This is a genomic window from Desulfoprunum benzoelyticum, from assembly GCF_014201505.1.
GTDB classification, from domain to species: Bacteria; Desulfobacterota; Desulfobulbia; order Desulfobulbales; family Desulfocapsaceae; genus Desulfoprunum; species Desulfoprunum benzoelyticum.
In genome coordinates this window covers 1-107,949 of sequence record NZ_JACHEO010000013.1, presented here as the reverse complement: position 1 = coordinate 107,949, position 107,949 = coordinate 1, and the positions used below count along the sequence as shown (strand labels likewise).

Here is a 107,949-nt window from a genome sequence, read left to right as displayed (position 1 = left end):
TTGTTCTGAGAGAGTACCTTACCATGGTTGGTAGGACAGATAGTGTCCCATCACGGATAAATCTGTCGAGGCTGAGTTTCAGTGGTAATCAGATTGAAGTTTGGTTCGAGCTTTGCCGTCGCCAGCCGGCTCGAAGATCTGTGCAGCTATTTCGGTACTTCTTACCTGATGGATCGAGAGGTCGCCCTCTGTCAGGGAGTAGAAACCAGGTTTCTGGTCAGTGTCGGGAGGTTGACGCTGCAGGGGTTGCCCAGCCCATTGCATGTCTACACCGTCTATAAGCCGGGAATCAACGGTTGTCCGGGCGATGTCGATGAGAGTCAACTGCGGGAGTTCATCCGCGTCAAGAACGGGGCGATGGAGCTTTTTTGCGGCGATGGTTCCGGAGGGATTCTGTCGGATTTTCCTGCCGTGAGGGAAAAATTGCTTCAGGCCCAGAAACTCTTCATCGAGATGACCGGCAGGAAGGACCTCGCAACGGAGCGTATTCTTGAATATATCAGAGAGAACCCGAAACCGGCGGGCGATTTCAGCAATCTGGGCATGAAACTGGCCAGTCGCAGAAGGGATTCTCTCGGTGTCCGTATTTCCCGCCTTTCCCAGCAGCTGCTCAGGGCCATGGATAGTGAGTCCTATCATGCCCTGGTCGTCGATACCGAGTGGGAACGATATTTCGTACTGGAGTGGAAAAAAAAAGGCGAAATTATCGTCAAAGTCAACGAGAAACCGGACGGGATATACTATATCGACAGCGGCGAGGCCGAGACATTCGATGAACGGGGATGTCGAATTGCAACCCTTGCGGATGGCGATATATTCGGAGAAATGGCCTATTTTTCAAAAACGGGAAAACGCAACGCCACGGTCGTTGCCAAGACGGACCTTGTGGTTCGAAAAATATCGACCGCCGATTTCCGCAAGTTGCCCGTCATCGACGAGATCTTCAAAAGAATCGCCCAGGGACGACGGACACCGACAGCCGTCCCCGGGCGTTGAAGACAACATCCTGCCCTGATTTATTGAGCTACAAGGACCACATACTGGCTGAGGTTGCCGGAATGTACCCGCAGCAGTATCCTTTTCGGTTGGGTCGATTTTTTCAGAACAAGTTGTAATTCCTTGAGGTTGGAAACTCCCACCTTGTTGACTTCCTCGATCAGATAGCCGGCCTGCAATCCCGCCTTTTCCGCCGGACTGCCGGGGGCGACGGCGCTGATCACCACGCCTTTCTGCTCCGCTGTATATCCAAGCTGCTGGGCCAGTTCCGGCGTCAGGTCCTGCAGGTTGAGACCGAATTGCTCGAGGTTGCCCTGAGACGGCAGTCCGCTACCCGTCTTGCCGAAGCCGGACGGCTGTTCGCCGATGACGACGTCGATCATCTTTTCGCTGCCGGACCGGATGATGGTCAGGGTCGCCTTGGTCCCCGGGGTGATGAGGGCCACCTTGTTGCGCAGGTCGGAAACATCCTTGAGTTCAGCGCCATTGAGGCGGAGGATGACGTCTCCCTGCTTCATCTCGGCCTTGGATGCCGGTGAATCCGGTTGCACCTCGCTGATCAGGATCCCCTTGGCCTGCTTCAGATCGAAGGATTTGGCCAGATCTTCATTGACATCCTGAATGGCGACGCCCAACCAGCCACGGGTGACCTTGCCGTGTTTCTGCAACTGATCCTCGATGGCCTTGACCATGTTGATCGGGATGGCGAAACCGATACCCATGTACCCGCCGGTACGGGAAAAGAGGGCCGAGTTGATGCCGATCACCTCGCCATGGGTGTTCAGCAGGGGGCCGCCTGAATTGCCGGGATTTATCGCCGCGTCCGTCTGGATAAAGCTTTCATACTCGTTGATGCCCACCCGATTCCGTCCCTTGGCGCTGACTACACCGACTGTCACCGTCTGGTTGAGGCCGAAGGGATTGCCGATGGCGATCACCCACTCCCCGACCTCAAGGGCGTCGGAATTTCCGAGGGTCAGAGTCGGCAGATTGCCGCTGTCCTGGATCTTGATCATGGCAACATCGGTCTGAGGATCGCTCCCCACCAGCTTGGCCTTGAATTCACGTTCATCGGAGAGACGGACGGTGATGGTATCGGCGCCCTCGACGACATGGTTGTTTGTCAGGATATAGCCATCCCGGTTGATGATGAACCCCGAACCCTGACCTTGTTGCTGGAAGCGGTGCGGTCCGCGGAACTGGGGACCAAAAAAGTGCTCAAAGAACGGATTGTTGAACATCTCATCGCCGTCCCCGGGAAAGCCGCCTTTTCTCTCGACCGATTTTTCAACCCGGATGTTGACGACAGCCGGCTGGGCGGCCTTGACGACATTGACAAAGGCCCGGGAGGATCTGTCGAGCAGGGCGATGTCATCGGCGGCTTCGGCCCGGGCGGGGCTGGGAGAGGCCGCGATGATGAACGAAAAGAGGAAGAGCAAGGCGAGCAACCCCGAGCGGGAAGGTAGGTAGGTCTGTGATTTCATGGTATTCTCCTTGTGCATGAAATAACCGGTACGTGCCGGCTGACACTTCCCGGACTCCTGAAATTTCAACAGATGAAAAGATAAAACGGAAAAAAGAGCTGTCAAGAACGGTTACAGGATTGTAATCCAGGTGCGGATGGGATGGATACTGTGGATGAGGGGAGGAAATCGATTCTTTCCTCCCCGTCAAGCTGGTTCAGCTCCTGATCATATCGGCGATCTGGAAGGCGACTTCCAGGCTCTGCTCGGCGTTGAGGCGCGGGTCGCAGGTCGTCTGATAATTCTCGAACAGCTGGTCGTCGACGATGTTTCTGGCGCCGCCGGTGCATTCGGTGACATTGTCGCCGGTCAGCTCGAAATGCACCCCGCCGGGGATCGTGCCTTCCGACCAGTGGGTCTCGAAGAAACAGGTGATCTCGGAGAGAATGTCGTTGAAGTTTCTGGTCTTATGCCCGTCCTCGGTGGTGTAGGTATTGGCGTGCATCGGGTCGCAGCTCCAGACGATGTGGAAGCCTTCCTGTTTCATGCCCCGGAGCAGGGGAGGCAGCGCCTTCTCGACATTTTTCACCCCCAGCCGGGTGATGAGGGTGATCCGACCCGGTTCGTTGGCTGGGTTGAGGATCTCAACCAGGCGTTTGATATCGTCGAGGTTATAGGTCGGGCCGATCTTGATCCCGAGCGGGTTGAGGACGCCGCGCAGGAATTCGACATGGGCGCCGTCGACCTGTCTGGTCCGCTCGCCGATCCACAGCATATGACCGGAACAGTCATACCAGCCGTTGGAGGTGGAATCGACACGGGTCATCGCCTCCTCGTATTCCAGCAGCAGGGCCTCGTGCGAGGTGTAGAGCTCGGTCTGGTTGATTTGCGGATTATCGGTAGAAATTCCAATTGTTTCCATGAACTTGATGGCCTGCTCGATCTGTTTGGCCATCCGTTCATAGGACCGTCCCATCGGCGACTGGACGACGAATTCCTGGTTCCAGGAATGCACCCGCTGCAGGGTCGCGAATCCTCCCCGGGTGAAGGCCCTCAGCAGATTGAGGGTCGAGGCCGCCATATTGTAGCCCTTCAGCATATATTTGGGGTTGGGAATCCGTGCCTCCTCGCTCGGTTCCGGACGATTGACCATGTCGCCGCGGTAGGAGGGGATCTCGACGCCATCGACGATCTCGGTGTCGGAAGAGCGGGGCTTGGCGAACTGGCCGGCGATCCGTCCGACCTTGATGACCGGCTTGCCGCCGGCATAGGTCAGGACAACCGCCATCTGCAGCAGCACCTTCAGTGTCTCCCTGATTTTCGGGGCCGTCACCTTGGAGAAGTCCTCGGAACAGTCGCCTCCCTGCAGCAGGAAGGCCTCACCCTTGACGGCTTTTGCCAGCAGGCTCTTGAGGGCCCTGATTTCCCCGGCAAAGACGAGCGGCGGCAGTTGGGAAAGATTGGTGAGAACCCGGTCGACTTCTTTCTGGTCAGGCCATTTCGGCTGTTGCAGGGCGGTGAAGTTTTTCCAGCTTGATTTTGTCCATTCTTTTTCTGTGGGTGTCATGCCGCTTCTCTTTGTGGTTGTCATTGCTCGAGAGGGAACACATTTCTATCGAATGATCGGTTCAATCTCTGGTCGAGGTTTTCACCTCGGTGGCTGAGCGCTCCGCAACCCGTTTGCCGTCATGTTTCCGGGTTGGTCGGCAAAGGATTCAGATGCAGCATCGCTCGAGATCGAAGGCGTTGAGAATCCGCATTTCCTGCTCCCGTTTTTTCCCTTCCGGCGGGGGGAGAATGGGCATTGTCGCCGTCATCGCCAAGGCTGTGCTTCGATCAGGTATTGAGTGTAACCCATATTCAAGAATCTTACCAGTTGAAGTCTCCAGCAGCTCAGCCTCCCTGCCGTTCGTCACAACCGCCAGGGGGATGACAGAGGCGGGATTGAGCACCCGGGCGGCGGCGATCGCCGCCCGTTCACGGCTGACGAGCGAACCCGGGCCATAGCGAATGATCATGATCTGCCGGTTTTCGAGGCAGACCGTCAAGTCGATCACCGATCGGACATAGCAGCGGGCGAAAAAGGTGTCGATACTGAGCCGGGGCAGCAGTTCGTCCCGATGATACTGTTTTTCTTCCACCATCATTCGGCTCAATTCCTGGCGGATCCGCTCGTCATCGGTGTCGGTCAGTTCTTCGCCGGTGAGATAGTCGTTGAGGGTGCCGTAAACCAGGTGGTGCGATCCGTGGGTGATCATCGAACGGTCCCGGTGGTTTGTTGTCCGGCCGTTGTTCGGCCGGAGAGATCGGGGGTCCAGGTGAGCCATGCCGGTTCGGCCTTATCATGGAGAAGGAAATGGTGGCCGGTGGTGACCGCCCCGCCTCCCTCATCCGGGGTGGCCAGAGCAATGCCTCCCCGGACAATTGTCTCCAGCGACTCCGTCTCCAGGTGGATGCCGGAAAACAGGCCGGCTGAAAAACTGGCGCCGCTGCTATTCCAGAACTTTGTGTTTTCTTTGATTATATGCCGGAATTGTGGCTCGATCGCGACGGCCACGTAGACCTTCTGGAAGGTCGGTGAGAGGGTAAAGCCGGTGACTTTTCCGATCCGGACCTGCCGGTAGGCAACCGGAGAACCAGGGGTGAGCGAACCGAGGTTGCGGGTTTCGAGAACGATGTTCAGACCTTTGCCTGAGATTGAATACGGAGGGGGCGGAGCCGCCAGGGCGACGAAGGTCCGTGCGAGGTCTCCCCGGCCCGGCTTGAAGGTGATGTAGGGGCCGAAGACGATGGCGCCGGGATTGTTGATGCCGGATATCGACACCTCCGGCTCCTCCACCCAGATCTGGGTTGCCGTCCGGAACAACGGCATGAACTTCGGGTCCATCCGGATATCGGCCACCACCGCCTGCAGATTGGGCGTGAAGGCCAGTTTGATGACAGCACCGATATCGATGCCCTTGTACCTCAGCGGTGAGCCGACCTTCAGCCGGTCGACCGGTTCGTCGAACGTTACCTGTATGACGACATCACCGGCGTGGAGGGCGTTCTGTACGTTGCTGTAGAGAGGAAAGATCGTGGCCTTCCGGGCCGGGCCCGAGCCGGGCATGGAGAGCAGGCCGATGCCGCCATAGACGATCGACTGCAGGGACCCGGTCCGCATTGTCAGCCCGTCGAGACTGCCCGAGATTTCGATCCCGCTGAGGTTGTAGAATCTGGTGTTGCCTTTGACGATATCGGCATGCTCGATGTCGATCAGGCAGTCGATCATGACGTCTTCTCGCTTGCCGTCGACTTCGAAACCGATGACCTTGCCGATCGCTATCCCCTTGAAAAGGAGGGGAGACCCGACCCTGAGCGATCCCGGGTCAGGGGTGCTGAGCCGGACCGAAAGGCCGGGCTGCTGCAGGGCGGGAATTGTCTGGATCGCCTCGGCATAGCTGGCGAAAAGGCGGAAGACATGGTCCTTCTCCACCGCTTTGGCCCCGGCCGCAGTGCTCTTTGGAGTGGTGAAGTTGATGCTGCCGGTGAATATCTCGGCCAAGGGTCCGGTCCTGATCCTGACCCCGGACAGGTTGGCGTCGGCCTCGACCCCGCTCTGCTGCCAGAAGATGCTGTTCCGGTTGATCAGTCGGAGGTAGGGTTCGTAGACGAAGACCGTCGTCCTGATACCGTTGCCCCTGGGGTCGAGATCGATCGCGACAACCTCGCCGACCTGGATTTTCTTGTACAGGACCGGCGACTGTGGCGAAAAGGAAACGGCCTCGTTCGTGGTGAGAACCAGGGTCATTCCGGGGCGCAGCGGTTCATCGGCGGGCGGTTCGGGCAGGATTTCGAAATGGTCGCGGTATTTCCCGCCTCCCGGTTTGAAGGTGATGTGTGGACCGGTAACCAGGGTGCGGAGGTTGTTGACTCCGGCGGGAGTGATCTCCGGTTTGACCAGCCAGAAGATCGTGTCCTCGCGGAGGATCAGTTCGGTCCGGGGGTCGAGCAGGATGTGGGCGGTGACGGTTTTCCGCTCGTCGTCGTTGATCCGGATCTCCTTGACGAAACCGGCCTCGATACCGCGGTACATGACCTTGGTGTCGCCCTCGACAATATCGATGGCGGAGGACAGTGTCAGGGTCATCGGGATGCCGTAATTGGCCTCCTCCAGGTCCTTGTACAGCCTGAACACCTGGCCGTTGCCAGCCGGCGGGCTGTTTTTCAGCTGTTCGGGGGTCTGGAGCAGGATACCGCCCTTCAGCAGCGATGCCAGGGATTCCACCTGCACCTTGAGGTTGGGCAGCTTGCCGGCGACCGAGACCCCGGAGGCGTTGCAGAACCGGCTCTGTTCCCTGACGATGTCGGCGTAATCCGGCTCGATGAAGAGATTGATCAGGACGCTGTCGTCTTCCTGGAGACGATAGCCCTGGACGCTGCCGATCTCGATGTTGCGGTAATAGACACCGGTGCCGATCTGGATCGACCCGAGGGTGGCGGCGTGGAGCGAGATGTGGAGACCGGGGGCCGAGCCGGGGACCGGCGGGGCGGTATTCAGTCCGGTGAAGGTCCGGCCCTGTTTCTTATCCACACCGACCTGGATGCCGATATAGCTGCCGGAGAAGATGGTATCCAGCCCCTGGATCCTGGCGGCGGACAACTCCGGCCGGACGATCCAGAACAGGGTATCCTTGACGAGATAGGACTCGCTCTCCTTGTCCATCTTGACGATCGTCCGGACCCGCTGCCGATCGATATCGGGATGGACCTCCTGAACCAGTCCGATCGGAATGCCCTTCGACATGACCTGGGTCTTGCCGGGGGTGATGCCGTTGGCCTCGTCAAAATAAATGGTGATGAGGATGCCGGCATCGCGATAGCTGGAGTACAGCAGCCAGCCGCAGATGGCGAGGGCGACCAGGGGAATGATCCATATCGATGGGATTCCTCTCCGCCTGCGAATGACGGGTGTCTCGGGGGTCATGATGCCTCCTTGGCAACAGGGAGCGGCGGAATCGCCTCGCAGGCCGCCTGCCGATGGTTGTCCCATATCAACCGGGCATCGAAGGTCTTTGCGGCCAGCATCGTCGAGGTGACGACGATGCAGAAATAGGTGGCGGCCGGAGCGGCGTGGATCGAGGTGAGGAAGCCGAAGTCGACCAGTACCACGAGCAGGGCGATGACGAAGATGTCGAGCATCGACCAGCGGCCGATGAAGGTGATGAAACGATAGAGCACCGTCTTGCTCCGCAGGTAGCCGGTATTGTTGGTCTGGGCGGTCAACAGCAGGATGATCAGACCGATGATCTTGAATACCGGAACGAAGACCGAGGCGGTGAGGATGATCAGGCCGATGAGGTACGACCCATCCTTGAAGAAGTACATGATCCCGTCGAGGATCGTAGAGTTCTCGGGGACGCCGAGAAACTCGACCTCCATGATCGGCAGGATGTTGGCGGGGATGAGAAGAAGGGCCGAGGTCAGCACCAGGGCCCAGGTGTAGGCGATACTGTCGGGCTTGCGGTCGTGGATCGTCGCGCCGCAGCGGCGGCAGCGGCCCGGTTCGGCGGCCGGCGGCCGGCGCCTCTCGAGCTGGCGGCAGACGTGGCAGAGGACCAGTCCGGAGGCGAGGGCGGTGCGGCCCGAGCTCCCGGCGTTGGCGGGCGGAGATGGGACCGACACCGCGGCGCCGGGGGGGGACAGCAGGGCCCAGAGCCGCTCCCGGTCGAGGACGGTGGCGATGGCCATGGTGGTCAGGACCAGGGCGAGAAAACAGTAAAAACCGGGATCGAAATGGATTTCGGCACTATGGCGCATTTTCATGATCGTGATCATGATGCCGAGCAGGAATATCTCGATCATCGCCCATTCCTCCAGGAAGACGTACAACCGCAGGAGCCGGGTGAGAAAGGATGGGTATCGACCCATCCTGGCAAACATGGTCACGGTGAAGATCAGGGAGAGGAGGAGCAGGGGAAAAACAACCGCGGAGATCAGGACGATGAAGGCGACGAAATAGTAGCGGTTGTCGTAGAAGCAGATCAGCGTGTCGATGACGCTGCCGCTCTCGCTCATGCCGAGGGTTTCGAGGGTCATGAGAGGAAACACCATCGCCGGGATGTACAGCAAGAGGCCGGTGATGCTGAAGGCCAGCGCCGTGTCGACCGAGGTGTCCGCTCTTCTGTGCACCATGCAGCCGCAACGGGGGCAGCGGAGTGTGTGGCGGGCCAGCGAGGCGGAATAGGCAAGCAGCAGGTCGCAGTCAGGACAGGCAACGGTGTGGGTAGGCATCGATATTCGGGTCGGGATCAGAGAAGCAGGATCGGTGGTTCGTTGGAATCAATAGTAATTGTCCGGCAGTCATTTGTCATACGAAAACCGCAGTAGCGCTTGAAGAACGGGAAAAGAGAGTGTAGTCTCTGCAAAAATCGCGTGTCAATGACCAAAATGGAGTGAATGAGGGCAGATAGGACGGGATGATGGACCAAAACCTGCGGCTCAAACTGTCGATCTGCACCGACCCGGTGCTGGTTGAACCGATCAGTGATTTCCTGCTGGGGGTGACCGAATCGGCGGTCGAGATCGATGTCGCCGACCAGGACGGACGGCAGTATCTCAATGCCTACCTGGCCGAGGCTGACATGGAGGAGGGGCGGCGACGCCAGATCATCCTCCAGATCGGTGCGTATCTCTCCGAATTGGCGAAGATTTTCAAGGTTTCTGAGCCATCTCTGGCTGTTTCTGAATATGCCGAGGAAGATTGGGGCAGTAACTGGAAAAAGCATTTCATCCCCTTTGCCATCGTGCCCGGCCTGGTCATCGCCCCGACATGGGAGCGGTACCAGGCGGCACCGGGGGAGCAGGTCATCGTGATGGACCCCGGTATGGCCTTCGGCACCGGCCATCATGCGACGACGAGCCTCTGCCTCGCCCTGGTCCGGGAGGTCGTGGAGAGGGGCGGCGGCAGCCGGGTGCTCGACGTCGGCACCGGCACCGGTATCCTCGGCATGGCGGCGGCGCTGTATGGTGCGACCCGGGTGCTGGCCATCGACAACGACCCGCTGGCGGTGGCGGCCGCCAGTGAAAATGTTGCCCGCAATGATCTCGCCACGGTCATGGAGGTCTCGGCGGCGGCGCTGGAGAAGGTGGCCGGTGGCTACACGCTGGTCGTCGCCAATATTATCCACGATACCCTCCTCGAAATGGCCGGGGCGCTGGCCCGCCTGGTCGAGGAGGGGGGCGCCCTGGTGCTGTCGGGAATCCTCCAGGGGGAACAGACGGAGAATATTGTCCATTGTTTTTCCGGCCTGGGCTTTGAGCCTGTCCGGATCGATCGGCTGGCGGAATGGTCGGCGCTGCTGTTGCGGAAGGGTAAGGGGTAGATTTCGGGCCTGCGGGGATGGATGGGGTGGGAGATGCGTCGTTTTGTATTCGATCCCGAGCGGCGGGATGGTGAGAAGGTCATCCTGTCGGCGGCAGAATCCTATCATATCACCAAGGTGCTGCGTTTGCATCCGGGGACCGGCGTCGAGGTCCTGGACGGGCGGGGCGGGGTGTACACGGCCGAGATCGTCGAGGTGGGGCCCAGCGTCGTCGTCAGATTGCTGGAGTTCCGGGAAGAGGGAGATGATGCCGGCCGGGTGCGGCTGTGGCTCGGTCAGGGCCTGCTCAAGGGCGGGAAGATGGACGGGACGGTGCAGCAGTGCACCGAGCTCGGCGTCTCCAGGCTGACCCCCTTCGTCAGCAACCGCTGCCAGGGGAGCATCAATGATCTGCGCGGCCGCCACAAGGCGGAGCGCTGGGAACGAATCGTCGTCGCCGCCTGCAAGCAATGTCGGCGCACCACCCTGATGCGGGTCGATGCACCGGTCGATTTCACGACCATGATCTCTCAGGTCGACCATGACTCCGGCACCCTGCGACTGATCTTCTGGGAGGAAGAACAGGAGTTTCGTCTCCACCAGGACCTGCTGCGGCCGGGGACGATCGACACGGTCTGTATCCTCCTCGGCCCGGAAGGCGGCCTGGCGCCGGCCGAGATCGCCGCCGCCCGGGAATCGGGGTGGCAGACGGTCAGTCTCGGCCGTCGCATCCTGCGGGCCGAGACCGCGACGCTCACCGCCGTTTCCCTGGTCCAGTATCTGGCCGGAAATCTCTGAGGGCGATCGCGTCGGGGCGAGAGGTGACAAGGGAATGGCGCGTTGCCGCCGGGGCCGATGCCCGGCCGGCGGCAGGAAGATGGATGGGAATCAGCTGGTGACGGAGGGCGTATGCCGGATGCGGGAATTGACAGAGTCCTCATTGCCGAGGACGAAATAGCACGAACGGTACGGCGGCTGGGGCGGGAAATCACGACCTGCTATTCCGGGATCGACCGGGAACTGGTGGTCGTCGGCCTGTTGCGGGGCTCCTTTGTCTTCCTGGCCGATCTGATCCGAGCCATCCGACTGCCTCTGGTCGTCGATTTCATCTCGGTTTCGACCTATGGCGACGGCATCGTCAGCAGCGGCGAATTGAAGGTGACGCTGGACCTGGAGCAGTCGGTCGAGGATCGTGACGTCCTGCTGGTCGAGGATATCGTCGACACCGGTCATACCTTCAGCCATGTGATCCGGATGATGCGTTCCCGCCGGCCCCGGTCGCTGAAGGTCTGCACTTTCCTCGACAAACCGTCGCGGCGCACCTGTGAAGTGGATATCGACTTCTGCGGCATCACCATCCCCGATGCCTTCGTCTGCGGCTACGGCCTCGATTTTGCCCAGCGCTACCGCAATCTGCCCTACGTCGGGGTGCTGAAGACCGACTGACGACCAATCGCCTCAACCGAGGACATGAACGAGGGCGAGGCTCAGCCAGGGCAGGTAGGTGATGACCACCAGGGTGAGAAGGAGGAGGGCGATGAACGGCAAAGTCGCCCGATACAGCTCGATCACCGGCCGCTCGAAGCGGTAGGAGGCCATGAACAGGTTGAGCCCTATCGGCGGGGTGCAGTAGCCGATCTGCAGGTTGGTGAGGAAGATGATGCCGAGGTGGACTGGGTCGACGCCGTAACCGGTGGCGATCGGCAGGATCAGAGGAACCACGAGGACCAGCGCCGAAAAGATATCGAGCAGAGTGCCGACGATCAGCAGAAAGAGGTTGAGCAGCAGCAGGAAGGTGTACTTGCTGCTGATGTAATCACGGATCAGGGCGAACAGCCGCATCGGCACTTCCTGGTCTATCAGGTAGTTGGTCGAGGCCATCGAGGCGGCGAGGATGATCAGGATGCCGCCGAACAGGACCATCGACTTGTTCATGATCGCCACTAGTTGTGCCGGCGATATCTCGCGACGGATGACGACCTCGACGATCAGGACATAGAGGGCCGTCACCGCCGCCGCCTCGCCGGCGACGAAGAACCCACCGTAAATTCCCCCCAGCAGAATGACCGGCAGCGGCAGTTCCCAGGCCGCCTGGCGCAGGACCAGGGCCATTTCCCGAACCGTGCGGCGCTTCTTGGCCCGGGTGGCGACGCCGGGACTTTTGGTGATGGCATAGGCCGTCAGCAGGGCCAGCATCAATAGACCGGGCAGGATGCCGGCGATGAACAGATGATCGATCCGCGATTCCGAGATGACACCGTAGAGGATCAGGGGCAGGCTGGGCGGGAAGAGCAGGCCGAGGCTGCCGGACGAGGTGATCAGTCCCATCGAGAACCGTTCCTGGTACCCGTCCCGCAGCAGCGCCGGCAGGAGCAGGCCGCCGAGGGCGAAGATTGTGACCCCCGAGGCCCCGGTAAAGGCGGTGAACAGGGCGCAGACAGCGAGCGACACCACCGCCAGACCGCCGGGCAGCCAACCGAGAAAGGTCTGTGAGAGCTGGAGGATCCGCTCCGGCGCCCGGCTCTCCGCGAGCAGGGTGCCGGCGAAGATGAAGAGGGGGAGGGAGACGAGCATCGGAGTCTCGGCCAGGCGGGACATCTCAATGATCACCGCCGACAGGTTTATGCCGGCGGTGTGGAAGGACAACAGGGCCAGGGCCGAAATGACAACGAAGAGCGGCGTTCCCAGCAGGGCGAACAGGAGGGTCAGCAGCTTGAGAGCGGTCATTGCCTGTCCTTTCGATGGCGTTTGATGCCTGCGCCGATGTCCTGATACAGGGCGATGGCGTAGCGGAGCGCGATCATGGCAAAGGCCAGGGGAAAGACCAGATTCCAGACCCAGGACGGCAGGGAAAACAGGCCGGGGCTGCCGTAGGTGATCTCGTTGTTGAGAAACACACAGGCGGCGTAGACCAGGGCAGCCGCGGTCAGGGCTGAAAGCAGGTGGCTGAACATGAAAATCCAGGGTTGGATTCTTTTTGGCACCAGGTAGGTGACGAGGTCGAGAGCGATATGTTTGCCGCGGGCGGTGGCCATTGCCGCCCCGAGCAGGCCGCTCCACAGCACCAGCTGCTGGATGAGGGGATCGGCCCACAGCAGTCCGCTCGAAAAGAGGCTGCGGAGGGCGATCTGCAGACAGGACAGAGACATCATCGCGATCAGGAGGAGACACAGGATCGTCTCCTCGATGCCGTTGAGCAGGCGGAGGATTTTCCCGGCTTCGGCGGTGGTCTCGCTGTTCATTGCGGCAGGCCTTTAGCGCCCGGACCGGAATTTCTGCAGCAGCCGGGTCGTCTCGTCATGGATTTCCCGGGAGAACGAGGAACCGATCACCGCCCTGGCGGTCTGGTCGCGAAACCCCTGCAGCTGTTCGGCGGCCTCGGCGGGAAAGGTCGTGAACTGCACGCCGTTTTTGGCGAGGATCTCCTTGGATTCCTCATTGCTCTGCCGGGTCTTGGCGATCAACGGCGGAAAGTACTTGTCGGCGGTGGCCTGGATGATGGCGACCTGATCCGGCGACAGTTTCGCCAGGGCCTTTTGGTCCAGCAGCAGGGCGCCGTAGGCGTAGCCGAAGGGGAGGTCATTGATATATCTGGCTTTGGTGAACCATTGGAGGACGATCGAGCCGTAGAGGGAGTTGAAGACGGTATTGACCATCCCGGTCTGGAGTGAAGACAGGACATCGGGGATCGACAGCTGGATCGGGGTGATGCCGAGCTGGGCGAGATAGGTGGAAGAGACCGGATCGCCGGCCGGGGTCCAGCAGGTGGCCCGCCGCAGCTCCTCGATGGTGGCGATCGGCCTGGTCGACATGGTGTAGATGAAGCCGACTTCGGTCATCGCGATCAGTTCCATCCCCTGCTCGGCAAACCGCTGTCTGAACTTCGGCAGGAGACCGCTGGTCACGGCATCGACCTCCTGGTATGTGGTGAAGAGAAAGGGCAGAGACATGATCCGGAAATCCGGGACGATCTGGGAGATGCCGGTCATCGTGAATCCGCCGCCCTGCAACTGCCCGATCCGCATCTTGCGATACATGGTCTGGTCATCACCCATGATGCCGCCGGCGTAGACCCGGAAACCGACTTCTCCCCCTGTTTTTTCCTCGACTTCCCTGGCGAATTCCTGGAACTGAAGGATCCAGACCGATCCTTCCGGGGCGAGGCTGCCGATTTTGAACAGATGCCTGGGCCGGGCGTCGGCCGGCTGGACGGCTGAAACCAGGATCAACAGGCCAACGACAAAGAGGGAAAGAAGAGGACGCATGGGGTCTCCTATCGGGTGGCGGTTCGATACACCATCATTCGGCGAAATACTCTTCGGCAAGCAGACGCACCGCCTTGCGCTTGGCGATCTGGTTGGCGAGGGCGGAATCCGGGGCCGCGGCGATGTCGAAGTCGATGACTTCGCCCAGCAGGCGGTCGTGCAGGTCTTTGTCCAGGGTCATCCGGGCCAGGGTTTCGGCATAGGTGGTGTGGACCAGCAGGAAGCGGTGCCGCGACAGTTCCAACGCCCTTTCGAAGTGGTGCCGGCTGGTCTCGGGATCGCCGCCCAGCATCGCCGGTCTGGTGGCCTGGAGGGCGGCGAAGAACAGATGGATCGAGCCGGCCTGAAAGGATTCGTCGAGGGCCAGCAAACGGGTCATGATTTTTTCAACGAGTACCAGATCCGCCATCGCCTCCGGCGAACCTTGCTGCTGCTGGATCCAGGAAAGCCACGCCATCGCCCCCCAGAACAGCGGGGGAACGTCGGCCCGGCTCAGAGCGGCGAGTTCGAGGTCGAGATCCTCTCTGCGGTCAGGGGCGATACCGGGCAGAATCATGGTGGTCAGGGTGGTTCCGTACATCCGGGCCTTGTCGGCGATGGCGCGGATCCTGTCCGTCTCGGCGCCGCACTCGCTCAGGGCGGTGATATATGAACCATAGGACTGGGCGCCGATCCGCAGCAGGGCGCGGTCCCGGGGCGAGGAGGCGATCATGCTGTCGATCGTCAGGAGGTAGGCCGGGGCCCCCTCGCAGACCAGATACAGGTCGGTCTGTTTCTGCAGATTATCGACTGTCGGCTGGACGATGGTGCCGGTGATGACCCGGGTGCAGGAGGTCAGACCAAGGGTCAGGAGGATCAGAACGATCGCCGGGATACAACAGCTCTTCGGTGTGCGTGCCATGACAGGTTCAGTCTGAGGGTTGGTCTGGGGCAAAAAGCACCCGGTTGCCTGAATATAGCTGGCAAACGGCAAGAGAGAAAGGGGAATTCGCAGGGAGGACGACAGGGGAAACGGGGGCGGCGGCGTTGGGGATAAGATCCGGACCGGTCCCGCTACCTCGCGTGGCGGCGATGTTTTACTGGAAGTATTTTTAGCTGTTCCCTGTACTTAGCCACAGTACGGCGGGCGATCTGGATGTTCTCTCTGGCCAGTATTTCAGCAATGTCGTTGTCGCTCAGGGGTTTCGACCTGTCCTCTTCCTGAATCATCTTGAGGATGGTGTTCCTGATTGATTCCGAGGCCAGGGCCTCACCGCCGTTACGCGGGATCGCGGTCGAAAAGAAATACTTCAGTTCATAGATCCCCTGCGGGGTATGGACGTACTTGTTGGAGGTGACCCGGCTGATCGTCGATTCGTGCATGTCGATGTCCTCGGCGACATCGCGGAGGATCAGCGGCTTGAGATGACCCGGCCCGTGCTCGAAGAATTCATACTGGAATTTGAGCAGACTCTCCATGACCTTGTAGATTGTCCGTTGCCGCTGATGGATGGATTTGATGAACCATTCGGCATTCTTCAGCTTGTCGTGGATGTAGTGGCGGGATTCCTTCTGCAGCTCCTTGTCGTTGAGCAGTTCCTGGTAATGGGAGGACAGCTTGAGATGCGGCAGATCGTCTTCGTTGAGGTGGATCACATACTCGCCGTCGATCTTGCGGACGTAGACATCGGGGACGATGTAGTTGGTGCTTTCCACGGCGTAGGGCAGCCCCGGATAGGGGGTGAGATGCTTGACGATGTATTCGATCGCCTTGGTAATTTCGGACTTCTTGTGGCCGGTGGCCCGCATCAGCGCCTTGTAGTTGCGGGTTTCGAGCAGGGGGAGATGGTCCCGGACGATTTTGGCGGCGAGGGAATCGGCCATTCCGAGCCGCTCCAGCTGCAGCAGCAGTGATTCGGTGACATTCCGGGCTGCGATCCCCGGTGGGTCGAGATCCTGGATGACTTCGAGGATATATTCGGCCTCATCGCGGCTGCATTCAGCCTGGGTCATGATCTCGTCGAGATCGACCTCGAGAAAGCCATAGCGGTTGAGGTTGCCGATGATGTAAAAGGCGATGTCCCACTCGTGGTCATCGAGTTCGGCATGGGCCAATTGCCACTGGAGATAGGCGGAAAGGCCCGGCTTTGCGGAGATGAAATCGAACTGCGACGGGGCGTCGGCGGCGGGGACTTCATGGGCGAAGGAAAAATTGCTGTCGAAGTTGTTGGCGTAATCCTCCCAGTTGATTTCGGAAAGATTGTCCGAGACGGCCACTCGTTCGGTATAGTCCTCCTCTCTCCCCGGTTCCAGGTTTTCGAGCGTTGAAGAGAGACTGTGGGATAGCTCGGTGGTCTCGTTTTGTGAGAGCTCCTCCTCCAGGGCGGGATTCTGCTCCAGTTCGGCCTGCAGGGCATTGGAGAGCTCGAGCCTGTTCAACTGCAGCAGCCGGATGGCCTGACGCAGCTGCGGCGTCATCACCAGTCTCTGGGCAAGTTTGAGCTGTTGTCGCAGTTCCAGTGCCATATATCTCTTTACATGCTGAAATTTTCGCCGAGGTACATCTTGCGGGCCACCTCACTTTCGATGATGTCTTCCGCCACGCCGCTGGTCAGGATCTGCCCGGCGTTCATGATGTAGGCGAAATCACAGACCTGAAGCGTCTCCCGGACGTTGTGATCGGAGATCAGAATGCCGAGGCCCTTGCTCTTCAGGCTGTGGATGATTTTCTGCAACTCGATGACGGCCAGAGGGTCGATACCGGCGAAGGGCTCATCGAGGAGGATGAAGCGTGGCCGGGTCGACAGCGACCGCATGATTTCGACCCGCCGCCGCTCGCCGCCGGAGAGGGCGTAGCCCTTGTTGTGGCGCAGGTATTCGATGCCGAGATCGGCCATCAACTCGTTGATCCGGTTGTTGATCTCGTTTTTGCTCAGCCCCAGCGGTTCGAGGATGATGCGGACATTTTCCTCGACGGTCAGCTTCTTGAACACCGACGGTTCCTGGGCCAGGTAGGAAATGCCCTTCAACGCCCGTTTGTGGATCGGCAGGTTGGTGATCGTCTCGCCGTCGAGCAGGACATGACCACTGGTCGGACGGATAAATCCGGCGATCGAGTAGAAGGATGTCGTCTTGCCGGCCCCGTTTGGTCCCAGCAGCCCGACGACGACCCCGGTGTTGACCTGCAGGCTGACGCCGTCGACAACCGTGCGGTTGCCGTACTGCTTGACGATATTCTTGGTTTCCAGCAGGGACATGGCGATAATGGTGCCGTTCTATTTCTGAATGATGGTCATATTGACCCGGCCCGGTTTCTTGGTATCCTTGCCGGAATCGCCGACCGTCGTTTTCGTGCCCTTTGACCCGCCGACGACCTCCGACCGTCCCTCGTCCATATAGTAGACAATCTTCTCGCCGCTGACCATATTCTGCCCCTGGTAGGCCTTGGCGTTGTCCATGAGGATGACCTGCCGCTCCTTGGCCAGGTAGATCATTTTTTTCGCGGTTCCGAGCCATTCCTTCTTCGAGACCTCGACATTGCCGTTGCAGATGATCTTCTCCACCTGCTGGCTGGCGGTCTTCTGCCCTTTCGTGTTCGTTTTGGCCTGTGAATAGTGAACGGTCATCTCGTTGGCGCGGATGCGCACATCCGCCTGCCGCGCATCGACATTGCCTGAAAACAGCACGGTGTTGGTCTTTTCGGTCGACGACATCCTGTCGGCCTCGATCTGGATCGGGGCATCCGCCGCAACCGCGGGCATGACGACGAGCCAGCAGAGGATGGCGGCAAGACAGGAGGATCTGAAACAGGTCGTGAATAATGGCATCATCGTCAATCTCCAGTGAACAGGGGAAAATCTCCTTTGCAATTACCGAGCCCATCGTAGCTTAATCCCTTCGAAATGTAAAGAAGGCTGTTCCCGTCGCACCGAAACAGTCCTTTACTAAACAGCGGCGACTCAGTACAATGCTTGCAGAATTGGGGCCTTGACCATGTTCATGACATGCTTTCCGGGTTGGAAATTCTATTTCGGCCCCTTAACAGAAAATTTTGCTCCGCTCACGGATAATGCAATGCAAGAAAGTATCGAAAAGGCAAAAATCCTCATTGAATCTCTGCCCTACATGCAGAAATTCAGGAACAAGGTGGTGGTCATCAAGTACGGCGGTCACGCGATGGTCGATGAGCACCTGAAGCGGCAGTTCGCGCTCGACGTCATCCTGCTCAAGCAGATCGGCATCAACCCGGTCATCGTCCACGGCGGCGGGCCGCAGATCAACCGCTTCCTTGACCGCCTCGACATCAAGCCCAGCTATGTCGAGGGGATGCGGGTCACCGACGGCGAGACCATGGATGTGGTCGAGATGGTCCTGGTCGGCAAGGTCAACAAGGAAATCGTCGGCCTGATCAACCACTGCGGCGGCAAGGCGGTCGGCCTGTCCGGGCGCGACGGTGATCTGGTATGTGCCAGGAAACTGCAGATGAGCAGTCGGGCCAAGGGTGACGACATCAAGGACGCTCCGCCCGAACTGATCGACCTCGGGCGGGTGGGCCAGGTGACCAAGATCAATCCGGAGGTCCTGGAAAGCCTGTCCCAGGCCGATTTTATCCCGGTCATCGCCCCGGTCGGAGTCGGTGAGGATGGGCAGGCCTTCAACATCAACGCCGATCTGGTGGCAGGAGCCATTGCCGGTGAACTGGCGGCCGAGAAACTGATGCTGCTGACCGATGTGACCGGGGTCAAGGACAGGCAGGGCGTGCTCATCGCTTCACTGTCCCGCCAGGATATCGAGCCGCTGATTGCCGACGGCACTTTGACCGGAGGCATGATCCCCAAAGTCCGGTGCTGTGAGGCGGCGTTGGCGCGCGGGGTGGCCAAGACATATATAATAGACGGCAGGGTCGAGCATGCGATCCTGCTCGAGATGTTCACCCGGGAAGGGGTGGGAACGGAGATTTGCTGATGACGACGAACGAGCAGTTGAAGGCCCGGGCCGACAAGGTATTTGTAGGAACGTATGCACGATTTCCGGCGGCGATGGTCAAGGGAGAGGGGTGCCGTCTGTGGGATGCCGACGGGCGGGAATACCTCGATTTTCTTTCGGGGATCGCGGTCTGCGCCCTCGGCCACTGTCACCCGGCGGTGACCGCGGCGGTCTGCCGCCAGGCAGCCGAACTGGTCCACGTCTCCAATCTGTACTATACCGAGCCCCAGACCAGGGTGGCCGAACTCCTGGTCGCCAACTCCTTTGCCGACAAGGTCTTCCTCGCCAACAGCGGCGCCGAGGCCAACGAGGCGGCGATCAAGCTGGCCCGCATTCAGGCGGAGGCGGGACGCTACCAGATCATCTCACTGACCGGCTCCTTTCATGGCCGGACACTGGCCACTGTCGCCGCAACCGGTCAGCCCCGCTTCCACAAGGGGTTCGAGCCGCTGCCGGAAGGTTTTCTCCATGCCCCGTTTGGGGATCTCGCCGCCATCGAAAAACTGATCGGGAGCCAGACCTGCGCCATCCTCTGCGAGCCGCTGCAGGGAGAGGGCGGGGTGCGGCCGCTGGATGCCGCATATCTGCAAGGCATCCGGGATCTCTGCACCAAACATGGTCTTCTGCTGATCTTTGACGAGGTCCAGACCGGTATCGGCCGGACCGGGACCCTGTTCGCCTATCAGCAGCTGGGGATACAGCCCGATATCATGACTGTCGCCAAGGCCCTCGGCAACGGTCTCCCGATCGGGGCGATGCTGACGACCGACGCCATCGCCGCCGCCTTTACCCCCGGAACCCATGCCTCGACCTTCGGCGGCAACCCGGTGGCGGCGGCTGCCGCCGTCGCCAGCCTGGAGATCATTGTGGCAGAGGGCTTTCTCCCGGGAGTACGGCAGCGGGGAGAATATTTTCAAGCGCAGCTGCAGCAGCTGGTCGCACGTTTTCCCGATCTGGTGGAGGGGGTGCGGGGCCTGGGGATGATATTGGGGCTGGTTCTGACGGAGAAAGGGACAGCCCTTGGCAGCGACATCGTCAAAAAGATGTTCGAGCGGGGATTCCTCTGTAATTTCGCCGGCAATATCGCCTTGCGTTTTGTGCCGCCGCTGATCGTCAGTGAAGAGGAGATCGACCGTTTCATTGGCGCTCTGGCCGATCTCCTGGCTGAGTATTGATGATGGAAAACGGAAGGAACCCCGCCGCCTGAGGATTTCCGGGAAAAATCTTTGCAAATGCCCTGCATTTCATGTAAAAATATTTCTTTTCTCCCTTGAAAATCAGTGTGAGACGGTGCAGGGAGATGAATGCCGGAGATCATGGTCGGCCGGCGTCAACCTTGGGTGTGGGCTATGGCAAAGCATTTACTTTCACTGGAAGAATTCTCAAGAGACGAACTGGCATATTTTGTCGAACGGGCGGTTCAGCTCAAGCGCGAACGCAACGAAGGAATGGCTCACCGGCAGCTGTCCGGTCGCACAATCGGCCTGATCTTCGAGAAACCCTCGACCCGGACCCGGGTGTCGTTCGAGGCGGCAATGTACGGGCTCGGAGGGCAGGTCATTTTCCTGTCCGCCCGCGACACCCAACTGGCCCGCTCCGAACCGCTGAAGGATATGGCCCGGGTCATGTCGCGCTATGTCGATGCGATGGTGGTGCGGACCTTCGGCCAGGAAGTGGTGAACGAGCTTGCCGCCTACAGTACCGTCCCGGTCATCAACGCCCTGACGGATCTTCACCATCCTTGCCAGATTCTCAGTGATATCATGACGATCCAGGAGAAGAAAGGTCCTCTTCACGGCCTGAAGATCGCCTGGATCGGTGACGGCAACAATATGGCCAATTCCTGGATCCAGGCTGCCGGCAAATTCGGTTTTGAGCTGGTCCTGGCCTGTCCCGCAGGGTATGAGCCTGATGCCGGGATCCTGGCTCGGAGCCGGGCCGAGGCCGCCGGCCAGATTGCCGTGATCCGTGACCCGGAGCTGGCGGTCATCGGGGCCGATGTCGTCAATGTCGATGTCTGGGCCTCGATGGGCCAGGAGGCCGAGCAGAATGAACGTCTCAAGATCTTCAGCAGCTATCAGGTCAACGCGGCGTTGATGGCCAGGGCCCCGGCGGAGTGTATCGTCCTCCACTGTCTCCCCGCCCACCGCGGCGAAGAGATCACCGACGAGGTCCTCGAGTCGGCGCAGTGCGTGGCCTTTGACCAGGCGGAAAACAAGATGCATATTCACAAGGCGATCCTCGAAAAATTCATCGCCTGAGAAGATTAGTGATACTTTCAGGAAGTGCCCGCATTTCCATTTTCAACTGAGGTAAACAGATATGGATGTACAAAAGATCGTTCTGGCCTACTCCGGCGGGTTGGACACATCGGTCATTCTCAAGTGGCTGGCCGAGGAATACAAATGCTCGGTGATCGCCTATTCGGCCGACATCGGCCAGGAGGAGGACTGGGAGGCGGTGCGGGCCAAGGGCTTGGCCACCGGGGCGGAGAAGGTCATCGTCTCCGACCTCAAGACCGAGTTCGTCGAGAACTATATCTTCCCGGCCTTTCGCTCCAACGCCATCTACGAGGGCTCGTACCTCCTCGGCACCTCGCTGGCGCGGCCGCTGATCGCCAAGGAACAGGTGCGGATCGCCCTTGAAGAAGGGGCTGATGCCGTCAGTCATGGCGCCACCGGCAAGGGCAATGACCAGGTCCGTTTCGAGCTGGCCTATATCGGTCTGGCCCCGAAACTGAAGATCATCGCCCCGTGGCGGCTCTGGGACCTCAATTCCCGGCAGAAGCTGGTCGAATTCGCTCAGCAGCATGCCATCCCGATCCCGGTGACGAAGGAAAAACCGTACAGTTCCGACGAGAACCTGCTGCACATCAGTTTCGAGGGCGGCATCCTCGAGGATCCGTGGAACGAACCGGATCCGGCGATGTTCAAGCTTACCGTCGCCCCCGAGCAGGCTCCCGACCAACCGACCTATCTCGAAGTCGAGTTTTGCCACGGCGACCCGGTGGCCCTCGACGGCCGGAGGCTCGATCCGTTGCCTCTGTTCCAGACCCTGAACAAGCTGGGCGGCGCCAACGGCATCGGTCGCCTTGATCTGGTGGAGAACCGCTTCGTCGGCATGAAATCGCGCGGCGTCTACGAGACCCCGGGCGGGACCATCCTGCGCGAGGCGCACCGGGCGCTGGAGACCATCACCCTCGACCGCGAGGTCATGCGGATCCGCGATTCCCTGGTGCCCCGCTACTCCGAGCTGATCTACAACGGCTTCTGGTTCTCGCCGGAGCGGGAACTGCTGCAGACGACGATGGACGCCTGCCAGCAGAGCGTCAACGGCACCGTCCGCCTCAAACTGTACAAGGGCAACTGCACCGTGGTCGGCCGCAGATCCGATCAATCCCTGTACCAGGAAAGTTTTGCCACCTTCGAGGAGGACACCGTCTACGACCAGGCCGATGCCACCGGCTTCATTCGTCTCAACGGCCTGCGCCTGCGGATCCAGGCCCTCCAGAAGAGATGACGGTATGAGCGAGGACAAGTCGGGTTCGGCAAAACTCTGGGGCGGGCGATTTTCCGCTGCCACCGCCGCCTCGGTCGAGGCCTTCACCGCCTCGATCCACTATGACAGCCGGCTCTACAGGTACGATATCGCCGGCAGCAAGGCCCACGCGACGATGCTGGCCGATCGTGGCATCCTCAGCCGCCAGGAGCTGGCCGACATCATCCGCGGCCTGAGCGAAATCGAGGCCGAGATCGATGCCGGGACCTTCCGGTTTCGACGGGAACTCGAGGATATTCATATGAATATCGAAAAGTCCCTGGTCGAGCGGATCGGTCCGGCGGGGGCGAGGCTGCACAGCGCCCGCAGCCGCAACGATCAGATCGCCCTCGACCTGAAGATGTACCTGCGCGACCAGTGCGACATCATCGGCGACCTGCTGGCCGGGGTGCAGACGGCCTTCGTTGTTCTGGCCCGCCACTATCTCGGCCAGGTGATGCCCGGCTACACCCATATGCAGCGGGCCCAGCCGGTGCTTCTCTCCCACCACCTGCTCGCCTACTATGAGATGTTCGGCCGGGACAGGACGCGGCTGGTCGACTGCCGCCGGCGAATGAACCTTTCCCCCTTAGGAAGCGCGGCGATGGCCGGAAGCGGTCTGCCGATCGATCGTGAACAGGTGGCGGCCGCCCTCGATTTCGACGGGGTCACCGCCAACTCCATGGATACCGTCGGCGACCGTGATTTCGCCATCGAGTTCGTCAGTTGCTGCACCCTGATCCAGCTCCATCTGTCGCGTCTTTCCGAGGAACTGGTGCTGTGGTCGACCGAGGAGTTTTCCTTTGTCGACATCGCCGATGCCTTCTGCACCGGGTCGTCGATCATGCCGCAGAAGAAAAACCCGGATATTCCCGAGCTGATTCGCGGTAAAAGCGGCCGTGTGGTCGGCAGCCTGATATCGCTCATCACCCTGGTCAAAGGCCTGCCGTTGACCTACAACCGTGATCTGCAGGAAGACAAGGAACCGGTCTTCGATGCGGTCGACACGGTCGCCGCCTCGCTGGCAATCATGGCCGAATTGCTGCGCAACCTGCGATTCAAGACGGAGAGGATGGCGGAGGCAACCCGTCATGGCTGCATGACGGCTACCGATCTCGCCGATTATCTCGTGGTAAAAGGTGTTCCTTTTCGAGAGGCCCATGGTATTGTGGGCCGTACGGTGGCGCATTGCATCGAGCAGGGGTGCGAACTGGAGGATCTGACGATCGAACAGCTGCAGCAGCACTCCAGGCTTATTGAAGACGATGTTTTTGAGGTATTGCGCGTCGAAGGTTCAGTCAACAGCCGCATCTCTATCGGAGGGACCGGGCTACGGCGGGTGGAAGAGGCGGTCAGTCTTGCTGAAAAACAAATGGGGATTGCGTGATGAGGATACTACACAGGGCCGTTGTCGCTGGGGCAAGTCTGTTGATGGGGGCATCCCTGCTGGTGGTCGGGGGCTGCGGATACAAAGATCATCCGGTGCCGCCGGCAACGGTTGTACCCGAGGCGATAAAGGATCTGCGCTATGAAACGGACGAGAAGGGGGTGACGCTGGCCTGGACCTATCCCAGGGAGACCATCCGGGGGAAAGACATCGAGGCGATATCCTCCTTCGAACTGTACCGGGCGGAAATCCCCCTCAAGGATTACTGCAGCACCTGCCCGATCCCCTTTGTCGACCCGGTTGAGCAGCCGGCAGGATTGACGACCGAAGACGGCAGGGCGAGAAAAGCCGCGTTCACCATGTCCGATCTCAAGCCGGGATACAAGTATTTCTTCAAGATCCGCTCCCGGACCAGCTGGTTCGCCGAGAGTGCCGATTCCAATATCATCACCTTTATCTGGCAGGTGCCGGCGAGGGCGCCGGAGAATGTCTCCGCCAGAGTCGGCAACAGGGAAATCGTCCTCAAATGGCAGCCGGTAACCGAGCTCCGCGATGGCGGTCCGCTGGGCCATCCTCTGCAGTACCAGGTGCTGCGCAGCACGAGTGGCCGGGATTTCGAAAAGATCGGGGTAGTCAAGGGGACGAGCTTTGTCGATCGCCAGGTGGCGCTTAAGCAGCAGTACACCTATCAGGTTCAGTCGCAGCTGCTGGTCGGCAAGGAAGTCGTGGCTGGCGGGATCAGCAAGCCGGTCTCCACCCTCGCCGCAGATCTGACCCCTCCCGCCGCACCGATCGGCGTATCCGCCATCGAAACGGATATGGGCATCAAGGTGTTGTGGGAAAAATCGGGTGAAGAGGACCTGGGCGGATACCGGGTCTACCGTCGTACCGCCTCGGCGAAGGAAATGATCCTGGTTGGGGAGGTCGAACCGGTCTATACCCTGTTCGTCGATACCAAGGCCGAACCGGGCGTACGCTACTACTATGCGGTGACGGCCATCGACCAGGGCACCCCGGCGAATGAGAGCGCAAAATCGGCCGAGGCGACGACCAGGGATTAATACGGTTATGCAATAGTGCCAGGTGAGGCCGTGCCTGGATGGTGAACCCTCCAAGCCCTCGGATTTTCCCGGCTGGAGGGTTCAGTTGTCTGTATCCAGCGGGAAGCGAATAGCCCCTCAGCCAGTAGACGTCATAATGAGCATGTTTCCGTTGGCCTTTGCCAAAATGAGCGGAGCCGGCAATGATTTCGTCATCATCGACCATCGTCGTCCCTTGCTTGCTCCTGCAGAGCAGCCTGATTTCGCCCGCAGGATCTGCCGGCGAAAATTCTCCGTCGGCGCCGATGGCCTGATCCTGATTGAAGACAGCTATGTCGCCGATTTCAAATGGCGATTCTACAATGCCGACGGTTCTGTTGCCGAGATGTGCGGCAATGGCGCCAGATGTGCCGCGAGATTTGCCTATCGATCCGGAATCGCAGGAAAAACGATGCATTTTGAGACCATCGCCGGGGTGATCGAGGCCGAGGTCCTGGACGAAGACGAAACCGTCAGCGTGCTGATGACCGATCCGGTCGATCATCAGCCGGATCGAACGATCGATGTCGATGGCCGATCTCTGACCGTCGATTCGATCAACACCGGGGTTCCGCATGCAGTTATTTTTATTGACGTGGAGACCATTCCCGTTAAAGAATGGGGAAGGGAGATCCGTTTTCATCGCGTGTTTCAGCCGGCAGGGACGAATGTCAACTTTGTCCGCCTGCTGCCGGACGGCAGACTTCATGTCCGCACCTATGAACGGGGCGTTGAAGACGAAACCATGGCCTGTGGCACCGGAGCGGTCGCCTCGGCGATCATCGCCGGTCTGCGGCGAAAGGTCCAACCGCCCGTACAGGTCGTTACCTCCGGTGGTGAACGACTGACAGTCGCCTTTGACCAGATGGAGGGGCGTGGTATCGGCAACGTTCGTCTGCAGGGCCCGGCGCGGCTCATTTACGAAGGGCTGCTGACCGTCGAATCCCTGCTCTGAGAGCAGCGGGGTTGAGCAAGGAAGACAATTAAGGCAGGATTTTTGGAGGAACGCAACATGAAGAAATTCCATGGCGCATATGTCGCAATAGTCACGCCCTTTATTGATGGTCGTTTGGACGAACAGGGGCTTGTCGATCTGATCGAGTTCCAGATCGCTCAGGGGACCCATGGAATCGTGCCATGTGGAACGACCGGTGAATCGGCGACCCTTGATTTCAACGAGCACAAGCGGGTCATCGAGCTGACCGTGCAGACGGTGGCCGGTCGAGTTCCGGTCGTTGCCGGAACCGGGGCCAACAACACTCTCGAGGCCATCGAACTGACGGAGAGCGCCAGGGAAAGTGGCGCCGATGCCGTGCTGTCGGTGACGCCGTACTACAACAAGCCGAATGCCGAGGGCCTCTACCAGCATTACAAGGCCATAGCCGAGGCCGTCGACATCCCGATGTTGCTGTACAACGTGCCGGGGCGGACGGCGATCAACATGCTGCCCGAGACCGTGGCCCGACTTGCCGAGGTCAAAAATATCATCGGCATCAAGGAGGCCTGCGGCAGCATCGAACAGATCAGCGATCTGATCCGCCTCTGTCCCGACGACTTCATTGTCCTTTCAGGCGATGATTTCACCGCGATGCCGACCGTGCTGCTGGGCGGCAAGGGCGTGATATCGGTCATCTCCAACGTCTATCCCAAAGGGATGGCCGAGCTGATGGAAGCGGCGCTGGCCGGTGATCTGGCCAAGGCGAATGCCCTGCATTACCGGATGTATCCCCTGATGAAGGCACTGTTCTGCGCCCCGAATCCGGTCCCGGCCAAAGCCGGGGCGGAATTGCTGGGCAAGATCCGCAGCGGTCTGCCCAGGCTACCGCTCGCTCCTCTGGATGCAGGCGGTATCGAGAAACTGCGATCGGCAATGGCCGGTCTGGGATTGATCTGAGCTGGGAGCAGTCAGCCGAACAGCAATACAGGAGGAGCGTCACCATGATCAAGGTCATTATCGCCGGAGCGACCGGCAGGATGGGGCGGCGTGTGGCCCATATGGTCGGCGAACATCCCCGGCTGGAGTATGCCGCGGCCTTCGAAGCCACCGGCAATCTCCATATCGGCAGGGATGTCGGCGAATTGCTGACCGGTACCAGGAGCGGCATTGTTATCCGTAAGGGGCTGGAAGCGGTGATCGATCAGGGCGATGTGCTCATTGACTTCACCTTTCACAAGGCAACGATGGAATTCGCCCGCCTTGCCGCCAGACACGGCAAGGCCATGGTGATCGGGACGACCGGTCTGTCGCCGGAGAACCTCGCGGAACTGAAGGAACTCAGCCGCAGTTTCCCCTGTGTTCAATCGCCGAACATGTCAATCTGTGTCAATGTCCTGTTCAAGCTGGCCAAGAAGACGGCGGCAGTTTTGGGCGACGATTACGATATCGAGATCATCGAGGCCCATCACAACCGGAAGAAGGACGCGCCCAGCGGGACCGCGTTGAAACTCGGGGAAATGGCGGCGGCGGGGGTGAACCGGAATTTCAGTGATGTCGCGGTCTTCGAGCGCAACGGCATTGTCGGTGAGCGCAAACCCCACGAAATCGGGATCCAGTCGATCAGGGCGGCGGATATCGTCGGCGAGCATACCATTCTATTTGCCGGACCGGGCGAACGGCTTGAGATCTCGCATCGCGCCCACAGCCGGGACCATTTTGCCAAGGGAGCGGCAACGGCTGCGGCCTGGGTCGTCGAACAGGAATGCGGCCTCTACAGCATGTTTGATGTCCTGGGGCTGCAGGATTTCTGATCCGGTTGAAGAAGGCGAGCGGGGTGGAGAGGGTATTCATCGGTCTGGGATCGAATCTGGGCAACGGCAAGGAAGTGCTGACCGCGGCCTGGCGGGCTATCGGTGAGGTGGACGACATTGCCACCGTTGCCCTCTCGCATCCGTATGTCTCGTCACCGGTGGGAATGACCAGCCCGAACTGGTTTACCAATGCCGTCGGTGAACTGGAGACGAGTCTTTCTCCTCTGCAGGTACTGACAGTTCTGCTGCAGATTGAAGCCGTGTTCGGCAGAGCGAGGAATGAGCGGGCCTTGGGCTACGAGGATCGTACGCTCGATCTGGATATTCTCTATTATAATGATATCACTGTCAATATCCCAGAACTTGTTCTGCCTCATCCTCGATTGCAGGGCAGGTTGTTCGTCCTGCGGCCACTGGCCGAGATCGCTCCCGAGCTGTGGAGCAGGGCCCATGCGAAAACGGTCAGGGAGATGGAAGCGGAACTTGTGGCGCACATGGCCCAGGGGAGTGTCCCATTGCAGGAGATTTTCCGGGAGAACTGGGATTGATTTGTATCTGATGTCATATTCTCCGGGTGATACTTAACCTCGGATACGTTTATTCTCTGCACGCTGGTAACGAGAGGAAATTGTGCTTCGGTTTGTCATCCTTGCCGTATTGGTATTTATCGCCTATCGGTTGCTGGTCGGGAGCCTGAAGGGCAGGCGGGAGGTCGAGAAGAAAGCGGGACCACCGAACAGCGACGCCAAGGTCAGCGATGTTCTCGTCGAAGATCCGGTATGCCATACCCTCGTGCCGCGACAGCAGGCCATCCATCTGCAGCACAAGGGTGAGATCATCTATTTCTGCAGCGAAAAGTGCTGCAATATTTTTATCCAACAGGGAGAAGAGAAATGAAATTCTTTATTGATACCGCTAACATAAATGAAATACAAAAAGGTGTGGAAATGGGGATGGTTGATGGCGTGACCACCAATCCATCTCTCATTGCCAAAGAAAACAAGCCGTTCGAGGAGATCATCAGCGAAATCTGTCAGATTGTCGACGGCCCGATCAGTGCCGAAGTCGTCAGTCTCGATACGGAGGGGATGGTCGGCGAGGCCCGGAAACTGGCGGCGATCAATGACAATATCGTTGTCAAGGTGCCGATGACCACGGAGGGCATCAAGGCGGTCAGGCGGCTTGCCGCCGAAGGAATCAAGACCAATGTGACGCTGGTCTTCTCTGCGGCGCAGGCCCTGCTCGCCGCCAAGGCCGGAGCGACCTTTGTCAGTCCCTTTGTCGGCCGGCTCGATGATATCGGCGTCAGCGGCATGGATCTGATCCAGGATATCATGACCGTATACAGCAATTACGGCTACGAGAGCGAGGTGATTGTGGCCAGCATCCGCAGCCCGCAGCATGTTGTCGATGCGGCTTTGATCGGGGCCGATATCGCCACCATTCCCTTCAAGGTTATCGCCCAGCTGGCCAAACATCCTCTCACCGACATCGGAATCGAGCAGTTCCTGGCCGATTGGGAGAAGAGAAAGAAATAGCGGCACCACATTCAATTTGCTCTCGAGAGGACTCGTGTGAAGAGACGATGTTCCTGGACAACGCTGGTGATGACAGGGGTGCTGGCCTGTTTCTGTGCCGTGGGTGAAGGGTGGGCCGACATGTTTGTCTGTGATGATGGCCGAGGTAGAATGCATTTTACGAATACGCCGACCGGCCAGAACTGCAAGCCCTTCACCCCTCGCCAAAAATACATTGAAAGTCCCCGTAACACTTACAGGGTGTACAAAGGGACATACCGAGGGACCATCTCGCCTTCGACCTACGACCAGTACATCAAGCGGGTCGGGAGCATGTACAATGTCGATCCGTACCTGATCAAGGCCGTGATCCGGACCGAGTCGGATTTCAATCACCGGGCCGTCTCCAGCAAAGGCGCCCAGGGTCTGATGCAGCTGATGCCGGGTACGGCGGCGGACCTCAGGGTCGAAAATCCTTTTAACCCGGGAGAAAATATTGACGGCGGAGTGCGCTACCTGCGCAGTCTTCTCGACACCTTTGACAATAATTTGATCCTGTCACTTGCAGCCTACAACGCCGGTCCAGGGTTGGTGAAGAGGGCCGGCGGGGTTCCCAGGATTCCGGAAACTATTGATTATGTGCGTAAAGTCATGAGCAATTACCGGATGTACAAGGCAAGTGGAGGGTGATGAAGGAGCCGTTGACCTGAACATCTGCGGTTGGTCCGAGGTGGTGCCGACAATGGTTGCCGGCCTTGCCGGGAACGATGCGGAGTCTCCCCCCTTTCTGCTTGACTGCAGGGGAAGTGGTACGGTATAAGTTTTCTCCAACGCCGGAGTGGTGAAACTGGTAGACGCACTGGACTCAAAATCCAGCGGGGGCAACCCCGTGTCGGTTCGACCCCGACCTCCGGCACCAGTAAATTCAAGGGTTTCAGGTTTTCATCCTGAGACCCTTTTTTTATTGTCTGGTTACGGTGGGACAGGCCCTGTCGTCCGAAAGGTCAATCTGTATTCAAAGACATCGATCTTCATTGCTCGGGCCGGCCCCGGAGTGATGCTCAATCTTCAGTGGGGATGTGATTGATTCTGACTGTTGATTTCGGCCGGCTCGACAACCTGGTCGCGGCTGAACTGCAGCACCTCGCCGTCGATAGTCAGTGCGGTCCACCCTCCCTTGGCGTCGCGGCCCTTGACGAGGCAGTCGATGGCCGTGCCATCGGCCAGTCTGAGGCCGCACTCCTGATCGGCCTGTCTGTAAAAAAGGTCGGTGAAGGTATTTTCCGCGCCAATGGCCATAAACCTGGCTGACGCCTGCTCGAAGGCGACTATCCGGGCGAACTCCTTCGGATCGAGATCGTTGATCTGCCGGCGCAGGCCCTCGATGTCGCCTTTGCGCGCGGCGATAACTCGCAGAGTGTTCTCGATCTCTCCCGTGTTGTCCGAGGGAATTGAAAAGAGGATCTGTTTCTGAATTTCAACTTCTGCTTCGAGATAGTTGATCTTTTTCAGGATCTGCTGGATCTTCCGGTCGCTCATCTTGCCATTCCTTTTGAAGATAAAAATTCCTGTAGTCAAACAGTTATACCCAGTGAAAAATTATCTGCAAACAATTAATGAATCATCAATTCCGGGTTGGACAGTCCGACGGCCATGACAGTTACATCCGTTACAGAAAGCCGATGGTCGTCCTGAAGGATCAGCGGCTTAAGAGGTCTGGAAAGGGATTCTTGCCCCCAAAACAAAACAGGACCCGGCGCCTCAGCGGCCCGGGTCCTGTTTTGAATGGGTTTCGATTGACGGCTCAGTCGAAGACGGGACGCGGTAGCACCTTCGCCTGCTCGGCGATCTGGGGCACCATGTGCTCCCATTCGATCGCCATTAAGTGGACGCCGTGGACACCCTTCATCGCCTTGAATTCCTCGATCTGTTCGCAGGCGATGTTGATCCCTTCCTGGGCGACCTTGCTCTTCTCGACCCCCTTGAGGCGGTTGATTATCTCTTCCGGGACGTCCATCCCCGGCACCTTGGTGGCCATGTACCTGGCCATACCGACGCTCTTCATCGGCGTGACCCCGCCCAGGATATAGACTTTTTCGGTGAGGCCCTCTTCATTGGCCAAGCGGATGAACTCACGGAATTTCGGCATGTTGTAGATGCACTGGGTCTGGATGAAGTCGGCCCCTGCCTCGATCTTCTTGGCCAGGCGGTGGACCCGCCACTCAAAGGGGTCGGCGAAGGGATTGCTGGCGGCGCCGATAAACATTTTCGGCGGTTTATGGATCTCGTTGCCACTCAGAAATCGGCCCTCATCCCGCATCTGTTTGACCAGGGCGATGAGCTGGATGGAATCGATATCGAAGACCCCCTTGGCATCGGGATGATCGCCGAACTGCTGGTGATCGCCGGAAAGGCAGAGCATATTGCGGATGCCCAACGCGTAGCCGCCGAGAATATCGGCCTGCATGGCCAGCCGGTTGCGATCCCGGCAGACCATCTGATAATTGGGCTCAAGTCCTTCGTCGATGGCAATCAGCGATGCCGCCCAACTGGACATGCGCACGACCGCCGTCTGGTTGTCGGTGATGTTGACGGAATCGACGTGTCCTTTGAGAAAGCGGGCCTTTTCCCTGACCTCGTCGACATCGGTGCCTCTGGGCGGCCCCAGCTCACCGGTGAAGGCGAACTGGCCGGATTTGAGAACCTTCTCCAAGTTACTGCCGGAACTGTACTTCGTTTCTGTGCTCATATAAAATCCTCTGCTACTTGATAAGGGTAAGAGGAAAAAAGATTTGGCTGTTGTATCCCGTTATTTTGCCATCCTTTCGGGTTTCTTGTACCCGGGTTGAATCAGGTTCCTTGGCGTTTGGTCGTTCCAGCCGCGGGTGGTGTTGATCTTCCTGATGGCATCGAGCCGGCCTTGACCCGAAAGCCGTTCATGGATCCTGAACCAGGCGCAGGGTTGGTCGGCGCTGATTTCACAGCTTCCCTTGTTGGTGCCGCCGCAGGGTCCGTTCAACAGCCCTTTCGCACACATGGTGATCGGGCAGATGCCGCCGGTGGTGCCGAGCACGCACTGGCTGCAGGAACGGCAGCGTTCTTCATACCAGCCCACGGCCTGATTGACGGCGAGCCCGGTCGTGTCGACCGCCGGGAAGGTTGGGATGCGTGGATACCTTTCGGCGAGAAACTGGATGCCGACCCCGCAGGCCATCGACAGCAACGCATCGAATTTTCCATCTGCGATCATGGTGTCGAGTTCGGCCAGGTACTCGCGGTCGCACTGCCGTTCGATGGTGTGCCCCTGAATGTCGAGGGGGGCGTCTTGAAGCCGTCTCGCCATCTCCAACTCGGTATTCAACACGGCGACCTCTTTTTCGCCGCCGGCCAGGCAGACGGAGACGCAGGTGCCGCAGCCGACGTTCAGGACCTTGTCATACCCTTCCAGCATCGCCATGATCTCGGCAAAGGGCTTTCTTTTGGCAACTATCATAATATCCTCCACAATGGACCGGGACTGATGCCGTCCCGGTCCAGGCAAATGCCAGCACCCCGCAGGGGGCACTCTTTTTAGTCCCCCCTCGAGGGGATAGGTACCTTCACGCAATTCATTGTATAAACAAGAAGTGAATTGCCAAGGTTCTAAAGACCGACACTCGCGAGGTCCGGTCCGAGATAGACCCGTTCGTTTTCACCCAGCATCCCCATCGACAGGCAGATGAGGGTCCATAGATGCACAGTATGCCAATGGCCGTTGTAGTGCTCGCACAGGTCATGGATCTGGGCATGGCAGTTATGACACGGGGTGATGGCATAGTGCGCGCCGGTCGCCATGATCTGCTCGGCCTTCACCCGTCCGTATTCACGGCGGGCCTCGGGAAATCCCGACTGCAGGAAGCCGCCGCCGCCGCCGCAGCAGTAGTTGTTGGATTTGTTGGGTGTCATGTCGATGAAGTTTTCCTCGCCGACGACCTTTTTGACGACGTAGCGCAGATCATCGGCCACCGGGTCGCCGAACGACTTCCTGACCAGCTGACAGGGATCCTGAACGGTGAAGGTGACCTTCAGATCCTTGTTCCAGTCGGAGCTGACCGGCAGTCGTCCTTCCCGGATCCACTTGGCGTAATACTGGATGATGCTGGCGATCTCAAACTTGTGCTCGATGTTGAATTTTTTCAGTCCGGCCCGGACTGCAAAGAGTTCGTGGCCTCATTCGGTGTTGAGCCACACCTTGCAGCCAAGGTCGTCGACCGCCTTGGCCTTGACCCGGATGATGTGTTCCCAGCTCTCGTTGTCGGCGAGGAACAGGCAGTAGTTTTCCGCCGCCCAACCCTTCGAGCCATAGGTCCAGTCGGCTTCGACCGTGTTGAGGATCTTCCACAGCGGGATCATTTCGTCCGGCTCGGTCACCGGCTCCCGCGAGTTCTGGTTGAGGTAGAAATAGGCTCCCTCCTTGTCCATCGGGGCCTGCAGATTCTCAAATCCCGCCTGGGTCTGGCGCACCTCCTCGGCGACGTCTTCGACCACGAAGCGCCAGTCCTCCTCGGAAGCCCCCATGGCGCTGCAGGTATCGCTGCGCAGGGCCATGTCGCATGAACCAAGGATGCCTTTGGGGCGCTGATCCCGAGGCCTGCAGCTCCGCAGGTTGAAGACCAGCTGGGGAATATCGATCTTCATCGGGCAGACGTAGATGCAACGCTGGCACATGGTGCACATCCACGGCCAGTTGGAGGCCAGCAGTTCCTCGTCCATCCCCAGGGCTGCCATGCGCAGCACCTTGCGGGGATCCAATCCTTCCAGCCCGGTGGCCGGGCAGCCGGAGGTGCAGGCCCCGCAGGTCAGGCACATGTCAAGGTTGCCGCCTTCGGGCAGCAGCGTCTTGACCGTGTCCATGAACCTGCCTTTCTTTTTCCAGCCTATCTTTATTGCTTCATCGTACATAATTGACTCCTATCATTAGGCTTTTGCCGCCTTCTTCAACGTGTCCTTGAAAGGGATGGGTCCAGGTGGTACGCCGCTTCATGCCGAAGCGGCGGCCTTCCTGGGTTTGGCCTTTAAAGGATTGGGTCCGAGGGACATGATGTGATCGGTCATTTCCTGCGCGTATTTGGCAAAGGTCGGCCCTTCGCCCGACGACAGGTTGTACATCCTGACGCGATCGCCTTCGATGCCGATCTCCTCGAGGAGCTCATGGATATATTCGACACGCTCCCGGCAACGGAGATTTCCCTGGTTGTAATGACAGTTACCCTCCATGCAGCCGACGCAGTACACGCCGTCGGCGCCCTCCTGGAAACATCTGAGCAGGTGCATCACATCGACTTTGCCGGTGCAGGGGACACGGACAATCTTGATGTTGGTGGGGTAGGTCAGCCTCATCGAACCTGCCAGGTCCGCGGCGGAGTACCCTCAGTAGTCGCAACAAAATGCTACAATAGTCGGTTCGAAATCAGCCATTACATTCCTCCCGCCAGCAGTGTTTCAATCTCACAGGTGATCTGGTCGTCTTCATAGTTATTGAGCTTGATGGTCTGTCTCGGACAGACGCAGGCGCATACCCCGCATCCCTGACAGAGGGCCGGATCGATCTGGATCTCCCCTTGCTCCACGTTGAATCTCGGAACCTCGAACGGGCAGGAGCGGACACAGGTCAGACACTTGACGCAGTGATCCGGGTCGACCTCAGCCTTGATGGCCGACAGTTTGATCCGGTCCTTGGAGAGGAAGGTCACCGCTCGCGCCGCCGCGGCATTGGCCTGGACGATGGCTTCGGAGATCAGTTTCGGGCCATGGGCGGTTCCGCACAGGAAGACGCCGTCGCTGCCCATATCCACCGGGCGCAGCTTGACGTGGGCCTCGAGGAAGTATCCCTCGGCGTTGGTGTTGAGCTTCAGTTTCCTGCCCACCTCTTCCGAACCGCTCGGCAACACACCGGCGGAAAGTGCCAGGATGTCGGCACGTATTTCGATATCGCGTTGCAGGACATGGTCTCTGACAGTGACCAGGATGCCGTCGTCCGCCGCCTTGACCGCCGGCGGGTTGTCTTTCTGGTAACGGACGAAGATGACTCCCTGTTTCCTCGCTTCGGTGTAATAGTCCTCCAACAGGCCGTACATGCGCATGTCGCGATAGAGGATAAACACCTGGGTGTCGGGACTGTTTTTCTTGATCGCCAGTGCGTTCTTCACCGCCGACTGGCAGCAGATCCGCGAACAGTTGGGGCGCTCGTCATTGCGGGAGCCGACGCATTGGATCATGACGACCGAATCGAGAGCGGCGGCGCCTTTTTCTCCCAGCCGGTCGCCCAGCTGGATCTGGGTGAGCACCCGGTCGTCTTCACCGTAGAGATATTCCTTCGGGGTGTATTCCCCGGCGCCGGTGGCGACGATGATGACCCCGTGCTGGATCTCCTGCGGCTGTTCCTGCCCGCCCACACGGACCGCGGTCTTGAAGTTGCCCTGGAAACCTTCGAAACCGACGATCTCGGCATCGTTGAGAACGGTGATCTTTTCATCCAGGGTCACTTGTGCCGCAAGCTTATCCACATAGGCTCTGATGTCGGCACCCTCGATGGTATGGTGCAGTTTCCGGCCCATGCCGCCAAGCTGCGCCTGTTTCTCGACCAGGGTGGATTCAAAACCCTGTCGTGCCAGATCGAGGGCGGCGTTCATGCCGGCGACGCCGCCGCCCACCACCAGGGCCCGCTTGTTGACGGGGATGACCTTGCCGTGCAGCGGCTTCAACCGGACGGCACGGGATACGGCCATACGGACCAGATCCCGCGCCTTCTCCGTGGCCAGTTCATGATTATAGGCGTGGACCCAGGAATCCTGGTTTCTGATATTGGCCATCTCGAACAGGTACCGGTTCAACCCACAGGCCTCGAGGGTCTCCATGAACATCGGGGCGTGGGTCTTCGGGCTGCAGGAGGCGACGACCACCCGGTTCAGCCCGTGCTCGATGATCTTGTCCTTGATCTTGGCCTGGGTATCCTGGCTGCAGGTGAACAGGTTGTTGTCGGTAAAGACTACGCCCGGCAGCGTCGCCGCGTACTCCTGCAGGCCGGGGACATCGACGACACCGGCAATATTGGTGCCGCAGTTGCAGACGAAGACCCCGACTCGCGGGTTCTGACCGGAGATGTCGATCTCTTCCGGTATCTCCCGCACCTTGGTGTCGGTGTCCCGGGCCGCGGCAATCTGGCAGCCGGCAAGCCCGGCCGCGGCGCTGGCCTCGGTCACCGAGGAGGGGATATCCTTTGGTCCCTGGAAGGTGCCGCAGGCGAAGATGCCCGGCCGCGTGGTGGTCAGCGGCGAGAAGGGGTGGCTGTCGATGAAATTGTGCTTGTTGAGATGGACGCCCAGCCGGTCCGCCAGTTCCAGGGTGGCCGCGGGAACCTCGAGACCGACGGAGAGCACGAGCATATCGAACTCTTCATCCAGGATCTGCCCGTTTTCATCGGCAAAACGGAGGATGAGGTTGCGGTTCTCCGGGTTCTCGATGACCGAGTGGATCCTCGCCTTGACGAAACGGATCCCTTCCCGGTTCCTGGCCCGGTCGTAATACTCCTCGTAATCCTTGCCGAAGGAGCGGATGTCCATGTAGAAGATGGCCGCATCGAGATCGCCGCCGGCGTGCTCCTTGGCGATCATCGCATCCTTGATCGCGTACATGCAGCAGACGGAGGAGCAATAGGTGTGGCCGCACTTGTTGTTGTCCCGCGAGCCGATGCACTGGAGCCAGGCGACCTTCTTGGGTTCCTGATGATCCGACGGGCGGACCAGATGGCCCATGGTGGGGCCGCCGGAGCTGAGCATCCGCTCGAATTCCAGGCTGGTCAGGACGTTGGGGTTCTTTTTATACAGATAGATCTCCGACAGCGGGGTCGGATCGTAAGGTTTGGCGCCGGTGGCGAGCACGACGGAGCCGACCGAGAGCTCCTTCTCTTCGGCTACCTGGCTGTGATCGATGGCCTTGGCCAGACAGGCCTCGACGCACTGGTAGCATTCCGAACAGACACCGCAGGAAAGACAGCGGATCGCCTCCTGCCGGGCCTGCTCTTCGTCATACCCCTTGGAAACCTCGAGGAAATTGCCGCAACGGACTTGAGGGGCGAGGCATTCGACCATCAACCGCTCCTTGATTGCCTCGCCTTCGATATCGGGGCGGACAAACTCCCAGGTCTTGTCGCGACCCTCCCGCAGATCCATGCCGTTGATATAGCGATGGATGCTGATGGCCGCTTCCTTGCCGCAGGCCACCGCGTCGACGACGGATTTCGGGCCGTAGAAGGCATCGCCGCCGGCGAAGACCCAGTCGATGGGGGTCTGCAGGGTCACCGAATCGGCCTCCAGGCCGCCCGGCCGGGAGATGGCGATGCCCTGTTCCCTGATGCCGTCGAGGTCCGCGCTCTGGCCGATGGCGACGATGACCGTGTCGCAATGAAACGACTCGCAGACGTTGTCGTCGAACTGCGGATTGAAACGGCCGTTTTCATCGAAGACCCGTTTGCAGCTCCTGAACTCGATTCCGGCCACTCGGCCCTGTTCGAGGTGGAAACTCCGGGGTCCGAAGCTGTTGACGATCTTGATCTCGTCTTCGATCGCTTCGACGATCTCATATTCCCAGGCCGGCATCTCTTCGCGGCGCTCGAGGCAGATCAGCGTCACGTTCTCGGCTCCGAGGCGTTTGGCGGTCTGGGCGACGTCGATGGCGACGTTGCCGCCGCCGATGACGACGACCTCGCGTCCAAGCTCGACCTTTTTGCCCATGGCGGCATCGCGCAGGAAGTCGACGCCCTGCACGACGCCCTTGATATCTTCGTTGTCGACGCCGAGTTTGCGGCCGTTATGCAGGCCGATGGCCAGGAACACGGCGGAATAGCCGTCCTGCTTCAGGCTGTCCAGCGTGATGTCGCGGCCAAAGGTGACCCCGCACTTGATATCGGCGCCCATGTCCTGAACGACTTTGATCTCGTCGGCCAGGATGTCCCGCGGCAGGCGATAGGCGGGGATGCCGTAGCGCATCATGCCGCCGGGCTCATCCTGTTTCTCGAAGATGGTAACCTGATATCCTTGCTTGAGCAGCTCATAGGCGGCAGTGACGCCTGCCGGGCCGGAGCCGATGACCGCCACTTTTTCACTGCGCTTTTCGGCCTCGATCTTGGGTATATAATATTGGCCTTTCTCCCGTTCGTAGTCGCCTAAGAAGCGATGCAGCTCCCGAACGGCCAGGGGTTGGTCGACCTGGGCGCGGGTACATTCTCCCTCACAGGGGTGGTGACAGACCCGGCCGCAGATGCCGGGGAACGGGTGGTCCTCCTTGAAGAGCTTCAAGGCCTCGTCGTACCTGCCGTCACCCATCAGGGCGACAAAGCCCTGGATGCTGACATGGGCCGGACAGGTGGCCTTGCAGGGGGCGGTCCCCCGTTTGGTTATGCCGAAGGCCCCGGGGATAGCTTGTGGATATTGCTTGAAAATCGCTTTACGGAAATCAAGCAGTTCGTTGTATTCGTTGGGACGGGAAACAGGACAGACCTTGGCGCACTCGCCGCAGCTCGTGCATTTGGTCATGTCCACATATCGGGGTGCCTGGTGAATTCTGGCGGTAAAATTGCCGGGCTCGCCATCGATGCCCATCAGCTCGGTATTCGTGAGAAGCTCAATATTCAGGTGACGGCCGACCTCGACCAGTTTAGGTGAGATGACTCACATTGCGCAGTCGTTGGTCGGGAAGGTCTTGTCAAGCTGCGACATAACTCCGCCGATGGCGGCGGATTTTTCAACAAGGTAAACGTAATAGCCGGATTCGGCCAGATCAAGCGATGCCTGCATGCCTGCGATACCAGCTCCTACAACCATAACCGATCCACTTTGCTTGTTCGCCTCAAATCCCATGATGACTCCTTAAGTGCTGATGGTTAAGTCTTTTCGTATACCTATTACATGTTTTCAACTGCAGAGACCCCCCACGAAACATCACCGATTTTCGAAGATAGGACTCCTGCCGGGTGCAACCTCCTTTCGAATTACAAATATTCTGCAATTACAATGGGGTGATAATACATTGTTGTTTCGGGCGGCCCTGATCCAGGTCGGCCCGACCATTGCTTTTCGATATCCACAAATGATGCTAGCGGTAATTTGTGTCCATATCAACAATTTTATATCTTCCCCACAATTACCCGACATAGTTTTTTCTTGGTCTGGACTACTGATCAGACCAATTTGCATTGAGATTAATGCGATTTGGCAGGACTTCTGTTCCAGGAAGCGGAAAAATGGGCAGAAAAAAACCGCAGTGAGACTTCGGGCGCGAATGATTCGATCGGTACACGGCAGACAGCCGGGGACTTCTTTGCCTGCAATCCCATCAACCGGCTGTTCGCCCGGATGGCGTGGGGTCTGGTCCGCTAGCGCTGCTGCAGATTGCTGGCCTGGAAGAGACGGCCTGGTTCCGCAGACACCCGCCGAATGTACAATTTTTGCAGAAAACTTCACAATTCCAAAGTCTCAGGAGATGCGTCAACGTGTTTTTGATGTGCTGGGAACTGTTTCTCCCCCGCATTTTGGACCGATTCCCCTGCCGGTGTGGTAGAATGATATTCAATATGCTCAGGTCGTGCTGAGGCCCTTTGGCTTGAAAAAACGATGCAGGAGAACGTTGCGTGGTCGAGATAAAGAATGAAGCAACCGGCGGTTGGGAGGTCTATCCCGACAGGGTGCTGGTCGAGACGCCGATCATGACGGTCAAGGTCGGACCGGTACTGTGCACCAGAAGCGGCAGGCGGAGGGAGTTCTACCGCTTCGATTGTCCGGACTGGGTCAATATCGTGGCGGTGACTCCGGAGCGGGATATTGTGTTGATCCGGCAGTTCCGGTATGGCTCGAACCGGATCGAAATCGAGATCCCGGGCGGCACGATCGAAGCGGCGGAGGATCCGGTCGCCGCCGGTTGCCGGGAACTCCTCGAAGAGACCGGGTATGCCGGTGATCGGGCCAGGATCATTGGCCGGGTCTGTCCCAATCCGGCGATCCAGGGGAACTCCTGTTATACCGTCCTCGTCGAGGACGCCCGGCTGGTGGCGACGCCGGCGATGGATGAGATGGAGGATATCGAGACCGTGCCGATGGCTGAGAACGAGGTCAGGGCCTGTGTGAAAGAGGGAAAAATAGAACATGGGCTGGTACTCAACGCCTTGATGTTCTATTTTTCTATCTGAACCTGTTGGCGGTCGAGACTGCTTTCTGTCTGCAGGCCACCCCGGATACCCCGGATAGTGCGATACAGCCGGGAGAACGCATGAACCATCAACCAGAAAACTATCCTATGGAAGATTTTGAACCCTATCTCGCCGCCACTGCCTTTGTCGATCATGACCATCCCGTCGTCGTCGCATTCGCTGAACGAGTCTGCGCCGGCCACGGCAACGACACCCCGATCGACCGGGCGGTCCGTCTCTACTATGCGGTGCGCGATGAGATCCGTTACGATCCCTACAGCCTGCAGTATTCGATCGACGCCCTGACGGCGAGTGCAGTCATCACCAGGGGGTACGGCTACTGTGTCGCCAAGGCGGTGGTCCTCGCGGCGGTGGCTCGGCAGCAGGGAATCCCGGCCAGGCTCGGTTTCGCCGACGTCCGGAATCATCTGACTACGGCAAGGCTGCGGCAGGTCATGGGCACCGATCTGTTTGTTTATCACGGCTACACCGAACTGTATCTGGAGGGGAAATGGGTCAAGGCGACGCCGGCCTTCAATCTCTCCCTTTGCCAGCGATTCCAGGTCCAGCCGCTCGAATTCGATGGCAGAAATGATTCGATCTTCCATGAGTTCAACACGGTGGGCCAGCGCCACATGGAGTATATCCATGATTATGGCAGCTTTGCCGACCTGCCCTTCGAGGAGATGTTCGTCTCCTACCGCAGCCACTATCCCTTGCTGTTTGCGGGGCGCAGGGAGGGCGATCCTGCCGATTTCCATCGTGAGGCGGAGTTGGAGCGAAAGAAGACATGAATCCGTTGATGTGAAAAAGCGAAGGATGAAAACTATGAACAGACGCCGGTTCATCAAGGATGTTCTCCGGTGGACGGCGGGCGTAAGCCTGGCGATCCCCAGCTTCAGTGTGCTCACCGAGGCCTTGGCTGCCGAAAAACCGCAGGCCATGCTTGCCCTGGCCACAGGTGAGGACTACCATGCCCTGGTCGGCCGGGTCCTGGCGCCGCTTGGCGGCATGGCCACATTCGTCAACCCCGGCGACAGGGTCGTCATCAAGCCCAATATCGGCTGGGACCGGACTCCGGAACAGGGGGCCAACACCCATCCGCTGGTCGTCAGGGCGCTGGTGGAGGCAGCCCTTGCGGCCGGCGCCAAAAAAGTCCTGGTCTTCGACCGGAGCTGCAACGAACAGAGGCGCTGCTATGCCAACAGCGGCATCGAGCAGGCGATCCGTGACCTTGATGATCGACGGGCGGTGATAGAGCAGATCGATTCCCGCAAGTTCGTCCCGGTGAACATCACCAGAGGCAAGGTGCTGACAAAGTGGGAGATCTACCGCGAGGCCCTTGACTGCGACTGCTATATCAACGTCCCGGTCGCCAAGCATCACGGGCTGTCGCGGCTGACTCTGGGTCTGAAGAACAGCATGGGGGTGCTCGGCGGCAACCGGGGCTCGCTGCACCGCAACCTGGGGCAGAGCCTGGCCGATCTGGCGACGGTCGTCAGACCGAAACTGACGGTGATCGACGCCACCCGCATCCTGCTGCACAATGGTCCCCAGGGAGGCAATGTCGATGATGTCCGCCGGATCGACACGTTGATCGCCTCGGCCGATCCGGTGGCCGCCGATGCCTATGCGACGACGTTGTTCGAGCTTGAGCCCGGCGACATCGAGGCCACGGTGGCGGCGTATGAGCTGGGGCTGGGAGAGATGGACCTGGCCCGGATACAGGTGGTCTCCGCCTGATGCGTCGGCATTTTCCGAAACTTCTCCCGTCCCTGTGGCGGAAGGCCAGTCAGCTGGTGTTCCTTGCTTTTTTTCTCTTCCTGTTCGTGAAGACCGATTACAGCGGATCGGACGAATTGACCTGGGCCGTCAATATCCTCTTTCGGATCGATCCGTTGCTCGCCGTCACGGCGATGGCGGCGGGCAGAACGGTCATCGTCCTGATGCTGCCGGCGGCGATCACGCTGGCCCTGACCCTGCTGTTCGGCCGTTTCTTCTGCGGCTGGATCTGTCCTCTGGGCACCCTGATCGACGGCAGCCGGCGTTTGATCGAACGCGGCGGCGCCGGCCGGGAACGGGGCGGCCGCCAGTTCAAATACTACCTGCTCTTCTTTCTGCTGGCCGCCTCCCTGTTCGGCCTGCCGCTGGCCGGTTATCTCGATCCGTTTTCGATCCTGGTGCGAGGCCTGACCTTTGCGGTGCATCCGGCCCTGGATCATGCCGCGACCTCGTTTTTTACCCTGACCTACCAGCATGGACCGATGTGGCTGAACATCGTGACCGAGCCGGTGTATGCCGTGCTGAAGGAATATGTCCTGCCCTTCGCCGCCAAGGTCTATGGGCTGTCGGTCCTGTCGCTGCTGGTGCTGGTCGCGGTCCTCGGGCTTGGACTGTTCGGCCGCCGGTTCTTCTGCCGTTCGCTTTGTCCGTTAGGGGCCATGCTGGCGTTGTTCTCCCGTTATTCCCTTTTTCGGCTTTCCGGCGGCTCGCCGGAGTGCGGCGGTTGCCGGCAGTGTCGCAGCGAATGCCGGATGGCGGCGATAGACGATGAGCGCACCATCGCTGCCGCCGAATGCATCCTCTGTCTCGATTGCCTCCCCTCCTGTCCGAAATCACTCATCCATTACGGTTGGGGCAGAGGCGCCAAACGGGGCCAGGCGGTCGACCTGTCGCGTAGGGCCGCGATCGCCAGCCTGGCGGCCGGAATGCTGAGTCCTCTCGTGCTGCCGTCGCGGCTGCTGGCCCGCCACACCGATCCGCAGCTGATCAGGCCGCCGGGCGCGTGTGCGGAGGAGGAGTTCCTCGGCCGCTGCGTCCGCTGCGGCGAATGCATGAAGGTCTGTATCGGCAATGCCCTCCACTCGACCTGGCTGGAGGCCGGGCTGGAGGGGATATTCAGCCCCCGGTTGATCGGCCGTATCGGCTACTGCGAGTTCAACTGCACCCTCTGCGGCCAGGTCTGCCCGACCGGCGCCATCAGGAGGCTGAGCAGACAGGAGAAGCACGTCACCGTCATCGGCCGGGCCCATATCGACAGGAACCGCTGTCTGCCCTTTGCCGATGGCGTCCCCTGCATCGTCTGCGAAGAGCACTGTCCGACGCCGGACAAGGCGATCAAATTCCGCGAGGCCGAGGTCGTCAACGGCAGGGGCGAGACGGTCACGCTGTTGCAGCCCTATGTCGTCGGCGAGCTCTGCATCGGCTGCGGCATCTGCGAAAACAAGTGTCCCCTCAGCGGCGAGGCGGCAGTCATCGTCACGGCGGCAGGGGAAAGCAGGGAGAGCAGCGGGATGACGATGTACGGTTATTGAGGCAGAGGTTTGTTCGGGAGCACGGCCGCCTGACAGCGTCGGCGATTCCATTATCATCAGCCTGGGGCAAAGGTCTCAGTCCAGGACAGCCGCAATGATAGAAGTAAACGATATGACGGTTTATCCACTTTTTTACCAGTTTGAGGTTCGACCGACGGCCAGAAACAGCCAGGTGGAAGTGCTGGCCGGGGCCATTGCCACCGTCCTTGTTTTTGCCGAAACAGAAGAGGTCGGCAGGGCCCGCGGAACCCGTTTTGTCGCCCGCCAGCATTGGGAGATTATCGCGGTTAAGAGGGTATTGCGGCTGTGTTCGAGGCACGTGGCCGACCTCCAGCCTCATTTTCAGGCGCTGTATCGGCAGGCCGAACAATTCGGCATCGCTGCCCGGTTCGACGGGTGGGCGAGACATGGGTTCCATGGGCGGATGAGGTCATGAACGATGGCTACGACGAATATTGACAGAAAGGGAGAACCATGAAAGACGATATCGGACAGCGATTAGTTGAGGCCCTCAAGGCACCCCAGACCTCCGGCAGCCAGGAGAGTTTCCTGAAGGCGATGGAACTGACGAAGGCCTACGCCGGATCAGGCTCGGTAACCCACTTCAGTGCAGTGGCGAGACTCTTCTATGATCTCTTTGAAATGTTTGAGACCGGCCGTGACCCGAGGCAGAAATGAGAATCGACCGGTGAAGGCAGGGTGTCACTGGTGTGCCGGAGGAACGCGTCGGAGGTACTGTTTGAGGCATTCCTGCTCCGCTTTGCATCTGGCGATGATTGATTGAAGATAGTCGATATTTTTGAGAATAGCCTTGGTGTAGAGATCTTCATCGACCTGCCAGCGTTCACGGAAATGACTTCGCATGGAAGGAAAGACATCGGAGAAAAGCACGTTCAACCGGTGGGCAATGGTTGTGTGATAAAAATCAGCGGTTGATTGCATGAGTTCGATGGGAGTCTGATGGCCGAAGTCGTCGATACCGGCCTTTTGCTCCTGGAACAGGAGGGGAAGTCTTTCGAGGTAGTACCGGTCCGCCATCTGTGCCAGGATGTCGGCGGAACCGACAACACGGCCCGCGAGTCCGATCTCCTCCGGATAGGACCGGAGATGGTCCACTCCTTTGTTCAATTCGGTACAGCGGATGATTGCCGCACAGTTGTCGGCGTAGGATCGGGGCAGTCCGGAGATTTGAATATACCGCCGCACAAAGGTAATCGAACGTTTTTCATGGCCCCTGGTGTATCGGGCTCCGGTTAGGGCGCTGTCCGCCTCGGTCAGCAGCATCCCGGTATCGTGAAAGCAGGAGCTGAGGAAACCCTGTATCAACGTATCTGCGGTGAAAGATCTGCCGTCACACCACAGGCCGTGAAACAGCCGGGCGGCTGCAAGGGCGACCAGACGGGTATGCCTCAGATTGTGATAGGTTGGGTTGCTGGCCCGAAAACCGGAAAATTTCCCTCTGAATATATTGGTCGTGTCATTATTGATGCGTGTGATCAGGGCGACGTCGACCTGGGGATTGATACTACGGGCAAGAGAGACCACCTCCTCCACAAAGTCGTTCCGCCCGTCGCCTTCCAGTATGTCCTTCCTGCCCTGTATGTGATCCATGTGTTTATCCTATCTGTTCAACGGCGTCATCGCAAGTTCGTTGGAAGAAGAGGTGCGGTCGAGAGAACAGAGCCGGTAGTCGAATGAACGATACGCCATTCCGCTGCGGGTCGGCATCAGCCTGAACACCGTCTGAGGCGATCGTCGGCCTGTCGGCTTTGCTTGCAAAATGGAGTACACGGCATACCCTGCAGCAATGGACGGGGAGGCGAAAGGCTGCGGATCCTGGTGAAGGGGTTTTCTGAAGTGAAGTCGCAGCTCGAACAAGCAAAAAACATGGCGGGTTCTGGACTTTAGACAATTTACTCTGTACATAAGTATCTGAGCGCTGCTCAAAGGGCCAAGATCAAACCTCTACACGCCAAGAATCACCAATGAATGGAAACAAAAAGACCGAAGTCATCCTTGTCGTTGATGACGATGACCTGGTGCGGATGACGCTCAGCGTCCTGATTTCCTCGCTGGGGTATCATTGCCTGGGGGCGAGTGACGGCATTGAGGCCATGCAGATACTGAAGGCAACTGATATCGACCTTGTTTTTTCCGATATTGCCATGCCGAATATGGACGGGATGGAATTGTTGAAATATATCGTCGAAAATCATAAGCATACAGATGCCATTATGGCGACTGGCTATTCCGAAAATGCCACGTACGCGGATGTGATCAAGGCCGGTGCCCTGGATTTCATCAAGAAGCCGATAGACCAGGCGGAGCTCGAGGCCAAACTGACACGGGCTTTTCGCGAGCGATCCCTGGTTCGTCGGCTTGAGCAGTTATCGCTCGTTGACAGCCTGACCTCCCTGTGGAACCGCAGGGCCTTCGATGAACGTTTCCCCGAGGAGGTGGAGCGGGCCAGCAGACAGAGGTACCAGGTTTTCCTGGCGGTCGTCGATATCGATAATTTCAAGGAATTCAACGACACCTATGGTCATCAGGAAGGTGATGGCGTTCTGGTGGCGCTTGCCGAAATCTTTGGGGAATGCACCCGCAGCAGTGTCGATATGAGCTTTAGAATAGGGGGCGATGAATTCGCCGTTCTTCTGCCGCAAACGAATGCCGACCAGGCAACGGAAATCACCCAGCGCATCCTGTTGAAATTCATCGAGCGCAACCTGGGGAAGACAACCCTCTCCATCGGGGTGGTTCCCTGTGTCAGGAACAGGGAACTCCCACTTGAAATTGACGAGCGCCAGATGAGGGAGCGAGGCGATCAGGCCATGTATGAGGCGAAGAAAAAAGGCAAGAACTGCGTTGTCTGCAGGTGTGAACCCTCTCTGCAGTGATCAGCAGGTACCCAGTGCATCCTTGAAAAAGGAGCGATCCGGAGGAACCGGGTATTCACCGTTGAAACAGGCCAGACAGAAGTCCTTTCTGCTCAAGCCGGTTGCTTCGACAAGTCCTTCAAGGCTGAGATAATGCAAAGAGTTCAGGCCGATATGGTCAGCGATCTCTTTGATATTCTTGTTGTTTGCGATAAGTTCTGTCGGCGAGGGGAAATCGATGCCATAGTAACAGGCATGGCGGGTGGGGGGGCAGCTGACCACCATGTGCACCTCTTTGACCCCGGCCAGCTTCAAGGCGCGCACCCTGCTCTTGCCCGTCGTCCCCCTGATAATCGAATCTTCGACAATAATGACCCGCTTGCCTTTGAGGAAGGAGCGGACCGGATTGAGCTTGACCCGGACATTGAAATCACGCATCGACTGCGTCGGCTGAATAAAGGTGCGGCCGACATAGTGGTTGCGGATCATCCCCATCTCGAGGGGAATGCCCGAGGCCTGCGAGTACCCGAGGGCGGCGTAGTTGCCGGAATCGGGAAACGGCATGACGATATCGGCATCGATTCTGGCTTCTCCGGCCAGGATCTCCCCCATGCGTTTTCTTGTTTCGTAGACGTTGATGCCGAAGATATCGGAGTCAGGCCGGGCGAAATATACCTGCTCGAAGATGCAGAAATGGCTGTCCTGTCGCGGCCACGGGAAGAGGGAGAGAATCTCCTTGTCGGTGAAGATCAGCACCTCTCCCGGCTTGACATCGCGAACATACTGAGCCTCAACGAGATCCAGAGCACAGGTTTCGGACGCAATGATCCAGCCGCCGTTGTTCAATTTACCGAGACAGAGAGGGCGGAAACCGTCGGGGTCGCGAACGGCGACCATCGTATCCTGGGTCATCAGGAGCAGGGAGTAGGCGCCCTTGAGAGCTGAAAAAGTTTCCCACAGGGCCTTTTCCAAGCCAAGATGGGCGGTTCTGGCCATCAGATGCAGGACCACCTCGCTATCCATGGTCGTCTGGAAAATCGATCCCTGCTCCTCCAGTTTTTTTCTCAGTTCCAGAGAATTGACGAGGTTGCCGTTATGGGCGACGGCCAGAGTCGTGCCCTTATGGGTCACCATCAGGGGTTGGGCATTGGCGAGGTTCGAGGCACCGGTTGTTGAATAGCGGACATGGCCGATCGACATGTGGCCGTTGAGCTGCTGCAGGCTGGTCTCGGTGAACACCTCGGGCACCAGACCCATGTTCTTGTGACACGTGACCCTGGTGCCGTCGGAGGTAACGATTCCCGCACTTTCCTGTCCCCGGTGCTGCAGGGCGTACAGCCCGAAATAGGCGAGTTTGGAGGAATCCTGGTGGCCGAAAATCCCGCAAATGCCGCATTCGTGGGTGGGCCGTCCGGGGACGACGGGATGGACAAGGTGGGGGATATACTGTAGCATGGCGGTACCTTCAATGAGCGTATGGGATGAACAATCGCAGAACGGGCGGTACTGGAACACCGTGTACTCGAGAACGCAGAAACAATAAAGGCACAAAGAGTTTGCAATCTTTGTGCCTTCCTTTCGCGATCCAGAGTAAAATGTTTATAATATGTCGCATTGAAATTCAATAGGAAAATTTTCAGATCGTCATGTGTCGCTTATTGCCCGGAAGATGGGAAACAGACGGCGATACGTTGCGATTCGATAGAAGGTGGATATCGTGGTGCAACTGACAAGAACAGTCAAGGCAGCCGGTTGAGCTGCTAAACTTGGCCCAGGGGACCTGAGCCAGATACTGTGCGGAATTGATCTGCCGCGCGACCCAAACCTGATCGTCGGGGCGGAGACGTCCGATGATGCCGGGGTCTACCGGCTCAATGACGAGATCGCCCTGATCCAGACCGTCGATTTCTTCACTCCGATCGTCGATGACCCCTTTTCCTTCGGGCAGATCACCGCCGCCAATGCCTTGAGCGATGTCTACGCGATGGGCGGCAGACCGTTGCTGGCGATGAACATCCTCGCCTGTCCGGTCAAGACCATGGACCGCGCAGTCTTTCGCGAGGTCATCCAGGGCGGCCTGAGCAAGATCCGGGAAGCGGGGGCGTTGCTGGTGGGCGGCCATTCGATCGAGGACACGGAGCTGAAGTATGGGTTGTCGGTCACCGGTCTGGTCCATCCGAAGAAGGTTCTGCTCAATGCCGGCGCCCGTCCCGGCGATGTCCTGCTCCTGACCAAACCCATCGGGACCGGCATTCTGTCGACCGCCATCAAGGGAGGGCTGGTCGGAAGCGAAACCGAGGTCCGGATCACCGAGGTCATGGCCACCCTCAATAAACTGGCGGCGGAGGTCGTGGAAGATATCCGCTCCCGGAGCGGCATGGAAGATGCCGTGCATGCCTGCACCGACATCACCGGTTTCGGCCTGCTCGGTCACCTCCATGAGATGCTGGAGGCCTCCGACGTATCGGCGCGGCTTTTCGACCGGAAGGTGCCGTTGCTCGATCGGACGGAGGAATTCGCCCGGATGGGGATCGTTCCTGCCGGCGCCCACGCCAACCGTAAGCATTTCGGCCAATGGATTGCCAAGCGGACCGAGGCATCTGCCGATCTGGAGGTGCTCCTCTCCGATCCGCAGACATCCGGCGGCCTGCTTATCGCTGTTACTCCGAGTGCGGCGGAGGCGATTGTCTCCGGGTTGAAAGATCGCGGATATTCTCTTCCCTGCGCCGTCATCGGTGAAATCACGGCGGGGAGAAGGGGAATGATCGAATTGGTCTGAACGGTCTCCGGCGATCACTCTCCGGGATGGGTCGCCAGGGCATGCAGCAGTTCCGTCAGGCTGACCAGATCGTTGAGGTCCAGGCATTCGTCCGTGGTGTGGACCTTATTCATACCGGTCGCCACAATCGCCGTCGGCAGACCGTAGCTGCACAGGATGTTGGCATCGCTGCCGCCACCGGCGACGACGAATTCCAGCTCCTTGCCAAGCCGCCGCCCGGCCTGGCGCACCCGCGCCATAACCGGACTGGCATGTTCGAGGAGCATGGCCGGATACTCCTTTTCGACCTTGATATCGACTGACGGCAGGCCCTGATGCTCGACGCAGGGGCTTTGCCAGTTCCCGACCGTCCTGTGAAACGTTCTTTCGATTTCTTGGGTATATTCCAGGAGTTTTTCCGCCGAATGGCTGCGGACCTCACCCTCGAGGGTGATGAGATCCGGGACGATATTGGTGGCGACACCGCCCCTGATCAAGCCGAAGTTGGAGGTCGACTGCTCATCGAGCCTTCCGAGTCGCAGTGCCGCGATCGCCTTGGCTGCGAGGCAAAAGGCGTTGATACCTTTTTCCGGATTGAGGCCGGCGTGGGCGGCGATGCCGTGCACATCGATCTTGATCTTGTTGGCAGCCGGAGCCCCGATGATGACCTTGTCGATCCCGGTGGAGTCGAGGGCATAGCCGTATTTGCTGCGCAGCCAGGAGTATTCGAGATGTTTGGCGCCAAGCAGGCCGATTTCTTCGCAGGTGGTGAACACCAGCTCGATCATGCCATGCCTGGATCCCGATCGGGTGAGGACCGTCATCAGTTCGATCAGGGCGGCAATGCCTGACTTGTCGTCACCGCCGAGGACGGTGTCGCCGCCGCTGGTGAAGGTATCACCGACTCTTACCACCTCCACGTTCTCGCCCGGTTCAACGGTATCCATATGGCAGGAGAAGAACAGGCCTTCGATTTCCGGGGCGTTGCCGGCAAAACGGATCAACAGATTGCCGGTGTCGGAGCCGGTCTGTCCTCCTGATTGGTCGATATATATCTCGTCGGCCCCCAAGCCGGTGAAACACCGGACAAGGTGGTCGGCCAGCGGCCTTTCCCGGCGGGAAGGAGTGCTGATCTGACAGAGTTCGGTGAATGTTGAGGCCAGACGCTCTCTCTCGATGGCAACGGTCATTTCAATGTCCTGAGGGGTTGGGGTGGTTGTGCAGCAGGACGACGGCATGGCAGGCGATGCCCTCTTCCCGCCCGGTAAAGCCCATTTTTTCGGTCGTGGTCGCCTTGATGTTGACCGCCTCCGCCTCGACGCCACAACTCTGCGCCAGCCTTTCCTGCATGGCGGCGATGTGACCGGCGAGGCGGGGCGCCTGACAGATGATGGTGATATCGGCATTGCCGAGGGCCAGCCCTTTGGAGCGGACAAGGTCGATGACCTCCTCCAGCAGGGTGATCGAGTACATCCCTGAAAACCTGGCATCCGAATCGGGAAAATGGTAGCCGATATCGCGGGCGCCGATGGCGCCGAGCAGGGCGTCGCAGAGGGCATGGGTGACGACATCGGCGTCGGAGTGGCCGGCCAGTCCCAGCGTGTGGGGGATGGTCACCCCGCCGAGCACCAGGGGGCGGTCGGCGATAAAGCGATGGGCGTCGAAGCCATGGCCGATCCTGAGCCGAGGCGGGGTGGTATTCCTGTGCACAATAAGCTCCGCCAGCCGGAGGTCTTCCGGCCGGGTGATTTTCAGGTTCGTTTCCGATCCTTCGACGATGGTGACGGGGATTCCCGCCCGTTCGAGCAGCGAGGCCTCGTCGGTCGCCTCCTCATCCCCTGCCTGGCTGTAGGCGAGCTGCAGCAATGAAAGCCGCATCGCCTGAGGTGTCTGGGCCTGCCACAGACCCTGGCGATCGACGGTCGACTGGACGACCCCGTTCGCATCGGCCTTTTTCAGGGTGTCCTTGACCGGGATGGCGGCGATGGCGACGCCATGTTCCCTTGCCGCTCGGCAACAGCGGGTGATGGTGTCCTGGCTGACCAACGGCCGGGCGCCGTCATGAACGAGGACGATATCGATGGTATCGTCGAGGTGGGCCATCCCGGCCCGAACCGAATCCTGCCGGCGCCGGCCGCCGGCGCAGACGGTGAGGCGCTGCGGATCAAGCCCGTAGTGGTGAAGGAGCGAGCCGGTCCTTTCAACCCACGCTTCAGGAACGACGACGATGCAGCGGCAGATCTCAGGGTTGGCGAGAAAGGCCCTGACCGTGTGGATCAGGACCGGCGATCCGGCCAGCATATGAAACTGCTTGGGATGATGGAGGCCCATCCGGGTGCCGCTGCCTGCGGCGGGAATGATGGCGGCAGCTGTCGCGTGCATGATTGTCCTGTGATGACGAACAGGATGCTGGAAAAGCGGATCAGGTATACACTCTTGATACTGCCGTTGTCAGCCGTTGACGTGCAAAAAAAAGGAGCGGGCTGTAAGCCGAATTCTGTACCCGGTAAAGGGCCATGATCATTTCACTGGGATGCCGATCGCTCGGCATCTCTTGCAACCTACCCGGAGATATCGGACGGGCCGCCCTCAAACATCTCCCTATTCGGTCTTGCTCCGGATGGGGTTTACCCTGCCCTCGGTGTCGCCATCGAGGCGGTGAGCTTTTACCTCGCCATTTCACCCTTACCCGGTCATCCGACCGGGCGGTATGTTTTCTGTGGCACTTTCCCCCGGTCGCCCGGCGTTCGTGTTACGAACCATCCTGCCCTGCGGAGTTCGGACTTTCCTCTCCGGCACGAGGCCGGAGCGATCATGCACCCGCTCCAGCGCCAGTGTAGTGGGAACGACCAAAAGATGAAAGGAAAAAAGCTTCGGGGGCATTGCGCGGTCCCCGCGACTGAAGATCAGTTTTCTTCCGGTCTGTGGTACATGATGCGCTGGCAGGTGGGGCAGTCGAAAATCTGATCGCCCCTGAGCAGCTGGTTGTAGCGCTGCGGCGGAATATTCATGTAACATCCCTGGCAGACACCCTGCAGGACATTGACAACGGCCAGGCCGTTGCGCCGTTCGCGAAGGGTTGTATATTTTTTCAGGATACTGCCGTTGATGCCCTGTGCCTGCTGCTGCCGCAGGGCATCCTTTTCCTTCTTGGTCTTGCTGATGGTCTCGATTGTGGTGCGTACCTTCTCGGTTTCCTCGGTGACGAGTTCCTTTTCACCCTTCAGGAGATTTTTTTCCTCGATAATCCGGGCATCAAGCTTCTCCACCTCTTCCATGATGGCGACGATTTTCTCTTCACTTTCCTTGGCGCTCTTTTTGCCTTCTTCGATTTCCTTCAGCAGGGCCGTCTGTTCACGGCCGGTCTGGACCTGCATCATTTTCGACTGGCGATCCCTGACGAATGCCATCTTGTCGGCAACCTCGGCCTCGAGGGCGCGCCGTTCCTTGTCGCCGTTGCTGATCTGCTCCTGAAGAGCGGCAATGAGAGCTTCCTTGTCGGCAAGGGCGGCGATGCGGGCGTCGAGGGCGCTTTGCTGCGCCTTGATCTCATTTTCGATCTGATCGATTTCCAGATCGATGCTCTGGAGGTTGATGAGCTGCTCTATATGCTCTTTCAAGACTGTTCTCCTGTTGGTGTGGTTTGGCAGTGATATTCAATCTATATGCGTTAAGACGAAGGGGTGGTGCTCCGTCAGTGTCTGTTGAATGACAATGTTCCAGTTTCGGGAGATATTCTCCGCCTGGAGAATACCGGCGAGCAGGGGGACGGCATGGCGCTCGGTGCCGTAATGGGTCCCTTCGATCAGGCAGAATCCGCATTCCTCGGCCCAGCGCGCAACATGGTGTTTGATTTCGGCGGTAATGTAGACCCCGGCGCCACGGGCATGGGCAACGGCAGCAAGATCCGAGCCGCTGCCGCCGCAGAGGGCAACGGTGGAAATTGACTCCGGCAACCGCCCGGCGATGAACAGCGCCGGCAACTGGAGCGCCTTGCCGAGCCGGCGGAGGAAGCCGGCGGAGGGGACGGCCTCAGGGAAACGGCCGATTCTTCCCAACCCCTGATGCTGGTCAGCGGCGGAGGAGCTGGCGACGAGCGGTTGTACTTCATTCAGGCCGATCGCCCTGGCCAACGCGTCGCTGACGCCGTTGGCGGCACTGTCGAGGTTGGTATGGCAGGCGATGACGCTGATGCGGTGGGAAAGGGCCATCTCGACGAATCTGCCTGTCGGTTCGCCGGTGTTGATCGCGGCAAGGGGTTTGAAGATCAGCGGATGGTGGGTGATGATGGTGTCGGCGCCAAGGGCTATCGCCTCTTCGACCAGTGACGTGGACGGGTCGAGGCCGATCAGGATAAAGGTGGTCTCGCGGTCCATGTCGCCGAGCAGCAGGCCTGCATTGTCCCATGGTTCGGCGAGCGTCAATGGGGCATGTTCATGAAGCCGTGAAATAATTTCCCTGATTGGTGTCGGCATAAGACAATAATATCAGTCAGAACAATAAAAAAAGGTACATCCCGGGTGGGTGTACCTTTTTGTCCGTACTGGGCAGCCGGATGTTCCGCTGCCGGATTGTATCGCTGAGAGAGTGCGTTTTCCTCTCTCCGAATTTTCGTGCAAGGAGTGTGTTTCTCAAGGAACCTGTCGTTTCTGTTCAGATTCATCAGTATTGGTGGGCGCAGTAGGATTCGAACCTACGACCGACCGGTTATGAGCCGGTGGCTCTAGCCAGCTGAGCTATGCGCCCCAATGGTAAAGAAACATATTATATAAAAAAAAGGTGTAGTAAAAGTCAACAAAAAAAGGTCAATGGGGAGAGCAAGCTGGAAATTCCCGCCGGATGGTATGCTTTGAAGTCTGTAATTGCTTGAAAGAGATGGTAAGAATGGAAAGTGGTTACTATTGTAACGAAAGCAGGAGCATGACCGGGTTTGCATGTCCATCGCTGCAGCATCGGTGAGGATCAAAAATTCATCCGGGGATACCGTTGATTTATACAAATTTATTGATCTTTCTGGTGGCGATTTTCCTTTTCAGCATGGATACCGCCGCTGAAATTCCATTGCTGCCGGGCTGGCAGGCCTTGATCGTCTTCGTCATGCTGCTTGCAGGGTATGACCGGCTGTGCAGCTATATCTTCGCCAAGAGGGAATCCTTCGTGTCGGCCGGCTATTTCAGGGCCGAAAAAACGCTGATGATCGGGGCGCTGTTTTTCTTTCTTGCCACCCTCTATCTCTGCGATGCCAAATACTATCTGGCGGTATTCTCGTTCGGCAATACATTGCCGGCCCTGGTAAATTTTTTTGGCCTCGCCCTCTTCCTGGCATACTTGTCGCTGATGTGGCGGATCGGCAGGATCAATTACGGCAGGATCTTCGGCCGTCGCTATAAAGCCGCCGTATTCATCGGCTCCAATATCAAGAGCAATTTGCCGATCGTCCTGCCGTGGGTGGTTCTGTCGCTGCTCTATGACCTGACCGCCCTCATTCCCTCGCCGCGCCTCCATGCCGTCCTCGCTTCGGAATGGGGGGATCTCATCTTTTTCACTGTCTTTCTGTTGTTCGTCATGTTCTTCTTTCCGCCGCTGGTCCGGTGGTTGTGGGGGTGCAGAAAACTCCCCGATGGCGCCCTGAAAGAACATCTCACCCGCTTTTGTCGGCGACAGAATTTTTCGGCCGAGTTGTATCTCTGGCCGCTGTTCGAGGGACAGGCACTGACGGCCGGGGTCATGGGCATCGTCCCCGGACTTCGGTACATCCTCCTTACCCCGGCCATCATCGAGACCATGTCCCTGGCGGAACTGGAGGCCGTCATGGCCCACGAGATCGGCCATGTCAAAAAAAACCATCTCCTCCTCTACGTCCTCTTGATCGGCGGCTTCAGCGTCCTGACGGCAGTCATCGCCGAGCCGTTGATCTACCTGCTGTTGTCGCGGGAATTTTTCTATTCCGTCATGGCCAGGGGACACGTGTCGCCCGATACCGTCCTGACCCTGGTTGGGGCGATCCCGCTGCTTATCTCCATGATCCTCTATTTTCGTTATATTTTCGGGTACTTCATCCGCAATTTCGAGCGCCAGGCGGATCTGCACGTGTTCTCCGTGCTCGGGTCGAGTCATACCCTGATCTCGGCCTTCGAGAAAATCGCGACCCTGAGCGGCGATATCCGGGACAAGCCGAGCTGGCACCATTTCGGCCTCGGCGAGCGGATCGCCTATCTGGAACGGAGTGAGAAGGACCCGGAGAATATCGGGAGGCACAACCGTAAGGTCAGGAACAGCCTGGTCGGCTATATGGTTGTTCTGGCGACCCTGATCGGGCTGGTGCAGCTGATTCCCACGGCCCAGCTGGCCCGCCAGTATGAAGAGAGTTTTGCCGAGGTCGTGCTGCTTGAAAAGGCGCGCCAGGAGCCTGAAAAGGCCCTGTGGAAACGGCTGCTCGGCGACCTCATGGTCAGCCGGCAGTTGGAGCGCAAGGCCTTCGAGGCCTACGAACAGGCCCTGGCGCTGGAACCGGCCAACCCTGAGATCATGAACAATCTGGCCTGGCTGCTGCTGACCAGCGGCGATCTGTCGTTACGGGATCCCTCGCGGGCGCTGACCCTGGCCCGCAGTGCCGTGATCGTTCAGCCGCGGGGATATATTCTCGATACCCTGGCCACGGCCTATTGGGCCAATGGTCTCGTCGAGGAGGCGGTCGCCAGCGAGCGTCAGGCGATCGTCGCCGATCCGGCGCAACGCAAGTACTACCAGGCCCAGATCGAGCGGTTTGTCCGTCACCGCTATCAGGAGATCGTCAAGCCGCAGACCGGTGCCGACGACCAGGCCGGCGGGGACCGCAAATCCTGAGTAATGGCTTACGCTCTGCCGGAAGATGGACGTTCCTGCCCATTGTCCCGAACTTCATGATATGATAGATGATGCTGGCGAACCTTCCGACAAGAGTGAATAGCAGGGGGCTCACCCCCTTTCTTTTTTGTTTGCAAAGGCAACTCCATGAATCTTTTGAACAGCGATGATCTCCTCGACATCCTGGAGCGGAGGCGGGTGCTGACATCCGATCAGTGCCAGCTGGTGTCGCTCGGCAAGGGCAAACAGCGCCAGAAGCTGCTGCGGCAGTTTACCAAAGAGGGCGGGGCGGACAGGAATTATCCGGATCTCGTCGACATCATCGTCTCTTTGGGCCTCACGGTGAAAGAGGAGGGCAAGATCCCGATCGACGAGGAACTGATCATGCGGGCGGTGGCTGCCGACCGCCGGCTGCCGTTCAAGAAACTCGACCCCCTCGAACTCGACATCGAGATCGTCACCAAGAAGATTCCCCGCAATTTCGCCATCCGGCAGCTGATCCTGCCGTTCAATGTCGTCGACGGCGTCCTCGAGGTGGCGGTGTATCACCCCGACTGCCAGACTGTCCTCGCCGATATCGAACAGGTCGTGCAGATGCCGGTGCGGCCGTCTGTCGCCACCAAGTCGGATATCAAGCGGATTCTGTCGGAATTTTTCGGATTTCAGCGATCGATCAGCGCCGCCGAAGACCACTTCGGCGTCGTCACCAGCGGGTCGGTCGATATCGGCAATCTCGAACGCTATGTCAAGATCGCCTCGACCAAGGAGATCACCTCTTCCGACCAGCATATCAAGCAGGCCGTCAACCATATCTTTCACTATGCCCTCGAGCAGCGGGCCAGCGACATTCATATCGAGCCCAAGCGCTCGAACTGCATGGTCCGCTTCCGCATCGACGGGGCCCTGCATACCATCTACAAGCTGCCGAAAGTCGTCCATTCGGCGATCACCTCGAGGATCAAGTTTCTTGCCCGTCTCGATATCGCCGAGAAACGGCGGCCCCAGGACGGCCGGATCAAGATCGGCGTCAGGCAGGAGAAGGACGTCGAGATCCGGGTGTCGACGGTGCCGGTGTCCTTCGGCGAAAAGGTGGTCCTGCGTATCCTCGATCCCGATGTGATCTTCCAGGATATCCACCAGATCGGTTTTTCGAAGCGAGACCTGACCGTCTACCGCTCGTTCATGGAGGCGCCGCATGGCATCGTCCTCGTGACCGGACCGACCGGCAGTGGTAAATCGACCACCCTCTATTCGACGCTGAAGGAGGTTTCGACCCCGGAGCTCAACATCATCACCGTCGAGGATCCGGTGGAGATGGTGTGCGAAGAGTTCAATCAGATCGCGGTCCAGCCCCTGATCGATATCACCTTCGCCACCATTCTCCGCAATATCCTGCGCCAGGATCCCGACATCATCATGATCGGTGAAATCCGTGATCTCGATACGGCGGCGCACGCGGTCCAGGCGGCGATGACCGGTCATCTCGTGTTCTCGACCCTCCACACCAACGATGCGGTTTCTTCCATCACCCGTCTGCGCGATCTCGGCCTGCAGCCGTTCATGATCGCCTCGACCCTGCTCGGGTGCATGGCCCAGCGGCTGGTGCGGCGGATCTGCCCGGACTGCAGCGAGAGTTTTGAGATCAAAGGCGAGGCCCTGCTGAAAATGGGCTTTCCGGTAGCGGAGACCGGCGTGGTCGAATTGAAGAGAGGCAAGGGATGCCGGGAATGCCGCGGCACCGGCTACAAGGGGCGGAGCGCGATCTTCGAGATCTTCCCGATGTCGTCGCTGCTGAAGAAGATGACGGTGGATGGCGAGTCGTCATTGGAGATGCGCCGGGTTGCAATCCGCGAAGGAATGACTACCTTACGCGAGGACGCCTGGAGCAAGGTGAGGGCCGGGATCACGACGGTCGAAGAGGCCTTGCGGGTGACGGCGGAGACGTGAGCGATCGGGGATCGCAAGGACAGGGATAGGTAGATGGCTGTGAAGGTAGTCTGTCAGAACAAAAAGGCGTATCACGATTATCACATCGAGGCGACTTACGATGCCGGCATGGTGCTGTCCGGCCCCGAGGTCAAATCGCTGCGGGCCGGCAAGGCGAACATGCGTGACGGCTATGTCCAGATCAACGATCGTGGCGAGGCCATGATGTACAACGTTCACATCTCGTTTTACACCTTCGCCACCCACAACCCCAACGAGCCGCTGCGGGTACGGAAACTGCTGCTCCACAAGCGGGAAATCCGCAGGCTGATCGGAAAATTAAAGGAGAAGGGCCTTGCCTTGATCCCCTTGAAGATATACTTTAATGAGAAGGGCAAGGCCAAGGTCGAGCTCGGTCTTGCCCGCGGCAAGAAGCAATACGACAAACGCGACGCGCTCAAGGAGAAACAGAGCGATCGTGAAGTTCAGCGGGCCATGCGCCATAATCTGAAATAAAATCGGGATTTTTTTTGTTACCAACCTTTACACCCGAAGAAGGGGGCGAAACGGCTTCGACGGGGATGTGTAAGCTCTACGTTGCATGCCGAGCTTCTGTCTGCTCGTAAAACCGACGGAAAAAACTTATAATCGCCGACGATTATAACTACGCAGTAGCAGCTTAATACCCTGCTCTGCCGTTCCCCCGGTCTTCGCCCGTAAGGCCGGTACGGAGCGCCGACTCAACGGGCTGGTCTGGTGACGGTTGCCTGTCTGTCACTCGACGAGATTCACAGGATAGCACCAGGAAATCTATGTTCCGACTGAGTTCCCGGCGCGAAAATTAAAGTACGGAACTAAGCATGTAGATACGGGAGGGGAGCATTTGCGGACGCGGGTTCGACTCCCGCCGCCTCCACCATTTAGAAAAGACAAACCCGTCTCTCTGGGGTCATTCTCCGGGGTGACGGGTTTTCTTTTTACCCTTGTTTCTAAAGGGTTTGCGCCCGTTTCACATCTTTCCAAAGGACCTCTCCGCTCCATCGATTCTCCCCATCTTCCCGCCTTTCTTTCTCTGTTTGGCCCCTGATTCTCTGTTTTCTCCGGACCAAGTCCGAAGCTCGTCCGGAAAGCTACATCCTTGATTGATATGGGTTTGCGGTTGGTTGCCGTTTTGGGCGGTTGTCTTAGGTCATCGCTCGATGCCGCAACCGGACGTTTTTTTCGAAATCGCCCGCCTCGGCCATGAAAAGAAACGCGGTCAACTTCGGTTTCCTTCCCTCTAAAGAAGAAAAGCCGACGCTGATGGTCGGCTCTCTGGGGTGGTCTCCGGTCCGGTCGTCAGTCGATGGCAAAACCGAACTGGCGGCGCTGCTCGGCCCAGTCCTCGGGAAAGGTCTGGGTCAGCTTGGCCAGCGAGAGCCCGTTGGGTTCCTCGCCGTTGATCAGGGCTTCGACGATGTCGGGGGCCAGGGTCGTCAGCTTGAGGATGCGGGCCACATACGAGCCATCGACGTCGAGGGCACGGGCAAGCTCGCTGATGGACTTGATCTGCCCGGATTCGAGGATGTCGGCCCAGGAAAAGGCCCTTGCCAGCGCCTGGAGGACGGCGGACTGCACCGGCTCCTGCGCCCCGGGGATATCCCCATCCAGGGCCTGGGGAGCGATGACCGTCTTGCGGCCGCGCATGCGCCGGATCAGCATCGGGATGTGGATCTGCAGGTTGCCGTTGTCGGCTACGGTAATGGTCGGCTTCATTTTCATCGGCTTGCCCTCCGTTCAGTGACTTCGCATGCCAGACCGGCCAGCTCGGCGATGAGCGTTGTCAGCCCGTTGGTGCGCAGCTCCATGTCGATTCCGGTCTCGCGGATTTCGACCTTATCCACCAGGAGGCGGATGAGCCGGTTTCGCTCCACCGGGAAAAGGTCTTCCCAGAAGCCCTCGACATTCTGGAAGGCCTCCGAAACGTCCTGTTCCGTGATGCTGTTCCCCTGGTAAGCTCTGCAGCGCTCGCTCACATGGGTCAGTTGTTTCGAGAGCTCGACTGCCTGGCGGTTGACCGTCGTCAGCATCTCGGTCTTGCTCGGCTGATCGTTGCCGGGTTTCATAAGTTCGATGGCTTGCTCCCGCGCCTGCGACAGCTCCATTTCGAGTTGGGCTTTCTGCTTGAACAACCGCTCCCGCTCCGCCTGCTCGATGTCCCGGGCCGCGAAGAAGGTTTTGGCCACCAGCGTCGGCGTGCGAAACACCGCGCTCAACTGCTCAATCACGGCCTGCTCGATGTCCCCGGCGGGAATCCGTTTGAGCGGGCACCGGCTCACGGTCCGCTTGCTGTCCTTCTGGCAGATGTAATAGGTGTAGTGGCGGCCGTTCTTGCGGGCGTAGGTCGGTCCCATCGCGCATCCGCAGTGGCCGCAGCGGATGACGCCTTTCAGCGGGGCGACCATTTTGGTTCTGGCCATGGAAACCTTGACCGGTTTGTTGTCCTCCAGAATAGCCTTAACCTTGTCCCAGGTCGCCCGGTCGATGATCCCTTCGTGCTCGCCGGGGTAACTGCGGTCCTTGTGGGCGATCTCGCCGATATAGATCCGGTTGTTGAGCAGCCGGTAGATATGGGCGGTGTTCCATTCGGAGCCCTCACGGACTTTGCCTTTCTTGGTGGTCCAGGCCTTGGTGCGGTATCCCTGTTCGTTCAGCTTCTGGCCAAGTTTCTTGGCCGAGCCGATCTGGATGAAGCGGCGGAAGATGTACTGCACCGTCCTGGCTTCATCCGGGTTGACCAGCAGCTTCTTGTTATCCCGGTCGACGTCGTATCCGAGGATGGGCACGCCGCCGCAGTATTTTCCCCGGCGCTTGGCTGCCGCCACCTTGTCCCGGATACGTTCGGCGATGACCTCCTGCTCGTACTGGGCGAAGGTAATCAGAATGCCGAGAAACATCCGGCCGGTGGGATCGGTGGTGCTACGATTTTCAGGCCTGAAATAATCGTCGCTGCAACAGTGTCTGCATGTCGCGACGCCCGTCCGCAATCACCATGACATAAACATTTTCGGCCATGACTCGATAGATGATGCGGTAGGGTTTGAAAAATATCTCACAGTACTCGCGAAGCCCAATAGCCAACAGTTCTTTAGGATAGGCTCCTCGCTCCGGGTTCTCGGAGAGGCTCGAAAAGGCCTTCTCTATTTGATCGAGAACGTAATCCGCTTTTCCTGGCGCGTCGCGGGATGCAATGTAGTCGTACAACTCCTCCAAATCCCGTGACGCATCATCGGTCAGAAATACCTGGAAAGCCATCAGCGATTCTTGCTCCGATTTCGAAGTCGCTGGATAACGTCACTGGCAGGCTGGACTTTGCCTTCCTCGATCTGACGCGAGCCGAGCGCGAGAATCTTCAGAAGGGCCATGGTCTCCTGGGTTTGCTCATAGCTTTCGATGTCCTGCATCACGACCTTGGCTTCGCCATTCTGAGTGATGACCAGGGGTTCACCCTGCCCCGACAGGTTGCGCACGATTTCTGCGGCATGAGCCTTCAGGTAACTGATCGGTTTGATTTGACTTGATAGTTTCATATTTACCCTCCTGCAAACGACCAAATATAGACCGAAAACAGGTCAACATCAATTAAAAACCATCAGCCGCGACCGGTTCAACCGCTACACCCGGCCGGTCAGCGACGAGCTGATCCAGCGCATCGAACAGCATCGCCCCCGCACCAAGGACCAGCTCAACCGCATCTGGTACGGCTACCACAACCGCCAGCCCCAGCATTACGACAACAGCCGCTACCACGGGGTGAACCTGCACAACGTCTGGTACCGGGGCACGGTGGAGTTCCGCTGGTTCGAGGCGACCCTCCATGCGGGGCGGATCAAGGCCTACCTGCAATTCTGTCTCGCCGTCGCCGCCAAGGCGCTCAACGGTCGGGCAGCCTCCAGCCGCAAGCGGGACTTCGATCCCCAAAGCGCCAAGTACGACTTCCGGGTCTTCCTGCTCCACCTCGGCCTGATCGGCGACGAGTTCAAGACCGCCCGCAAGCATCTGATGGCCAACATGCCCGGCGATGCAGCCTTCAAGAACGGACGGCCCAAACCGGAGGACGTCCTTCCGGACGAAACAACCACCACTCTCATCAACGAGGCCGGGCAAGTTCCCGGCCTCACTGTTTAAGGAGGTGCCCCATGAAGATTCTGATCCGCTCCACCACGCTGGACGGCGAACCGATCCCCGGCAGCGGGGAAACCATCCAGGCCGCAGACTGCCTCGAAGTTGTTGAGCTGATGCGCGGCCAGACACCGTTTACCGCCAGCCGAGCGCCCCGGGACTACATGACCGAGGTGCTCTCCGGCATCGAAGGCGGGCCGACCCAGCCGTTGCCGGAGGAAGCCGCCGCTGCGGCCGCCGAGTTTCTCACCCGTCTGGCCCGGCACGGCCTGATCGAATTTCTGCCCGACGACAAGGCCAGCGATCCCTGGCCGGAACGCTTCCTTGAAGCCCTGGAGAAGGTGCGGCTCTCCGGGCGCACCAACATGCGCAGCATCGAACTGGCCGTGATCTGGGGCAGGCTCTACCACCTCCACGCCGGTTTCCCGGCCCTGGAAGTGCCGGAAGGGCTGATCCTGTCCCGGGGCACCGCCGATCCGCTGGCCGACGCCCGCAGACAACAGAAGATCGGCACGCCACGCTTCGGCCGCCCGACCGGTGACTCTGATCTGATCCATGGAGAGCTGGTGACCTTCACCGACCCGCAGCGCGACCTGCCGCCCATCGACCGGCTGGAAGGATTTCGGCCCGGCGGCCACAGCATGTACCAGCGGGTGATGGTGGCGGTGCTATGCGGGCGCACCTCGATTCCAGCCTGGACCTTTTGGATGCCCCATGTTGAAAACGGCACCCGGCTTGACACCGGCGTCTGGCATCGAGCGTGATAGAAAATAATCGGCTCAAATCGGTAAAGATCGTTTGACATAGCACATAGCGTCTTTGTATATTGATGGAGTTTTTTAACCTGGGAGAGGTGCGTCCAGTCTCTCCCGTTTCGCCTATGGCGGACGTGGCAAACAACCAAAGCGCCCGTGGAGCATGAGAATGAACGAGATGGAAGACCGCTGGTTATCAATAACCGAGATTTGCAAGTACCTCGGGGTCAGCAATGACACCGTTTACAAGTGGATCGACAAGCATGGTATGCCCGCCCACCGCATGGGTCGTCTTTGGAAGTTCAAAAAGGACGAAGTGGACGCGTGGGTCAAGGCTGGCGGCGCGGCCGAGCCTGCGGACAAAATCGTCGGGAGCGATTTTGGACGTTCGAAGGACGCCCGAAGGGTGAGCGCCAAGGATGGCGCGAATCAAACCGACAAGAAGCGCAAGGAGTAATAACGGGCTATGAACCATGTGATCCACAACAGCATCGTGAATTTTATCTGGGGTATCGCCGACGACGTGCTGCGCGATGTTTATGTGCGCGGCAAGTACCGCGACGTGATCCTGCCGATGACGGTCATCCGCCGTCTCGACGCGCTCTTGGAGCCGAGCAAGGAAAAGGTGCTTGGCATGAAGAAGCAGCTTGACGGGGCCGGGATCGCTAATCAACACGCCGCCCTCTGCCAGGCCGCAGGCGAGGCCTTTTACAACGTCTCGCCCTTTACCCTGCGCGACCTGAAGAACCGCGCCAAGCAACAACAGCTCAAGGCCGATTTCGAGGCATATCTGGACGGCTTTTCACCCAACGTCCAGGAGATCCTCGACAAGTTCAAATTCCGCAACCAGATCCCCACGTTGATCGAGGCCGACATCCTCGGCCACCTGATCGAGAAGTTTCTCGACGGCCGCGTCAATCTGAGCCCCAAACCGGTGCAGGACGTGGACGGCAACGAGATCCTTCCGGCGCTCGACAACCACTCCATGGGCACTATCTTCGAGGAGCTTATCCGCCGCTTCAACGAGGAGAACAACGAAGAGGCTGGTGAGCATTTCACGCCCCGCGACGTGGTCAAGCTCATGGCCGACCTGATCTTCCTACCGGTGGCCGACGACATCGAATCGGGCACCTATCTCGTCTACGACGGGGCCTGTGGTACCGGCGGCATGCTGACCGTGGCGGAGGAGCGCCTGGCCGAGCTGGCCGAAAGCCACGGCAAGGATGTCTCCATTCATCTCTTCGGCCAGGAGGTGCAGCCGGAAACCTACGCCATTTCCAAGGCCGACCTGCTCCTCAAAGGTGAAGGGGCCGAGGCCGAGAATATGAAGTACGGCTCCACGCTCTCCAGCGATGCCTTCCCGTCGCAGGAATTCGACTTCATGCTCTCCAATCCGCCCTATGGCAAGAGTTGGAAGACCGACCTGGAGCGCCTGGGCGGCAAGGGGGACATCAAGGACCCGCGCTTTGTCACCCAGCACGGCGGCGACCCGGAATACAAGATGATCACCCGCTCCTCGGACGGACAGCTCATGTTCCTGGTCAATAAGCTCTCCAAGATGAAGCACACTACCCGCCTCGGCAGCCGCATCGCCGAAGTCCACAATGGCTCGTCGCTCTTCACCGGCGACGCCGGTCAGGGCGAGAGCAATATCCGCCGTTGGATCATCGAGAACGACTGGCTGGAGGCCATCATCGCCCTGCCGGAGAACACGTTCTACAACACCGGCATCGCCACCTACATCTGGGTGCTGACCAACCGCAAGTCTGATACGCGCCGGGGCAAGGTCCAGCTCATCGACGCCACCGAATGGTACGTGCCGCTGCGGCGCAACCTCGGCAAGAAGAACTGCGAGTTCTCCGAGGAACACATCCGCGCCATCTGCGACCTGGTGGTCAATCCGGTCGAAACCGAGAAATCCAAGATCTTCCCCAACGAGGCCTTCGGCTATTGGAAGGTGACGGTGGATCGTCCTCTGTGCCTCGCCGTTGACCTGAGCCCGGCCCGGCTGGAACGGTTCGAGCGGGCCTGCGCCAAGGCCAAGGAAGAGCCGCTGGCCAATTTAGCCCGCCGCGTGGCCGAGACGCTTGGAACCGGGCCGCACCTGGATTTCAACGCCTTCATGGACGCCGTTGAGGCCGATGCCGACAAGCACGGTGTCAAGCTCACCGCCAAGCGCAAGAAACTATTGCAAAGCGATCTCTGCGACACCCGCGAGGACGCCGCGCCGGTGCTGAAGAAGGTTCACAAGCCGGGCAAGGCCACGCCCGATCCCATCCACGGCCTGTTCGAGGCTGAGGTGAACGGCAAGACCTACGTGGTCGAGTACGAGCCGGATACCGCCCTGCGCGACAGCGAACAGGTACCGCTGCTGGAAGAAGGCGGCATCGAGGCGTTCTTCCAGCGCGAGGTGCTGCCCTATACCCCGGATGCCTGGATCGACCAGGGCAAGACGCTGGTGGGCTATGAAATCTCCTTCACACGCCACTTCTACCGGCCCGCGCCCATGCGCACCCTCGATGAGATCAAGGCCGACATCTACGCCCTGGAGCAGGAGACCGAAGGCCTTCTGGAACAGATTGTCGGGGAGGCTGAGTGATGAAGCTGGCCCCTTATCCAGAATACAAGGATTCCGGGCAGCCGTTTTTGGGCGATATTCCGGTTCACTGGAATTTGTTCCGGAATGGCCGTCTGTTCTCTCAGCGCAACGAGACTGGGTTTGGGGAACTGCCCATCCTTGAGGTTTCATTGAAAACCGGTGTCCGCGTGCGCGACATGGAGAACCTGAAGCGCAAGCAGGTGATGGCCGACCGGGAAAAATACAAGCGAGCGGCTCAGGGGGATATTGCCTACAACATGATGCGCATGTGGCAGGGAGCCGTTGGGGTTGCGCCTGTCGATGGGCTGGTCAGCCCAGCTTATGTCGTTGTGCGACCCTTTCCGGAGGTGGATTGCCGCTATTTCAGCTATCTGTTCCGCACTGCTTCCTACATGAACGAGGTGGATGCCTATTCGCGGGGCATCGTGAAAGACCGCAACCGGCTTTACTGGCAGGATTTCAAGCGCATGCCGTCGCCAGTTCCTTCGATTGAGGAACAGCGGCACATCACCAGCTTTCTTGATGCGGTCGGCAGCAAGGCTCAGCGGTTCATCCGCAACAAGCGGCGGCTCATCGGACTGCTCAAGGAGCAGAAGCAGAACGTCATCAACCAGGCCGTGACTCGGGGGCTTGATCCCAAGATCAAGTTCAAGCCCAGCGGCGTGGAATGGATCGGAGATATTCCGGAGCATTGGGATGCCACGAAGCTCAAACGCGTGGTCAGCTTCAATCCATCGAAATCTGAGACACGAGCGAATCCGGCGGATGAAGAAAAGGTCGTCTTTCTTCCCATGGAGAACATCTCCGTCAATGGGGATATCGATTGCTCCGAAAAACGCACGCTGTCCGAAGTCTGGAATGGCTTTAACTATTTCCGACGCGGGGATGTGGTTGTCGCGAAAATCACTCCCTGTTTTGAAAACGGCAAGGGAGCTTACCTCAAAGGGCTTGAGTCTGATTTCGGCTTTGGTACTACCGAGTTGATTGTTCTTCGCCCTTCAAAGGCCATCGACGGCGCTTTTCTCCGGTTCCTCACATCAACCAAACAGTTCCTGTTACTGGGCGAACAATACATGACCGGGGCGGCTGGCCAGCAGCGGATTCCATCGGATTTTGTGAAAAATTATCCAATTGGTCTGCCACCAATTGACGAGCAACTGGAAATTCTTGAACACATCCAGGAAAAGTCAGCGGAAATCGACCAGGCCATTTCCCGCGCTCAACGTGAGATCGAATTGATGCGCGAATACCGCACCCGACTGATTTCCGATGTGGTCACCGGTCATGTGGATGTGCGCGGCATCGAGGTGCCGGAGATTGCCGAGGACGAACTGCTGGCGTTGGAAGAGGACACCGCCGATGCCGATGACGAGATTGATGACGAGGGGGACATGGATGAAACCGACTGACACCAGCAAGCCGGAGAAAAAAATCATCATCATCGCGGGACCGAACGGCGCGGGAAAGACCACCTTTGCAGGGGAATTCCTGCCCATGGAGGCCCACTGCCCGGCCTTCGTCAACGCCGACCTCATAGCCGCCGGGCTCGCCCCCTTCGAGCCGGAGCGGGCGGCTTTTCGCGCCGGGCGGCTGATGCTGGAGGAGATTTACAACCATGTCCGGCGCGGCGAGAGCTTCGCCTTCGAGACCACCCTGAGCGGCCGGGGCTATGCCGGGCTCATTCCCGGCTGGCGGGAGCAGGGCTACATCGTCAAGCTGTTCTTTCTGCGGTTGGCCTCGCCGGAACTGGCCGTGGCCCGGGTACGGCAACGGGTGCGCGAGGGCGGCCACAACATCCCCGAGCCGGTCATCCGGCGGCGTTTCGCGGCCGGGCTGCGTAATTTCGAAACGCTGTACAAACCGCTGGTCGATGAATGGGCGCTTTATGACAATTCCGGCGGCGAGCCGGTGCTGATCCAAGAAGGAGTGAAAGCATGAGCAAGCAGACGGTTGATTCCGGCAAGGGCGATAAAAAACGCGACCCCGACCTGGCAGCGGCGGAAATCGCTATGAAGCGGGCGGCGGCCAAGGCCCGGCAGAAGGCAAGGCAAGTGGGCGCGGGCGTTGTGCTGTGGAAGGATGGACAGGTCGTCGAAGAGCGGCAGAACACCTCGGTGGGCGAGTGATTCGTGAAGTTGATTCACGCCGCAGCGCGACAACGAGTCAGAAAAACTCGCACCACCGGTGCGAGAAAGTGTACAATCGTCTGTTGCCCACTTCAATTGGGACGAGAGCCAGCGCCGGGGGACTGATATGACGACGGATACCACCGAAAAAGGGCTGGAAAGCCTCATTGTCCAATCGCTGGTCAACGAGGCTGGATACGTTCAGGGCGACCCGCATGACTACGACCGGGAACACGCCGTCGGCCGGGCCAAGCTGCTGCAATTCCTCTCCGCCACCCAGCCCGACACCTATGAGGCTCTTGGCATCGACGAGGAAGGCCCCAAGCGCACCCAGTTCCTGCACCGCCTGCAGGGCGAGATCGCCAAGCGCGGTGTGGTGGACGTGCTGCGCGGCGGCATCAAGCACGGCCCGGCCCATGTGGACCTTTTCTACGGCACGCCGACGCCGGGCAACGTGAAGGCGGCCGAACGGTTCGCGGCCAACATCTTCAGCGTCACCCGCCAGCTCCGCTACAGCCGCAACGAGACTGCGCTTTCCCTCGACATGGCCGTGTTCATCAACGGCCTGCCCATCGCCACTTTCGAACTCAAAAATAAGCTCACCAAGCAGACGGTGCTCGATGCCGTGCAGCAGTACCAGCGCGACCGTGACCCGAAGGAGCTGCTGTTCCAGTTCGGCCGTTGCGTCGTCCATTTTGCCGTGGACGATCACGAGGTGCGTTTCTGCACCCACCTCAAGGGCAAGGGCTCGTGGTTTCTGCCCTTCGACAAAGGCTACAACGACGGCGCTGGCAATCCGCCCAACCCGGCCGGGCTCGCCACCGACTACCTGTGGAAGGAGACCCTCTCCAAAGAGGGCCTGACCGATATCCTGGAAAACTACGCCCAGGTGGTGGAGGAAAAGGACGAGAAGACCGGCAAAAAGAGGTACAAGCAGATCTTCCCTCGCTACCACCAGTTAAAGGTGGTGCGCATGCTGCTGGCCAATGCCGCCGAGAGCGGCATCGGCAGGCGCTACCTGATCCAGCACTCGGCGGGCAGCGGCAAAAGTAACTCCATCGCCTGGCTGGCGCACCAGCTCGTGGGGCTGGAGCATGAGAGCAAGGCGTTGTTCGATTCGGTCATCGTGGTCACCGACCGGCGGGTGCTCGACAAGCAGATCCGCGACACCATCAAGCAGTTCGCCCAGGTCTCCGCCACCGTCGGCCATGCCGAGCATTCCGGTGACCTGCGCAAATTCCTCAAGGCCGGTAAGAAAATCATCATCACCACGGTACAGAAGTTCCCGTTCATCCTCGATGAGATCGGCGATGAACACCGCCAGAGCAAATTCGCCATCATCATCGACGAGGCCCATTCCAGCCAGGGCGGCAAAACCACCGCTGCCATGAACATGGCCGTTGCGGAAAAGCCGGGTGAATACAAGGCGGAATGGGATGAACTGGATGCCGAGGACAAGATCAACAAGATCATGGAAGGCCGGAAGATGGTGACCAACGCCAGCTACTTTGCCTTCACCGCGACTCCCAAGAACAAGACTCTGGAGATCTTCGGCGAGCCGGACCCGCAGCCCGACGGCACCGTGAAGCACCACCCGTTCCACAGCTACACGATGAAACAGGCCATCCAGGAGGGCTTCATCCTCGATGTGCTGAAGAACTACACCCCGGTGGAGAGTTATTACCGCCTGGCCAAGACCGTGGAGGACGACCCGCTCTTCGACGCCAACAAGGCCCAGAAAAAGCTGCGCCGCTATGTGGAGTCCCATGAGCACGCCATCCGCGAGAAGGCGGAGATCATGGTGGACCACTTCCATGCCCAGGTGATCGGCCACCGCAAGATCGGCGGGCAGGCTCGGGCCATGGTCATCACCAACGGTATCGAGCGGGCCATACAGTATTTCCACGCCTTCAGGGACTACCTCAAGGAGCGCAAAAGCCCTTACGCGCCCATCGTGGCCTTTTCCGGGGAGCACGAATTTCATCATAAAGACTGGGGCGGCAAGAAGGTCACCGAAGCGACGCTGAACGGCTTCCCCAGCAGCCAGATCCCGGACAAGGTGCAGCAGGACCCTTTCCGCTTCCTGATCGTCGCCGACAAGTTCCAGACCGGCTACGACGAACCGCTGCTGCACACCATGTACGTGGATAAGGCGCTCTCCGGCATCAAGGCGGTGCAGACCCTCTCGCGGCTCAATCGCGCCCATCCGCAGAAGCACGACACCTTTGTGCTCGATTTCTACAACGACTCGGAGACCATCCAGAAGTCGTTCGAGCCCTATTACCGCACCACCATCCTCAGTGACGAGACCGACCCCAACAAGCTGCACGACCTGAAATCGGATCTGGACGGCTACCAGGTCTATTCGCAGACGCAAATCGACGAGCTGGTGGGGCTCTATCTGAATGGCGCAGACCGTGACAAGCTTGACCCGATCCTGGACGCCTGCGTGGCCACCTACAACGCCGATCTCGACGAAGATGGCCAGGTGGACTTCAAGGGCAAGGCCAAGGCCTTCGTGCGCACCTACGGATTTCTGGCCTCGATCCTGCCGTACTCGAATGCCGACTGGGAGAAGCTGTCGATCTTCCTGAATTTCTTGATCCCGAAGCTCCCCGCGCCCAAGGAAGAGGACCTGTCCCGGGGCATCCTGGAGGCCATCGACATGGACAGCTACCGTGTCGAGGTGAAAACCAGCCTGAAGATCGGTCTTCCGGATCAGGATGCCGAAATCGGACCGGTGCCGACCACCGGTGGTGGCCGCAAACCGGAACCGGAGCTGGACCAACTGAGCAACATCATCAAGGCGTTCAACGACCAGTTCGGCAACATCGATTGGAAAGACGGCGACAAGATCCGCCAGGTCATCGCCGAGGAGATCCCGGCCAAGGTCGCAGCGGACGCCGCCTACCAGAACGCCATGAAGAACAACGATAAGAAGACCGCCCGGATTGAACACGACGCAGCGCTACAGCGCGTCATGATCGACCTCTTGTCCGACCACACCGAGCTGTTCAAGCAGTTCAGCGACAACCCGTCGTTCAAAAAATGGCTTTCGGACACGGTGTTCGGGGTCACTTATCAGGCATGAGCATTTTGTACGGTATGAAGGCTGATAAACGTAAACAAATTATTTGGAGTCTACCTGTGAACAACAAAAGAACTGAAGAGGGAAGTTAAGGAAAGACAATAGTGGCGACTATGCCCTCACAAAATAATTGCGCATCATGCCCATATCTTCATGTTCCAGGTTGTGACAATGGTACAAAAACATTCCTGGATAATCATCAAAATCAACTAATATTCTGATCCGTTCACCGGGCATCAGCAAAACCGTATCTTTCCATCCTTCATCCACATAGCCTTCATGTGCAACGCCGCTGCGTTCAATAACGCGGAACTGCTTGCCATGCAGGTGAATGGGATGGGGCATGTTCATCATATTCATCATACCACCCCCGGTGTTGTTGAATTCCCAAATCTCGGTTGAATCCAACTGGACCATCTCGTCGTCTGCCACCTCCTCCATTTGAAACACCCGCCCGTTGATCGTCCATTGCATATGCCGCATCGTGAGATAAAATTGCCGGGGACGAAAATAGTTCACAGCGTCTTTAGGACTAGCAGGCCCGATCTCGGAAAGTGTCTCCGGGAGACGGTAAATTGTTTTGACAGGTCGGATGACCTTCACTTTGAATACGGAAAAGGCAGCACCATTTGGAAGGTTTAGATTTTGGCCCGTTCGTCCGCCCATCATCATGCCGCGGCCCATTCGCCCCCCACCCATGCCACCGACATCGAAGGGAAGGCTCAAAAGGGATGTCGTATACCCGACCGGATTGTCGCTGAAATCGGCCCAGATCTCCAACCGTTCTCCCGGGCTTAAAAACACATACCTTCTGAAGACCGGCCTTTCCAGGAATCCACCGTCCGTACCAATAATGGTCAGCGGCCGGCCGTCTTCCCACGCCAACTTATAAATACGAGAATTGGAGCCATTCAGCAGGCGTAACCGATAGGCACCGGTCGATACGGGGAGCGTGAAATCCGGCAGCCCGTTAACCATTATCATATCGCCCAAAAAACCGGTCATCCGCTCCATTCTGTGGCCCGACATGTACACCAGCTGATTACCTGAATCGAATGTTCGGTCCTGAATCACCAGTGGAACATCATATTCGCCATCGGGCAAGCCAACAGCTTGCTCTTCCTCGTCGGACACGAGAAATAGGCCTGCCAGACCACGATACACCTGTGGGCCGGTTCTGCCGTGTGGGTGTGGATGATACCAATAGGTGCCGGCTCTATTCTTGACTTCGAACTCATACAAGTAGGATTGCCCCTGCGGAACGACATAGCGCGGGTGTCCGTCCATGATCGCGGGCACATGCAGGCCGTGCCAATGCACAATAGACTCTTCAGGGATGGCGTTTCTGAAGCGAACCCGTATTTTTTCACCCTGATTGACTTTAATGATCGGGCCAAGATAGCTGCGGGGTATTTCAGCGATTCTAGCACGGTCGCCTTTGTGCACCGTCGCATGGTAGCGCCAAACTCCAGTGGGATCGCCCGGCAAAACGGGGACCTCGCCGGGGCGGGCGGAAAGGGTGATGTCGAGGTCGGGGATGAATTCTGTATCAGGAGTTTGTCCGGCTGCGAAACCATCGAATCCAGGCCAGAGCCCGCCTGCCATCAATCCTAGGGTTCCATAGCCGGCCAACTTCAAAAATTGCCTTCTGGAATGCCTGCTATCGAATCCCAGGTCTGTGTTTCTGCTTCTCATTGTCGGTCTCCTGTGGGGCCTATCGGAGTATCTCTTTTTTCATGGACTCAAATTCATCGTGGGTGATTTCTCCTTTGGCATAGCGTTCCTTTAAAATATCCATTGCCTGAGAACTTGTGCCGACACCGGAGGAACTTCTGCCGCCCGTGTTTTGAACCAGCCAGCGAATCAGAAAAACGATTCCGACGATGACTAAAACCCAAAAAAGTAACATGAATATCATACCGAACCACCCCATTCCCCAGTCGCCCATCATCCATCGTCCCATGTGCCAGTTCCGGTACCCGCCGGATTGGGCGAATGCGGGACTTAACAAAATATTGTTCAGACCCCATATCGCAAGAAGCCCTAACAATGCCTTGTAATTAAAATATTTAGCGATCATAGCTTTTGCCTCAATGCCAATATAATCTGAGAAGAGTTAACTCCATCACCATCCGCAATATCCACCTCGGCCGTCCCCGTAGCCAGGTATGCGACGGTGGTAGACTCTGCCGTCGGGATCATACGTAGCTCCGTAGGAGCCACTATTTCGGTAATCATCGCCGCTTCCAGCACCATGATAATTATTGTAACCATTCCGGTATGGCCCATGGCCGATTCCGCAGCCAGCCAGCACCGTTAGTGCAAGACCCACAATTGCGACAAGCATGATTGGCTTTATCGCTGTTTTCAAAAAATTCCTTTTCATCAGCTCACCTTTCTATCGATTCTATCGCGTCGTCCTTTGATGCAGTCACCTGCGGATTCCCTGTTGGTTTAGTGCATGACAGGGCGGCGTTTACCGCCCTGTCATACCATTTTCGTTGCGTCTTGGCTTACCACCCGCAATATCCGCCACCGCGGGGGCCGTAACCCATCATCGAACCGTATCCTCCTCTATAGCCGCGGTTGTAGTTGGGTGCTGATTTGCGGGCCTGGATATCATACTCCAATCGTTTTTGATCAAGATCGCTTTGCAGCTTGGAAATTTCGCCCTGAAGCTTTGATGCCTTGGCGGTGTCCGGATTTTCTTTAGCCAGTTCGCTTTGCAGAGCCAGATTCTTCTCATACAGCTGTTGCCTGGTATTTTCTGTCGCCCGGAAGAATTCTGCGCGCTGCTGTTCCAGTTTCGCGATTTCATCTGCGGAAAGATTTCCGTAATAGCCACTTCCCTGCTGCCAGCCAGGCCCCATCATGCCGGGCCCCATCATATGTCCGTATCCGTCGCCCCAACCGGCAAGCGCGATGGTTGAGAATCCAAAAACGGCCAATACGGCCAGCATCATAATCCCTTTGGTATTTCGTTTCATTTTGTGCCTCCATTATGTAATACGTTGCGATTTGTTGTTCCCAATCAAAAAAGCGGCCGCTTTCTGAAAGCCATTTGGCTTTGTCTTAGGATAGAGCAAACATGATGCCATCACGCTGTCATGCCGGCTCAAAATCAATATATATACCTGTAATAACTAAGTTTTAAAAATATTAAGTGTGCGGTAGGGCAGGTCGTATTAAGGCATGTAGGTGGGGAGTATGGTTCAATAATACCCACTTTAGTCTGTCAAGAATTGCATTGTGGGGTTAAAATGGGCAGTTTATGGACCGTTAAGAATTCGCTTTCATTAGGAAGCTCAACCTATTCCATAATCTTTGAGTTTCTTGTGAAGGGTTTTGCGGTTGATTGCGAGCCTGCGTGCGGTTTCGCTTTTATTCCCGCCACTGTCATTAAGTGTGGCCAAAATGGCCTCCTTTTCAACTTCTTCCAGGGGGCGATTGGCTGCAACCGGTGGGGGCGGAGCCACCCATTCGCTTTTTTCGGCATAACTTGAGGTGATGGTGACAGGCAGCTCTTTCTCTGTGATGTGTTCATCCGGCAGGAGAATCACGGCGCGTTCAATGACGTTTTCAAGTTCCCTGACATTGCCGGGCCAGGCGTATTTGAGTAGCATATCCATTGCCAGCGGAGAAAAGCCTTTGACCTGCTTGTGATTTTTTTTCGCGTACTTCTCCAAGAAATGCTGGGCGAGTAAAGGAGTATCATCTTGACGCTCGCGTAGCGGCGGGATACGAAGCGTGACGACGTTCAGTCTATAGAAAAGGTCTTCACGGAATTTTCCGTTTTTCACATCCTCCTCCAGGTTTCGGTTGGTCGCGGCAAGAATCCGCACATCCACGCTCAACGTTTCTTCCCCGCCGACCCGCTGGATTTCCCGCTCTTGAATGACCCGCAGCAGCTTGGCCTGCATCGCGGCGGAGGTTTCGCCGATCTCATCCAGAAAAATGGTTCCCTTGTCAGCCTGCTTGAATCTGCCTTCGCGGCGTTTATCGGCACCGGTAAACGCACCTTTTTCATGGCCGAACAGCTCCGACTCCAGCAATGTCTCGGTAAGTGCCGCGCAATTGACCACCACCAGGGCGCGATCCTTGCGCTGGCTGTTGTGATGGATGGATTTGGCGATCAGCTCTTTGCCGGTCCCGCTTTCCCCGGTGATCAGCACGGTTGCCTCCGAAGGCGCAACCATGGACATCATGTCGACCAGTTCCTTCATCGGCCGGCTTCTTCCGATGATATTTTCCAGCTCGTAATCTGCGCTCATCTTTGATTTTAAGGTTGCATTTTCCGCCTTGAGGCCGGAATGCTCCAAAGCACGCGCTAGGCTGATTTTGAGCACTTCAAAGTCCAGGGGTTTGGTCAAATAATCGTAAGCCCCGGATTTTAAGGCCTCTACCGCCGAATCAACCGAAGAGTATGCGGTCATGATGAGAATCGGGATGGCCGGATTGTACTGTTTAATTTGCTTCAGGGCCTCGATGCCGCTCATCTGAGCCATGCGCACATCCATCAAGATCAGGGCGAACGGTTTTTCCTTGACACTTTCAACGGCCTTGACCCCGTCGTCGGCCGTGGACACCTGGTAGCCCCAACTTCTGACGATGGTTTGAAGCGTTTTCAAGTGGTTTAGATCGTCGTCGACAATCAGAATGTGAGAAGGGTTTTGTATGGTCATGATAACCTCATTTCGCTGTCCCCAAGCGGCAGGGCAATCGAGAACACGGTGCCCTGACCAATGGTGCTTCGAACTTTGATTTGCCCCTGGTGGGCTTCGATAATCTTGTGCACAATCGCCAAGCCCAAGCCGGTGCCTTTTGGTTTGGTGGTAAAATAGGGGTCGAATATCTTGCTGAGATCTTCTGCGGATATCCCCGAGCCGTTATCCTTGATGTCAATTGCAACGTTCCCGTTTGCGCCTGTGGAGCTGGAAACGGTCAACCGGCCGCCGCTTTCCATGGCTTGCAAGGCATTCAGAAACAGATTCAAAAAGCACTGGGTCAGACGATCCGGATCGACATCGGCCTCAATGGATTCGGATGTAAGATTGAGTTGAATATCGACTTTTTTCGCCGCTGCTTCCTGCTCGACCAGCCGGGTTGAATGTTTCAGCAGTTCATTCATATCGGATAGCTTCCTGTTTAATTTCGTCGGCCTGGCGAACTCCAGCAGCTCGCTGATGACTCGGCTGAGGCGATCCACCTCCTCGATCATGACCCCGGCCATCTCTTTGTCCTCGCTGCCGTCCTCGAACTTGCTCTTGTAGTAGGAAGCGATGCCTTTGATGGAACTCAACGGGTTTCGGATTTCATGGGCCACGCCGGCGGCGAGACCGCCTATTGCCGCCAGCTTTTCCTTGCGGCGGATTTCATCCTGAAGGCGGCGAACCTCCCCAAGATCTCGGATGATCAGAACCTGCCCGACAAACTGACCTTCTTCGTTGATAATTTTCGAGGCGCTGATGCTCACCGGGACAATCTTGTTTTCGGTGAACTCACATTCCATTTCCTTTTCGTTTATCGACTCCCCAAGATCCAGGGATTCCTTCAACCCACATAAATGCCTTGGCAGAACGCTGTCGGGTTCTTTCCCCCGCGCCTGGGCCAAATCAAGCCCGGTGATCCGCTCGGCGGCGCTGTTGTAAAATGCGATTTTCCCGTCTTTGTCCGTGGCAATCAACCCCACGGGAAGGCTGGTTACAACTTGGTCCTTAATGGCGCTGGTGTCCTGAAGTGATTTTTTAGCCGAGCGGTATCCTTGCATCCAGAACATCGAAATAAAGCCGGCCAGCCCCAGTAAAATCAAAACACCTGATATGATGGCCGTGTTGCGGATGTCCTCTTTACGCCCTTCTTCAAATGGTTGAGGGTCCAAACCAACCAGTATGATTTGGTCGCTGTCGCCGCTTGAGGTAGGAAAGCACCAGTCGTTATCGGACCCCATCATCATGCCGCGCCCTCGCATCATTTGGCGCATACGGTCGCCCATCCAAGTGTCCTGATGAGAGATCGGTCGAAAATGCCGGTACACCTCAAAAGCGCTCCGCTGTTCATCGATGCGCTTATACCGCCAGTTGATTTCCTCTGGTTGATCAAGTCCTTTTTCGGGAAAACCGCTGTTCATTTGGGTGCCGATCAATCCGCGATTGCTGCTGGCCAGAACCAGGCCCTCGCCACTTGCCACTGTAATATAGAGGACATCCGAGAGCTGGGCGGTTTCCTCGATCAACGACTGGACCTGCTGTCCGCCCCACATCATCCCCATCATTCCCGTACGGGCTCCGGCTTCCACCGCCTTGATGATGGCAGCCCCTTTTTCACTTAAAATTCGGGACATGTATTTTTTTTCGCGGCTGTAGTTCTGATATGCCAGGACCACCACGACGATCAGCAGGATTCCCACCGATCCGATGATGATCCAGGGTGATGTGTGAAGCCTCGTCCGATTTCGATGAATTGTTTTTGTATTCATAGCGCCCTCAAATTTCTGTTGTCTAAGTATTATAAACCCGATTGGGTATTATGGCAACACCTCAATCGTGCCTTGATAGCAAGATGGGTAATAAAGCCACAGGTCGTACACCCGTCGGTTTTGGCGGATGCTCGGCAGCATAGTTAATTTATGCTTTAATAACAAATTGTTCCATATATCTAAAGGTTGCTGGCACGCAATTTGATAATCAACTTTAGCAACGGCGACCATGGTGCCATGGGCATTCACTTTCAGTTGAAAACCAACACGACGGAGGTAAAAAAATCATGAAAAGGACGATTCTCATTGTTGCGGCGACGGCGCTCATCGCGTTCACCGGAACCCAGGCATTCGCCTGTTATTGGGACGGGTACTGGGGCGGCCCCATGGGTGGGCCGACGGCGGGTTATTACGGCGACAATTATCAGGGGTTTTACGATCAAACCGTCCAGCTCAGGCAGAACCTTGCCGCCAAACAGGGTGAGTACAACGCTCTGCTGGCAACTTCCAACCCCGATCCGAAGCGAACGGCGGGGTTGAACCGTGAAATAGCCGTCTTGCACGATCAACTCCGCGCCCAAGCCCGTTCCTTCAACCTGCCGCCTGCCAATGCCGGGTACCACGGCCGCATGGGCGGATACGGATGGTGCTGGTAACACCAATTAAACCGATGAGACGGTCGGACCGTAGCTGGCTGTCTCATCATTAAACCTGTAAGGAGATTTGATCATGTGGGGCTGTGATTATGCACCGCTGTCGGGAGGCTGGTGGGGAGGCTTTTTCCCAGGTAGTTTATTGTCCCTGCTGATATGGGGCTTGGTTCTTTTCTTGATTGTTTATGTCGTACTTCGTATCTTCAGGTCGCAGACCCAAGCCTCGCAGGGACCGTTTCGGGATCGATCCGACTCCGAGGCGATTTTGAAGGCGCGATTCGCCAAGGGGGAAATTTCGCGGGAAGAGTTTGTCAAAATGAGGCAAATCCTCTCCCAGCCATAAACGTGATCCTTCACTGCGAAGCTCGAAAGGAAGTGTCGCCATGCAATCAAAAAACGTTAATCAAAAAAGCAAGACCGAAAAATCGACTGATGAAGAAACAATAGAGGATGGGCAAGATCCCCTGGCGAGATATTTTGACGGCATGGGAACTGCCACTGCCAGAATCATCATCAATCGGCATCTTGACGACGATCAATGGGAAAAATACGGCCTGAAAGATCTGAAAAACACCGGCCGATATTACATTGCCCGGCTTGTTGAAAAGGATGGCATCGTCATTGATGAGGTCTTGATCGACAAACAGTCCGGAACGATTCAGTCGCTGAGAGGGCGAATCGGTGCCGGGGGATTAAAACGATAATGGAACTGAAAGCGCATGATATGACAGCGACTTGTAAAACCACGCTCAAGGTCGGCGATGTCCTCAACAACAAATGGGTAATCCTCGGCTTTATTGGCAAGGGCGGAATGGGCGAGGTTTATCGAGCGCACCAGAGCAACCTGAATCGTGACGTAGCGATCAAGGTCGTTTCACGGGAATGGCTTGAATCCATTGACGAGGGCGACGAAGAGGCCGAAACCCTGGTCCAGCGTTTCAGACGGGAAGTCCAGGCCATGGCCCAGATTCGGCATCCGAATATTTTACAGGTTTACGATCACGATGCCATTACCGTAAAAAAATGTGATCAAGACGCATCCATAGAGTACATCGCCATGGAATATATTCCAGGCGGGTCTCTTAGAGACACCATGTCAGAGGAAGGCTTCTATCCGGAGGAGGATCTTTTCATAGCATGGGTACAACGGTATTTTCTACCGGTACTGACAGGTGTAATGGCGCTGCACGACAATGGCATTGTGCACCGCGATCTTAAGCCGGAAAATATCCTCATGGACCAGGACACGCCCAAAATCGCCGATTTCGGTCTGGCGCGTTCGAGCCGGTTGAAACCGGTTACCCAGTCCATGGACGTGAAAGGCTCGCCGCATTACATGTCTCCGGAGCATTTTTTCGATTTCAAAAGGGCTGACCAACGCGCGGATGTCTATTCCCTGGGAAAAATACTCTTTGAAGCCGTTGACGGCAAAATCAAGTCTGGAACGCCGTTTAAAAGTGCAAAGCTGGCCAAAACCGAATCGCCATTTTTTGAAGAGTTGAATCGAATCATTCACATGGCTACGGCCGAGAGCAGAGACGAGCGAACCGAATCCGTCCGGGACTTGCTCGGACAGCTTGAACGCGTGATCCACGGGTTGGCATCCGATAAAGCGGATGCGAAATCTCCTCGGCAACGATCAGCCTCCCTATTTACGAAACCGAGATGGATATGGACAGGTATCATTGTCGCCGTGCTGTCGGTCATGTCGATGGCCGTCTGGCATTTTATTGGTGAACCCGGATTGGGTCCACCGAAGGGTAGTCTTTCGACATCCCCCAGCCAGCACCAAACCCAGACGGTCCCTGGTAACGAGACCACCGCAAGACAGGCGGACGCCGAAAAGGATTCCTTCGCGTCTGAGCACCTTGGAAAGCAGCACCTCATCCAAGGGGGACCATTTTCGATCCCTGCGGTATTGGATGGGAGCAGCGATCAATCGATCCAGGTCGAGCCATTTTACATGGACGAGTTCTTCGTTACCAACCAGCAGTTCGTCGATTTTCTGAATCACAACCTTGAACAGATCAGCATAGAAAGTGGTGTGGTGAAAGGCAGTGGTGCAAACTGGTTCTTGTTGGGAGAGGTGCGCGCGGGATACGAGCCGATTGTCTACCGAAACAGCGAATTCCATGTCAGTGATCCGGCCTATGCTTCCAGTCCTGCTCTGCGCGTTACCGGTTATGGCGCTTCGGCCTTTGCAAACTACTTCGGCAGACGATTGCCGACGGAGGTGGAAATGTTTTTTGCAATGATCAAGGGCGAGGACAGCTCGGAAGTGAATGCAGAACCCTCAGCGGAAGTGAATACCCAGCCGATGGGGGGCATGATGCGTATGATGGGAGACTGGCAGGCCGAAACGGAAAACTGGAGTAGCGTTTCTCCTGAGCCGAGTCCGAGCGCCAAAGACCAAGCTGAACCAAAGCGTTCCGATTTTCTGTTATCAGCCGCATCTTTTTCTCCGAACCTGTTGGGCATAAAGGGGCTCAACCATGAGATCGGCGAATGGGTTTATACAGAGGGACTGGTCCAGCCATCGGCGAACGCCTCGACAACAAATCGCTATGCGGTTATCGGTGGCGTTGAGGGGGCTCCGAAGGATAAAAATTCTTTACCCGCGGTCGTTGTGCGTTTCCCCTGGGAAGGATTCGAGGAGATTGGTTTTAGAACTGTAAAGAGCACCGCTGTCGACAATTCGGCGGAATGAGCGAGAAGGCAAGGACAATGAGAATAGCGGTGATATCTGACATTCATGGCAACCTGGAGGCACTTGTCCGCTGCCTGGATGATATCGAGCGATCAGGTGTCGACCAAATTGTCAACTTGGGAGACGCCGTCGGGTATGGTCCACAACCGGAAGAGGTCCTGGTCCTGTTGGAAAAAATGGACATCCCCAATATACTTGGCAATCACGAGATGGCTGTGATCAATAGGGATTATCGCAGCGATTTCTCACCGCAGGCAATTATATCATTGGAGCAGACCCTGAAATATCTCACATCTGCATCTTTGCTCTATATTAAAAACCTTCCGTATTATCGGGAAATGATTGGCGCGCTGATGGTACACGGCTGTCCGCCCGATTTGCCGACAATCTACCTGAACCATATGAGTTTTTCAGAGATTAAAGAAACCTTTGCATCCAACAGTTTCGATATCGCCTTTGCCGGACACACCCACCGCCTGATGCTCATGGGTTATGATGGAAAGGATCTTCAATTCGATCCATTGCAGCAGGAAACAATTAAACTCGAACCGGATTATCGGTATATCGTCAATGTCGGTGCCGTCGGACAGCCCAGGGATGGTGATCCGCGTGCAAAATATGCGATTTGGGACAGTCATCGCAACACCCTCGAGATAAGGCGGGTGGCGTATGATATATCTCGAACGGCCAACTTAATCATTAAGCGCGGTTTTCTCCGAAGGGATGCCGATAGGCTTTTTTCTGGAGATTGCCCCAAACAAAATAAGCTCACTCGAGCGGTGGGAAACGACCGATAGCCGAGGAGAGTCGCAATATGGAAACCGTTCAGGAAAAGAGATTTCGCGTTCAAAATCTTGACTGCGCCGCCTGCGCGGCCAAGATAGAGAGGGAACTGCAGAATACCGAAGGAGTTGAAGCGGCGGTTGTTGATTTTGCCAATCTCACCCTGCACTTGAGGGCGGCCGATATCTCGAAGGCTCTGGCAGCGGTTGCGCGCATTGAACCCGACGTCAAGATCGAGTCCACCCTGCAGGGCTCGAAAGCGGATGACCATGAATCAACGGAGGCGGGCAATTTTCGAAAGCAAGTCGGAATCATCGTCATCGCTGGTATTATCTTCGCAATTCACCTGTTTTTTGAAGACCAATTGCACCAGCGGCCGTGGGCGTGGGTGGAATATCCCATCGTGATTGCCGCTTACCTGCTGGCCGGCTGGAGCGTTTTAATCGGTGCGCTGCGAACGCTGCGGCGAGGACAGTTTTTTGATGAGAATGTGCTTATGGTCATCGCCACGACCGGTGCCATGGCCATACACGCTCTGTCCGAGGCAGTCGGTGTGATGCTGTTTTTCAAGGTAGGTGAACTGCTGCAGGACATGGCGGTTTCCAAATCACGGCGTTCGGTTCGCGGACTGCTGGCTGCCCGGCCGAACCGGGCCTTGCTTAAGACTGAGGGCGGTCTGAAGGAAACCACTCCCGAAAAGGTCAAGGTGGGCGAAATCATCCTGGTCAAGCCCGGCGAGAAAGTTGCTTTGGACGGTACGGTGATTGAAGGAGTCTCGCAGGTGGACACCTCGCCTTTGACCGGCGAACCGGTTCCGGTTCAAACGCGCCCGGGCGATACCGTCTTGGCCGGTAGCATCAATGCGGCATCGGCGCTGACGGTTCGGGTCACAAAACCTTTTGAAGCATCGTCGATTGCACGGGTATTAGAGTTGGTGGAAAGCGCGGCCGCGCGTAAGGCCGCCACTGAAAAGTTTATCACCACCTTTGCCCGTTATTATACGCCGGTTGTGGTGGCCATTGCGGCGGCTATCGCCCTGGTTCCGCCTCTGCTCATAAATGACGCCCAATTCTCGACCTGGATCTATCGCGCCTTGGTGTTGCTGGTGATCTCGTGCCCCTGTGCCCTGGTGGTCAGCATCCCCTTGGGTTATTTCGGTGGAATCGGCCGGGCCTCGCGCAGTGGAATCCTGATCAAGGGATCAATGTTCATCGATGCCCTTTCAAAAGTCAAAACAGTGGTTTTTGACAAGACCGGCACTTTGACACGCGGCGTTTTTACGGTGGATCGGGTCGTTACCGACAATGGATTTTCCTCTGATCAGTTGCTGCAAATGGCCGCGGCGGTGGAACTGCACTCGGATCATCCCATTGGCAAATCCATTGTAGAGGCGATGAAGAGCAAAGGGCTCACCATCGATGAATCGCTAGTGAGCGACCACGTCGCAATTCCTGGGAAGGGGGTCAAGGCTGTCTTTGACGGGAAAAGCATTGCTGTCGGCAACGACGCGCTTTTGCATGAAAGACAAATCGACCATGGCCAATGTGACTTTGACAGCACCGTTGCCCACGTAGTGGTGGATGATCAATACGCTGGTTACATCTTAATCGGTGACCAACTTAAACCGGATGCCAAACTGGCAGTGGAGCGGCTGCGATCAGATGGAGTTTCGAAACTTGTGATGTTGACGGGCGACAACGCATGCGCCGCTGCAAGCGTTGCCAAGGCTCTCAATCTGGATCAATTCTATGCCGAATTGCTGCCGGAAGACAAGGTCCGCATTTTCGAACAAATCCTCGCGGAAACCAAAGAAGACGGAAAGGTCGCCTTTGTGGGAGATGGTATCAACGATGCGCCGGTCTTGGCCCGGGCTGATGTGGGGGTGGCCATGGGTGCCCTCGGTTCGGACGCCGCCATCGAAACCGCGGATGTGGTGCTTATGACTGATGCACCCGCAAAAATGGCCGAAGCGGTCAGTCTCGCCAAACATACCCGTCGAATCGTTTGGCAAAATATCGCGTTGGCATTTTCCGTTAAAGGCGTATTTATTTTTTTAGGCGTTGTAGGGATGGCAACCATGTGGGAAGCTGTATTTGCTGATATGGGCACCGCCTTGCTGGCGCTGCTCAATGCCACCCGGGCATTGCGCGAAAGCTATGATTGATGGCGATACGGACGAAATGATGAAGATTACTTCGCGCCAAATTCCTCAGAAAGATTTGATATGGCCATGAGCATTGTCACAACCACCTCTCTGTTTGTTGCTACTGCTTTTTTCGAAATAACCGGGTGTTATCTTCCATACCTATGGCTGCGTGAAAACAGGTCTGCTTGGCTCCTGATCCCAGCGGGTGCAAGCCTCGCGCTGTTCGCTTGGCTGCTCTCCCTGCACCCGACGGCAGCGGGGCGGGTCTATGCAGCTTACGGGGGCGTGTACGTCTCTGTCGCCTTGGTATGGCTGTGGCTGGTGGATGGAGTTCGACCTCATGTCTGGGATCTTGTCGGTGTGGCCGTGACGCTGCTCGGTATGAGCATCATCATGTTCGCGCCCCGGGGTGGATGACCGATGCCGAAAGCCCAATTCGATTTCGTTTTGGGAACCGAACCGGCGTCCGAAAACCGGATTCGAAGTTGTTGCGGCTCGACGCCAGGTATCGGGTTTTACTGCAAACCCGTCACCCTCGTCCGGTGCCGGGAAATCAGGGGAGAAAATCGTTTCTCTGGTCGGGTTGGCGGGAAGTGGTTGTGCGAGATGATTTCGGCGTTTATTATCAAGGAGTTACGAGGAGCGTGGGCTTTGAGACTGTTTTGCGGTAGGTCGACGCACCCTCCACCAATTTATTGATTATTTGCAGGAGAATGTCGGATTCTCCTCGCAGAGAGCCCATCTTTATCCACTTTTGTTATCCACACATGACAAAAGAATGGAGTAAATGATGGGCTTTCTTGTTTCTGCTTCACGATCCTACCTCTACCAGACTCCTTCCGGGTACATCTTCCGATTGAAAGTTCCACGTGACCTGCGTCCCCTTGTCGGTCAGGGCGAGTTCAGGTATTCTCTCCGTGCTGGCGCACTGCACTACGAGTGGCGAAGCATCGGGCACGGTGCATTGCATCGTTCATTCACGAACAGTTTTACAGGGCACGAGCGGGTATGACCGATTGTACATCGAAGAAGATCAAACAGAAGGTGAAGGACCATGTTCGGGAGGTTCTTGGTAGCGATGAGGGCAGCATCGGTATTGTAACCGAGGCTGCTCCTGTGGGCACAGTCGTCAATGGCAGGTTCTGTTCTCGTTGGCTCGACAACGCTGGATGGCGTGACGTTCCTGGAATCGTCAAACATGAAGGCCGATGAGGCACGGGCGATCTTCCAGTCGTTTGTTTGATGGCTACGTCAGGCCGATCATTCTCTCATACATCCCCTGACCGAGAAATACCTTGCCCAGGAAGGTGTTGAAATCGACCCGGAGAGTGATACCTACAGGACTCCCAGCAGGGAACTGCTCAAGGCATTCCTGTATCTCCCACTCACTGGTCTCAATCGTGATAATGCTTGCTTTCTTTATGACAGGGGTTTTATTTTAATAAACTAGATAATCTTAAAATAACGTCCTTTCTTATTTTACATTTCCAGGTGGTACCATGCGGCGAGACCTCCAAGGAAGGTATGTGACCATATCGACGGTCGGGGAGAAGGTTCAGGCTTTCATCCCTGCTCCACTGCCCCCGTCACCACCCATCGACTGGACTCCTGAACTGCGTAAAAAGTTCGATGAGGCTCTGCTGGCACTGGGGCGGCTTGACAGCGTGTCGACCCTGCTGCCTGACACATCTTTATTTTTATACATGTATGTGCGCAAGGAGGCAGTACTTTCCTCGATGATCGAGGGAACGCAGTCCTCGCTGTCGGATCTTATGCTCTACGAACTTGATCTTGAGCCTGGCGTTCCGTTGGATGATGTGCGGGAAGTCAGCAATTATGTTGCTGCTCTCGATCATGGCCTCCGCCGTCTGGCAGAGGGTATGCCCTTGTCGCTCCGCCTGCTTCGGGAAATTCACGGTGTTCTGCTGGCAAAGGGTAGAGGGAGCAGCCAATCTCCCGGCGAGTTTCGACGAACCCAGAACTGGATTGGCGGTAGCCGCCCAGGCAATGCTGCCTTTGTTCCTCCGCCACCAGATGAAGTGCGGGAATGCATGGGTAAACTCGAACTCTTTCTGCACGATCACCCTGAAACAACTTCGGTTCTTCTCAAAGTAGCACTGGTTCATGTGCAGTTTGAAACGATTCATCCGTTTCTTGACGGAAATGGGCGTCTCGGTCGTCTCCTGATTACCCTCCTGTTGTGTGACGAAAAGGTACTGCGGGAACCGATGCTCTATCTGAGTCTGTATTTCAAGACCCATCGGCAATACTACTATGAACTGCTCAATAGGGTGCGGATCACTGGCGACTGGGAGGCTTGGCTCGATTTCTTCGCCGAGGCAGTGATAGCCACCGCAAGCCAGGCAGTGGAGACCGCGCAGCTGCTTCTGGATCGGTCACATCGGGATCATGACCGCATACGTGCTTTGGGAAGGGTGGCCGCATCGATCCTTCAGGTCCATCGGGCCTTGATGGAGCGTCCTCTTGTCACTTCCAACTGGTTGGCGGAAAAAACTGGGCTCGCCCCTGCTACGGTCAACAAGGCATTGGGGTATTTGGAGAGGCTTGATATCGTCAAGGAGCTTACTGCCAGAAAACGCAATCGGCTGTTCAGTTACACGGAATATATCGGAATCATGGAGAAGGGAACAGAGTTGCCGGAGAAGCAGATTTGAATAATTCATGACTGTTGTTGCTCGGTTGGGGGAGCTATGGAAGGGTACGAAGCAGCTTGAAAAGCAGCCACACAGTATTCAAGTGATCGCCGAGAAGCGGTAAAAGTGTATGCTGCTCTGACTGATCGAGCATCACAGATTATATCAGAAAAGGGATACAATTCCTTATCCTTATGGGAAGAGATGTCCCTGCTACTTCCGGCTTATCGTCATCCAATGGCGAGTTACGCGGGTGAGTATCAAACCTTTGTTGATCTTGACTGCATGAGTTTCAATGGAACAGCATACTCATACCCATTTTTTCTTGGTCGTTTGCAACAGTGAAATATAGATGATGACCTGTTGGCCGAGATCAAGGCATACCTGAAATGATCATGATCATAGCCCAGAATTTTATAAGCTTCTCGACTCTGTCATCCCGGGCTGGGAGAAGATACAACACAAACTTGAACTCAGCATGGTTTAGGAGAACATGAGAAATGAACGAACGATTTTATCTTCTGAAAATACAGCTGCTTGACATCGAACCAGCAAGCTGGCGGCGTTTTGTTGTGCCTGCCAGCATCACGCTGGACCGGCTGCACGACGTCATCCAGATTGTCATGGGTTGGACCGACAGCCATCTTCACGAGTTCACCATCGGGAATAAACGATACACGGAATATCCGGAATCAAAGGAAGATGGGTTGCCATGTGGCAGGTATCGTCTCGGGGATCTGATCAAAAAGAAAGGCCGTACCTTCCAATATCTGTATGATTTCGGAGACGGCTGGGAGCATGAACTAGTTCTTGAGGAAAGCCGCTATTTCAATCCTGAACTGAGAACGGAGCTGGCCTGCCTTGATGGTCAACGAGCCTGCCCGCCGGAAGATGTGGGCGGCGTTCCTGGTTACATTGAATTCTTAAATGCGCTGAAAGACCCGAATCACGAGGAACACGAAAGCTATACGGAATGGTCCGGTGGCAACTTTGACAGTGAGCGATTTGATCCGGAATCGATCAACTGGGAGCTGATGAAATACCTCCGCTGGTCCCGGGACAGGTATCAAAGCTGGGGAAGAGTTGAATGAAGAAGGATAAGGCCAAAGAGATACAGAAACCTCACAAGAAAGAGACGGCCATGGTTCGTTCCTCTGCCGCCGAATATCTGACCTTTGTCGCGGCTGGGGGAGGATCGGAAGCCAGCGTGGAAATGCGCTACGAGGATGAAAACATCTGGCTGACCCAGAAGATGATGGCGACCCTCTACGACGTCTCGGTGCCTGCCATCAACCAGCACCTGAAGCGCATTTTCGCCGACAACGAACTGACGAGGGAGGCAACTGTTAAGCAATACTTAATAGTTCAAACCGAAGGCAACCGCGAAGTTCGGTGCGAGGTTGAACATTACAACCTGCAGGCCACCATCGCCGTCGGCTTCAAGATCGAAAACGAGCGGGCGGTGCAGTTCCGCAAATGGGCCAACCAGATCGTCAAGGATTACACCATCCAGGGCTGGACCATGGATGTGGAACGCCTCAAACGCGGCGGTAACCTGACCCATTGGGAAGGCGCTCCCCACGGGAAAATCCATCGATATGATGGCGCCATCGCCAAGAACTATCTCTCCGAGTTCGAGCTGGCGCAGATGCAGCGCATCGTCTCCGCCTACCTCGACATGGCCGAGCTTCAGGCCATGCGCAAAATCCCCATGACCATGGAAGACTGGGAAAAACGGTTGGCGGGCTTCCTCAAACTCTGGGACCGGGAGATTCTGCAGGACGCGGGAACGGTATCGGCAGAGCTGGCCAAAACCCAGGCCGCAAGCGAATACGAAAAATACCGTATCGTGCAGGACCGGTTGTTTGAAAGCGATTTCGATCGGATGGTGAAGCAGATCGAATCAGCCGGAGATGAAAAACCGGAGGAAGAATAGGACGGCTGACTTGGGGTGACTTGAGGAGTGACTTAGGGGGGCTTGCGACAAACTTACGACATGACTTACGACATGCCCCGCCTCACCGATCAAAGTGCCGATTGAGTAACCGATCAAGTAACTTTACGGCTCCGTCTCCAGCAGAAACCGCCAGACCGGCACCACCTGGATGGAGCCAAAACTCAGGGGAATGGTTTCATCGGTACGCCATGTGACGATGGTCCCCTCCGTTGCTGCCAGTTCAACCATGGTTTCGGAGAGGGAGCGGACCTCGCTCTGCTTGACGCGGCATCAGCCAGCGAGGCGCAGACCTGGACCAGCCCTACGGCTCGTTCTTGACCCGGCACTGACGGTAACAACGCGATAAGGTCGACCTCCCGATTTGTCTTGGTTTTGTAGTGCTTGCGTTTGCGGCCAATAAGTTTGCAAATCGGCTGAAACCCTTGCTGCTGTTGGATTGGGGCCGAGTGGTGATTTTCGTCGTGTGTCTACAGATTCCGGCTGTCTTCGGTCAACTGAACGATCTGGGGCGGCGGCTTTATCTTCAATGATTTTAAAGTGTTTTCTGCTTCGGAAGTCACCTCGTTGCGCATGAGCACATGATATTTTAAATCAAAAAATTCTGTGATCTGGATCGTCTCCAGTGCCCGTTTGATATGCCTGCCACGGCAGGCCACAAGAGATCTCGGCCACCCGCTCGATCTGCAGTGCCAGCACGCAGATCTTGACATGGGTTTCGATCCGCCGGAAAGCCTGCAGCTCGATGGCCTTGAGGACCTTTTTCAGGCCGAGCCTTTCCCAGAACTTCTCGATGACCAAAGGACAGCCCAAGGCCATGGTCTGTCTGATTTTCAGGTCGGTCGGCACACCGATGGCATCGGTCGAGACCGGATTGGATCCCAGCGGATCGTTGATCTGCAGGCCGCAGACGCCCGGCCTCACCCCGGCCACGGTCAACAAGGCACTCGGCCATCTGGAACAGCTCGGCATCGTCAAGGAGTCGACCGCCTGGAAGCGCAACCGCCTGTTCAGCTATGCCGGCTATATCGAGATCATGAGTCGCGGTACGGAGCTGCCGGGCAGGTAGATCGATCCGCTTTCGTCGGTGGGGTCGAGTCGGATGTGCGGACAACCAGGACCAAGGGTGGCGGCGTCGCTTCCGCTTTCCGATTGATTATGCCGCGAACCCGGCATCCTCGTCCCGGGCATGGGAATCGGGCGAGTAAAGGTGGATCCCCGGCGGGACCTTGGGGGCGACGTGGTTTCCAAGGTGAAGCCCTTGTTTTTCAATACGTTGCGAGGTAGTTTGAATCTGGAGTCGGGTTTGCCGCCGTCAATTGTTTGCTGCTGCCGGATTTCCCTGTCGTATACACTTGAATTGCAGGAAATATCACACGTTTTGGGACATGAAGATTCCTGAACACGGCTCGAAGAAATCGCCCGGATCAGCTATTGTGCCCATATTTGAGGATGATCAATGCCGGAACCATATCGCCTGAACGCCGAGAATGTGCTGAAAAATCATGAAACATCGCCGCAGCAGGGTCTGTCGGCGTCCGAGGTGACGCGACGGCTCAGCCAATACGGCCCCAACGAGTTGATCGAAAAGGGGAAAAAAAAGGCCTGGCAGATTCTGTTGGCCCAGGTGCGGGAGGTCATGATCCTGATTCTGCTGGCCGCCGTCGTTATTTCAGTGGCGCTCCAGGAATATATCGACGCCATCGTCATTTTCGTCATTGTGGTGCTCAATACGATTCTCGGGTTCTGGCAGGAATTCAAGGCCGAAAACGCCATGGCGGCCCTCAAGAAAATGACGGTTCCCCATGTGCGGGTGCGGCGTGACGGCGCAGAGCAGCAGATTTCGGCCAGGGACCTGGTGCCGGGCGACATCCTCCTCATCGAAGCCGGGAACATTGTGCCGGCGGATGGCCGACTGATCGCAGCCGCCAATCTCAAGGTTCAGGAAGCGGCCCTGACCGGCGAATCAGAATCGGTGGACAAAGATACCGATGAGCTGCCCGACGGCGAGCTTGCCTTGGCTGACCGTAAGAACATGATTTACAGGGGCACGGTGGTGACCTACGGGCGCGGCGAGTCCGTGGTCACCGGCACCGGCATGCAGACCGAACTGGGCAAGATCGCCATCATGCTTCAGGACGTGGAGGATGAGCAAACCCCGCTGCAGCGGCGGTTGGCGAAACTCGGCCGATCGCTGGCCTTGGCCGCCGGGGTGTTGGTCATCATCGTTGCCGGCTTGAACTATCTGCAGGGCGCGGGCTTGAAGGAAATGTTCATGACGGCCATCAGCATGGCGGTGGCGGCCATCCCCGAAGGCCTGCCGGCTGTCGTCACCATCGCCCTGGCGCTGGGGGCACAGCAGATGTTGAAGAAAAATGCGTTGATCCGGCAGCTTCCGGCCGTGGAAACCCTGGGCGGCGTGACCGTGATCTGTTCCGACAAAACCGGCACCCTGACGCAGAATAAAATGACGGTTTCGGATGTGGTGCTGCCGGATCGCCGCTATTCACTCGATGAAGCGGTGGCCGACCACGGCAAGGACGCCGATCTCGGCCTGCTGTTGCTGGCCGGGACGCTGTGTAACGATGCCGTCATCGACGAACATACACCAGACGGCATCCTCGGCGATCCCACCGAAGGCGCGCTGGTGCTTGCGGCCCAGCAGGCGGGACTGGTGCAGCGCGATCTGCAGGCCATGTTGCCGCGTGTCGGCGAACTGCCCTTTGACTCCGAACGTAAACGGATGTCCACCGTTCACGCCCTGCCGTCGTCTTCCCGGGGGACGGATCTGCACCCTGTTCTTGCCGCCGCCGGGGACCAGGGGTCCGCCGATCACCTGGTGTTGACCAAGGGGGCGATTGACGGCTTGATCGAGGTGTGCGGCCGGATTCTGATAAACGGCGTCGTTCAACCCCTGAGCGACAAGAGAAAAGAGGAGATTGCCGCCGAAAACACCGCACTGGCGAAAAACGGTATGCGGGTGCTTGGTTTTGCCTATCGGTTGATGGGAGTCGACGGGTTGGACCGACCGGAGCACTACGAGCAGGATCTGGTCTTTCTGGGTATGTGCTGCATGCTCGATCCGGTCCGTCCCGAAGCGATTGAATCCGTGCGGCTGTGCAAACAGGCCGGGATTCGCCCGGTCATGATCACCGGCGATCATCCCCTGACGGCTGTCGCCATCGCCAAGGGTTTGGGGCTGACGACCTCCGATGCGGTGCTGACCGGGCAGGATCTCGACAGGATGACCGTCGACGCGCTCAGCGCCCGGATCAAGGAGGTTTCCGTCTTTGCGCGCGTCTCGCCCAAGCACAAGATGATCATCATCGACGCGCTGCAGGCCCAGCATGAGATCGTCTCGATGACGGGCGACGGCGTCAACGATGCGCCGGCGCTGAAATCAGCCGACATCGGAGTGGCGATGGGGATTACGGGGACCGACGTCAGCAAAGAATCCTCCGATATGGTGCTGCTGGATGATAATTTCGCCACCATTGTCGCCGCCGTCGAAGAAGGACGCCGCATCTACGATAACATCCGCAAATTCCTCAGATATATCCTCACCGGCAATGCGGGTGAAATCGTTGTCATGCTCGCCGGCCCGCTGCTGGGGATGCCGCTGCCGCTGCTGCCGATTCAGATTCTATGGATCAATCTGGTGACCGATGGCGTGCCGGCCGTTGCTTTGGGGTTCGAAGAAGCCGAGCGCGACGTGATGCACCGGCCGCCGTACAATCCGCGGGAAGGCATTTTCGCCCGTGGCCTGGGCTGGCAGATTCTCGTCATGGGCCTGATCATCGGCCTGATCTCCGTCGGGACCGGGTACTGGTTCTGGAGCGGAGGAACAGGTTCGAACGCCTGGCAGACCATGGTGTTCACCATGCTGACGTTCTGCCAGATGGCCTACGCGCTGTGTGTACGCAAGCAAACGCAATCGCTGTTTGCCCAATCCTGGCTCGGCAACCCTGTGCTGTTGCTGGCCATTGGCGTCACACTTGCCCTGCAGTTGATCATTATTTATGTCCCGTTTTTCAACACCGTGTTTCGCACCACGCCGCTGCGGCCGGCGGAACTGGGTATCTGCGCCGTCGGGGCCCTGGTCGTTGTACTGATCACGGAATCGAAAAAACTGTTCCTGCGCCGCAGGCAGCATTGAGGATCACCCATGATTCCGCTTTTCTGTGACGTCGGGTTCAATACCCCATTGTCCAGCATGTGATCGAAGGTTCCGCTTCGGGGAGGACGCCCGGATTGAGGCGAATATCGCAACGATCATCTATCATTTGATGGCACTTTCCCCGCCTTCCGAACAACGCCGCATCGTCCCCGCATCGACCGGTTGATGGCCCGTCGCGATGAGTCGGGGCTATTTCCCCTCGATTCTGCTTGACAGATACGAGGCGTGGCAATACATTTACATATAAATTTACATTTATATGTTTATTTTAAACTCCTCACCGACCACGCACAGGATGATAATGGCAGGAGAACAGGCAATGCATGACGGGCAGAAACCAGTTTCCATTCTCGCACGTGCTACGGGCGCGACCCTTGATATAGAATTTCAATCAGTGGCCTTTCTGGCCAAGAGTCTGGCCGATGAAAACCGACTCCGAATCCTCCTCTGCATCAGCCAGGGAAAGAAGGCGGTGGGGAGTATTGTCGAAGAGCTTGGACTCTCGCAACCCCTCGTCTCCCATCATCTCAAAGAGTTGAAACGGTCGTTGCTGGTGACAATCGAGCGCAGCGGTCCTTTCATTTATTACGAGCTCTCCGATCCAGCCATTCTCGAGGCGCTACGGGATCTGAATGCGGTAGCAGCAAATCTATTGGCAACCCGAACAACATTTTAACAGATTGTGCAGGAGGTGATTGGCTTCTCATGAACGAAATAGAAAAAATATTCAGCAAGTTGGATCCTGAAGATGCGGCGAATCAGACCGCGGTCGCGCTCAGACAACTTCTGCCGCTGCTCGGCGAGGAAGGCCGGACCCGGTTCATCATGAATCTTCTTGGAGAAACCGGGCAGGACAAGATCTCCAGCATGGTCCATCTCTGACTTGCCGAGTGCATGGGCGAAGGTGTCGACCCAACCCAGATGTGCCAGACCCTCGTGGACAAGGTTGCTCAATCCAGACAACTGATGGCCATAACCGACCCCGATCTGCTGGTGCTGTTCGAAGACTGGTTTGAGGAGCTCGAAGATGAGATCACCGCTTTGAACAGTACATATGGCCCCCTCAGTGCGGATGAACTGGCAAAGAGAGTCGGCCTCTCCTTGAGGGGCGCGACATTCCTTCTGTCAAAGCTGGATCGCGAGAAAAAGCTGTGAATGGTGAGTAGCATGCAATCACTCGAAAAGGTCATGCCATGAAAAACACAAAGACAACGTTGTTAGCCATCGTCGCCGTATTGCTGACCATCGGAGCCCTGTGGTTTACCAACCGTGCGGTTACTCCCAGGCAGGCCACCTGGGATGATGTTCTTGCCGAAGGGAAAAACGGGAACTACCGGATCATCACGACCGATGAGCTGGCACAGCGCTACCAGGAGGATGCCGACAGCCTTTTTCTGGTGGATACCCGTCAGGAATGGGAGTTCAGGACCGGGCATCTCAAGGGTGCCGTCAATTTCCCGATGGAACCGACTGCCTGGGCAAGATGGAGCAAGGCCTCGGATCTGGAAAAATTGCTTGGGCCGGATAAGGATCGGACCCTGGTCTTCTACTGAGCCGGCCTTACATGAGTCCGCAGTGACTCGGCGGCCCGGGTGGCCGTACAACTCGGTTACACCAATGTGTATCGCGATCCATACGGCTATCCGGAATGGCAGGCGAGAGGCCTGCCCGTTGCCAGTACTCCGGCAGGTCTGACGGCGCCTGCCGAGGAATCCAGGACGCCGGGGTCTCTTTACGGCTGGGCCATGATCTGGACCCTGCTTGGTATTTTTGCCGGTGGCCTGGCCTTGAACCTGACCCCCTGCGTGTATCCAATGATCCCCATCACCGTGTCCTACTTTGGCGGTCAGGCCACCAAAGGCGGCGAGGGCCGGGGCAGGCTTCTGGTGCACGGACTGTGCTACCTGCTGGGACTTGCTCTCACCAACTCTTTGCTCGGGGTCGTCGCCTCGCTGACCGGCGGCCTCATGGGGGCAATGCTCCAGAATCCGATCGTTCTACTTGTGGTGGCCGGGGTGCTGGTCTTTTTTGCCACGAGCCTTTTCGGCCTGTGGGAGATGCGCCTGCCAAGCGGTCTGACGCAGGCGGCGGCGAAATCGTATACCGGGTATTTCGGCAGCCTGTTCATGGGCATAACCCTTGGAGTCGTTGCCGCCCCCTGCATCGGGCCGTTCGTCCTCGGGCTGCTGACCTGGGTGGCCAGTATGGGGAGCCCATGGCTTGGTTTTGTGGTCTTTTTCACCTTGAGTCTGGGACTCGGCCTGCCGCTCTTTTTCCTGGCGATGTTTTCCGGACAGTTGGAAAAGCTCCCTCGTTCAGGGGGATGGATGATCTGGGTGAGAAAGTTGATGGGATGGGTTCTGGTCGGAATGGCGGCCCATTTCATCCGCCCGATCCTGCCGGGAGACGGGGGCGCCATCCTGCTGGCCGTTGTCGCCCTGGCTGCCGGCCTGCACCTTGGCTGGATCGATAAGAGTCAGGCCAACTTCCGGGCGTTTCCCCTGCTGAAGGGCGGGGTTGGCATTGCCGGTCTGGTTATCGCTACTTTTCTGGTGGCTACCATCGCCATGCGGGGCCCTGGAGTGACCTGGAAACCGTACACGGAGGCGACCCTGAAGGAGGCACAGGATCTTGGAAAACCGGTTATCATTGATTTTTACGCGACATGGTGCACGCCATGCCGGGAACTCGAGGAAGTCACCTTTCATCATCCCGACGTTGTCCGCCTGGCCGACAACAACTTCATCATGGTCAAGGTCGACGTGACCAAGGGCGGTAATCGCTACCATGAGGAGCTGCTGAAAAAGTACGAGGTGAAGGGTGTGCCGACGCTAGTCTTTCTTGACGCAGACGGCAACGAACGCCCGGATCTCCGGCTCGTCGATTATCTGCCGGTGGATACGTTTCTCATCCGTATGCAGGATATCGTCGCCCCGAACATATAACGAAATCAACATGAAAGGCTTATACATCCTCAACCACTTCCGAAAAGGAGAAGGACATGCTCAAGCTCCGTTTTTTTCTCAACGAACCAAATGGCAAACCGTGAAGACACTTCAACCAGATGATGCCCAGGTTGGGCGACAAGTATCCGGTGGAAATCGATATCACCTCAAAGCCGAAATCTGCATACGAGACCGACGAGTACTTTGCCCTTGATCTGCCGGTGGCGCCGGCGGTCATGGTCGGCGATGAGATCGTCGTCGAAGGGTCCGATATCTCCGATCACGATCTGGAGGTGTGCATCTGTCGCAAGCTTGGTCTGCCGGAACCGCAGAAGAAAGGCCTGATGGACCGTCTTTTCAAAAAATCTTAACTCGTACCACAGGAAAAAAATGATTAGATTCCAGAACCGGAGATGCAAACCGGACAGTGGAATTTAATGATTCAGCAGAGAGGACAGAATGTCGAACAGTGAAATGTATGATGTCATCATCGTCGGTGGCGGGCCTGCCGGCCTGACCGCCGGTATCTATGCCATGCGTGCCGCGTTGAAAACCGTCCTGGTGGAAAAGGGCGTTTTCGGCGGGCAGGTGGCCATTACCAAAGAGGTCGAAAACTATCCCGGCTATATCAACATCGGCGGGTTCGAGTTGTGCGAGAAATTCCTCGAGCACGCCAGATCCTATGATCTCGAGATTCGCGAAAAGGAGGTTGTCGCCACCGAGCCCGGTATCGACCACCATACGGTGCGGCTTGCCGACGGCACCGTCCTGCGGAGTCATGCAGTCATCCTGGCCGCCGGCGGGACGGCCCGCAAGCTCGAAGTCCCCGGGGAACACGAGAATTTCGGCAAAGGCGTGTCCTACTGCGCCACCTGCGATGGCTTCTTCTTCCGGAACAAGACGGTGGCCGTCATCGGCGGCGGCGACACCGCCCTGGAAGACGCACTCTACCTTGCCAAGATTACCAGCAAGGTCTACCTGATCCATCGTCGCGACGAATTTCGCGGCAGCCGTATCCTCCAGCAGCGGGTGTTTGCCGAACCCAAGATCGAAATCATCTTCAATTCCGTGGCAAGCGAGATCCTGTTCGATCGGTCGGGAGTCACCGGAGTCGCCCTCAAGGACGTCAAGACCGGCGGGCAGCGGCAGTTCACTGTCGAAGGCGTGTTCATCTTCGTCGGCTTTGCGCCCAACAACGGGCTGGTTCCTGCCGGTATCAAGAAGAATGCCACCGGCTACGTCATTACCGACGAGAAATGCGAAACGAGCATCCCCGGTATCTTCGCCGTTGGGGATCTCCGCCAGAAATACGCCAACCAGATCGTGCTGGCCGCTGCAGACGGCTGCACCGCCGCCCTGGCCGCGGCGCATTACGTCGAAATGAGAAAAGGTACTGCGAGTTAATCTCTTCCTCAGGGACAATTGCATGACCGATCGGGAAAATAACAGGAAAGGCGCCGCGCTGGTGAAAATGGTTGTGCTGCTGATCTTCATCGGCGCGGCGGTATATCTGGTCCGATATTCCCCAGCGAGACAATACCTCACAGCCGAGCAGCTTGGCCAGGTCCTGGAATCTGCCGGCCTCTGGGCTCCCTTGATCTTTGTGATCATCTATGTCGTCGGGGTCTGCCTGTTTCTTCCGGGCACACTGCTGACCGCCCTCGGCGCCGCAATTTTCGGCCCTTACCGGGGGTTCCTCTACGTCTGGACAGGAGCTATGATCGGCGCCGGCCTTGCCTTTCTCATCGGTCGATATCTCGGACGGGATTTCGCCGCTTCTCTCATCGGCGATAGACTCAAACGTTTTGATGATGCGATTGAGCGAAATGGCTTTGCGACGGTTCTCTATCTCCGGTTGATGTATTTCCCGTTTACACCAATGAATTTTGGCATGGGATTGACCAAGGTCCGTTTTTGGGACTATATGTCAGGGACAGCGCTGGGAATCCTGGTAGGTACCTTTATTTTCACATTTTTTGTCGGAACACTGCGTGATGTCTGGGCCACGGGAAGGTGGGAGGAACTGTTGAGCTGGAAGGTGTATTTATCCGTCACCCTTTTTGTTGCTTCATTTTTTATCCCGAAGCTGTTGAAAATGATTAAAAAGGAGGAAAGCGCTTACGGCCGGTAGAGGTGCCGGAGTTGATCGTGACAATCCATTTCGTCAGCGGCCGGCGCAGAGCGGCGATCAATAACCTCGGGATGGCAACATGGCCCTCGACTACGCCACATTGGAACTGCTCCGCCAGAACCACCCGGCCTGGCGATTGATCTGCGCCCATCATGCGCCGTTGGTGGCCTCTTTCCTGCACCGGGTGTTCATCGCGCCCAATGTCCGCAATCTGGCGCAGGCCGACCTGGTCGAGGCGTTGGAGGATGAACTCTTCGCCCTGCGCGAGCAGTTGGGGGTCGAGGCCTTTCCCGGGACTGCGCAGGGCTATCTCAACGACTGGGCCGAAAACGACAAGGGCTGGCTGCGGAAATTCTATCCGCCCGGGACCGACGAACCCCACTTCGACCTGACCCCGGCGACGGAAAAGGCCCTGGCCTGGCTGGAGAGCCTGAGCGAACGGGCCTTTGTCGGCACTGAGTCGCGCCTGCTCACCCTGTTCGAGCTGCTGCGGCAGATGAGCGAGGGGAGCCAGACCGATCCGCAGGTGCGGATTGACGAACTGCAGAAACGCCGCAACGATATCGACGCGGAAGTTGCCCGTATTCTGACGGGGGACATTCCGATCCTGGACGACACGGCGCTGAAAGATCGTTTCCAGCAGTTTCTCCAACTGGCGCGGGAGCTGCTGACCGACTTTCGCCAGGTCGAGCACAACTTCCGTACACTCGACCGGCGGGTGCGGGAACGCATTGCCCTGTGGGAGGGAGCCAAGGGGGTGCTGCTCGAGGAAATCATGGGCGAACGCGACGCCATTGCCGATTCCGATCAAGGGAAAAGCTTTCGCGCCTTCTGGGACTTTCTGATGTCCCAGTCCCGGCAGGAAGAGTTGAGCCGGCTGCTGGAACAGGTCTTGGCCCTGCCGCCGATCCTGGCCATGCGCCCGGAAACCCGTCTGCATCGCGTTCACTACGATTGGCTGGAGGCGGGAGAACATACCCAGCGAACGGTGGCCAGACTCTCCGAGCAGCTGCGGCGGTTTCTCGACGACCAGGCCTGGCTGGAGAACCGCCGCATCATGGACATTCTGCACAGTATCGAAAGCCACGCATTGGCAGTGCGTGAAGAGTATCCTCCCGGTGATTTCATCCCCCTGGCCGAGACCGCCGCTGACGTCGAGCTCCCCTTGGAGCGGCCTCTGTACCGGCCACCGCTCAGGCCGCTCATTGCCGAATTGGTGGTGGACGAAGGGGATGCGGATATCGACACGGCGGCACTCTACGCCCATGTCGTGGTTGACCGGGCCGAACTGACCGCAAATATCCGCCAGGAGCTTCAGGACCGCAGTCAGATCAGCCTTGCCGAGGTCGTTGCCCGCCATCCGCTGCGCCATGGGTTGGCCGAGTTGGTTGCCTACCTGCAGCTGGCCGGAGACTGGCCCAGGACCGCCGTGGATGATGACGTGCAGGAGCAGGTCTGCTGGCAGCTCGAGGCGGGCGTCATGCGCCGGGCGACCTTGCCGCGCATTATTTTACTGAGGAACTGATGATGAATGTCGCCGATGCCGATTCCGATCATTCGGTCAATCCGCCCCCTGAACTTTCGACCGTGGTGGTGCCTCTGCTCAAGGGCGTGATGTATCGGGAGGAAAATCCGGGCTTGTGGGGCTCGCTCCTGAATCAGCAGGGAAGTATCCGGGATTACGTCGCCGTTCTCGGCCTTGATCTGCTGCTCGACGAGGCGGAAGGATACGCCTTTTTACGCTCTCGACCGGAATGCGATGACGATAGTGCACCGGCCATCCCCCGTCTGATCGCCCGGCGGCAGCTCTCCTACTCGGTCAGTCTGCTGCTCGCGCTGTTGCGGAAAAAGCTGGCCGAATTTGACGCCGGCGGCGGTGACACCCGGCTGATTCTTTCCCGGGATGAGGTCGTGGAGTTGATCCGGATTTTTCTCCCGGCGGGCAGCAACGAGGTGAAGCTGATCGATCAGATCGATGCCACCTTGAACAAGATCTCTGCCCTGGGTTTCATCCGCCGCCTGCGGGGGCAGGGACAGATGATCGAAGTACGACGGATCATCAAGGCCTTTGTCGACGCGCAGTGGCTGGCCGATTTCGACGGGCGGCTGGCGGAATATCGACAGCAACGTGCGGGCGCAATGGAAGAGGGCGAGGATGGCTGAGCCATTGTTTCTGGAATTTATGGCTGATGACCGGCTGGCCGGATTCCGGCTGCAACGGCTTGAGGTCTTCAACTGGGGGACCTTTGACGGCCGGGTCTGGACGTTGCGACTGGGTGGAAAAAACTGCCTCCTCACCGGTGATATCGGTTCCGGAAAGTCGACCCTGGTCGACGCCGTCACGACGTTGCTGGTACCGAGTCATCGGGTTGCCTACAACAAGGCGGCGGGCGCCGACAGCCGTGAACGGTCGCTCAAGTCCTATGTGCTCGGCTATTACAAATCGGAGCGGCAGGAGACGCTGGGCAGCTCCAAGCCGGTGGCCCTGCGCGACTTCAACTGTTTTTCGGTGATTCTCGGTGTTTTCTACAACGCCGGATACGATAAAACCGTCACCCTTGCCCAGGTCTTCTGGACCAAGGACGCGAACGCGCAACCGGCCCGCCTGTATGCCGCCTGTGAACGTGATCTTTCCATCGCCGCCGACTTTTCCGGTTTCGGCCGCGAGATGGTCGGCCTCCGCAGGCAGCTGCGCGGGGGCGGGGTCGAGGTGTTCGACAGCTTTCCTCCCTACGGGTCGTGGTTCCGTCGGCGCTTCGGCATCGACAACGAGCAGGCGCTGGATCTGTTTCATCAGACCGTGTCTCTCAAGTCGGTAGGGAATCTCACCGACTTCGTGCGCAGCCACATGCTCGAGCCCTTCGATGTCGCACCGCGCATCTCCGCTCTGATCGGGCACTTCGAGGATCTCCACCGGTCTCACGAGGCAGTACTCAAGGCCAAACGCCAGGTAGAGATGCTTGCGCCGCTGGTGGCCGATTGCGAACGCCACCGGGAGCTGGCGCAAACGGTGGAGAGTCTGCGGGTTTGCCGCGAAGCCCTGCGTCCCTGGTTTGCCACCCTGAAGCTGGAACTGCTGGGAAAACGCCTGAATTCGCTGAATGAGGATCTGGCCCGACACCAGGTTGCCACCCTGCGGCTGGAAGAGCAGCGGCGTGCCCAGCAGGGGCAGGAGCGTGAGCTCCGCCGCAATATCGCCGAAAACGGCGGGGACCGGATTGAGAGTCTCGGTGAGGAAATCCTGCAGAAACAGGAAGAGCTCAAACGCCGCCAACACAAGGCTTCCAACTATGACGAACTCATGCGGGCGCTGGGGCAGCACCCCGCCGCGACCGAGGAAGAATTCCTGCGGCAGCAGTCCGAAATTGCAACCTGGCGTGAATCGACGGAAGAAGCTGAAGCTCGCACACAGAACGACCTCAATGAGGCGGGCGTTTCTTTCGCCCAGGGACGGGCGGAATACGATCAATTGAAGACTGAAATCAATGGATTGAAAGCCAGGATCAGCAATATCGACGAAAAACAGATTGCCATGCGCCGTTCGCTCTGCCAGGCGCTGCATCTGGCCGAAGAAGAGATGCCGTTCGCCGGTGAGTTGCTGCAGGTGCGCGAGGACCAGCGCGACTGGGAAGGGGCGATCGAACGGCTGCTCCACGGTTTCGGTCTGTCCCTTCTGGTTCCGGATCGATACTATGCCAGGGTGGCTGAGTGGGTTGACCGCACCCATCTGCGCGGGAGGCTGGTCTATTTCCGGGTCCGTGAAGGAGGTCGCAGCGAGTTGCCGTCGCTTCATCCCGATTCCCTGGTGCGTAAGCTCCAAGTCAAACCCGACTCCTCATTCTATCTCTGGATCGAACGGGAGGTGGCGCACCGCTTTGATCTGGCCTGTTGTGTCAACCAGGACCAGTTTCGCCGGGAGACCCGGGCCATCACCCTGGCAGGGCAGATCAAGGCCCCGGGGGAGCGGCATGAAAAGGATGATCGCCATCGTCTCGACGATCGCAGCCGATATGTGCTGGGGTGGAGCAATACCGCCAAGATAGCGGCGTTGGAAGATAAGGCAAAGCTGAAGGAGGCCCATCTTGCCGAACTCGCCGGTCGCATCAGCGGGTTGCAGCGGGATCAGTCGACCATCAAGGAGCGTCTGTCGATCCTTGCCCGGTTGGTCGAGTACCCGGACTTCCGGGAACTTGACTGGCAACCCGTGGCTGTGGCCATCTCCAGACTGGAAACGGCGAAGCGTGCGCTTGAGGCTGCTTCCGATCTGCTCAAAACCCTCACGGCCCAATTGGCCGCACTCGAAAACGAGTTGCGGGAAACGGAACTCCAGCTGAAGGAACGCAACGACAAACGCGCCAAGACCGAGCAGAAAATCAGCGACGCGAATGAGTTGCGGCAACAGCTCGACGCCCTGTTGGCTGAGACAACAGAGGAGACGGTCCGGCGATTCACCATGCTGGAAGGGATGCGCGGGGAGGCCTTTGGCAGCCAGCAGCTGACAGTCGAGTCCTGTGACAACCGTGAGCACGATCTGCGCGCCTGGCTGACGGCAAAAATAGATGCTGAAGACAAAAAACTTGCCAGGATGGGCGAGAAAATTATCAAGGCGATGACCGAATACAGGAAGGAATGGCCGCTGGAAACCCGGGATGTGGATGTCAATATCGCCACGGGGCCTGAGTTCAAATCGATGCTTGATGGGCTCCGCGCCGACGACCTGCCCCGTTTCGAAGGGCGTTTCAAGGAACTGCTGAACGAAAACACCATCCGGGAGGTGGCGAATTTTCAATCCCAGCTGGCCCGCGAACGGGAGACGATCAAGGAGCGCATTGCCCGGATCAACGAATCGCTCACTCAGATCGACTACAACCCCGGCCGCTACATCAGCCTCGAAGCGCAGATGAATCTCGACGCCGATATCCGTGCGTTCCAGGCCGAGTTGCGCACCTGCACCGAAGGGGCGCTCACCGGTTCGGAGGATGCGCAGTATTCGGAAGCCAAATTCCTGCAGGTCAAGCGGATCATCGAGCGGTTCCGCGGGCGGGAGGATCATTCAGATCTGGATCGGCGCTGGACCGCAAAAGTCACCGATGTCCGCAACTGGTTCGTTTTCGCCGCCAGCGAGCGCTGGCGTGAAGACAACAGCGAACACGAGCATTACGCCGATTCCGGCGGCAAATCGGGCGGCCAGAAGGAAAAGCTGGCCTATACCGTGCTTGCCGCCAGCCTCGCCTATCAGTTCGGCCTGGAATGGGGAGCGGTGCGCTCGCGCTCCTTCCGTTTCGTGGTGATCGACGAGGCCTTCGGGCGCGGGTCCGATGAATCGGCGCAGTATGGCTTGCAGCTGTTCGCCCAGCTCAACCTGCAGCTGCTGATCGTCACGCCGCTGCAGAAGATCCATATCATCGAGCCTTTTGTCGCCGGTGTCGGCTTTGTTCACAATGAAGACGGCCGCGACTCGGTCCTGCGCAACCTGAGCATAAAGGAATATCGGGCCGAAAAGGAAAGGATGCAGGGATGAAATGGACGACCCCTGCCGATCTGCGAATTCAGGTGCAGAAGCTCTGGGATCGCGGCCTGCTGCTCGCCTCCCTGGCCGGCGGTGAGTCGCTTTTTCCTCGGCGTCTGGCGCTCAAAGGCCCCGACTCCCGGGAACTGAGCGAACGATTTGCCGAGGTGCGCGACTGGATCGCCCAATTATCCGCCGCCGCCGGGCCCTGTCGGATCGAATGGCGCAACGTCAACCACCGCGTACTCGGGGCCAATGACATCCCGTCGGCGGTCTGGATCGATACCCTGGCGGATGCGCTGAGGCTGATCGGCAAACTCCGGGCGGCGGAGCAGTTTGCCGCGCTGGTTGGACTGACCGGTGAGCGGCAGCCCGAACTGCTCCCCTGGCTGGCAATGCGCCCGTTGCGGGCGCTGCAGCTGGCCGAAGACTGGCCGCAGCTGCTGGCGATTGTCGCCTGGCTGAGGGGGCATCCGCGCCCGGCGGTGTATCTGCGCCAGATCGATCTGCCGGGCGTTCATACCAAGTTGATTGAGGCGCATCGCGGCGTGCTGGCGGAACTGCTCGATCTCGTGCTGCCGGAGGAAGTTATCGAGGCGACACACACCGGCGTCGGCGGATTCTGCCGCCGTTACGGTTTTCTCGATAAGCCCTTACGGGTGCGTTTCCGGCTGCTGGACCCCGATATCCGGCTGCTGCCGGCGGCAGCCGAACAGGATGTCACCCTGACCCAGGCCGCCTTCGCCGCTCTGGATCTCCCGCTATCGAAGGTGTTCATCACCGAAAACGAGATCAACTTTCTGGCCTTCCCCGATGCTCCTGGGGCGATGGTGATCTTCGGGGCGGGATACGGTTTCGACAACCTCGCCGCCGCCTCCTGGCTCCGCCGGAAAGCCATTTCCTATTGGGGGGATATCGATACCCACGGTTTTGCCATCCTCAATCAATTGCGCGGCGTCTTTCCCCACGCTGCATCGTTTCTGATGGATCAGGCGACATTGCTGGCCCATCGATCACTCTGGGGCGTCGAGCCACAGCCGGAAACGGCGGCTCTTGCCCGGCTCAACGCCGAGGAAAGTGCCTTGTACGACCAGTTGCGCGAAAATCATTGGGGGAACCGGGTTCGGCTCGAGCAGGAGAGGATCGGGTTCCAATTCGTTCTCGATCACCTGCGGAATCGGTGAGCATAATTCCTGCTGAACCAGTCATCCTCGGGCGGAAAGCCTGACCCGTCCCGTCCTTGACTTGATTCGCCTCTCCCTTCTATACTGTAGCGTCGGACAAATTTTTCCGGTTGTGGATGCAACAGAGACAGGAGGTTGGTGATGAGGCCGATGTAATGCCCGGACTGCGGATCTCGGCGGTTTTACGTGAAGGATCCGGAAGACCAGTACACTATTTTCGAGTTCGAATTCAAAGATGGAAAAATCGTTCCCGCCGAGCAGGAAACCGCATCCATTCCCTTGGAGGTGGCGGAGGAAACGGAAACCTATTGCGACCACTGTGCGTGGCACGACAAGTTCAAGACCCTGACAACGACCAGGTAATATCCAGTCCACCCCTGCAGATCCGGCGGAGGTTCCAGGGCCGATTCCCGTCTTCCGCTCGGGCAACGAAGCCGTCACCGGAGCACGGAGAGAGGGGGCGGCGATCGGCGCCACCACCTCGGCCTTGCCCTCCATCTCCGCCCGGCCGTGCTTGAGGACGTAGCCGCGGAGATTTCGCCCGACCATCAGCCGGCCCACCGCCGTATTGCGTCTCCCCGAATCGTGTTTATCCTGAAGAGTAAGCCTGAAAAGGCTGCAACGGCTACCTGCAGATCCTTTTGCCTGACTATTGCATCGATCCCGTCGGGTTTGCAGCCGCGGCGGGGGAGGAAAACAGAGGGAGGACTCTTATGAAAGATCAATCCAGCATTCATCAACAGGTCCAGTCGCTGTGCGACTGCTATGCCACCACCGATCCCCTGAAGGAAATGTCGGAAATCGCCCGGACCCCCGAGAGCCGGGAAGCGGCACTGAAGTGGATCGCCCTCGCCGTGCTGCACGGCATCACCAGCAATGCCGAGAAGATTTCCCTGGTTTCGACCAAGGACGGCAAGACCAGGGTGACCGCCGAGTACCGCACCGCCGAACTGCCGTCTCCCGGCGCCGACGTCGGCAGGAAGGTCGTCGAGGCGATCCGGGAAATGACGCACATCGAAAAGGATAAGGAAAAAGTGGCGCTCGCCTTCGGTTTCCGCAACAACAGCATGGAGCTGAAGATCAAGGCACGCCACGATGGTGACGACGACAGGATCACCATCAGCTTCCCGGAAAACTAAGGTATTTTTTAGTATCCCGGCACCGGCGGCCGGTTTTCCGATGAGGCGAACCGGCTGTCCACTCCCCCCTTCAGCACATCTTCTTTCCGGGGGATGTACGTCAGCGCATATTTCTCTGGAAATCGAAAACCGCCATCGCCTGTGGCAATACGATTCTTGTTGTCTGTGTCGTTCTTTCCGCGGTACATCTTCTACCAATAGTCATCGTCAATGGTGGCTATAAAGCGTAGTGTGAACTTATCGTTTCCGGCATGTGCCGGGATGGCGGCTGTTGCCGGCTTCGACAGGGAATACAGAGCCAGGATGTGGAATAACAAATGAGCGAACGAAATCCGGATACCAACCACACGGATCAAACTTCTCCCGCTCCGAACGATTCGCCGCAAACTCCGCTGTGGGAGTTTGTTCCTCCCAGTGATTACGTGGTACCGGTAGTCTACGTACAAAGTGCTGCGGCCAATGCCTGGCAGTCGTTCCGGCAGCTGTTTCGACGCCGGGATTCTTCCGAGGCTTCGTTCAGGAAAGAGCAGGAATTGGATGTTCTGCCACAGGTGCGCCTGGCGCGCCTGGTACCGCCGTTGCCGTGGGACGATGCGGCAGCCGCGCTGGACGCGGCGCTGCAGGACTGGGTGACGGCGGACGCATCGCAGAGAGGCGTCAAGTTTTGCATCGGGCAGCCTTTCTGCGGGCATGCCGAGATCGTCTCACTGTTGGGGGCGCATCATCAGGCGGTACAGATCCCACCTCCATCCGTTGAAGAAATTCTTTCGAACGACGCCCGCTGGTTTGATAACTGGCCTGCACCCGGAGGTTTCTGGGTTCTGCCGAACCTGGAGCACTGCTACCTGCGCCACGCCAACGGGCTGGGATTGGTCCGCCGCCTGCTGAGCCTGGCAGCGAGTGGACGGTTTGGCAGAGGCCTGGTCGGTTGTGACAGTTGGGCCTGGGCCTATGTCCAGCGTATTCTGCCCTTGCCCGATGCCGATGCCGTTACGCTGCAGGCCTTCGATGGCCCCCGCCTGCATGCCATGCTGCTCGGGATGATGACGTCCCGGTCGAACAGGGAAATCCATTGCTATGATGCGGAAACCGGCAAGGAAATTTTAGACACCTCGGCCGCGGAGGACCATTTCCAGCAAGAGTTTGCAGACCTGGCGGCCTATTGCCGGGGCAATGTCGCAATCGCGGCAAATTACTGGCGCCAGCGCCTGCGTTCCCGGCCGGACGAAGATGAGACCTCGGGCGGCGAACACACTCGCCAGCCCGCAGAAGGCAACGGCGCCGGAGAGCACGTGTGGGTGGCCGGCATGCCCCTCGATCCGCAATTGCCGCTCGGAACAGCCGAGGAATTTTTTCTCCTTCTGCACGCCATGATGGTGCATGGCGGCCTGCCGGCACCTCTCGCCGAGGATCTCCTGCCGTTTTCCGCAACCCACTGTTACGGGCTTTTGGGGCAACTGCAGCAATCCGGCATAGCCCATTGCTTCAACGGGCGTTGGCAGGTCCGTGAATCGTCCTACGCCGCGATTCGCCGGCTGTTGCGTGCCGGCGACTATTTGACCGACTCATTCTAATGACCATGGTGAGCACCATGCCGAATGAAAACCAGATCGGAAGGATCTTCAAAAGCATCGATACGGCAGTGATATGGGAGCTGGCGATTATCGTTGCCGCAACCGTCGTACTGATTGTCGCCGTGCAGCGGATCGTACCCTGGCTCGCCAATCGTCTGCCGGGTCGTAAACGCCTCTTTATCCTCTCTACCGCTCCCTATCTCCGTTTTTTCATCTTTCTCGCCGCCCTGTCGATGATGGTACCCCTGCTGATCGAGCCGTCGCTGCAGAACATGGTAGCGATACTTGGCTCCGTCGGCCTGGCCCTGGGCTTCGCGCTGAAGGATTACGCCAGTGGCCTGATTGCCGGTATCGTCGCCATGGGGGAGTTCAATTACCGCAATGGCGACTGGGTGCAATTGGGCGACGTGTATGGTGAAGTGCGTCATATAGGCTTGCGCACCGTCGAGATTGTGACCCCGGACGACAGCAGGGTCCTGGTCCCGCATAATTTCCTGTGGGGCCAGCCTGTCATCAATTCCAACAATGGCGATGCCCGCCTGCAATGTATTGCCGACTTTTATCTCCATCCGCAGCATGACGCGCACCAGGTGCGTAACGTACTGGTGGATGTGGCGTTGACCAGTCCGTACCTGTACTTTGATGATCCGATTGCCGTCATCGTCAACGAAGAGCCGTGGGGGACGCACTATCGCCTGAAAGCCTATCCGGTCGCCGCGGCGCAGCAGTTCCGTTTCATTACCGACATGACCGTGCGGGGCAAGGCCGCCCTGCTGCCATTGGGCGTGAAGTTTGCGACCGCATTTGCGACCCCGGCAAACAAGGGTTGATTCTGCAGCAGGCTCTGACGACCTCATGCATGGAAGATTCAACATCGGCGCTGCTGGATGCCTTCAGATGTTGCGGTCACCTGTCGGGATTTCGGTACCTGGGTATGGGCTATTTCCA

93 protein-coding genes, 2 tRNA genes, 2 other RNA genes and 5 pseudogenes are annotated in these 107,949 nt (G+C 57.9%); 65 read left to right on the top strand and 37 right to left on the bottom strand.

Translation table 11 applies throughout. The features are described from left to right. Positions 1-81: 81 nt before the first annotated feature. Positions 82-996 carry a cyclic nucleotide-binding domain-containing protein gene (locus HNQ81_RS17945; RefSeq protein ID WP_183351482.1) on the top strand — a complete coding sequence of 305 codons (915 nt, stop codon included), beginning with the start codon at positions 82-84 and terminating at the stop codon, positions 994-996. A 20-nt stretch (positions 997-1,016) separates the two neighbouring features. On the opposite strand, the gene HNQ81_RS11690 is transcribed toward HNQ81_RS17945, so the two are convergent. The 5 genes from HNQ81_RS11690 to HNQ81_RS11670 form a co-directional block, all read right to left on the bottom strand. Beyond that, entirely contained in the window at positions 1,017-2,480 is a 1,464-nt protein-coding gene (locus tag HNQ81_RS11690; RefSeq protein ID WP_183351481.1) for a DegQ family serine endoprotease, read from the bottom strand. A gap of 196 nt (positions 2,481-2,676) precedes the next feature. After that, entirely contained in the window at positions 2,677-4,026 is a 1,350-nt protein-coding gene (locus HNQ81_RS11685; RefSeq protein WP_183351480.1) for a class II 3-deoxy-7-phosphoheptulonate synthase, read from the bottom strand. Positions 4,027-4,174: 148 nt separating this feature from the next. Next, on the bottom strand, positions 4,175-4,717 hold the full coding sequence (locus tag HNQ81_RS11680) for a type I restriction enzyme HsdR N-terminal domain-containing protein (RefSeq protein WP_183351479.1): 543 nt from the start codon (positions 4,715-4,717) through the stop codon (positions 4,175-4,177). Next, on the bottom strand, positions 4,714-7,425 hold the full coding sequence (locus tag HNQ81_RS11675; protein WP_183351478.1) for an MlaD family protein: 2,712 nt from the start codon (positions 7,423-7,425) through the stop codon (positions 4,714-4,716). Before HNQ81_RS11675 ends, HNQ81_RS11680 begins: the two co-directional genes overlap by 4 nt. Then, a complete protein-coding gene (locus tag HNQ81_RS11670; RefSeq protein ID WP_183351477.1) occupies positions 7,422-8,732 on the bottom strand; it encodes a paraquat-inducible protein A in 1,311 nt (436 codons plus the stop codon). Before HNQ81_RS11670 ends, HNQ81_RS11675 begins: the two co-directional genes overlap by 4 nt. A gap of 185 nt (positions 8,733-8,917) precedes the next feature. Between HNQ81_RS11670 and prmA the strand changes: the two genes are divergently transcribed. The 3 genes from prmA (at position 8,918) to hpt (ending at position 11,248) form a co-directional block, all read left to right on the top strand. After that, a complete protein-coding gene (gene prmA / locus HNQ81_RS11665; protein ID WP_183351476.1) occupies positions 8,918-9,823 on the top strand; it encodes a 50S ribosomal protein L11 methyltransferase in 906 nt (301 codons plus the stop codon). A gap of 33 nt (positions 9,824-9,856) precedes the next feature. After that, positions 9,857-10,600 (top strand): 16S rRNA (uracil(1498)-N(3))-methyltransferase, encoded by a 744-nt coding sequence (locus tag HNQ81_RS11660; RefSeq protein WP_183351475.1) that lies wholly within the window; start codon positions 9,857-9,859, stop codon positions 10,598-10,600. 111 nt (positions 10,601-10,711) lie between these two features. Continuing rightward, positions 10,712-11,248 (top strand): hypoxanthine phosphoribosyltransferase, encoded by a 537-nt coding sequence (hpt, locus tag HNQ81_RS11655; RefSeq protein ID WP_183351474.1) that lies wholly within the window; start codon positions 10,712-10,714, stop codon positions 11,246-11,248. Positions 11,249-11,260: 12 nt separating this feature from the next. Here the strand turns inward: hpt and HNQ81_RS11650 are convergent, their stop codons facing one another. The 7 genes from HNQ81_RS11650 to lptA form a co-directional block, all read right to left on the bottom strand. Beyond that, the gene (locus HNQ81_RS11650; protein WP_183351473.1) at positions 11,261-12,529 is read right to left on the bottom strand and encodes a TRAP transporter large permease; all 1,269 of its coding nucleotides are present in this window, start codon (positions 12,527-12,529) and stop codon (positions 11,261-11,263) included. Further along, positions 12,526-13,044: a TRAP transporter small permease gene (locus tag HNQ81_RS11645; RefSeq protein ID WP_183351472.1), complete on the bottom strand. Its 519-nt coding sequence runs from the start codon at positions 13,042-13,044 to the stop codon at positions 12,526-12,528. The genes HNQ81_RS11650 and HNQ81_RS11645 overlap by 4 nt, the downstream gene beginning before the upstream one ends. Positions 13,045-13,056: 12 nt before the next feature. Next, positions 13,057-14,067: a TRAP transporter substrate-binding protein gene (locus HNQ81_RS11640; protein WP_183351471.1), complete on the bottom strand. Its 1,011-nt coding sequence runs from the start codon at positions 14,065-14,067 to the stop codon at positions 13,057-13,059. A gap of 34 nt (positions 14,068-14,101) precedes the next feature. Then, the gene (locus tag HNQ81_RS11635; protein WP_183351470.1) at positions 14,102-14,968 is read right to left on the bottom strand and encodes a TRAP transporter TatT component family protein; all 867 of its coding nucleotides are present in this window, start codon (positions 14,966-14,968) and stop codon (positions 14,102-14,104) included. A gap of 152 nt (positions 14,969-15,120) precedes the next feature. Further along, a complete protein-coding gene (gene rpoN / locus HNQ81_RS11630; protein ID WP_183351469.1) occupies positions 15,121-16,572 on the bottom strand; it encodes an RNA polymerase factor sigma-54 in 1,452 nt (483 codons plus the stop codon). Between the two features lie 8 nt (positions 16,573-16,580). Continuing rightward, positions 16,581-17,303 carry an LPS export ABC transporter ATP-binding protein gene (gene lptB / locus HNQ81_RS11625; RefSeq protein WP_183351468.1) on the bottom strand — a complete coding sequence of 241 codons (723 nt, stop codon included), beginning with the start codon at positions 17,301-17,303 and terminating at the stop codon, positions 16,581-16,583. Between the two features lie 18 nt (positions 17,304-17,321). Further along, positions 17,322-17,876, bottom strand: a complete 555-nt coding sequence (gene lptA / locus HNQ81_RS11620; protein ID WP_240191668.1) for a lipopolysaccharide transport periplasmic protein LptA — start codon at positions 17,874-17,876, stop codon at positions 17,322-17,324. Between the two features lie 244 nt (positions 17,877-18,120). On the opposite strand from lptA, the gene argB reads away from it, so the two are divergent. The 14 genes from argB (at position 18,121) to HNQ81_RS11550 (ending at position 30,219) form a co-directional block, all read left to right on the top strand. Further along, positions 18,121-19,011, top strand: coding sequence for an acetylglutamate kinase (gene argB, locus HNQ81_RS11615; protein WP_183351467.1), 891 nt, complete (start codon positions 18,121-18,123; stop codon positions 19,009-19,011). Next, positions 19,011-20,207, top strand: coding sequence for an acetylornithine transaminase (locus HNQ81_RS11610; RefSeq protein WP_183351466.1), 1,197 nt, complete (start codon positions 19,011-19,013; stop codon positions 20,205-20,207). Before argB ends, HNQ81_RS11610 begins: the two co-directional genes overlap by 1 nt. A gap of 174 nt (positions 20,208-20,381) precedes the next feature. Further along, positions 20,382-21,293: an ornithine carbamoyltransferase gene (gene argF / locus HNQ81_RS11605; RefSeq protein WP_183351465.1), complete on the top strand. Its 912-nt coding sequence runs from the start codon at positions 20,382-20,384 to the stop codon at positions 21,291-21,293. A gap of 61 nt (positions 21,294-21,354) precedes the next feature. After that, the gene (locus tag HNQ81_RS11600; RefSeq protein ID WP_183351464.1) at positions 21,355-22,551 is read left to right on the top strand and encodes an argininosuccinate synthase; all 1,197 of its coding nucleotides are present in this window, start codon (positions 21,355-21,357) and stop codon (positions 22,549-22,551) included. A gap of 4 nt (positions 22,552-22,555) precedes the next feature. After that, entirely contained in the window at positions 22,556-23,956 is a 1,401-nt protein-coding gene (gene argH / locus HNQ81_RS11595; protein ID WP_183351463.1) for an argininosuccinate lyase, read from the top strand. Beyond that, positions 23,956-25,017: a fibronectin type III domain-containing protein gene (locus HNQ81_RS11590; RefSeq protein WP_183351462.1), complete on the top strand. Its 1,062-nt coding sequence runs from the start codon at positions 23,956-23,958 to the stop codon at positions 25,015-25,017. The genes argH and HNQ81_RS11590 overlap by 1 nt, the downstream gene beginning before the upstream one ends. A 136-nt stretch (positions 25,018-25,153) precedes the next feature. Further along, positions 25,154-25,990, top strand: coding sequence for a diaminopimelate epimerase (gene dapF, locus HNQ81_RS11585; RefSeq protein WP_240191667.1), 837 nt, complete (start codon positions 25,154-25,156; stop codon positions 25,988-25,990). Between the two features lie 57 nt (positions 25,991-26,047). After that, positions 26,048-26,929, top strand: a complete 882-nt coding sequence (dapA, locus tag HNQ81_RS11580; protein WP_183351461.1) for a 4-hydroxy-tetrahydrodipicolinate synthase — start codon at positions 26,048-26,050, stop codon at positions 26,927-26,929. Positions 26,930-26,973: 44 nt separating this feature from the next. After that, positions 26,974-27,783 carry a 4-hydroxy-tetrahydrodipicolinate reductase gene (gene dapB / locus HNQ81_RS11575; protein WP_183351460.1) on the top strand — a complete coding sequence of 270 codons (810 nt, stop codon included), beginning with the start codon at positions 26,974-26,976 and terminating at the stop codon, positions 27,781-27,783. Positions 27,784-27,788: 5 nt separating this feature from the next. Next, positions 27,789-28,331 (top strand): 2-amino-4-hydroxy-6-hydroxymethyldihydropteridine diphosphokinase, encoded by a 543-nt coding sequence (gene folK, locus HNQ81_RS11570; RefSeq protein ID WP_183351459.1) that lies wholly within the window; start codon positions 27,789-27,791, stop codon positions 28,329-28,331. Between the two features lie 82 nt (positions 28,332-28,413). Continuing rightward, positions 28,414-28,680 carry a YHS domain-containing protein gene (locus HNQ81_RS11565; RefSeq protein ID WP_183351458.1) on the top strand — a complete coding sequence of 89 codons (267 nt, stop codon included), beginning with the start codon at positions 28,414-28,416 and terminating at the stop codon, positions 28,678-28,680. After that, complete coding sequence (gene fsa / locus HNQ81_RS11560; RefSeq protein ID WP_183351457.1) at positions 28,677-29,321, top strand: fructose-6-phosphate aldolase; 645 nt, start codon at positions 28,677-28,679, stop codon at positions 29,319-29,321. The genes HNQ81_RS11565 and fsa overlap by 4 nt, the downstream gene beginning before the upstream one ends. Before the next feature lie 150 nt (positions 29,322-29,471). Then, positions 29,472-29,990: a lytic transglycosylase domain-containing protein gene (locus HNQ81_RS11555; RefSeq protein ID WP_240191666.1), complete on the top strand. Its 519-nt coding sequence runs from the start codon at positions 29,472-29,474 to the stop codon at positions 29,988-29,990. Between the two features lie 142 nt (positions 29,991-30,132). Further along, a tRNA-Leu gene (locus HNQ81_RS11550) sits at positions 30,133-30,219 on the top strand. Positions 30,220-30,368: 149 nt separating this feature from the next. Here the strand turns inward: HNQ81_RS11550 and HNQ81_RS11545 are convergent. From HNQ81_RS11545 to HNQ81_RS11520, 6 genes are all read right to left on the bottom strand, one after another. Then, positions 30,369-30,839 (bottom strand): hypothetical protein, encoded by a 471-nt coding sequence (locus tag HNQ81_RS11545; RefSeq protein ID WP_183351456.1) that lies wholly within the window; start codon positions 30,837-30,839, stop codon positions 30,369-30,371. Positions 30,840-31,104: 265 nt separating this feature from the next. Further along, positions 31,105-32,049 carry a methylenetetrahydrofolate reductase gene (locus HNQ81_RS11540; RefSeq protein ID WP_183351455.1) on the bottom strand — a complete coding sequence of 315 codons (945 nt, stop codon included), beginning with the start codon at positions 32,047-32,049 and terminating at the stop codon, positions 31,105-31,107. 60 nt (positions 32,050-32,109) lie between these two features. Next, positions 32,110-32,793 (bottom strand): methylenetetrahydrofolate reductase C-terminal domain-containing protein, encoded by a 684-nt coding sequence (locus HNQ81_RS11535; RefSeq protein WP_183351454.1) that lies wholly within the window; start codon positions 32,791-32,793, stop codon positions 32,110-32,112. A gap of 149 nt (positions 32,794-32,942) precedes the next feature. Beyond that, positions 32,943-34,241, bottom strand: a complete 1,299-nt coding sequence (locus tag HNQ81_RS11530) for a (Fe-S)-binding protein (protein ID WP_183351453.1) — start codon at positions 34,239-34,241, stop codon at positions 32,943-32,945. 78 nt (positions 34,242-34,319) lie between these two features. Then, positions 34,320-34,757, bottom strand: coding sequence for a hydrogenase iron-sulfur subunit (locus tag HNQ81_RS11525; RefSeq protein WP_183351452.1), 438 nt, complete (start codon positions 34,755-34,757; stop codon positions 34,320-34,322). Next, entirely contained in the window at positions 34,757-39,196 is a 4,440-nt protein-coding gene (locus tag HNQ81_RS11520; protein WP_183351451.1) for an FAD-dependent oxidoreductase, read from the bottom strand. Before HNQ81_RS11520 ends, HNQ81_RS11525 begins: the two co-directional genes overlap by 1 nt. Positions 39,197-39,966: 770 nt before the next feature. Between HNQ81_RS11520 and HNQ81_RS11515 the strand changes: the two genes are divergently transcribed. The 6 genes from HNQ81_RS11515 (at position 39,967) to HNQ81_RS11490 (ending at position 44,513) form a co-directional block, all read left to right on the top strand. Beyond that, entirely contained in the window at positions 39,967-40,521 is a 555-nt protein-coding gene (locus tag HNQ81_RS11515) for an NUDIX domain-containing protein (protein WP_183351450.1), read from the top strand. 107 nt (positions 40,522-40,628) lie between these two features. Continuing rightward, complete coding sequence (locus HNQ81_RS11510; protein WP_183351449.1) at positions 40,629-41,315, top strand: transglutaminase-like domain-containing protein; 687 nt, start codon at positions 40,629-40,631, stop codon at positions 41,313-41,315. A 34-nt stretch (positions 41,316-41,349) separates the two neighbouring features. Then, positions 41,350-42,264, top strand: a complete 915-nt coding sequence (locus tag HNQ81_RS11505) for a DUF362 domain-containing protein (RefSeq protein ID WP_183351448.1) — start codon at positions 41,350-41,352, stop codon at positions 42,262-42,264. Beyond that, positions 42,264-43,835: a 4Fe-4S binding protein gene (locus HNQ81_RS11500; protein ID WP_183351447.1), complete on the top strand. Its 1,572-nt coding sequence runs from the start codon at positions 42,264-42,266 to the stop codon at positions 43,833-43,835. The genes HNQ81_RS11505 and HNQ81_RS11500 overlap by 1 nt, the downstream gene beginning before the upstream one ends. A 94-nt stretch (positions 43,836-43,929) precedes the next feature. Then, a complete protein-coding gene (locus HNQ81_RS11495; protein ID WP_183351446.1) occupies positions 43,930-44,271 on the top strand; it encodes a hypothetical protein in 342 nt (113 codons plus the stop codon). Positions 44,272-44,309: 38 nt separating this feature from the next. After that, complete coding sequence (locus HNQ81_RS11490) at positions 44,310-44,513, top strand: hypothetical protein (RefSeq protein ID WP_183351445.1); 204 nt, start codon at positions 44,310-44,312, stop codon at positions 44,511-44,513. Positions 44,514-44,537: 24 nt separating this feature from the next. On the opposite strand, the gene HNQ81_RS11485 is transcribed toward HNQ81_RS11490, so the two are convergent. Then, the gene (locus HNQ81_RS11485) at positions 44,538-45,446 is read right to left on the bottom strand and encodes a hypothetical protein (RefSeq protein WP_183351444.1); all 909 of its coding nucleotides are present in this window, start codon (positions 45,444-45,446) and stop codon (positions 44,538-44,540) included. A 374-nt stretch (positions 45,447-45,820) separates the two neighbouring features. Between HNQ81_RS11485 and HNQ81_RS11480 the strand changes: the two genes are divergently transcribed. Further along, the gene (locus tag HNQ81_RS11480) at positions 45,821-46,732 is read left to right on the top strand and encodes a GGDEF domain-containing response regulator (RefSeq protein WP_183351443.1); all 912 of its coding nucleotides are present in this window, start codon (positions 45,821-45,823) and stop codon (positions 46,730-46,732) included. Here HNQ81_RS11480 and purF read toward each other — a convergent pair whose 3' ends face one another. Continuing rightward, positions 46,733-48,166 (bottom strand): amidophosphoribosyltransferase, encoded by a 1,434-nt coding sequence (purF, locus tag HNQ81_RS11475; RefSeq protein WP_183351442.1) that lies wholly within the window; start codon positions 48,164-48,166, stop codon positions 46,733-46,735. It lies immediately after the preceding gene. Positions 48,167-48,425: 259 nt separating this feature from the next. Between purF and selD the strand changes: the two genes are divergently transcribed. Next, on the top strand, positions 48,426-49,490 hold the full coding sequence (selD, locus tag HNQ81_RS11470; RefSeq protein ID WP_420842280.1) for a selenide, water dikinase SelD: 1,065 nt from the start codon (positions 48,426-48,428) through the stop codon (positions 49,488-49,490). Between the two features lie 14 nt (positions 49,491-49,504). On the opposite strand, the gene HNQ81_RS11465 is transcribed toward selD, so the two are convergent. The 6 genes from HNQ81_RS11465 to HNQ81_RS11440 all read right to left on the bottom strand — a co-directional run bounded on the left by HNQ81_RS11465 (position 49,505) and on the right by HNQ81_RS11440 (position 54,215). Then, positions 49,505-50,659, bottom strand: a complete 1,155-nt coding sequence (locus HNQ81_RS11465) for a M20/M25/M40 family metallo-hydrolase (RefSeq protein ID WP_183351440.1) — start codon at positions 50,657-50,659, stop codon at positions 49,505-49,507. Between the two features lies 1 nt (position 50,660). Further along, the gene (gene ispD, locus HNQ81_RS17850) at positions 50,661-51,851 is read right to left on the bottom strand and encodes a 2-C-methyl-D-erythritol 4-phosphate cytidylyltransferase (protein ID WP_183351439.1); all 1,191 of its coding nucleotides are present in this window, start codon (positions 51,849-51,851) and stop codon (positions 50,661-50,663) included. A gap of 88 nt (positions 51,852-51,939) precedes the next feature. Beyond that, positions 51,940-52,297, bottom strand: an RNA gene (gene rnpB / locus HNQ81_RS11455) — RNase P RNA component class A. 78 nt (positions 52,298-52,375) lie between these two features. Beyond that, complete coding sequence (locus tag HNQ81_RS11450; protein ID WP_183351438.1) at positions 52,376-53,089, bottom strand: zinc ribbon domain-containing protein; 714 nt, start codon at positions 53,087-53,089, stop codon at positions 52,376-52,378. Between the two features lie 36 nt (positions 53,090-53,125). Further along, complete coding sequence (locus HNQ81_RS11445; RefSeq protein WP_183351437.1) at positions 53,126-53,944, bottom strand: Nif3-like dinuclear metal center hexameric protein; 819 nt, start codon at positions 53,942-53,944, stop codon at positions 53,126-53,128. Positions 53,945-54,138: 194 nt separating this feature from the next. Further along, a tRNA-Ile gene (locus HNQ81_RS11440) sits at positions 54,139-54,215 on the bottom strand. Between the two features lie 240 nt (positions 54,216-54,455). Between HNQ81_RS11440 and HNQ81_RS11435 the strand changes: the two genes are divergently transcribed. From HNQ81_RS11435 to ssrA, 4 genes are all read left to right on the top strand, one after another. Then, positions 54,456-56,315: a M48 family metallopeptidase gene (locus tag HNQ81_RS11435; protein ID WP_183351436.1), complete on the top strand. Its 1,860-nt coding sequence runs from the start codon at positions 54,456-54,458 to the stop codon at positions 56,313-56,315. A gap of 147 nt (positions 56,316-56,462) precedes the next feature. Further along, the gene (locus tag HNQ81_RS11430; RefSeq protein ID WP_183351435.1) at positions 56,463-58,262 is read left to right on the top strand and encodes a GspE/PulE family protein; all 1,800 of its coding nucleotides are present in this window, start codon (positions 56,463-56,465) and stop codon (positions 58,260-58,262) included. Positions 58,263-58,295: 33 nt separating this feature from the next. After that, positions 58,296-58,757, top strand: coding sequence for an SsrA-binding protein SmpB (smpB, locus tag HNQ81_RS11425; protein WP_183351434.1), 462 nt, complete (start codon positions 58,296-58,298; stop codon positions 58,755-58,757). A gap of 41 nt (positions 58,758-58,798) precedes the next feature. Further along, positions 58,799-59,160: a transfer-messenger RNA gene (gene ssrA, locus HNQ81_RS11420) on the top strand. Positions 59,161-59,579: 419 nt separating this feature from the next. Here the strand turns inward: ssrA and HNQ81_RS11415 are convergent. The 4 genes and pseudogenes from HNQ81_RS11415 to HNQ81_RS11400 form a co-directional block, all read right to left on the bottom strand. Next, a complete protein-coding gene (locus HNQ81_RS11415; RefSeq protein WP_183351433.1) occupies positions 59,580-60,002 on the bottom strand; it encodes a hypothetical protein in 423 nt (140 codons plus the stop codon). Next, positions 59,999-61,201, bottom strand: a pseudogene (locus HNQ81_RS11410) (recombinase family protein); the annotation flags it as partial. The pseudogene HNQ81_RS11410 and the gene HNQ81_RS11415, both read right to left, overlap by 4 nt. A gap of 7 nt (positions 61,202-61,208) precedes the next feature. After that, positions 61,209-61,535, bottom strand: a complete 327-nt coding sequence (locus tag HNQ81_RS11405; RefSeq protein ID WP_183351432.1) for a type II toxin-antitoxin system RelE/ParE family toxin — start codon at positions 61,533-61,535, stop codon at positions 61,209-61,211. Further along, on the bottom strand, positions 61,535-61,810 hold the full coding sequence (locus HNQ81_RS11400; RefSeq protein ID WP_183351431.1) for a type II toxin-antitoxin system Phd/YefM family antitoxin: 276 nt from the start codon (positions 61,808-61,810) through the stop codon (positions 61,535-61,537). Before HNQ81_RS11400 ends, HNQ81_RS11405 begins: the two co-directional genes overlap by 1 nt. A gap of 61 nt (positions 61,811-61,871) precedes the next feature. Between HNQ81_RS11400 and HNQ81_RS11395 the strand changes: the two are divergent. The 8 genes and pseudogenes from HNQ81_RS11395 to HNQ81_RS11355 all read left to right on the top strand — a co-directional run. Beyond that, positions 61,872-62,408, top strand: a pseudogene (locus tag HNQ81_RS11395) (amidoligase family protein); the annotation flags it as partial. 362 nt (positions 62,409-62,770) lie between these two features. After that, positions 62,771-63,166, top strand: a pseudogene (locus HNQ81_RS18155) (gamma-glutamylcyclotransferase family protein); the annotation flags it as partial. A 160-nt stretch (positions 63,167-63,326) separates the two neighbouring features. Continuing rightward, positions 63,327-63,509 (top strand): annotated as a pseudogene (locus tag HNQ81_RS18150) (helix-turn-helix domain-containing protein); the annotation flags it as partial. A gap of 114 nt (positions 63,510-63,623) precedes the next feature. Then, positions 63,624-65,756: a type I restriction-modification system subunit M gene (locus tag HNQ81_RS11375; protein ID WP_183351430.1), complete on the top strand. Its 2,133-nt coding sequence runs from the start codon at positions 63,624-63,626 to the stop codon at positions 65,754-65,756. Continuing rightward, on the top strand, positions 65,756-67,165 hold the full coding sequence (locus tag HNQ81_RS11370; RefSeq protein ID WP_183351429.1) for a restriction endonuclease subunit S: 1,410 nt from the start codon (positions 65,756-65,758) through the stop codon (positions 67,163-67,165). The genes HNQ81_RS11375 and HNQ81_RS11370 overlap by 1 nt, the downstream gene beginning before the upstream one ends. Next, positions 67,152-67,694 carry an ATPase gene (locus tag HNQ81_RS11365; RefSeq protein ID WP_183351428.1) on the top strand — a complete coding sequence of 181 codons (543 nt, stop codon included), beginning with the start codon at positions 67,152-67,154 and terminating at the stop codon, positions 67,692-67,694. Before HNQ81_RS11370 ends, HNQ81_RS11365 begins: the two co-directional genes overlap by 14 nt. After that, on the top strand, positions 67,691-67,882 hold the full coding sequence (locus HNQ81_RS11360; protein ID WP_183351427.1) for a hypothetical protein: 192 nt from the start codon (positions 67,691-67,693) through the stop codon (positions 67,880-67,882). Before HNQ81_RS11365 ends, HNQ81_RS11360 begins: the two co-directional genes overlap by 4 nt. Before the next feature lie 127 nt (positions 67,883-68,009). Further along, the gene (locus HNQ81_RS11355; protein WP_183351426.1) at positions 68,010-70,973 is read left to right on the top strand and encodes a type I restriction endonuclease subunit R; all 2,964 of its coding nucleotides are present in this window, start codon (positions 68,010-68,012) and stop codon (positions 70,971-70,973) included. Between the two features lie 108 nt (positions 70,974-71,081). Here HNQ81_RS11355 and HNQ81_RS11350 read toward each other — a convergent pair whose 3' ends face one another. The 5 genes from HNQ81_RS11350 to HNQ81_RS11330 form a co-directional block, all read right to left on the bottom strand. After that, positions 71,082-72,665: a multicopper oxidase family protein gene (locus HNQ81_RS11350; RefSeq protein WP_183351425.1), complete on the bottom strand. Its 1,584-nt coding sequence runs from the start codon at positions 72,663-72,665 to the stop codon at positions 71,082-71,084. Between the two features lie 19 nt (positions 72,666-72,684). Then, positions 72,685-73,050, bottom strand: a complete 366-nt coding sequence (locus HNQ81_RS17360; protein ID WP_205240194.1) for an SHOCT domain-containing protein — start codon at positions 73,048-73,050, stop codon at positions 72,685-72,687. A 433-nt stretch (positions 73,051-73,483) separates the two neighbouring features. Further along, positions 73,484-73,957 carry a periplasmic heavy metal sensor gene (locus HNQ81_RS11340; RefSeq protein ID WP_183351424.1) on the bottom strand — a complete coding sequence of 158 codons (474 nt, stop codon included), beginning with the start codon at positions 73,955-73,957 and terminating at the stop codon, positions 73,484-73,486. 318 nt (positions 73,958-74,275) lie between these two features. Then, positions 74,276-75,652, bottom strand: coding sequence for a sigma-54-dependent transcriptional regulator (locus tag HNQ81_RS11335; RefSeq protein ID WP_183351423.1), 1,377 nt, complete (start codon positions 75,650-75,652; stop codon positions 74,276-74,278). Beyond that, complete coding sequence (locus tag HNQ81_RS11330) at positions 75,649-77,445, bottom strand: ATP-binding protein (protein ID WP_183351422.1); 1,797 nt, start codon at positions 77,443-77,445, stop codon at positions 75,649-75,651. Before HNQ81_RS11330 ends, HNQ81_RS11335 begins: the two co-directional genes overlap by 4 nt. A 287-nt stretch (positions 77,446-77,732) precedes the next feature. On the opposite strand from HNQ81_RS11330, the gene HNQ81_RS11325 reads away from it, so the two are divergent. The 11 genes from HNQ81_RS11325 to rhuM all read left to right on the top strand — a co-directional run bounded on the left by HNQ81_RS11325 (position 77,733) and on the right by rhuM (position 88,324). Then, positions 77,733-78,101, top strand: coding sequence for a hypothetical protein (locus tag HNQ81_RS11325; RefSeq protein WP_183351421.1), 369 nt, complete (start codon positions 77,733-77,735; stop codon positions 78,099-78,101). Positions 78,102-78,174: 73 nt separating this feature from the next. Beyond that, on the top strand, positions 78,175-78,441 hold the full coding sequence (locus HNQ81_RS18145) for an SHOCT domain-containing protein (RefSeq protein ID WP_183351420.1): 267 nt from the start codon (positions 78,175-78,177) through the stop codon (positions 78,439-78,441). 40 nt (positions 78,442-78,481) lie between these two features. Then, positions 78,482-78,802: a hypothetical protein gene (locus tag HNQ81_RS11315; protein ID WP_183351419.1), complete on the top strand. Its 321-nt coding sequence runs from the start codon at positions 78,482-78,484 to the stop codon at positions 78,800-78,802. After that, a complete protein-coding gene (locus HNQ81_RS11310; protein WP_183351418.1) occupies positions 78,802-80,805 on the top strand; it encodes a bifunctional serine/threonine-protein kinase/formylglycine-generating enzyme family protein in 2,004 nt (667 codons plus the stop codon). Before HNQ81_RS11315 ends, HNQ81_RS11310 begins: the two co-directional genes overlap by 1 nt. Continuing rightward, positions 80,802-81,602, top strand: a complete 801-nt coding sequence (locus tag HNQ81_RS11305) for a metallophosphoesterase family protein (RefSeq protein WP_183351417.1) — start codon at positions 80,802-80,804, stop codon at positions 81,600-81,602. The genes HNQ81_RS11310 and HNQ81_RS11305 overlap by 4 nt, the downstream gene beginning before the upstream one ends. Positions 81,603-81,619: 17 nt before the next feature. Then, positions 81,620-83,752, top strand: coding sequence for a heavy metal translocating P-type ATPase (locus HNQ81_RS11300; protein ID WP_183351416.1), 2,133 nt, complete (start codon positions 81,620-81,622; stop codon positions 83,750-83,752). Positions 83,753-83,818: 66 nt separating this feature from the next. After that, the gene (locus tag HNQ81_RS11295) at positions 83,819-84,151 is read left to right on the top strand and encodes a YnfA family protein (protein ID WP_183351415.1); all 333 of its coding nucleotides are present in this window, start codon (positions 83,819-83,821) and stop codon (positions 84,149-84,151) included. 370 nt (positions 84,152-84,521) lie between these two features. Further along, positions 84,522-84,746 carry a DUF6538 domain-containing protein gene (locus tag HNQ81_RS18140; RefSeq protein WP_353740489.1) on the top strand — a complete coding sequence of 75 codons (225 nt, stop codon included), beginning with the start codon at positions 84,522-84,524 and terminating at the stop codon, positions 84,744-84,746. A 487-nt stretch (positions 84,747-85,233) separates the two neighbouring features. Beyond that, entirely contained in the window at positions 85,234-86,409 is a 1,176-nt protein-coding gene (locus tag HNQ81_RS11290; RefSeq protein ID WP_183351414.1) for a Fic family protein, read from the top strand. A 479-nt stretch (positions 86,410-86,888) separates the two neighbouring features. Then, entirely contained in the window at positions 86,889-87,479 is a 591-nt protein-coding gene (locus HNQ81_RS11280; RefSeq protein WP_183351413.1) for a plasmid pRiA4b ORF-3 family protein, read from the top strand. Beyond that, entirely contained in the window at positions 87,476-88,324 is an 849-nt protein-coding gene (gene rhuM / locus HNQ81_RS11275) for a RhuM family protein (protein WP_183351412.1), read from the top strand. The genes HNQ81_RS11280 and rhuM overlap by 4 nt, the downstream gene beginning before the upstream one ends. A gap of 123 nt (positions 88,325-88,447) precedes the next feature. Here rhuM and HNQ81_RS17840 read toward each other — a convergent pair whose 3' ends face one another. Further along, positions 88,448-88,573: a hypothetical protein gene (locus HNQ81_RS17840; protein WP_275888810.1), complete on the bottom strand. Its 126-nt coding sequence runs from the start codon at positions 88,571-88,573 to the stop codon at positions 88,448-88,450. A 363-nt stretch (positions 88,574-88,936) separates the two neighbouring features. Beyond that, positions 88,937-89,161: a hypothetical protein gene (locus HNQ81_RS11265; RefSeq protein WP_183351411.1), complete on the bottom strand. Its 225-nt coding sequence runs from the start codon at positions 89,159-89,161 to the stop codon at positions 88,937-88,939. 97 nt (positions 89,162-89,258) lie between these two features. Here HNQ81_RS11265 and HNQ81_RS11260 point away from each other — a divergent pair. The 16 genes and pseudogenes from HNQ81_RS11260 to HNQ81_RS11175 all read left to right on the top strand — a co-directional run. After that, a pseudogene (locus HNQ81_RS11260) lies at positions 89,259-89,411 on the top strand (Fic family protein); the annotation flags it as partial. Positions 89,412-89,801: 390 nt separating this feature from the next. Beyond that, entirely contained in the window at positions 89,802-92,498 is a 2,697-nt protein-coding gene (locus HNQ81_RS11255) for a cation-translocating P-type ATPase (RefSeq protein WP_183351410.1), read from the top strand. A 340-nt stretch (positions 92,499-92,838) separates the two neighbouring features. Further along, the gene (tsoR, locus tag HNQ81_RS11250) at positions 92,839-93,195 is read left to right on the top strand and encodes an ArsR/SmtB-type metalloregulator TsoR (protein WP_183351409.1); all 357 of its coding nucleotides are present in this window, start codon (positions 92,839-92,841) and stop codon (positions 93,193-93,195) included. A gap of 29 nt (positions 93,196-93,224) precedes the next feature. Next, the gene (gene tsoA / locus HNQ81_RS17940) at positions 93,225-93,674 is read left to right on the top strand and encodes an LULAXC motif selenoprotein TsoA (RefSeq protein ID WP_337833447.1); all 450 of its coding nucleotides are present in this window, start codon (positions 93,225-93,227) and stop codon (positions 93,672-93,674) included. Positions 93,675-93,712: 38 nt separating this feature from the next. Then, on the top strand, positions 93,713-95,464 hold the full coding sequence (gene tsoB / locus HNQ81_RS11230) for a rhodanese/DsbD fusion-like selenoprotein TsoB (protein ID WP_337833446.1): 1,752 nt from the start codon (positions 93,713-93,715) through the stop codon (positions 95,462-95,464). Between the two features lie 56 nt (positions 95,465-95,520). Next, positions 95,521-95,835, top strand: a complete 315-nt coding sequence (tsoC, locus tag HNQ81_RS11225) for an NEPxGxxU motif selenoprotein TsoC (protein ID WP_337833445.1) — start codon at positions 95,521-95,523, stop codon at positions 95,833-95,835. Between the two features lie 88 nt (positions 95,836-95,923). Next, positions 95,924-96,868, top strand: coding sequence for a thioredoxin-disulfide reductase (trxB, locus tag HNQ81_RS11220; protein WP_183351403.1), 945 nt, complete (start codon positions 95,924-95,926; stop codon positions 96,866-96,868). 22 nt (positions 96,869-96,890) lie between these two features. Continuing rightward, positions 96,891-97,595 carry a TVP38/TMEM64 family protein gene (locus HNQ81_RS11215; protein ID WP_183351402.1) on the top strand — a complete coding sequence of 235 codons (705 nt, stop codon included), beginning with the start codon at positions 96,891-96,893 and terminating at the stop codon, positions 97,593-97,595. A 79-nt stretch (positions 97,596-97,674) separates the two neighbouring features. After that, complete coding sequence (locus HNQ81_RS11210) at positions 97,675-99,120, top strand: DUF3375 domain-containing protein (RefSeq protein WP_183351401.1); 1,446 nt, start codon at positions 97,675-97,677, stop codon at positions 99,118-99,120. Next, positions 99,120-99,758 (top strand): DUF4194 domain-containing protein, encoded by a 639-nt coding sequence (locus HNQ81_RS11205; RefSeq protein WP_183351400.1) that lies wholly within the window; start codon positions 99,120-99,122, stop codon positions 99,756-99,758. The genes HNQ81_RS11210 and HNQ81_RS11205 overlap by 1 nt, the downstream gene beginning before the upstream one ends. Then, positions 99,751-103,116: an ATP-binding protein gene (locus tag HNQ81_RS11200; RefSeq protein ID WP_183351399.1), complete on the top strand. Its 3,366-nt coding sequence runs from the start codon at positions 99,751-99,753 to the stop codon at positions 103,114-103,116. Before HNQ81_RS11205 ends, HNQ81_RS11200 begins: the two co-directional genes overlap by 8 nt. After that, positions 103,113-104,288, top strand: a complete 1,176-nt coding sequence (locus HNQ81_RS11195) for a DUF3322 domain-containing protein (RefSeq protein WP_183351398.1) — start codon at positions 103,113-103,115, stop codon at positions 104,286-104,288. Before HNQ81_RS11200 ends, HNQ81_RS11195 begins: the two co-directional genes overlap by 4 nt. A 186-nt stretch (positions 104,289-104,474) precedes the next feature. Further along, positions 104,475-104,651: a hypothetical protein gene (locus HNQ81_RS11190; protein ID WP_183351397.1), complete on the top strand. Its 177-nt coding sequence runs from the start codon at positions 104,475-104,477 to the stop codon at positions 104,649-104,651. A gap of 350 nt (positions 104,652-105,001) precedes the next feature. Then, entirely contained in the window at positions 105,002-105,427 is a 426-nt protein-coding gene (locus tag HNQ81_RS11185; protein WP_183351395.1) for a hypothetical protein, read from the top strand. A gap of 317 nt (positions 105,428-105,744) precedes the next feature. Then, on the top strand, positions 105,745-107,001 hold the full coding sequence (locus HNQ81_RS11180; protein ID WP_183351393.1) for a hypothetical protein: 1,257 nt from the start codon (positions 105,745-105,747) through the stop codon (positions 106,999-107,001). 17 nt (positions 107,002-107,018) lie between these two features. Next, positions 107,019-107,831, top strand: coding sequence for a mechanosensitive ion channel family protein (locus HNQ81_RS11175; protein WP_183351391.1), 813 nt, complete (start codon positions 107,019-107,021; stop codon positions 107,829-107,831). The last annotated feature ends 118 nt before the right edge of the window (positions 107,832-107,949 follow it).

Bases quoted from the DNA above. Each gene is read 5' to 3' on its own strand.
- HNQ81_RS11690 (WP_183351481.1), bottom strand. From the start codon at position 2,480: ATGAAATCACAGACCTACCTACCTTCCCGCTCGGGGTTGCTCGCCTTG.
- HNQ81_RS11685 (WP_183351480.1), bottom strand. From the start codon at position 4,026: ATGACACCCACAGAAAAAGAATGGACAAAATCAAGCTGGAAAAACTTC.
- HNQ81_RS11680 (WP_183351479.1), bottom strand. From the start codon at position 4,717: ATGATCACCCACGGATCGCACCACCTGGTTTACGGCACCCTCAACGAC.
- HNQ81_RS11675 (WP_183351478.1), bottom strand. From the start codon at position 7,425: ATGACCCCCGAGACACCCGTCATTCGCAGGCGGAGAGGAATCCCATCG.
- HNQ81_RS11670 (WP_183351477.1), bottom strand. From the start codon at position 8,732: ATGCCTACCCACACCGTTGCCTGTCCTGACTGCGACCTGCTGCTTGCC.
- prmA (WP_183351476.1), top strand. From the start codon at position 8,918: ATGATGGACCAAAACCTGCGGCTCAAACTGTCGATCTGCACCGACCCG.
- HNQ81_RS11660 (WP_183351475.1), top strand. From the start codon at position 9,857: ATGCGTCGTTTTGTATTCGATCCCGAGCGGCGGGATGGTGAGAAGGTC.
- hpt (WP_183351474.1), top strand. From the start codon at position 10,712: ATGCCGGATGCGGGAATTGACAGAGTCCTCATTGCCGAGGACGAAATA.
- HNQ81_RS11650 (WP_183351473.1), bottom strand. From the start codon at position 12,529: ATGACCGCTCTCAAGCTGCTGACCCTCCTGTTCGCCCTGCTGGGAACG.
- HNQ81_RS11645 (WP_183351472.1), bottom strand. From the start codon at position 13,044: ATGAACAGCGAGACCACCGCCGAAGCCGGGAAAATCCTCCGCCTGCTC.
- HNQ81_RS11640 (WP_183351471.1), bottom strand. From the start codon at position 14,067: ATGCGTCCTCTTCTTTCCCTCTTTGTCGTTGGCCTGTTGATCCTGGTT.
- HNQ81_RS11635 (WP_183351470.1), bottom strand. From the start codon at position 14,968: ATGGCACGCACACCGAAGAGCTGTTGTATCCCGGCGATCGTTCTGATC.
- rpoN (WP_183351469.1), bottom strand. From the start codon at position 16,572: ATGGCACTGGAACTGCGACAACAGCTCAAACTTGCCCAGAGACTGGTG.
- lptB (WP_183351468.1), bottom strand. From the start codon at position 17,303: ATGTCCCTGCTGGAAACCAAGAATATCGTCAAGCAGTACGGCAACCGC.
- lptA (WP_240191668.1), bottom strand. From the start codon at position 17,876: ATGATGCCATTATTCACGACCTGTTTCAGATCCTCCTGTCTTGCCGCC.
- argB (WP_183351467.1), top strand. From the start codon at position 18,121: ATGCAAGAAAGTATCGAAAAGGCAAAAATCCTCATTGAATCTCTGCCC.
- HNQ81_RS11610 (WP_183351466.1), top strand. From the start codon at position 19,011: ATGACGACGAACGAGCAGTTGAAGGCCCGGGCCGACAAGGTATTTGTA.
- argF (WP_183351465.1), top strand. From the start codon at position 20,382: ATGGCAAAGCATTTACTTTCACTGGAAGAATTCTCAAGAGACGAACTG.
- HNQ81_RS11600 (WP_183351464.1), top strand. From the start codon at position 21,355: ATGGATGTACAAAAGATCGTTCTGGCCTACTCCGGCGGGTTGGACACA.
- argH (WP_183351463.1), top strand. From the start codon at position 22,556: ATGAGCGAGGACAAGTCGGGTTCGGCAAAACTCTGGGGCGGGCGATTT.
- HNQ81_RS11590 (WP_183351462.1), top strand. From the start codon at position 23,956: ATGAGGATACTACACAGGGCCGTTGTCGCTGGGGCAAGTCTGTTGATG.
- dapF (WP_240191667.1), top strand. From the start codon at position 25,154: ATGAGCATGTTTCCGTTGGCCTTTGCCAAAATGAGCGGAGCCGGCAAT.
- dapA (WP_183351461.1), top strand. From the start codon at position 26,048: ATGAAGAAATTCCATGGCGCATATGTCGCAATAGTCACGCCCTTTATT.
- dapB (WP_183351460.1), top strand. From the start codon at position 26,974: ATGATCAAGGTCATTATCGCCGGAGCGACCGGCAGGATGGGGCGGCGT.
- fsa (WP_183351457.1), top strand. From the start codon at position 28,677: ATGAAATTCTTTATTGATACCGCTAACATAAATGAAATACAAAAAGGT.
- HNQ81_RS11555 (WP_240191666.1), top strand. From the start codon at position 29,472: ATGCATTTTACGAATACGCCGACCGGCCAGAACTGCAAGCCCTTCACC.
- HNQ81_RS11545 (WP_183351456.1), bottom strand. From the start codon at position 30,839: ATGAGCGACCGGAAGATCCAGCAGATCCTGAAAAAGATCAACTATCTC.
- HNQ81_RS11540 (WP_183351455.1), bottom strand. From the start codon at position 32,049: ATGAGCACAGAAACGAAGTACAGTTCCGGCAGTAACTTGGAGAAGGTT.
- HNQ81_RS11535 (WP_183351454.1), bottom strand. From the start codon at position 32,793: ATGATAGTTGCCAAAAGAAAGCCCTTTGCCGAGATCATGGCGATGCTG.
- HNQ81_RS11510 (WP_183351449.1), top strand. From the start codon at position 40,629: ATGGAAGATTTTGAACCCTATCTCGCCGCCACTGCCTTTGTCGATCAT.
- HNQ81_RS11505 (WP_183351448.1), top strand. From the start codon at position 41,350: ATGAACAGACGCCGGTTCATCAAGGATGTTCTCCGGTGGACGGCGGGC.
- HNQ81_RS11500 (WP_183351447.1), top strand. From the start codon at position 42,264: ATGCGTCGGCATTTTCCGAAACTTCTCCCGTCCCTGTGGCGGAAGGCC.
- HNQ81_RS11495 (WP_183351446.1), top strand. From the start codon at position 43,930: ATGATAGAAGTAAACGATATGACGGTTTATCCACTTTTTTACCAGTTT.
- HNQ81_RS11490 (WP_183351445.1), top strand. From the start codon at position 44,310: ATGAAAGACGATATCGGACAGCGATTAGTTGAGGCCCTCAAGGCACCC.
- HNQ81_RS11485 (WP_183351444.1), bottom strand. From the start codon at position 45,446: ATGGATCACATACAGGGCAGGAAGGACATACTGGAAGGCGACGGGCGG.
- HNQ81_RS11480 (WP_183351443.1), top strand. From the start codon at position 45,821: ATGAATGGAAACAAAAAGACCGAAGTCATCCTTGTCGTTGATGACGAT.
- purF (WP_183351442.1), bottom strand. From the start codon at position 48,166: ATGCTACAGTATATCCCCCACCTTGTCCATCCCGTCGTCCCCGGACGG.
- HNQ81_RS11465 (WP_183351440.1), bottom strand. From the start codon at position 50,659: ATGACCGTTGCCATCGAGAGAGAGCGTCTGGCCTCAACATTCACCGAA.
- ispD (WP_183351439.1), bottom strand. From the start codon at position 51,851: ATGCACGCGACAGCTGCCGCCATCATTCCCGCCGCAGGCAGCGGCACC.
- HNQ81_RS11445 (WP_183351437.1), bottom strand. From the start codon at position 53,944: ATGCCGACACCAATCAGGGAAATTATTTCACGGCTTCATGAACATGCC.
- HNQ81_RS11430 (WP_183351435.1), top strand. From the start codon at position 56,463: ATGAATCTTTTGAACAGCGATGATCTCCTCGACATCCTGGAGCGGAGG.
- smpB (WP_183351434.1), top strand. From the start codon at position 58,296: ATGGCTGTGAAGGTAGTCTGTCAGAACAAAAAGGCGTATCACGATTAT.
- HNQ81_RS11415 (WP_183351433.1), bottom strand. From the start codon at position 60,002: ATGAAAATGAAGCCGACCATTACCGTAGCCGACAACGGCAACCTGCAG.
- HNQ81_RS11405 (WP_183351432.1), bottom strand. From the start codon at position 61,535: ATGGCTTTCCAGGTATTTCTGACCGATGATGCGTCACGGGATTTGGAG.
- HNQ81_RS11400 (WP_183351431.1), bottom strand. From the start codon at position 61,810: ATGAAACTATCAAGTCAAATCAAACCGATCAGTTACCTGAAGGCTCAT.
- HNQ81_RS11375 (WP_183351430.1), top strand. From the start codon at position 63,624: ATGAACCATGTGATCCACAACAGCATCGTGAATTTTATCTGGGGTATC.
- HNQ81_RS11370 (WP_183351429.1), top strand. From the start codon at position 65,756: ATGAAGCTGGCCCCTTATCCAGAATACAAGGATTCCGGGCAGCCGTTT.
- HNQ81_RS11365 (WP_183351428.1), top strand. From the start codon at position 67,152: ATGAAACCGACTGACACCAGCAAGCCGGAGAAAAAAATCATCATCATC.
- HNQ81_RS11360 (WP_183351427.1), top strand. From the start codon at position 67,691: ATGAGCAAGCAGACGGTTGATTCCGGCAAGGGCGATAAAAAACGCGAC.
- HNQ81_RS11355 (WP_183351426.1), top strand. From the start codon at position 68,010: ATGACGACGGATACCACCGAAAAAGGGCTGGAAAGCCTCATTGTCCAA.
- HNQ81_RS11350 (WP_183351425.1), bottom strand. From the start codon at position 72,665: ATGAGAAGCAGAAACACAGACCTGGGATTCGATAGCAGGCATTCCAGA.
- HNQ81_RS17360 (WP_205240194.1), bottom strand. From the start codon at position 73,050: ATGATCGCTAAATATTTTAATTACAAGGCATTGTTAGGGCTTCTTGCG.
- HNQ81_RS11340 (WP_183351424.1), bottom strand. From the start codon at position 73,957: ATGAAACGAAATACCAAAGGGATTATGATGCTGGCCGTATTGGCCGTT.
- HNQ81_RS11335 (WP_183351423.1), bottom strand. From the start codon at position 75,652: ATGACCATACAAAACCCTTCTCACATTCTGATTGTCGACGACGATCTA.
- HNQ81_RS11330 (WP_183351422.1), bottom strand. From the start codon at position 77,445: ATGAATACAAAAACAATTCATCGAAATCGGACGAGGCTTCACACATCA.
- HNQ81_RS11325 (WP_183351421.1), top strand. From the start codon at position 77,733: ATGAAAAGGACGATTCTCATTGTTGCGGCGACGGCGCTCATCGCGTTC.
- HNQ81_RS18145 (WP_183351420.1), top strand. From the start codon at position 78,175: ATGTGGGGCTGTGATTATGCACCGCTGTCGGGAGGCTGGTGGGGAGGC.
- HNQ81_RS11315 (WP_183351419.1), top strand. From the start codon at position 78,482: ATGCAATCAAAAAACGTTAATCAAAAAAGCAAGACCGAAAAATCGACT.
- HNQ81_RS11310 (WP_183351418.1), top strand. From the start codon at position 78,802: ATGGAACTGAAAGCGCATGATATGACAGCGACTTGTAAAACCACGCTC.
- HNQ81_RS11305 (WP_183351417.1), top strand. From the start codon at position 80,802: ATGAGCGAGAAGGCAAGGACAATGAGAATAGCGGTGATATCTGACATT.
- HNQ81_RS11300 (WP_183351416.1), top strand. From the start codon at position 81,620: ATGGAAACCGTTCAGGAAAAGAGATTTCGCGTTCAAAATCTTGACTGC.
- HNQ81_RS11295 (WP_183351415.1), top strand. From the start codon at position 83,819: ATGAGCATTGTCACAACCACCTCTCTGTTTGTTGCTACTGCTTTTTTC.
- HNQ81_RS18140 (WP_353740489.1), top strand. From the start codon at position 84,522: ATGATGGGCTTTCTTGTTTCTGCTTCACGATCCTACCTCTACCAGACT.
- HNQ81_RS11290 (WP_183351414.1), top strand. From the start codon at position 85,234: ATGCGGCGAGACCTCCAAGGAAGGTATGTGACCATATCGACGGTCGGG.
- HNQ81_RS11280 (WP_183351413.1), top strand. From the start codon at position 86,889: ATGAACGAACGATTTTATCTTCTGAAAATACAGCTGCTTGACATCGAA.
- rhuM (WP_183351412.1), top strand. From the start codon at position 87,476: ATGAAGAAGGATAAGGCCAAAGAGATACAGAAACCTCACAAGAAAGAG.
- HNQ81_RS17840 (WP_275888810.1), bottom strand. From the start codon at position 88,573: ATGGTTGAACTGGCAGCAACGGAGGGGACCATCGTCACATGGCGTACC.
- HNQ81_RS11265 (WP_183351411.1), bottom strand. From the start codon at position 89,161: ATGGCCTTGGGCTGTCCTTTGGTCATCGAGAAGTTCTGGGAAAGGCTC.
- HNQ81_RS11255 (WP_183351410.1), top strand. From the start codon at position 89,802: ATGCCGGAACCATATCGCCTGAACGCCGAGAATGTGCTGAAAAATCAT.
- tsoR (WP_183351409.1), top strand. From the start codon at position 92,839: ATGCATGACGGGCAGAAACCAGTTTCCATTCTCGCACGTGCTACGGGC.
- trxB (WP_183351403.1), top strand. From the start codon at position 95,924: ATGTCGAACAGTGAAATGTATGATGTCATCATCGTCGGTGGCGGGCCT.
- HNQ81_RS11215 (WP_183351402.1), top strand. From the start codon at position 96,891: ATGACCGATCGGGAAAATAACAGGAAAGGCGCCGCGCTGGTGAAAATG.
- HNQ81_RS11210 (WP_183351401.1), top strand. From the start codon at position 97,675: ATGGCCCTCGACTACGCCACATTGGAACTGCTCCGCCAGAACCACCCG.
- HNQ81_RS11205 (WP_183351400.1), top strand. From the start codon at position 99,120: ATGATGAATGTCGCCGATGCCGATTCCGATCATTCGGTCAATCCGCCC.
- HNQ81_RS11200 (WP_183351399.1), top strand. From the start codon at position 99,751: ATGGCTGAGCCATTGTTTCTGGAATTTATGGCTGATGACCGGCTGGCC.
- HNQ81_RS11195 (WP_183351398.1), top strand. From the start codon at position 103,113: ATGAAATGGACGACCCCTGCCGATCTGCGAATTCAGGTGCAGAAGCTC.
- HNQ81_RS11185 (WP_183351395.1), top strand. From the start codon at position 105,002: ATGAAAGATCAATCCAGCATTCATCAACAGGTCCAGTCGCTGTGCGAC.
- HNQ81_RS11180 (WP_183351393.1), top strand. From the start codon at position 105,745: ATGAGCGAACGAAATCCGGATACCAACCACACGGATCAAACTTCTCCC.
- HNQ81_RS11175 (WP_183351391.1), top strand. From the start codon at position 107,019: ATGCCGAATGAAAACCAGATCGGAAGGATCTTCAAAAGCATCGATACG.